The sequence below is a fragment of the Thalassolituus marinus genome, assembly GCF_020320395.1.
Lineage (GTDB): Bacteria > Pseudomonadota > Gammaproteobacteria > Pseudomonadales > Oceanobacteraceae > Venatoribacter > Venatoribacter marinus.
Genome location: NZ_JAEDAH010000042.1, coordinates 7,559 through 122,901, shown reverse-complemented (window position 1 = coordinate 122,901; position 115,343 = coordinate 7,559). Strand labels below are relative to the sequence as shown.

Genomic DNA, 115,343 nt, shown 5'->3' with positions numbered 1-115,343 from the left:
AACAAGGGCAGTACTCTGACAGCGCTGATGAAACATCTGGGTGTTGCTGATGACGAGGTGCTGGTCGCGGGCGATACCCTGAATGATTTATCCATGTATGAACAGAATTTTGTTGGCGTATGCGTTGGTCAGTCGGAACCGGCATTACTGGCACAGACAGAAAATCGTGCCACGGTGCTGCATGCTCAGGCAGCGGGCTGTGGCGGTATTCTCGAAGCCATCAGTCATTTCGGCTTTCTCGGCGAAGCCGGCATAGACAATGAAACCGCACTGCAGCACGAGCTGGGAAAATCCGATCTGGTGATGGTGTACCACCGTCTGCCGTACGAGGAATACTACGATCAGGGCAAAATAAAACGTCGCAATCCAACATCCCCCAACGGCATTCTGCCAACGCTGATGAGTTTTTTTGCTGACGGAAAAAAAGGCTCCTGGGTGGCCTGGTCGGTACATGATCCGAAGTACGGCGAGTTTGAAACCCACACCAGCATCGACCGCGAAAAATACCCGAATCTGGTGGCGGCGCGGGTCGCGTTATCGAAAAAAGATGTGGATATCTTCTACAAGAAATTTTCCAAGGAAGCCTTCTGGCCAACCCTGCATACCTTCTGGGAACGTGCGAGTTTCCGCGAAGATCACTGGCAGGTTTTCCTGAAAGTGAATCGATTATTTGCTGAGCGCACCGCAGAAGAAGCGGCCGAGGGCGCGACGGTGTGGATTCACGATTACAACCTGTGGATGGTGCCGGCTTACCTGCGAGAGATGCGCCCGGATGTGAAAATAGCGTTTTTTCACCACACCTATTTCCCATCGGCGGATGTGTTCAATGTGCTGCCATGGCGCCGCGATATTGTCGGTAGCCTGCTGCAGTGTGACTACATTGGTTTTCACATTCCGCGTCAGTCAGAAAACTTTGTTGACGTTGCCCGCGGTGTGGCACCGGTAACGGTTAAAGAAAAACAAAGCTGTGCGCCGCGCTTTCTGACCTACGGCTGCGCTGTCGGGCTGGATGAAATGACCAGTGAAATTGAAGTGCATGGCCGCACTATCCGCTTAGGCGCTCACCCGGTCGGGCTGGATATGGGGCGCATTGAAAATGCACTGGAAAGCGATGAAATTCGCCAGCTGATGACAGAGCTGCGCCAGGATCTGCAGGGTGTAAAACTGATTATGTCGGTCGAGCGGCTGGATTACACCAAAGGTATTCTGCAGAAGCTGGAAGCATACGAACGCCTGCTGCAGGAATATCCGGAGCTGGTCGGCAAGGTGACACTGGTGACGGTATGTGTACCAGCCGCGCGTGAGATGACAGTGTACAACCGTCTGCAGAATCAGATTGAACAGGCGGTGGGGCGTATTAACGGACGCTTTGCCACGCTGGGCTGGACCCCGGTGCAGTTCTTCTTTCGTGCCGTGCCGTTTGAGCGACTGGTTGCCTATTACGCCATGGCCGATGTTATGTGGATTACGCCGTTGCGTGATGGCCTTAATCTGGTGGCGAAAGAGTATGTGGCCACTCAGGGCTTAACGTCAGGCAGTGGCGTATTGGTGTTGTCGGAGTTTACCGGAGCGGCGGCTGAATTACGTGGCGCTGTGCTGGCTAACCCGCATGATCCGCACGAATTAATGGTCAGCTGTCATCAGGCACTGACTATGCATAAAAGCGAAGCCCGCGCGCGTCTGCGCGAAGGCTACGATATCGTACGCCACTACGATATCGCTCACTGGGGCAGTTCGTTTCTGCAGGAAGTGCAGGCTGCAGAACGTTGCGGGCCGGCGTTGCAGGTCGCCTGATTCAGCCACGGCGTGGGAGCACTCAGAAGGTGCTCTCGACGCCGAGCCAGATTTTACGTCCCACTTCGATACCATCACTGCTATCGCCAACTGTGTAGGTACGGCGATCAAACAGGTTGGTAATTTCGGCTACCACAACCAGCTGGTCTGACTTCAATGGTTTCCAGCGCAGCGTGGTATCCAGCATAAAACTGGCGCTGATCGTTGTGTCGGCGTAACCGTCGAGGTATTCCCTGCGGGTTACGCCATTCTCAGTGACGGTTGTGGAATAGCCTGAACTACTGCTTTCAGCGACGGTTGTGTAAGCCGATTTAAACCGACCTTTGCTGCTGACGGATAATGCAGAGGTGACGTCAAAGGCACCGTACAGAGTTGCAATCACGGGGCGCGCATAATCTTCGCGCAGCTGAATAATATCGCTCAGTGTACGGCGCTGACCTTTGTACCAGACGTAATCGGCGCTGACGGCGGCATCGGCATCATCGTCGTAGGAGGCATTGCTGCTTTCGGTACGCGAGCGGGTGATATTAAAACCGAAGCGGTAGTCGTCATATTGCGTATCCCAGCTCAGCGCAATGCTGCGATAGTGACTGAAACCATCGTTATTTAAACGGTAGTAGTTGTAACCATCGGGTTGTACGCCGGTTTCTTCTCGCGAGAACTCATCGTGGCCATCACGGGCCAGCCACTCAATACGCATAACACCGGAAAAAACCAGACCATTAATGCTCAGCGTTTTCTCGTCGCTGTACGGTGTTTCAAGGTCGTTGGCGATATAGCGGTAGCTGCCGGTTTCGCTGTCGTATTCCCAGTCGTTAACAATATTCTGGGTGGTGCTGCGGTATTCCTGATAATAGGGTTCTGACGCCATACGCAGGCGATAGGTCAGTAATGGCCCGCCGTAATAGCGGTTAAAACCGGTATGCACAACCCAGTGTTTATCGGCGCTAATGTCGATGCTGGCGCGGCTACGGAAAGCGATATTCAGGTTATCGAGGAAGTCATCGTGGTCGGCACGAGCACCCAGTGTCAGGCGGGCGCGGTTAAAATCAAAATCCACTTCACTGAACAGTGCAAGCTGATTCAGGCCAACGCTGACTTTATCCGCCGGATAAATCTGGCGCGCAGTGAAATACTGTTCGCGCTGCACACAGTCCAGTGTCTGATTTACACACTGTACCTGAGTGTTATACAGCGGTGATTTATAGATATACGTGTCGTCTGGGCGGTTAAAACCGGTCTGGTTATATTGCCAGTCGGCACCAGTACGCCAGGCTGAAATCAGTGGCAGTGCGCTGGCAAACTCACTTTTCCACATCAGGGCATAGCCGGACTGGTATTTATCCAGCGAGCCAAAGCCACCTTCTTTACTGCTGCCTAAGCCTGCTTCCAGCCCCCAGCTGCGTGAGTTGGAGTTCAGCCAGTTAAAGTAATGATCGGGTGCGCTGCGGCTGTTTTCAGAATAGTTTGCCGATAATTTAAGTGTATGTGTGGCGTTTTCCTGTTGCAGCGTCCAGGTGCTGCCCAGCAGTGTGCCGCCACTGTTCAGCTGGTAGTTGCTGTTCAGCGTGTTGGCAACAGACGTTTGCGTACGGTAAGGCGATGTCTGAATAAATGACACAACGTTTAACTGATCGTACTGATAGCCATGGGTCAGTGTCAGGCTGGCACTTTCGGTGGTGCTGTATTCCGTTTGTGCCAGTGATACAAACGGCGATCTGACCCGGCTGTAATTCATATTAATGCGTGCCGAATGACGGTCATTTAAACCACGCTCGTGGGAGGCGGTAAAACGCATGCGCGAATACTGCGGATCTTCCGGTGCGCTGTAATTGGGATCGTCTTCATCGTTACCATTGGTAATGATGTGAAAATTCACCCAGGCCGGACGAGTGGTGTAATAGCTGATATTGCTCTGGCTGGTTTGTGCTGGCAGACGCAGGGTGGCATCGACTACGCCGCCGGTAAAGCGTCCGTATTCCGCCGGAACATTGCTGTGATACACAGCCACCGATTCGAGCTGACTGGTATCAACAAAAATAGCCATTTCATGGCCGCTGATATCATTAATACCCGACTCTGCATTGCCTGCACCTGCAGGGTCGATCAGGCTGTTAATGGATAAACCATTTAACGAGAAATTATTCTCGTAAAAACGCCCGCCGGAAATCGAAATAGATTGCGGCTTTAACGAGGTCAGAGCCTCTTCGCTGTCGGCATCGTCACTGAACTGCACGTTTGGCAGAGTGTCGAGCATATCCGTTAACAGGCCAGTACTGTCCGACCAGTCTTTAACTGCACGATTATCCAGCGTGATTTTACCGCTGCTGTCCTGCATGTCGGTACGGGTTGATGGCGTAGCCGAGGTGGATACCTGCGTAACCGGTAATACGGCCAGGGTATCGTCAGCCCGGGTTGTAGTGGCAATGGCCGAAGTCGCAACGACAAACAGCAGAGCCGAGGCTCTGCTGTTGCGGGCGACCATAAACAGATGGTCAGACATAATTTAATTAAAGTGCACAGCTTTCGCAGTAAAACGGAGTGTTATCCATGTCGTCATTAATGCCGTCACCATCACTGTCACTGTCGAGGGTGAGTGCCGATGCCGCGATATCATCGGCGCTGGCTTCTTCACTGAAGAAATCCACGCGGCCATCGTTATCCAGATCCTGCGAGGCAAAGGCATCGTTCAGGAATACATCGCTGTTGAGAATATCGGTAGCTATTGATAGGCGGTAATCATTAATATCGCTGGCCGACTCGGTATCGCTCAGCAGTGGCAGAAGCTGTGAAGCGGAGTCCTGAATCTCAGACAGTGTCAGAGCTGCATTGGGAGTTGTCGTGCCAAATAACCCGCTGTAATAACCGTCACGGGTATCCTGGGTGGCGGTTTTATTGGCGATGGTTTCACCCGCCAGTGCCAGTGCCAGAGAACGCTCTTTGAGCAGGCTCACGTAGCTTGGCAGAGCCGGATCAATACCGTTCTGTACGGAATCTTCACGCAGGGCTTGCATGATGTAGCCGTAGTAGGCAATCAGGGAGCTGGTCATATCCAGTGCTGTGTTGTAGCCATCTTCATCGGCTGCGTCAGCGGCGGTGGTATCACGCAGGGCTTGCAGATCATTCATTGGTGCCAGGAAAGCGGTGAATGGAATACCGGCAGCAATTCCGCCAGCACTGGCAACTTCATAAACACTGCGGGCTACGGTGTTAAACGCGTCTTCACTGCCGCTGTCCAGCAGTACAGCACCCTGAGCCAGAACATCGGTATAAGCGTTTTGTGCCAGGCTGTTATCGCCCATGTGCATGGCAATACTTGCCAGGTAGGCGTTAGCAATCGCTTTTGCTTCAGTTGTCACACTGCTGTTGGCGGTGTAATCACTCACCAGCGTGGTGCAGGTGCTGAGACGCGCGCTGCCTTGTGTCTGGTCGATATAGTCGTAGGTCAGTTGTGCGATTTTACCGCAGCCATAGCGGACGTAGGTGCTACCATCGTTGGTTAAAGCAGTCAGATAATCGTCAGAAATAGCCAGCGTCCAGGCCGCATCCAATACCTCGGCAGCTTCGTCGATATAGCCATCCAGTAACAAGCGTACGCCCAGCTTCGGGTTATCGCCCTGCAGTGAAATGCCGGAGCCAGTCAGATACTCGACACGCTCAACCACATCGGTGGTGGAAATCTTTGCCAGTGCTGCGGTTACGTCACCGCTTTTTGCCAACGCGACGGCTTCATAAATTTCGGCAGCGGCAGTCGCCTGCGAAACCTGAGTCGCAGTGGCGTCGGTCATGGTGGTATTTACCAATGTCATATAACCGGCAATATCATCCAGGTAGGCGAATTCTTCGACCAGACCCTTAACGTAAGTAACGGTACGAGTCGCAGTACAGGCGTGTGTCGCGCGCAGTTCAACGAATTTATTAATGGTCGCTTCAACGCTGCTGGCCTGTTCCAGACGGCGGTAATAATCGGCCAGAGTCGTCAGGTACATGGTGCGCAGCATGTAGTGGTCGCCACACTTGGTTGAACTTGTCTGCAGACCAATGCCATCAATCATGCTGTCCAGCAGCTGGGTGCTGGTTAACGCATCGGTCAGCAGATCGCTGCGCAGATTATTCTCTTCTGCCAGCTCTACTTTTGCTTTAACTGTTTTGCCGATGGCAACAATAATCCGACCGTATGCGGTGCTGTAACTGCCTGCGTTAGCGTTAATAAAGGTAAGGACCGGCTCCAGCACAGCATTGGCTTCGTCAACCATTCCTGCATCTGTGTAAGCCTTGGCAATAACCTGGAATAAACTGGCATCATCGGCGTCCATGTTTTCCGCGCCTTTGTCCTGCAGATACGTGCTGGCTTTTTCTGCCGCTCTGGCCCAGTAAATAACCGCTGTTTCACGCTCGCCGCGTTTTTCGTAGGCATTACCCACGCGCAGGTCGCCGTAGGCTTTATTAAACGGGGTAAAAATCTGGCTGTTCAGAATGCTGTCGGCTTTTTCTGCCTGACCGCGCAGTGCGTAATCGGCCGCAATTTTTGTGAAAACCGGATCAACAATGGTGTCGTCGAGAATGCCATCAAACAGACGTTCGGCTTTATACGCAGGTGCCAGATCGGATGCGTAAAAATAGGCGCGTTTATCCGCTTCAGTCAGCAGTAAATCATCGTCGGTCAGAGGGATAGTGTGATCAATCACAGTCAGGGTCGACAGGCTGGCGATGTTGCTGTCGCTGCTCAGTTCGGCCGGAACCGTCCAGCTGCTGTCGTCCAGATTACTGCTGTCGATGGCGTACTGGTTAAACGCAAAGCGAATAATGTTAGCGAACTGCGCACCATCCGATGGAATACCCAGCTGGCCATTGGCTGTCCACAGCGCATCGGCCAGGGCGACGACGTTTGCTTGAGCAGAAGCATCGGCCGCAGTGTATGACAGGCTGTTGGCCAGGAAGCGCTGCACACCATAGGTAAATGACAGGCGGTTTGCCTGCAGCACCACATCAGCTGCGCTGAGGCTGCTGTCGAGGGCGGCAATATCATTCAGTTCAGGCGCCAGTTCCGCCACGCGGGTTTTAATGCTGTCGCCAATATCCAGTGCAGCTACTGCATCGGCAATGGCCTGCCAGTCGTTACCGTAGGTGCTGATCAGCTCATCGACGCGGCTGAAACCATTCGCCGCACGCAGCGCATAGGCCAGACGGCTCAGCTGCAGGTTGGCTTTCTGTACGCTGGCAGAAGAGGCCGGGTCGGCATCGACATCCGCAGCGTTCAGACCCAGCGCAGCAGCAACCAGTTCGCGGGCTGCGCTGTAATCCACGCCAGCACGCTGCTGGGTGGCAACTACCAGCGTGGTCAGTGGTGATACCACACTGTCACTGTCCTGCTGATAACGGGCCTGCAGCGTCAGACCACGGAAGCTCTGGCCGGTGCTGCTGTCGCTACCACCGCTGGCACTGATCAGTGCGCCATCGAGGCTGGCGGAATCCACATCAGCAAACGAGAACTCGCCGAGGCTATTGGTCAGGGTGATTTGTGCCAGTGCGTTGCCGTCGGCATCGTCCAGGCGCACTGCCGCTCCACTGATGGCCGGGTCGGTGACCAGTCCGCTGACGGTAACAGGCGCTTGCGGTGAAGGCTGTTCACCATCGCTGCCTGTGGATGAAGAGCTGGATGAATCGCTACAGCCTGACAGGGCTGCAGACAGCAGGGTGGCCAGGCCAACACTCAAAAGTGGGCGCCGCAAGGTATGCATTCTGTTTTCCTCTGAAAATGGTCCGGTTCACGGTGCTGGCTATCCGATGCCGACAGGTAAATATCTGTCAGTCCCTGTTCTTATTTCAGGTGTAATTTTATACAATGGTAAACATACTAAGAATCGTTATCAATAAGATTTGCGAATGAGCTTTTTATTATCTATGTCGCTGAAACGTGCAAACCGGATGTTTCAGGGGCTGGCGCTGGCGGCTTTGCTGGCTGGCTGTAACGGCTCCGAGCCGATTCAGGGGCAGGTTTCTGTTACCGGTACAGAGGCTGACTGGCACGGCTATGAAGCCCGACTGCTGAATGCCAGCGGTCAGGAATTGCAGCGCACCCGGGTAGAGGACGACGGACAGTTCCGTTTTGCCCGTGGCGAACAGCAGGCAACTCAGGTTGAGGTGCTGGCAGGCGCGGTGCGCCTGCGCAGCGCAGTAAGCGAGGAGATAAACGACGCTCCGCTGCGGGTATCGGCGCAGACCACCGCCGCACTGGCGCTGGCGGATGTTGCCGCCGGGCAAAGCACTGACGAGCTGCTGGATGAGGTAGCCAATGCGTTGCATGCGGTGGTGCTGCAGCAGCGTCAGCCGCTGGATAATGAAGCTCAGGCACTACGCGATTACGCCGACAGCTGGACCATGGCGCGTATGCTGGCCGCCAGTGAGAAACATCGCATTGGCTATCAGTTGGCGCACCAGGCGTTGCTGATTCGCAGCCAGGCTTTACGCCAGCCAGCACTGGCAGAGGAATATGCTACGGCGGATCTGACGGAGTTATCCGGCATGATTCGTCTGCAGGCCGATGGCCGACCGCTGCGCTGGCAGCACCTGCCGGCAGATAAATCCGACTGGCGCTGCGCTGATTACGTTGATCGCCCTGTGCAGCAACGCTGGCCGCGTGGTCAGCGTATCTGGGCGCGGGTGGCGGCAGATGCGGGCCTGGTTTCAGCATCAGCGGCGGTGACTCAGGCGGCCAGTCTGAACAGCGGCGCCTTATGTGGTCACAGCGACTGGCGCTTGCCCATGTTGTACGAACTGCAATCGCTGGCCGAGCAGGGGCAGTGGCGTTATCCCGCCAGCCTGCCGTTAGCCGATGGCGATTACTGGGCGCTGGCTTCAACCAACAGCGATCAGCAGGAACAGCTGGTAGTGGTGCGCATGCCGACAGCCGAGCTGGTGACGGCTAATCAGGCGCTGCTGTTGCCGCTGTCCTTCCGTGCCGATGCCGCCGCTCCGACTAAGCCGCGCGTCACTACCGAGGTGGACCTGACCGCGCTGCGCGCGCAATACACTCAGCCTTCTGCACTGTGGCCTGCACCAACCGTGGATGCCGGTATTCAATGGCAGGAGTTAGGGAATTTACCGCCGGTGCCGTTTCCCGCCGATAATCCTTACAGCGAAGCCAAAGTGGCACTTGGTCAGGCGCTGTTTTTCGATAGCAACTTATCCGCCGGGCGCGATGTCGCCTGTGCGTCCTGCCACGTGCCGCAACAGATGTGGAGTGATCAGCGCCGGGTGTCGGAGGGCACAGCCGGGCAGAAAGGCCGGCGTCAGGCTATGCCGGTTACTAACACCGCATACTTTCCAGCGTTTTTCTGGGATGGCCGGGTAACCACGCTGGAGCAACAGTCCACTCACCCGGTACGCGACCCGCTGGAAATGGCACTGACACTGGAACAGCTACTGCAACGTATGCAGGAAGATCCGCGCTATGGCCCGTTGTTTAAGGCCGCCTATGGCGATGAACAACCAAGCCTCGACGGTTTTGCCAAAGCGGTTGCTACCTTTCAGCGCACGCTGATCAGTCGCCCTGCGGCCTTCGACCGTTTTGTGCAGGGTGACAGCACGGCGCTGAATGATCAGCAGCTGCATGGACTGCATCTGTACCGCACCAAAGCGCGCTGTATGAACTGCCACAGTGGGCCGCTGCTGAGCGACCATAGCTTCCGTAATACCGGCTTAACCTACTATGGCCGCACACTGCAGGATCGCGGACGCTTTGAGCAAAGCCGCAGCCATCAGCAGCTGGGGGCTTTCCGTGTACCGCCGCTGCGCGATATCGCCTACAGCGCGCCTTATATGCACAACGGTGTATTCCCAATACTGGCGCGGGAAACAAAAAGCGGCGGCGTGGTAGGTGTTATTCCGATGTATAACGCCGGCATGACGCAGGGACGCAACGGCAACTACCCACAGTATGAAAGCCGCTACGACCCCTTCTTCCCGGTGATTGATGCAGCTATTCAGCCGCTGGGGCTGAGTAGCGAAGAAATGCTGGCGCTGAATGCCTTCCTGCAGGCGGTGTCGGCCGAACCGACCAGTGAACCGGCTACTTTGCCTGTGTTGCAGGATCCGGCGGGGCAGTAAGCCCCGCTACTTTTGGGCAGATTGCATCAGTTCACAAGCGTGGCGGATAAATGCAAAGGCGCCTCGTGTGGTCATCTCAAACGGATTGAAATCGTCAGAATCGGAGTACTTAAGCACCAGCTCTTTCGTGATATGGCTGTCCGGAATATAACACATACTCCAGCGCTCCATTTCCCGCTCATCCACCTGCTCAACGGATATCAGCTCGATGTTCTGATGGCGATCATCATGGGCAATCTTCTGAAATAACGCCGACACCTTCGAGCGTTCACCCTCAATGCACTGCAGGAAATTCTTGCGGTTAAAGATAAGCACACCGGTAATCGCATGCTTACGGTTGTACTCGGAGGCCTGAGCCGTCAGCTTTTGTAGCTCCTGATCGTTCCAGTGTTCCGTTTTGCGGCTGGCGTATATCAGACGAACAAGTTTCATAGTCTGGCTCCATGAATTGACTAAATAACGATAGTTCAGACATAGGCCTGATCAAGTTCTGGCTGGCTGACTTTCGGTACAGGCCTTGGGGTGTGGCGGTGATGGCGGGAGTCGGACGTTGGATGTCGGACGTTGGATGTCGGACGTTGGATGTCGGACGTTGGATGTCGGACGCTTAAACCCGTAGGAACGGGCCATGCCCGCGACGGGCGGGGGGGGGGAGTATTAACGTGGGTGTCCGGATAGTGATGCCTCCGGATAGTGTCCCGTAGGAACGCACCATGCCCGCGAACCATTTGATGGAGTATTAACGTGGGTGTCCGGATAGTGTCCTGCCCAGCCATTCAGCCGCTGGGGCTGAGTAGCGAAGAAATGCTGGCACTGAATGCCTTCCTGCAGGCAGTGTCGGCACAACCGACCAGCGAGCCGGCCCCCTTGTCAGTGCTGCAGAATCCGGCGGGGCAGTAAGTTTCGCTGTTTCGCAGGTTTAATGTGACTTATGTCATTTGCCGGAAAATGATCAGCTGCTAGGTTTATAACCAATCTGGAATATTGTTGGGGGTCTGATGATGGAAAAAACCGCAAAGCACGTTTTCTTGCTGGGCATGGCGGCGCTGCTGCCGTTAAAAAGTATCGCAGCGGAGCCAGTTCAACCCATTGAACCGGTCAAGAATATCAATCTGGCTCAGGCCGAACTGGGCAAGAAACTGTACTTTGACCCACGTTTATCCAAGTCTGGTTTTATTTCCTGTAACTCATGCCATAACCTGAGCATGGGCGGCACCGACAACCTGAAAACCTCCATTGGCCATAACTGGCAGCAGGGGCCGATTAACTCGCCTACTGTGCTTAACTCCAGCATGAATGTAGCGCAGTTCTGGGATGGTCGAGCAGCCGACCTGAAGGAACAGGCAGGTGGCCCGATTGCTAACCCGGGCGAGATGGCGTTCACCCATACGCTGGCAGTCAGTGTCTTACAATCCATACCCGGTTATGTGAATGAATTCCGCCTGGTATTCGGCGACGATGCCATCAACATCGACCGTGTAACCGATGCTATTGCTGAATTCGAAAAAACGCTGGTGACGCCAGGCTCACGCTTTGATCAGTGGCTGTTGGGCTATGAGAATGCCATTACCGCCAACGAAAAAGCCGGCTACGAACTGTTTAAAAACTCCGGCTGTGTTGCCTGTCATAACGGCCCGGCGGTGGGTGGCAGCTCCTTCCAGAAAATGGGCCTGGTGCAACCGTATCAAACCACTAACCCGGCTGAAGGCCTGGCCGGTGTGACCGGTAAAGACGCCGACCGCTTTAAATTCAAAGTGCCAACCCTGCGTAATGTCGAGCTGACCTACCCATACTTCCATGATGGCGAGGCTGAAACACTCACCGAAGCGGTGGATATTATGGGGCGCTTACAACTGGGTAAAACCTTCACCGCCGATGAAAATGCCAAAGTGGTGGCTTTCCTGAAAACCCTGACCGGTGAGCAACCAACCTTCGCCTTGCCGATACTGCCACCATCGGTAGACGCAACACCGAAACCACAGCCTTTTGGGCAATAGCAAAACCGCCCGGCAGCATCTGCTGCCGGGTGATCTTCCTTAAGCTCATCACGTCTTTCTGCCCGCTCACATCTGGCTTCTTTGCTGCCTGCGGAAACGAGCGTTTTGCACAATAAGCTATAAATTCATATGGCTCACACGCTCCGGTGGTAACCCTTGTTGTCACCGTTGCGTTGCCTTGCAGCTTGTGGATATGAGAACAAGCACGCCCCTCGCTAATATCGATAAAACCAGTACTTAATACTTGGTTAATAATGTTGATTTTTCTGTTATCAAAAGAGTATTGACGTGGATGTCTGGATAGTCTGAAACTATTAATGTGGGTGTTCGGATACTGCCTTAACGTGGGTGTCCGGATACTGGTGCTCGTCGGGTAGTAGTCCTATATGGGTTGTAGGAGCGGATTTTATCCGCGACAATCACACAGCGACATGGAGGATTTGTCTGGAAATGGACCCACTTTACTTAGAAGTTGATGAGCTTGATTTCAGATTAGGCCTGACGGAACTGTTAACCGTAAGCGGGCGCCTTACTAAGGAAACTAACCAGCTAATAGCTAAGACCATTACAGACACCAAGGTCTTGGCAATGAAGGAAGTTCTGGCACAGTATATAAAAAACGGACAGGGTATGTCTCATACGGAACTTATGTCAGAACAGCACGACTCAACGCGGCTGGGTGATTTTCTTGGTGCTGTTGGTTATGAACGACCAGTCTGTGGCAATTTTGAAGCTCACGCGATAGTCAGTGGTGGTCATATCAGAGCAGAGGCAGCCAGAGAAATTCTCGCACAATACAATGTACGCATTGATGATCCATGTAACGGTGTTTGGCTGCCTAATTACAAGCGAAACTTGCCAAATTATCCCGACTTCGCATTTGCACATCGAACTGTACACCGTAAGACCTACTACCTGAATATTACTTCGTGCTTAGAGCAGGCGATGAGCCCGATGCATGCACGCGCTATTCTTCGGAGAATTGCCAGGGGAGTCGTTTCTGGCAATTTCTCACTGGACCGTAGATTGAAAAGATCAGAGATCATGGAGATTAGTAATGGCTCATTCTGATGCTGTCTATTCGCTCGAAGTAGATTTCGACAACTGTAAGAGCTTTGTACTTGTTAAGGGCGGCACGATACGCTGCAAGGGGGCTCGTCTTGATGTGCAACAACCCCTGTATGTTGAGCCGGATGATGAAGATACAGGTTTACCTTTATGTGACGTCTCGCTGCTGAACGTCGGTTCGTTCGTGGTAAGCAATGATCTTTGTGAATATCTGAAGCCTCTTGTCGGAGACTCAGTTCAGTTCATTGAGTTGAAATGGAATAGTGTTCGTATGTGGCTGTGTAACGTTGTATCAGTGATAGACGCTCTTGATAAAGAGAAGTCAGAAATGAATCCCTTCGGTGGTGTTTCCAAGGCAGTTTTTGATCTGGATAAGGTGCCAGATAGTGGTTTTTTTAAGATCAAAGAAGATAACTTTACTGGCATCTACCTCGGTAAGGCACTGCATGAAGCATTGATTCAGTACGAGCTGATTGGGGTAGAGTTTGAAGCGTTATAGGCGTATTGCTGTGGGTGTCCGGCTAGTGTCCTGGTTAACGTGGGTGTCCGGATACTGGTTAACGTGGGTGTCCGGATACTGGTTAAGAAGGTGTTCATCCAGAATGGATCAGCAGTTCTGACATTATGAGACAAAAGATCGAATACATTCATCAGAACCCGGTCAAGCGAGGTTACGTTGATCAGGCCGAGCACTGGCGTTACTCCAGTGCCAGAGATTACGCGGGTACTGAAGGACTGCTTGCGGTGGATAAGCTCTGGTAGTGAATAAGCCGTGTCAGCTAACTGGCTCCCACGCTCATCTGGCTCCCACGCTCATCTGGCTCCCACGCTCATCTGGCTCCCACGCTCTGCGTGGTAGCCCTTGCTGGCACCGTTGCGTTCCCACGCGGAGCGTAGGAACGAGAAATGGCCGCCGGTGGCTACCCCAGGACCGTGGTGCAGGTTGAACGCCGAAGCGAATATATGGTCGCACTGGAAGCCGCCAGCGTGCGGCGGGATATAGTGCCGTTTACCCGGCTTTTGGGTGGGATTATCGGTGGGTGAACGGGTAATAGCTTGAATGTCGGGGAATGCCAGTTTGCTTTGTTTTGGTCTGATATCAGACTGGTAATAAACGGCGCTTAGAGTGGGTGTCCGGTTAGATTGCTCGGATAGTCTCATGGAGTCTTAACCAGGGGCGGATAGCCGCTGACAAAAGAGCTAGTACTTTCAACTGAGTTGTAGTCTTTGAGTTTTCTGTTATTAAATAAGTACTAATGTGGGTGTCCGGGCAGTGATGCCTGTTAGCGTGGGTGTCCGACTAGTTCTTTACGAGTTGCTTCCACGCAGAGCGTGGAACGAGGGGAAGTCTCATAAATTTTTCATCACGAATGAGTAGGGTACTTTATGTATAGCTATAAAATATGGTTTATCTTTCTAGCAGTATTTATTTCGGCTTGTGTATCGATGCCGAAGCCTTCAAATGAAAGACAGTTCAAGACGAATGTTCGCCTAAGTGAATACAATCAGTATTCTCAGCGTTATATGCCGAAAGCAACTGCCGGAAAAGTTCAGTTTATTTCGGGTGTCGATGTTTACCATTTGATGGCCGATAGATATGGCAATGGCTATCTAGGTATCAGTGTTGAATATCCTAAAGTCGATGATTTTATTGAGTCCGTGGAAAAATATTTGCGTTGGTCTGCAGTAGCGAAAGAAAATAATGATGTCCTGTCAAAAATTATTACCTATATACGTCCTTTGAATGGTGGGGTTTGGCAGATCAAGTTTGATTCTTACGGTGATAGTAATCAATATATAGTTTTTTCTGCATGTGGATCCGAGAAGTCAGAAAATTGTTTGTTTTTTGCTGCGCTCGATGATTTGAATGCACAGGTGCTAATTAATGAGCTTAGAATGTTTAAGGATGGCTCTTTGTTGTCTGTCGGACTTGAAGATCGTTATAAATAATATTTTAAAAGCGCTCACTATGTTCTTACCTTATTGGCTTAGTTGCCTAGTCCAGAATTTTTACCCCTGGCTCCCACGCTCTGCGTGGTAGCCCTTGGTGGCACCGTTGCGTTCCCACGCGGAGCGTGGGAACGAGAAAGACTATCAAGTAAAACCAAGTTGGAAATAGATTTTTATGGATGATCGAATCTTAAGGTACAAATATCTTCCTTTTAGCGAAGGGTCTCTTTGTGTAATTTCAGAAGGAACAATAAAGTTCACAGCTCCTGCAGACTTTAATGATCCTTTTGATTGTATGCCCGTTTATGACTTTGAGAATATGGAAGAGCATTTAACGGAGCGCAAGGATTTATTCAAGAAGGCTGGTGCGATCAATGGTTTATCTCCAGCTAAGAGGATTCAGAATAAAAGCAAGATGCTGGCAAGTATAAAGAAAGCCGTTGAAAGTGGTGAGTATGCAGAAGGGCTTGTACAAAACCTTGGAGTCTGTTCTCTTTCTAGATCATTTAAAAGTTTATTATTGTGGGCGCATTATGCTCAAGATCACAAAGGATTCGTTGTTGAGTTTTCAATACCTACGGTGATTTATGGAACCGAAGAGGAAGCAGATCTATCAGTGGTTAATTTCTTGTACCCATTTCCAGTAGATTATCAAGACGAGCGTCCAATTATTAACTTTAACGATAGCAGGGACGTGAATTCAAAGAAAAATTTTCTTGTGAAAGGTAAAGATTGGACATATGAACAAGAGGAGCGATGTCTGGATCTGAACCGGAAGCCAGGTATTCATCCATACGATAGAAAAGAGATATTAAATTCCGTTATTGCCGGTTGCAAAATGTGCAATGACGATTTTGTCCGACTGAAGGATGCTGTGGATCGTGCTAGCTCAGAACTGGGTAGAGTTATACCTATTTATAAGGCTGAGATCTCTAAGGATAAATATGAAGTCATTGTCTCTGGCCGATAGTGTTTTGAAAAATGCTAACTGGCTCCCACGCTCTGCGTGGTAGCCTCTGCTGTACAGTTGCGTTCCCACGCGGAGCGTGGGAACGAGAAATTTTGTAGTTGTGAATAAAAAGCCCGCTTTCGCGGGCTTTTTATTTAACTCAAACTACGAAAACAATCAGTCCTCGTAATTCTCAATCGCCGGGCACGAACAAATCAGGTTGCGGTCGCCGTACACGTCATCAATACGGCCAACGGTTGGCCAGAATTTGTGTGCGCCCAGGTTTTTAACCGGGTAGGCGGCCAGTTCACGGCTGTATGGACGTTCCCAGTCGCCGGTAACCACTTCGGCGGTGTGTGGGGCGTTTTTCAGCGGGTTGTTTTCCGCATCCAGTTCACCACGCATCACGGCGTCGATTTCACCTTTAATGGCGATCATGGCGTCGGCAAAGCGATCCACTTCGGCTTTGGATTCGGATTCGGTCGGCTCGATCATGAAGGTACCCGCTACCGGGAACGACATGGTCGGGGCGTGGAAGCCGTAGTCCATTAAGCGCTTGGCGATATCCACTTCGGTGATGCCGCTTTCTGCTTTGATCGGACGCAGGTCAACAATACATTCGTGCGCCACGCGGCCGTTCTGACCTGAGTACAGAATCGGGTAGTGGGCAGAAAGACGCTTGGCCAGGTAGTTGGCTTTCAGCAGGGCGTTCTGGGTTGCACGACGCAGACCGTTGCCGCCCATCAGGGTGATGTACATCCAGCTGATTGGCAGAATGGACGACGAGCCATAAGGCGCTGCCGATACGGCACCGTTGCCTTTCGATTCGTTGTCGATCGGGCGGACTGCGTGGTTGGCAACATGCGGCGCCAGGTGCGCTGCTACGCCAATCGGTCCCATGCCCGGGCCACCGCCACCGTGTGGAATGGCGAAGGTTTTGTGCAGGTTCATGTGTGATACGTCAGCGCCGATAAAGGCTGGCTGGGTAATGCCTACCTGGGCGTTGAGGTTGGCACCGTCCATGTACACCTGGCCACCCAGTGAGTGGATCAGGTCGCAGATTTCGCGTACGCCCTGCTCGTAAATACCGTGGGTCGATGGGTAGGTCAGCATCAGGCACGACAGTTGATCGCCCACTTCTTCGGCTTTCTTTTTCAGGTCGTCGAAATCCACGTTGCCTTCGTCGTCGCAGTTGGTGACGACAACGCGCATGGACATCATCTGAGCAGAGGCCGGGTTGGTACCGTGGGCCGAACGCGGAATCAGACACACATTACGGTGACCTTCGCCACGGCTCTCGTGGTATTTCTTGATCGCCAGCAGGCCGGCGTATTCGCCCTGCGCACCGGAGTTAGGCTGCATACAGATGGCGTCGAAGCCAGTGACGGCTTTCAGGTAACCATCCAGCTCACCGATCATTTCCTCGTAGCCCACGGTCTGTGACGTTGGGGCAAACGGGTGAATGTTGGCGAATTCCGGCCAGGTAACCGGAATCATTTCAGTGGTGGCGTTCAGTTTCATGGTGCAGGAACCCAGCGTGATCATGCTGTGGTTCATGGCCAGATCCTTCGCTTCCAGGCGCTTCAGGTAGCGCAGCATTTCATGCTCGGTGTGGTAGCTGTTGAAGGTCGGGTGGGTCAGGAATGCGGTGTTACGCGCCATGTCGGCGTCGATGCTGTTGGAGCCGTTGGCAACGATCTCGGCATCCAGTGCGTACACGTCCAAACCGTGGCCTTCGCCCAGAATCACGTCGAACAGCTGCTGTACGTCAGCGGCGGAGGTTTTCTCGCTCAGGGTCACGCCCAGAGCGTCGCCGCTCATGCCCAGCTGGGCATCGTTGCGCAGGTTCACTTCGGCGGCTTCGGCGCGCGCCAGTACGGCGGCTTTATCGGCCACAGTCAGGGTCAGGGTGTCGAACCAGCTGTTGTTGGTCAGTGCCACGCCTTTGTTTTTCAGGCCTGCTGCCAGAATGTCGGTCAGGCGGTGAATGCGTGCGGCAATGGTCTTCAGACCCTGTGGGCCGTGGTACACAGCGTAGAACGAGCTGAGGTTGGCCAGCAGTACCTGGGCGGTACAGATGTTGGAGTTAGCTTTCTCACGACGGATATGCTGCTCACGGGTCTGCAGTGCCATACGCAGTGCAGGTTTGCCCTGTGCGTCGATGGATACACCGATAATACGGCCCGGAATCGAACGCTTGAAGCTGTCACGGGTAGCGAAGAAGGCCGCGTGCGGACCACCAAAGCCCATTGGTACGCCGAAGTGCTGGGCGTTACCCAGAACGATGTCGGCACCCATTTCACCCGGTGCTTTCAGCATCACCAGTGCCATCAGGTCGGAGGCAACAGCGGCCAGCGCGTCTTTGGCGTGCAGGGCGGTAATCACGTCGGTGAAATCGGTCACTTCACCGTTTTTACCCGGGTACTGGAACAGGGCACCGAATACATCGGCGTCGGCTGCTGCGGCGGCTGGGCCGACCAGTACATCCCAGCCAAAGGCTTCGGCACGGGTTTTTACCACGTCGATGGTCTGTGGCAGACAGTTCTCATCAACGTAGAAGGTGTTGGATTTGTTTTTACGCACAGAACGCTTGGCCATGGCCATGGCTTCTGCCGCGGCGGTGCCTTCGTCGAGCAGGGAGGCGTTGGCCAGTTCCATGCCGGTGAAGTCGATCACCATTTGCTGGAAGTTAAGCAGTGCTTCCAGGCGGCCCTGAGCAATCTCTGGCTGGTATGGCGTGTAGGCGGTGTACCAGCCCGGGTTTTCCATGACGTTACGCAGGATCACCGGTGGAATGATGGTGTCGTGGTAACCCATACCGATGTAGCTTTTGAATACCTTGTTTTTCGCTGCCAGCGATTTCAGGTAGTTCAGTGCTGCGAACTCAGTCTGGCCTTCGGCAATATCGAGGAAAGGCGCACGCAGGATATCGGCCGGGACAATTTCCGCGGTCAGTGCTTCCAGAGAATCGGCACCGATTTCTGCCAGCATGGCGGCTTCTTCATTGCTGTCCGGGGTAGCACCGTTGGAAGCAATGTGACGGCCGATAAAATTATCGCGTTGTTCGAGTTCTTTGAGAGATCGTGTGGTCATGGCTTAACTCAGAAGGTTAAAACGTATGCGCGTGGTGCGGGCCCGGAGAGCGGGCAATGAATCCGGCCTGTTGTGTTACCGCCAATGCAGGAGTGCGGGATAACAACAGGCCGCAGGTGGTGTCGGGCTTATTCGCAGGCTGCTGCGTAAGCGTCGGCATCCATCAGGTTTTCCAGGTCAGCAGCGTCAGCTACTTCCATTTTGAAGAACCATGCGTCGCCGTATGGGTCTTCGTTCACTTTTTCCGGTGCATCAACCAGTTCTTCGTTAACGGCGATGATTTTACCGGACAGTGGTGCGTAGATATCAGAAGCTGCTTTTACAGATTCAACAACGGCAATGTCCTGCTCGGCTTCAACGTCGCTGCCAACTTCCGGCAGTTCAACGAATACCACGTCACCCAGTGCAGCCTGGGCGAAATCAGTAATACCGATGGTCACGGTGCCATCTGCTTCAACACGGATCCACTCGTGGGAGGCGACGTATTTCAGTTCAGCTGGAATGTTGCTCATGTTGTTCTCCAATTCAGAAATTCAGAGTTTGAAAAATTCGGTTTTAAAACTGTTTTTGGCCATTACGTACGAACGGCAGTTTAACAACGCGCACAGGCACCAGTTTACCGCGTACATCAACCATACACTCGTCGCCGGTTGCGGCCGGAACGCGTGCAATTGCAATAGAGTATTCGAGCGATGGTGAAAAAGTACCGGAGGTGACTTCACCTTCACCAATACCTTCTACCACAACTTTCTGGTGTGAGCGCATCACACCACGGCTTTCCATCACCAGACCAACCTGCTTCATGGCAACGCCAGCGGCTTTTTCTGCTTCCAGGGCGCTGCGGCCGATAAAGTCACGATCTGCTGGTTCCCAGGCAATGGTCCAGCCCATGCCGGCCTGCAGTGGCGAGGTGTTCTCGTCCATATCGTTACCGTACAGGTTCATGCCGGCTTCCAGGCGCAGGGTATCACGGGCGCCCAGGCCACATGGGGCGACGCCAGCGTCCAGCAGCTGCTGCCAGAATTCTGCCACTTCGGTTTCCGGCACCATGATTTCCAGACCGTCTTCGCCGGTGTAACCGGTGCGCGCGTAGAACCAGTTGCTCTTAGGCAGACCCTGAAAAATTTTCAGGCTGTCGATCAGCTCAGCGGCTTCGCTCTTAACCTGTTTAACCAGTTCAATGGCTTTCGGGCCCTGAACAGCAACCATGGCCAGTTCCGGGCGTTCGGTCAGGCTGACATCAAAGGATTTCTTCTGAGCGGACATCCACTCCAGATCTTTTTCACGGGTGGCGCAGTTCACAACGGTACGGTACCAGCCGTCCATTTTGTAAACGATGAGGTCGTCGATCACGCCGCCGTTGGTGTTCAGCATGCCGGTGTACAGGGCTTTACCGGTTTCTTTCAGCTTGGCAACGTCGTTGGCCAGCAGTTTCTGCAGGTAAGCGGTGGCATCCGGGCCTGCTACATCCACAATGGTCATGTGCGATACGTCGAACATACCGGCGTTCTGACGAACGGCCTGGTGTTCCTGAATCTGCGAGCCGTAGTTAACCGGCATATCCCAGCCACCGAAGTCGACAATCTTACCGTTGGCTTCCTGGTGTTTAGCATACAGTGCAGTTTGCTTTGCCATGTTTTTTCCCGATGTGGTGAACAGTGCGGGCGCTGTTTTGTTGTACAGCACAGCGACCCCGAAAAAGGGCGGCAGTATAGCGCTTTAGCGGCCGTTAGGCATCCTTAGAATTTACAAAACAGAACCATGGTGCCATTTTGGCATGAAAGGACGCATGATCTGCTCTGCTCAGGCGAAAGTCAGAGCTGGTGCGGGTTTGTCCTGACCAAGTGGTCAGATTTTTATGGCGTCCGGGGTGGCGGAAATGGCTCTGACGGTGGCGCGGATCTGGCTGCCGAGCATGGTGTCGAAATCGGCGGGTAGTTCGCGGCGGGCGAACAGGCCGTCGATCCATAACGACGAGAATCCGTGGATGCCGGACCAGCATACATTGGCCAGCAACATGGCATCGGCCTGAATGAATTCGCCAGCCTGGATGCCATCGTCAATGAGGGTGAGCATCACAGCAAAACAGCGTTGTCCGGTTTCCACCAGATGCGGGTAATTCTCCGGGTGCTCGATGCTGTTGCCGAACACCAGTTTGTATTTTTCCGGATTGGCGGCGGCGTAGCGCAGGAAGGCATCGCCGGCACTGAGCATACGCTGGTGACAATTGTCGGCCGGATTGATGGCGCTTTCGGTTACCCGGGTGATTTCGTTAAAGGTCTGCTGTGCCAGTTCGACCAGCAAATCGTTTTTGTCTGCGAAATGACGGTAAGGCGCGGTCTGTGATACCCCTACACTGCGGGCCAGTGCACGCAGGCTGAGGTTTTCCGGACCACTCTCGCGGATGGCGCTGACCGCAGCATCAAGCAAGGCCTGGCGCAGGTTGCCGTGATGGTAGGTGTTCAGGGATGGGGCGTCTGCTACGCGATCGTTCATGCTGGTTCCGGCGCTCATTGATGGCGGCTCCTCGGTCGGCCTGCTGGCTGGTCAGCAGGTGTGTCCATGCTCTGGCGTGGTGTATGAGGGCCCTGGCCGGATTATTCAACCGGGATTGGCTGACAGCGTCAACCAGTCCCGGTGTGCAACGCTTACAGGCTGGCGGGAGCCGCGAGGCGTGCCGGGCCCGTGCTGTGGCGAATGGCCGGTACGCCATGACGTACCTGGCTTGGTGAATAACCACACCACTTTTTAAACGCTTTGGAGAAGTTAGCCACACTGGAGTAGCCCAGCAGAACCGCAACATCGGTTACCTTGTGCTGATGCTGCTGCAGCCAGTAGCTGGCCTGAATCAGGCGCAGTTCACCCAGCAGTTTCTGGTAGTGAGTGCCGCATTCCTGCAGACGACGTTTGCAGGTACGTTCACTCAGCCCAAGTTTGTGAGCCAGTTCTTCCAGCGGCGGCGCATCGTTGAGGCTGGCGCGGAACATATTGGCAGCTTTGTGGGTAATCAGCTGGCTTTGCGGCGTGCCGGTGGCATCGATTTCCGGCATGCGACGGCCATCATTCTGTGCGTCCAGCCAGGTGCGCGGGAATGTCAGGCTGGTGACTTCACCCTGTTCAAAGTGGTTCGGGAACCAGGCATCGAGTGATTCAACCGCCTGCTCACTGCTGAGCACGGCCTGAATATCCTGATGACGTCCGGCAATTACCGGTAACCAGCGCTGATGTAACCAGGCAATGGCAATGTTGGTGGCAATGTTGCGCAGACTGCCGGGGATACCACTTACCGGGTCCCAGTGCAGTTGCAGTGTGCTGTGACGGTCGTCAGAGGCACGTAATACGGTATCGAAAGGCATCAGCGCTGCAGGTTTTTCGACTCCTTCGTTGCACCATGCTGCCAGTCTGAACTCGGTGTCCTGCTCTGCCAGAGCGAGACTCAGGCCAAAATCCAGAGAAAGCTCTGGTTGACCAAGGGTTTGTTCCGCCCAGCGAACCAGTTCCAGAACGGAGGAAACCGGGATGCGAGCGCGACTGTTGAACAGGGCATCGGCGGGCAAATCAAAACGCGGCAACTGCCTTGTTTTGAGTCCCCGGGTCGAGAGCAACCGCATAAGGTTATGCAGCACATCGGCCGAGCAGTGTAAGGCGTTCATTTTTATTTTCGTTATTGTCAGGTGAGAATGCTGCGCAATTTAACTCAGTAGGCCAGAGAAACAATGGTCTATCTGGCAAAATTTACTGCTTTAGTGGCATTAAATGACCTCTCTGGCCTGTTTGTCGAAAGTTGACGCATATCACATAGCCCGGATAGGATGTGTTCACTGCTTACATTGCCTGAAAAATAACAAAGAGACACCGTCATGCGTACACAGCGATTAATCCGGTTTTTAATCCCCGGTTTGTTATCCGGCCTGATGATTTTTACTGATGCCAATGCCGCGGCACCGTTACCGGTAGAAACGGTGACCACACAGTGGCAGGAGTATGCCCGCCCGGTGAATATCAGCGGCGTGCTGGAAAATAAATCGGAACAGAATCTCGCTTTTAAAATTGGCGGACTGGTCAGAAAAATCGCCGTTGATGAAGGTCAGTGGGTGAAATCGGGGCAATTGCTGGCGGCTCTGGACCTTGAAGAAATTGATGCGCAGGTGGCCAAGGCGGAATCGGTTCTGGCCAACGCTCAGCGCAATCTTGAACGCTTTCAATCGCTGCAGGGATTGGATGCATTATCGGTAGAGCAGCTGCAACGGGCAGAAACCCAGGTTGAAGTGGCGAGCTCGGACCTGCGCGTTGCACGTTTTAACCAGCGTCATGCGGTAATTCGTGCACCGGCTGATGGTCGGGTACTTAAGCGCTTTGTTGAGGCCAATGAAATGGTCGCCAACGGTAAGCCTGCGTTTCTGTTCGCCGCACGTAAAAGCGGCTGGGTTTTACGCGCCGGCGTTACCGACCGCGATATTGTTCGTTTAAGTTTAAATGATTCGGCGGCGGTCTCTTTCGATGCCTGGCCAGACTATACCTTTGCTGCCGAAGTGTCGGAGCTGGCGGGGCGTGCTGATCGCTCGCAAACCTTTGAGGTGGAGCTGCGTCTGGCGGAAGAAGGTAATCGCCAGTTGCTGGCCGGATTTGTCGGTCATGCAGTGATTACGCCGGTTACCGGGCAACAGGCGATGTTAATTCCGGCGGCGGCTATGGTGCGTTCAGCCAATGGTTACGCTGACGTTTACGTGGTCGACGACAACGCTGTTGCGCATATGCGTCAGGTAAAAATTCTCACGCTGGATAAAGGCCAGCTGGTGATTACTGACGGCCTGGAAGAAGGCGAGCGGGTGGTTACCGAAGGTGCTGCTTATCTTGCCGAAGGCCGTGCGGTGGCTTTGCCAGCCGCCGTAGCCAGTGATGAAAGCGCTGCAGTGCGGGGTGAATAATGAAACTGCCCGAACTTGCGGTACGTAACCACCAGTTTACCTGGGTGGTCTGTTCGTTGTTGCTGATGCTTGGTGTGGTGTCGTTTTTCACCATGCCACGCTCAGAAGATCCTCAGTTCGATTTTTCTGCTGCGGTTATTAAAGTTGTTAATCCCGGAACCACGCCGCTGGATATGGAAAAGCTGGTGGTTGATCCACTGGAAAGTGCGATTAATGAACTGGATGATCTGCGCGAAATTAAAACCGAAGTAGAAGATGGTCTGGCGGTTATTCGTGTTGAATTTCTCTACGGTACCGACCCTGAAGATAAATACGATGACGTGGTTGCTGCCGTTACCCGCGTACGTGATCGCCTGCCAGATAATATTGTCACCCTGGATATTGATAAAATTTCACCAGCCGATGTCAGCATTCTGCAATTGGCACTGGTGTCGTCTGCTCGTGACTATCAGGAATTAAAAAAGCACGCTGAAACACTGGAACAAAAGCTTGAACGGGTGGCCGGTGTTAAACGTGTGGATATCGCTGCGCTGCCAACACTGGAAGTTCAGATTCAGGTTGATCAGCGTAAAGTAAACGGTCTGGGTATCAGTCTGGACGAAATTTACGCGGCGGTGCGCAGTGCCGCAGAGAACCTGCCGGGTGGTCATGCTAATGCCGGCGAACGGCGTTTCACGGTACGAACCAGTGGCGACTATGAATCCCTTGATGCGGTCGGTGCAACCGTAGTGCGAGCTGTCGATTCACGACTGATTTATCTCAGCGATATCGCCCGCATTTCACTGACGGAAAGCCTGCCCAGTTATCGTGCGCATCTTAACGGCGAGAAAGCAGTGTTTCTGTCGGTAGTGCAGCGTAAGGGCAGTCAGATTTTCCGTGTGCGTGAAGGTATTGAACAGGTACTGAGCGATTATCGAGACGCGCGCTTACCGGACGATGTGCAGATGCAAACCGTAATGGATCAGTCGGTCAGTGTCGAACGACAGATTGATGGTTTCTTCGATAACCTTAATCAGGGTCTGGTGCTGGTTGCGGTGTTGTCGCTGGTAGTTCTGGGTTTTCGTCCGGCACTGGTGGTGGTGGCAGCGATTCCGTTGTCGATTTTTATCGCCATTGGCTGGCTCGACATGACCGGCTTTGGCCTGCAGCAGATGTCGATTGTTGGGCTGGTGATTGCGCTTGGCCTGCTGGTGGATAACGCCATTGTGGTAGTGGAAAACGTGGCTCGCCATCTGCGTGACGGAGATTGTCCGCAGCAGGCAGCAATTACCGGCAGCTCACAGGTCGCCTGGGCGGTCGCGTCCGGTACCATCACAACCGTGTTGTCATTTTTACCGATGCTGCTGATGCAGAACGGCTCGGGTACCTTTATGCGGGCGATGCCGGTCACTGTGGTACTGACGTTATTTGCTTCTCTTCTGGTGGCGCTGACTCTGACTCCGCTGCTGGCCAGTAAGCTGGGAAATTCGGCAAAGCAGACAACCCGTAGTCAGAAAAAACTGGAAGCCATTGCCAGTGGTTTTTATCTCGACTGGCTGAATAAAGCACTGAATAAACCGCGCCGCGTACTGGGTATTTCGCTGACGCTGTTGCTGGCATCTATGATGCTGTTTCCGGTGATTGGTGTCAGTCTGTTTCCGAAAGCAGAAAAACCCATGCTGCTGGTGAATGTCGATATGCCGGAAGGCACCACCTTTGATAAAACCAATGCAATGGCTGCACGGGTGGAAGCTCTGGTGCGTGAAGAACCACTGGTGATTGATATTGCCCGCAATGTCGGTCGCGGTAATCCTCGTATTTATTACAACATTATGCCTTCGCGCCAGACGGTAAATTTTGCCCAGTTGTTTGTCACCTTAAGTGCCAGTGAACTGGATCAGGTAGAGCCGCTGGTGGCGCGTTTACGTGAACATCTGGCCGGTTTTGCTGGTGCACAGATTACCGTAAAAGAATTTATGCAGGGCCCGCCGGTAGAAGCGCCGGTAGAGATTCGCGTGATCGGTGAAGATCTTAATGATATTCAGCGGGTATCCCGCGATGTTGAAAACATCATGGCGCAGGTGCCCGGTGTGGTGGGGGTGGAAAACCCGGTAGGTAAATATAAGGTCGATCTGCACGTACAGATTAACCGCGACAAGGCCGCTATGCTTGGCGTGCCGTTAACCACCATCGACCGTACCATTCGTACCGCACTGGTTGGTTTGCCGATGGGTGTATATCGTGACAATGAAGGCGAAGAGTACGATCTGGTGCTGCGTTTGTCGGAATATCCACGTCCTGAATTAGCGACCTTTGATGATATTCAGGTGATGTCTGCTCAGGGTGATCTGGTGCCGTTGCTGCAGCTGGCTTCTGTTGAAATGGAAACCAGCATTGCCCGCTTCCAGCATTTTGATACCGAGCGCATGGCGCGTATTACCTCGGATGTTCTGCCGGGTTTCACCACCGAAGCGGTAACGAATGCGGTGGTGGAAGAGCTGCAGATGTACCAGTGGCCGGATGGTGTGCACTTTAAAGTCGGTGGTGAGCAGGCAAACCGTAAGAAAGCTTTTGGCGGCATGGCGAAAGCATTAATTCTGGCGGTATTCGGTATTTTTGCTGTGCTGGTTCTGCAGTTCCGCTCGTTTATTCAGCCATTAATTGTATTTGCCGCTATTCCGTTTGCATTAATCGGTGCGCTGCTGGCGTTGTTTATTACCGGTTATACCTTCAGTTTTACCGCCTTTATTGGTCTGACATCGCTGATCGGTATTGTCGTCAATAACTCGATTATTCTGGTGGATTATGCCAACCAGATGCGTCGTGAAGGAATGGAGCAGTTGCAGGCGATTGCCGCAGCAGCACAGACGCGCTTCGTACCGATTGTACTGACCACCCTGACCACCATTGGCGGCTTATTGCCGCTGACGCTGTCGGGTTCCAGTATGTGGTCGCCTATGGGTTGGGCAATTATTGGTGGTTTGCTGGTATCGACCTTGCTGACACTGATTGTGGTGCCGGTGCTGTACCGCTTTCTTGGCCGCATGCCGGATTAATAAGGTTCAGCGACCAATGGCAATGGTTGGCCTGAAGGTAAATGGCTGACTCAGTTCGGTCGGTACGGGCGGGTAGGGGTTGGCACCGATTGCGGCCTTAACCGCCCAGTCATCCACGAGCGGGTTGCCGCTGCTGCGCAGCACCTGCACATCGGTGGCGATCTGGCCGTAGCGAATGGTCATGCTCAGGCGCACACTGCCGGAATATTCTTGCGGAGCGGCAAGATGGTTACGCAGATGCGCCAGAATCTGTTGCTGGTAACTGCGCTCGGTCGGGTCGCTGGATAGTTCGTCGACCTGATCGGATAAACCTTTTTCGAGGTTCATGGCCTGTTGCTGTACAGCCTGATTTTGCATCGGCGCTGGTTGTGGTGCCGCTGGGCTATCAATTTCGTTTTCTTCCCTGACGGTTTTTTCTGGCGCAGGCTGCTGGCTGCTCAGTGCTGGCGGTTTTTTGTGCGGTGCTTTTTTTTCTGCGGCGTTGGCTGGCTCCGTACTGGCTGCAGCCGGCTGTGCGGTGCTGGCAGGTTGCTCCGGAGCGGCTGTCAGTGGTCGTGCTTTCAGTGTGCTGAGTGTTAATTCGGCATTTAACACTCGCTCAGTGGTGGCCGGTGGAGACTGATCCGGCAGGAACAAAATCAGATGCACTGCCGCAGACAAACCAATGGCGGTTGCCAGCGGTCGTTTACGGATAATGGAAGTCAGTGCGTTCAATTTATTTTCCCGATTTTGTTTTCACAACAGCCAGGCGGCTGAAACAGTGCTGCCTTAATCTCTGCGTAACTGTATGATAGCCGCCAGTCTGTAAAGATTAACGAAAACCATAGATTTCTCACAGGGAGTAATACCGATGAGCGTACTGGTAGGCAAAAAAGCACCTGATTTCACAGTTCCGGCTGTACTGGGTAACGGAACCATTGTGGATTCTTACAACTTCGGTGAAGAAACCAAAGGCAAGTATGCTCTGGTTTTCTTCTACCCACTGGACTTCACCTTCGTGTGTCCATCTGAGCTGATCGCTCTGGATCACCGTATGGCCAAATTCCAGGAACTGGGTGTGGAAGTGATCTCTGTATCCATCGACTCACACTTTACTCACAACGCATGGCGTAATACCCCGGTAGAAAAAGGCGGTATCGGTGCGGTTAAGTACACCATGGCAGCCGACGTTGATCATGGTATCTGTAAAGCTTACGACGTAGAAACCGCCGGTGGCGTAGCTCTGCGTGGCGCCTTCCTGATCGACCGTGAAGGTATGGTTCGTGCCGCTAACATCAACGACCTGCCACTGGGCCGTAATATCGACGAACTGATCCGTCTGGTTGAAGCGCTGCAGTTCCACGAAGAGCACGGTGAAGTGTGCCCGGCTGGCTGGAACAAAGGCGATAAAGGTATGAATGCTTCACCGGAAGGTGTTGCTCAGTACCTGGCAGAAGAAAGCGGCAAGCTCTGATCGCTGAGAACACGATAAAGTGTTCTGTCTTTTGAAGCCAAAGCCCGCACTTCGCGGGCTTTTTTGCATAATGAATTATGCTGAATAGCAAGTCATAAGAGATGTAGTTTATGCGGCTGTTCCTGCTGTTTCTGATGCTACTGAGTGAGACTTCAGTGGCTCAGTCGGACGAACGTCCGGTCGTGCGCTGGGCATTGGCGCCCTATGCGCCATTCCATATTGAAGATGGGCCGGAGGCTGGTCAGGGCGTGGTTGATCTGGCCCTTAAAGGCATGATGGAAGCCCTGCCTGAATACCTCCATGTGCCGTTGGTGATGAATGCATCACGGGCCTGGCAGGATATTCGTGACGGCGAACCTGTGTGTCATCCGGCGGCGTTGAAAACCCCTGAGCGTGAACGTCATGCGGTCTTTTCTGATGCCGGTGCGATTGTACCTTCGATGGTCGTGATTCTGCGTGCTGAGGACGCTGCTCGGGTGGCGCCCGGTAAATCCACGGTGTCGTTAATGCATCTGCTGAAAGATGAGAAACTGCGCCCCGGAATTCTGAGTGAGCGGGCTTATGGCGACGTTCAGGAAGTGCTGGAAGAACCTCACGGCACGACGCGACCGGTGTGGGTTTCCAACAACTATGGACCTTTCAGTCTGATCCGTATGCTGTACTCGGGACGCATTGATCTGATGGTGGAGTACCCGTGGATTCTGCATTTTGTGAAGGAGCATGTGCCGGAAGCCGGTGTGCCGCTGGTAGCGCTGGGTATTGAAGAGTCTCCGCCGTTTTACACCAGCCATGTTGCCTGTGCGAATACCCCGCCGGGACGTGAAATTGTTGCGCGCCTGAATGGCTGGATTGCGACCCGGATTCCGTTAGAAGAAAACCTGCGAATTCTGGGAGACTGGCTCGACCCGATTACGCTGGAGCGATATCGGGCTGCCTATGAGGAGATGCTGTCGCCGCTGAAAGCCGCTCAGGCAGACTGAGCGGGTTTCAGAACCTTGGCCTGATAGCCGGCTTCGGTCAGGATGTAAGCCGCGGCTTCGGCACGACCTTCACCACACACCACATAAATAAAGGTTTTTGACAGCTGCCCCAGGCGGCTGCGCAGTTGCGCCAGAGGAATGCTCTGCGCCCGCGGGATCGGACTGACAGAGGCCTCCTGAGCAGTGCGCACATCCAGCAGCACGGTGCCGGTGTCGCCTTCTTCAATCAGGCTTTCCAGATCACTGCTGTTAACGTATTCCAGTACCGGTCCTTTCAGCAGAGTATCGAAATCGTCTTTGGTAAGAGTCATCAGCACTCCATCACTGCTCATGGTGACGGTGGCATTACGAGGCAGATTGCTGATCAGGGCATCTTCGCCAAACAGGGCGCCGTTGGTCAGCGCTGCCAGAGTTTCATTCTGGTTGTGCGCGCGACGGGTGACGATGGCTTTGCCGGTTTTAATTACGTAGCACTCGTTGCCTTCTTCACCTTCGTGCACGATCTCTTCGCCCAGCGTGACAACCCGCTCATTGAAGCGCGACAGCAGTTTCTGAATGTTGGCCGGTGGAACGCGGTTAAACAGTTCAGATGTCAGCAGGGTTTCCAGCCAGTCGGACTCGCTTTCATCCAGTTCGTACGACTGACGCAATTCAGACCAGGTGGTAATCAGTTCCAGATACTGGCGGCGAATTGCAAACAGTTTGCAGGGCGACTGAGTAACGGCAGCGTGACGGTGAATTGAGTGGCTGGCATCCAGCGCAAGGAAGTTTTCGTCATCGTCGCCATGCACTTTACTGATACGGAACTGCTCGTCGGCGAGGTCGATTTCACCTTCCAGCAGAAAATGGCATTCGTCATCTTCCGAGCCACGCTTGAACAGCATTTTCATAGCGGGGGCGGAATAGGGGCGGAAATGCGGCATCAGCTCAGCAATGGTCTCCAGCGACAGCTCGTCAAAGGGGATAAAACGCTGAACCTGTTCCGGGGTCAGCTCTGAGCCAGTTTTTTCTTCCATAAATCAGCCTGATACCTTCGGTAAAAAACGGTTTGAACTCACTATAACAAAGGCTGAGGCTGTAAGTCAGTCTGTGCTATGCCTCTGGTAAGGACAGTTTAGCCGCGATTTCGCTCAGGTGTTCCGGACAGGCCGGATTCAGGCCGTTAATGGCAGGAATGGCGCCCAGACAAGGGACTCCTGCCTGACCGAAATGCTGCTGCAGAAACGCATAATTTTCTTCGTACGCCTGCATGGTGGCCGCTGGACTGTTGGCTACCCAGCCAGCAAGACGCAGGCCGCTGTTGCGAATCGCTTGTTCGCTCAGCAGTGCATGGTTAATGCAACCGAGCTTCATGCCAACCACCAGAATGACGTCATAGCCCAGTTCGCTGGCGAAGTCAGCCAGGGTTTCCCTGTTGTTCAGTGGCACCAGCCAGCCGCCGGCTCCTTCGACCAGCAACAGGTCATGGGGCTGAGCGAGAGCTGGCTGGCAGCGGGCCATTAAATCGCTTACCGACAGCCGTTTGTTTTCATAAGCGGCGGCGATATGAGGTGCCAGCGCTGCGGCCAGCACGACCGGGTTGTGCTCTTCGTAGACAGTGGGCGGCGTGCTGTATTGCTGGTGCAGTAGCGCATCGCTGTTGCGCCACTGGCCCTGCTGCTGTTCACACCCCGCGGCAACCGGTTTCAGGCCGAAGGCGCTCAGGCCTTGCTGGCTGGCTTTCAGCAGTAAGGCGGCGGTGACCAGGGTTTTGCCAGCATCGGTGTCGGTGCCGGTAACAAAAAAGCGTTGTGACATCGCAGACCTCAGTAGCGGCGGAATATCAGCCACTGCACTTCGTAGCTGAGTGGATAACAGGTTGCCCCCTGTTCATTGACCGTGACCGGATAGGCGCTGGCCAGATTCTGCAGTGCCTGACGTCCACCCAGGCCAGGGTGGCGCCCGGCATTGACGTTGGTGGCGCCAATCGCTTTCAGGCCACGCAATAAATCGTTGATAGAAGCGTACTGGTCGGTAATGCGGTCGCGTTCCGCCAGTTGCAGCTGCAGGCCGCTTAAGCTGGCGGACTTCAGTAAATCTGCCAGCGGCGTAAAACGATTAACGTGCGGGCGCTGGTCTATACGTTGCCAGGCTTGTTGTAGCTCGCGCTGAGTTCCTGGCAGCAGCGTGGCCAGCGCCAGTGTGCCGCCGGGGCGCAGTACCCGAGCCCATTCACGCAGTGTCTGCAGCGGGTATTCGCTCCACTGCAGCATCAGACTGGAGAAGATGCCGTGCACGCAGTGGTCGGCCAGTGGCAGATGATCGGCATCGGCCTGAATCAGTCGGGCATCCGGGCAGTGCTGACGCGCGGCGTGCAGCATGCCGGCGGAAATATCCAACCCTGAAATCTGCTGCGCACCAGCCTCCTGCAGCGCCTTCAGACTGGCTGCCGGGCCGCAGCCGATATCCAGCCAGTGGCCATCAATGCCATCCTGACGACACAGCTGCAGCAGATGCTCGCGCGTCTGTTGTTGTACCGTGGCTGCGCTCAGGTAGGTTTGCGCGGCGCGACTGAACTGGCGCGCAACCTGTTGTTTATCGCGTGTCAGCGCCGGTGTCAGTACGTCGCTTGCACCAATGGCCTGCAGTTGCGCGTTCATGGGTACACCTGCGCGGCCAGTGCGCGCAGCTCCTGAATCAGTGGCGCCTGTCCGCTGTTTTCAACGAAAAAGGCATGGCTGTTGGCCGGACTGTAACGTGCCGGTTGCAGACCTCTGGCGTTCAGCGCATCGGCCGGGCCGTACCAGTGTTGCTGGACCGGCAGGCGCGATAACGACTGCAGGTGATACTCCTGCAGCCAGCGAAGGCTGTGTTCCAGGGTTGTGGAGGAAGGCAACTGACTGGCTTGCAGCGTGCGGATCAGGGTTCGCGCATCGTCGGCGCCCTGAGCGCACAGGGCGAGGAAGCGACGCAGGGTTTTATCCGCAGCCTGCTGGTAGCCCTGAATAAACTGCTGCAGCAGGTCGGCATCCAGACCGTAATCGGCGTCGGCATCCGCTGAGCAAAAGGCCGGACTGGTGGCGAGGGTGACCAGCGCTCTGGCCGAACACTGCGGCGCCGCCAGATGCGCCAGTGCGCCGCCCAGTGACCAGCCCACCCAGATAGCATTGGGCGGTGCTTCAGCGCTCAGTTGTTGCAGCGTAGTACTGAGGTCGGTGGGTGTTTGCCGGTAATCCAGCCCCAGATGATTGCCGGGTAAGGCTTGCGCCAGCGACAGGAAAATATCAGCACTGAAACTCCAGCCGGGTAGCCACAGCCAGTCCGGCCCCGGACTGCTGCTCTGATTCAGGGCAGTGAAGAGACTCATACGGCTTCCTTTGCTGGCCAGTGTCGGGCCAGAGTATCTACCAGCCGGCGGATATCGCCTTCGCTGTGGGCGGCGCTTAGGGTAATGCGTAAGCGCGCACTGCCTTTGGCGACCGTTGGTGGACGGATTGCACCTACCCACAGTCCGGCTTCGGCCAGAGCCTGTGAGCAGGTTAGTGTGGCCTGGTTGTCACCGATGATCAGTGGCTGAATCGGGGTGACTGAATCAGTCAGTGGTAGTTGCGCAGTACTCGCCAGCTGGCGGAAATACTGAATGTTGTTGGTCAGCTGCCGCTGTAATTGCCCGTTACTCAGCAGCTGCAGGTTGTCGAGCATGGCTTCAGCCACCGCCGCTGGCAGTGCTGTGGTGTATATGTAGGGACGGGCGAACTGCACCAGATAGTCGATCAGCTCGGCGCTGCCGGCGACAAAGGCACCGAAACCACCAAGGGCTTTGCCCAGTGTACCGATATACACCGGCAACTGGTGTGATGTCAGACCGGCGGCTGCACGGATGCCCTGACCACTGTTGTTGTGCGGCTCACCGATTACGCCAAAGCCATGGGCATCATCAACCATCAGTAACGCTTGGTACTCAGTTGCAAGAGCGCTCAGTTGCGTTATGTCGGCTGTATCGCCATCCATGCTGAATACACCGTCGCTGACAATCAGCCGGTGCCCGTGGGCCGGATTCTGCAGCAGGCTGGCCAGGTGTTCTGTGTTGTTGTGCTGGTAGCGTGTCATACGCGCCCGACTGAGGATGCCACCATCCAGCAGGGAGGCGTGGTTGAGCTTATCCTGAAATATTTCATCACCGCGGTTCACCAGTGCGGCGATGGTACCGATGTTGGCCATATAGCCGGTGGAAAACAGCAGGGCCTTCTCATAGCCGGTATGCTGTGCCAGCGCTTCTTCCAGCTGCTGATGTGCCACGCTGTGGCCGCAGACCAGATGCGAGGCGCCGCTGCCCAGACCCCAGTTGGCGGCGGCTGACTGCAGCGCCTGATGGCGTCCCGCCAGACCGAGATAATCGTTGGCGCAGAAATTCAGCATCGGCTGGCCGTCACGCTGAACATGAACGCCCTGAGGGCCGTCAATACAGGCGTGGCCGCGCCACAGATGTTGCTGTTTGCGTTGCTGCAGTGCGGTGGAGATGCGTTGGTTCCAGTTCATAGGCGTCATGGACAATCGTCGATGGGCTGATCATAATTCGCGCTGTTAACCATTTCTAAAATTTTTGGTTTACAGGTTTACTGCCAGATTCTCTTTAACCCCTGATGGTGCTGCTGTGATGTCTGATTCTCCGTTGTTTCCGCCGTTGACTGGCCAGATCTCGGCCGCCGACCTTCGCTTTGATCGTGAGCATCTGTGGCACCCATACAGTTCCATGACTGAACCGGCGCAGGTGTGGCCGGTTGCCAGTGCCAGTGGAACCACTCTCACGCTGACCGATGGTCGTCGTCTGATTGATGGCATGTCGTCCTGGTGGTGTGCCGTGCATGGCTATAACCATCCGCGCCTGAATGCTGCACTGGCGCAGCAATGTGCGGCCATGAGCCACGTCATGTTTGGCGGGCTGACCCATGAACCGGCGATTGCTTTGGCACAGCGGCTGGTGGCCCTGACGGCGATGGATAAGGTTTTTCTGGCCGACTCTGGCTCGGTAGCGGTGGAAGTGGCAATTAAGATGGCGCTGCAGTATCAGCAGGCGCGGGGCAAGCCCGGAAAGCAGCGCATACTGGCTCTGGAGCGTGGCTATCACGGCGATACGCTGGGGGCGATGTCGGTCTGTGATCCGACCCGCGGCATGCATCAGTTGTTTGCTGGTGTTCTGCCGCAGCAGCTGTTTGTGCCGGCGCCGCAGGTGCGTTTTGGTGAGCAATGGGATGCCAGTGATATCGAGCCTTTGCAGCAGATGCTGGCCGCTAATCATGACGAGATTGCCGCCTTGATTGTTGAACCCGTGGTACAGGGGGCCGGTGGTATGCGCTTTTATCATCCACAGTATCTGCGTGAGGCCAGAGCCTTATGTGATCAGTACGATGTGTTGTTAATTGCCGATGAAATTGCTACCGGCTTCGGCCGTACCGGCAAGCTGTTTGCCTGTGAATGGGCCGGCATTGGTGCCGATATTCTCTGTCTGGGGAAGGCGCTGACCGGCGGCTATATGACGCTGGCGGCGACGCTGACAACCAGCGCGGTGGCGGAAACCATCAGTCGCGGCGCAGCAGGCTGTTTTATGCATGGCCCCACCTTTATGGCCAACCCTCTGGCATGCCGGGTTGCCTGCGAAAGTATCGACCTGCTGCTGGAGAGTGATTGGGCAGCCCAGGTCAGTCGTTTACAGCGGGGCCTGAGTCAGGGGCTGGCGGTGGCGCGTACGCTGGACGGCGTGGCGGATGTGCGGGTGCTGGGGGCGATTGGCGTGGTGGAAATGGAGCGGCCAGTGAATATGAAACTGCTGCAGCCAGCCTGTGTGGATCGCGGTATCTGGGTGCGCCCGTTTGGGACCCTGCTGTATGTCATGCCGCCGTTTGTGATGACGGATGACGATCTGGCCGACCTGACGGCTGCCATGGTTGATGCACTGGCCTGCGGCGCCTTCTGAGTAGCACTCACTGCTGAATCGGGAACTCTGACCGCCGTATGCCATCGGACTATCAGGTATACAGGAGGTCACTATGTCTTTGTTTATTGCTGGTCGGGCGCCGGCCAACAGCTGGATGGGTCATTATCGTACCGGTCTGGCGATGTTGTTTTCAGGGTTGTTTCACGGTCTGGCGGTGTTGATGGTGGGTTTATCGCTGACCACCTTTCTGGGGGGACTGGCGGAGCCCGGCAGTGAGCTGATCTCGCTGGTGGTGAAGGCCATCAATACGCTGGTGATTGCGCTGGCTATGTATGAGCTGGGGCTGGGCGTCGGCAAGGAATACGCCTCGGAAGAAGCTGGTGGCGATATCTTTCAGAACATGCGCCGTACCATCACCCGCTTTGTCGGCACCGTGTGTATTGCGCTGGTGCTGGAAGCGCTGATTATGATTATTAAATACAGCCAGCTGGATCTGGCCGGTAACCTCTATTACCCGGTGGCCATTCTGCTCGGCTGTGCGTTTCTGTTACTGGCGCTGGGGGGCTTTCTGGCCCTGACCCGCACCAGTGAAAGTCATTCGGCTTAGTGTTCGCGGTTACGTGGTCGTGCCTGGGTCTGGGATACACCGGCGGTCAGAGCGAAGCGCATGGCATCTTCAAATGACCAGTCGACCAGTGTCAGACGGCTGCGTTCAACGAACAGGGTGTAGCCACCAACCATGTAACTCATCGGCAGATAGACCGCGACCAGTTCAGGGTTGCTGGTCGCCTGCTGCACCTGAGTCGGGATGCGGCTGGCGGTAATAAAGCCCAGCACCTGACCTTGCCCTGGCATATCCACAAGAACGACTTGCTGACCCTGATTTTTTTCCTGATCGAACATGGCGGCAAAGTCTTTGACTGCACCGTACAGGGTTTTCACCAGCGGAAAGCGCAGCAGAGCATCTTCCACATACTGGTACAGCCAGCTGACCGGATTGAACTGAAACAGCAGGCCTACCAGCAGCAGAGCCAGCAGCATCAGACTCAGCCCCATGCCGGGAAACAGGCTGTCGATGCTGAGGTGGCTCAGTAAGTTCAGGCCAAGTCCGTTCAGCCACAGCAGAGCAGACCACAGCAACCACACAGTAACCAGTAATGGCAGAACCACCATGGAGCCTTTCACCAGCGGTTGCAGCAGATAGCGTTTCATAGTCAGTTCCGGTTGTTCTGCTGCGCCTGCAGCATCTGTTTCAGTTCGCGGATTTCCGCGGCCAGCTGATCAAGGGAGACTTTGCCGTCGGCAGCTTCCTGTTCGGCCCGCTCTTTGGCGTGCTCATCTTCCAGCACATTCACCACAATACCAATCACCATATTCAGAAATGCGAAGGTGGTCAGAAAAATAAACGTCAGGTAGTAGATCCACGACAGCGGGTGGTGCGCCATGGTCTCGTACATCACGTCGGTCCAGTCTTCAAAGGTCATGACCCGGAACAGAGTGAGCATGGATATCGAGATATCGCCCCACAGGGTCGGGTTGATGTTCTCGAACAGTGTGGTGCCGATCGCCGCATAGATGTAGTAGATGATAAACATCAGCAGCAGAACGTACCCCAGTTGTGGCAGGGCGCGCAGCAGAGAGTTGAGCAAAGTGCGCAGTTCGGGAATGACTGAGACCATCCGCAGCACACGGAAGATACGGATCAGACGACCAATGACCGCTGTTTCGCTGTTCTCAATCGGCATCAGACTGACCACCACCACAATGGTGTCGAACAGGTTCCAGCCGTTATGGAAGAAGCGCTTCTTATCGGCGGTGGCGACAAAGCGGATCAGGATTTCGACCAGGAAGATCACGGTGATGCTGACGTCCAGTACATTCAGCAGCATCATCCATGGTTCGGGAATGCTGTAAGTCTTGGCGCCAATCAGCAGCGCGGAAACGATAATAATACTGACAACGAAGAGTTCGAAGGTGCGGTTGTCGCGCACGGACTGCGACAGAGTCTGAAGCTTCTGGATATCCATCTGGGCCGGTCTGGTGTGAATTTTCGCGCAGTCTGTCACAGCTGCTGCAGGCTGTCATGATGGCCTGACGAATCTGTACAAAGCCTGATGCTGCGGGCTCTGGTAGACTCTCGCTGCTGTTTGGTTGTTGTAGTAAGTTAGTGGTTACTTATTATAGCTAAAAAATATATGAGACTTTGTGAGTGGGTACTAACTTCACAAGTTACTTTAACTTTGGTGCGCATATTCCAGTCGCTGTACGACATTTATACTCCACTTTTTCCCACCTTGCCGATCCTGTCTGCTAAGTCCTTGTGAAATAAAGCAAAAATCCTCAATGCCCGCTGTTATGTGCGCTTGCAAAAGGCCAGTGTGGTTTCTATAGTGTCTTAAAGTGGAAAATAGTGGGTAAATGTGGGTTTTTGGGGTGTTGGTGAACACTCACATTTCTCACCAGTGACAGGAAGGACACATGTTCCGGGGGCTGCAATCGATCAATCTGGATGCCAAGGGGCGTCTGGCGATCCCGACGAAATATCGGGAACCGCTGGCGGAGCTCTGTGGTGCCCGTTTGGTTGCAACTATTGATACCGAAGAACGCTGCCTCCTGATCTACCCAGTCAATGAGTGGGAAGAGATCCAGAAGAAAATCGAAGCCCTGCCAAGTTTTAATCCTGCGGCCCGCCGTATTCAGCGCCTGCTGATTGGTCATGCGACCGATCTGGAGCTGGATGGTAGTGGTCGTGTGCTGCTGCCACAGCCGTTGCGTGAGTACGCCGGTCTGGAAAAGGAAGTGGTGTTGATGGGGCAGGGTAAGAAGCTCGAACTCTGGAGTAAGACGATGTGGGAAAGTCGTCGAGATGAATATCTGGAAGTGGTCAGTCAGCCAGATCAGTTGCCGGATGAACTACAGAGTCTGTCGTTATGAATATGAATGAATTTGCGCACACCACAGTATTGCTGGAAGAGACGGTTGCAGGCTGTCTGACCAATCCGGCGGGTGTGTATGTTGACGGAACCTTTGGTCGTGGTGGCCATAGCCGTCTGTTGCTCAGCCGTCTGGCACCGGAAGGTCGTTTGATTGGTTTCGATAAAGACCCGCTGGCGATTCAGAGCGGTAAAGAGCTGGCAGCTGAAGATGGTCGTTTTCAGATTGTGCAGTCCAGTTTTGCCGATATGAAAGCCGAGCTGAGCGCGCTGGGTATCGACAAGGTTGACGGCATTCTGCTCGATCTTGGTGTGTCATCGCCGCAGCTGGATGACGCCGAGCGTGGCTTCAGCTTTATGAAGGATGGCCCGCTGGATATGCGTATGAATCCGGACGAGGGTATCAGTGCTTCTGAGTGGTGTATGACAACACCTGAGGCAGAGATTGCCCGGGTGCTGAAGGAATATGGGGAAGAGCGTTTCTCTAAGCGTATGGCGCGAGCCATCGTCAGAGTGCGCGCCGAAGAAGAGATCACCCGCACCCGTCAGCTGGCGGAGCTTATTAAAGAAGCGAATCCAGCCTGGGAAAAACACAAGCATCCTGCAACCCGTGCCTTTCAGGCGATTCGTATTGCAGTGAATAACGAGCTGGGTGATCTGGAAAATGTGCTGGCTGACAGCGTTGATCTGTTACTGCCGGGTGGGCACCTGGCAGTGATCAGCTTCCATTCTCTGGAAGACCGTATGGTGAAACGCTTTATCCGTGCACAGGAAAAGGGACGTGATCTGCCACCGGGCGTACCGGTGACGGACGACATGCTGGGACGCACCATGAAGAAAATTGGCAAAGCCATTATGCCTGGTGACGAAGAAGTGAGACGCAATGCTCGCGCGCGCAGCGCCGTATTGCGCATTGCAGAACGGCTGGCGTGATGGCGCAGGGGGTTGTCTCTCTGCTGCTGTGGGTGGCAGTGGTCGCCTCCGCATTGGCGCAGGTTGGTGTGGTGCAGTGGCATCGTGACCTGTTGCAGGTGTGGCATCTGGAAGATGCCCGCCGTGCCGGTTTGCAACAGGACTACACCCGGCTGTTGCTGGAAAAAGGTGCACTGACTGCGCATGGGCGCATCGATCAGCTGGCCAGAAAAGAATTAAAAATGACAGAACCCGAACAGGTACAGGTGCTTCCGGAATGAATGCCAGTCCTAATCAGCAGACAACAGAAGAAGTAGCAGGCATTGCCCGCTGGCGTTTTGCGCTGGTGATGGCGGTGTTCGGCTGCCTGCTGGCTGCGGTTCTGGTGCGTCTGGTTATGCTGCATACCATTGATCAGCCATTTCTGTTTGAGCAGGGTGAAAAACGCACCGTGCGTCAGGAAGTTCAGCCGGCCATGCGCGGCATGATTACCGACCGTTTTGGTAAACCATTGGCAGTGAGTGCGCCGGTGGTGAATCTGTGGATTAATCCGCAGCAGGTTAATATTCAGCAATTACCGCTGGCCGCCAAAGATCTAGGCTTGCCAGCGGCGCAGCTGGTGAAAAAAATGGAAAGAGCGGCCAGTGAAGGTCGCTCTTTTGTATATCTGAAGCGCCAGGCTGAACCGGAACTGGCGCGTCGTGTTCTGGATCATCGTATTGCCGGTATCTATGGCGAAGATGATTTTCGTCGTTTTTATCCGGCGGCTGAAGTTACGGCACACACTGTCGGTATCGTGAATATCGATGGAAAAGGCCAGGAAGGTCTTGAGCTGGCATTTGATGAATACCTGCAGGGCCAGGAAGGTTCGCGTCAGGTTGTTAAGGACCTGTACGGTAATGTTATTAAGCAGCTGCAGGTAAATGCTGTTGCTACGCCGGGTCAGACCCTGGCGCTGACGCTTGACCTGCGTCTGCAGTATCTGGCGTATCGCGAACTGAAAGCTGCCGTGGCTCAGCACCATGCACAATCCGGTAGTGCTGTGTTGCTGGATGCACGTACTGGTGATGTGCTGGCGCTGGTAGGGCAGCCGTCCTACAACCCGAACAATCGCGCTGGTCTGCGTGCGGAACATATGCGCAATCGCGCGGTGGCTGATGTCATTGAACCGGGCTCTACGATGAAGCCGTTTACTGTCGCAGCGGCACTGCAGTCCGGACGTTTTTCCCCATCGACTGAAATTAATACCTCGCCTGGTTATGTGCGGGTAAAAAATAAAACCATTCGTGATCATCGCGACTATGGCGTGCTGGATATTACCGGCGTAATTACCAAATCCAGCAACGTTGGTGTTACTTATTTATCGCGTGAGCTGGGCGCGGATAACATGTGGGATTTCCTCAGTAAGGCCGGAATTGGCCAGGCCAGTGTGCTGGGTTTCCCCGGCGAGGCCGTCGGCAGTCTGCCCTATCCTGAACAACTCGATGCTCTGCGCCTGGCGACCGTATCTTATGGATACGGTCTTTCTGTATCTCCACTGCAGTTAGCGCATGCTTATACCGCCTTCACCCAGAAAGGCTGCATTCGCCCGGTTCGTCTTATTAAAGCCAACAGCAGTGACGAAAACTGTCAGCGCGTTATGTCGGAAAAAGTGGCGCGTCAGGTGCTGAATATGCTGGAAACCGTTACCGGCAAAGGTGGTACCGGTACTCGTGCAAGGGTAGATGGTTATCGCGTGGGCGGCAAAACCGGTACGGCGCATAAAGTTGGCCGTCAGGGTTATGAAGATTCTGAATACACCGCCGTGTTTGCTGGTGTTGCACCCATTTCTGATCCGGAATTAGTGCTGGTAGTGGTGGTTGATGCACCACAGGGTAAAGAATATTACGGTGGTGAAGTAGCGGCGCCGGTATTTTCCCGCATTATGGAACAGGCGTTGCGTCTGCGTCAGGTTGCACCGGACGATGGCAAAGTGCCAACGCTGCAAATGGCAGGAGGTCCGGCATGAAATTAAGCCAGATCGTTATGCCAGAAATGTTTATGCCACCTGAGTGGGATAAGGATTTTAATCACCTGGTTGTCGACAGCCGTGATGTGCAGCCGGGTGATGTTTTTATTGCCCGTCAGGGTTCTGCTGCTCATGGCAATGATCACATTGCTGATGCGGTAAAACGTGGTGCGGTCGCGGTTCTGGCAGAAGGTGATGCCATGAACTTCCGCTGTGAATGGAATGAAAAAGGCACCACGATTCCGGTATTTACTGCACCGGAAGTATCGGATTGTCTGACCGTCTGGCTGCATCGTCGTTATGATATTACCGACATGAAACTGATTGCCGTTACCGGCACGAATGGCAAGAGTTCCGTCACTCAGTATATTGCGCAGCTGGCTACCGCAGTCGGTCAGCGTTGTGGCGTGATTGGTACGCTGGGTAATGGTTGTTGGCCGGAATTGCAATCGACCAGAAATACTACGCCGGATTTATCGGTTGTTTTACGTCAGCTGCATGAAATGCGTGAGCAGGGTGTGAACCTTGCAGCACTGGAAGTGTCTTCTCATGGCTTGTCGCAACAGCGTGTCGCAGGAATGGCATTTGATGTTGCTATTCTGACCAACCTGACTCAGGACCATCTTGATTATCACGGCACGATGGAAGATTACTTCGCTGCCAAACGTGCACTCTTTACTGATTTCGGTATCTCAGCGGCATTCATCTGTGATGGTGATGAGTATGGTCAGCGCCTGCTTAACGATAAAGCGATTACGGCAGACATTTATAGCTATGGCAAACGTGCGGATAGCCGTATTCGCTACGACATTCGTAGTTATTCTCGTCAGGGAATCATTGCTGACCTGGCTACACCATGGGGTGTGGCAACACTGGCATTGCCATTAATCGGTGAATTTAATCTGGCGAATGTAACGGCGGCGGTATCCGCGCTGACAGTGCTGGGTTTTGATTTTTCTGCGCTGACCGAAGCTGCTGCGCAGTTGTCTCCGGTAAATGGCCGCATGGAATTATACGTTCAGGCCGGACAGCCGATGGCGGTGATTGATTTCGCTCATACGCCGGACGCTCTGCGTAATGTACTGCAGGCTTTGCAACCATGGCAGCAACAGCTGGTGTGCGTTTTTGGTTGCGGTGGTGATCGTGATCGCAGTAAGCGGCCGTTAATGGCACAAACAGCTCAGCAACTGGCAGATATGGTTTGGCTGACGGATGACAATCCGCGTACGGAAGACCCGCAGCAGATTTTTTCTGATGCACTGGCAGGAGCGCCCGACATTAACACTGAGCACGATCGTGAAGCCGCTATTCGCAGTGCGATCAGTGCTGCTGAAAGCGATGCCATTGTTCTGATTGCAGGCAAGGGGCACGAGAATTATCAGGACGTTATGGGTATTAAAACGGAATACAGCGATGCTTCTGTATTGAGCAAACTGGGCTATCGCAAAGCGTCAGCGGGAGGTGCACATGCTTAAGCAGTGGAGCATCGCTGAGGTTTGTGCGTTGGTGAATGGCCAGTGTCACGCGCCAGACCCTGAATTACGTATAGCCGCTATTGCCACCGATTCGCGCAAAGTCGGCGCCGGTGATCTGTACGTTGCACTGAGTGGCGAGCGCTTTAATGGCCACGACTTTATTGCCGCTGCTGCTGAGCAGGGTGCTGTTGCAGCACTGGTTGATCAGGATGTTGCGGTCGACGGTATTGCTCTGATTCGTGTCGCTGATTGCCTGACAGCACTGGGTGAACTGGCTGGTGCTAATCGCGCTGTCTTTACCGGACCGGTTATTTCTGTCACCGGCAGTGCTGGTAAAACCAGTGTTAAACAGCTGATGAGCAGTGTGCTGTCGGTGAAATACAACACCTGGATGACACAGGGCAATCTGAATAATCACATTGGTGCGCCACTGTCATTGCTGGCCATTAATAAACAGCATGAAGCAGCAGTGATTGAACTTGGCGCCAGTGGTCTGGGTGAAATTGGGTATACCGCTAAATGGGTAAAACCTCAGGTTGGCATTATTACCAACGCGGCTGAGGCCCACATCGAAGGCTTTGGCAGTCTCGAAGGTATTGTGCAGACCAAGGGCGAGTTACTGGATTTTATTCAGCCCGGCGGTACTGCGGTGCTGAATGCCGATGATGTCTTTTACTCGCAGTGGGCACAGCGTGCACAGGCTCTGAAACAAATCAGCTTTGGTCTGAGTGAAAGTGCGGATGTACGCGCTACTGATATCAGCGCTGACCTGACTGGTTGTCGCTTTATGCTGCATCTTGCTGGTGAATCTGTGCAGGTAACCTTGCCGTTGCTGGGCTTGCACAACGTACGTAATGCATTAGCCGTTGCCGCAGCCGCCAGTGCCATTGGTATGACGCCCACTGAAATAGCTCAGGGGCTGGCAGCCGCTGAAGCGGTTGGCGGTCGTCTGCAATGGGTTAAGGGGCAGGCCGGGCAGCGCATTCTTAATGATGCTTACAACGCTAATCCGGCATCGATGAAAGCTGCCGTGGATGTGCTGAAAAATGCGACCAGCAGCTGGCTGGTTATCGGAGATATGGCAGAGCTGGGTTCTGATGAACTGGCGCTGCATGCGGATGTTGGTCGTTATGCGCGTGAGCAGGAAATTAAACACCTCATCGCCACGGGACCACGTTGTCAGCAGGCTACGGAAGCTTTTGGTGCAGGGGCGCACTGGTTCGCTACCAAAGAGGAAGTGGTGCGTTTTTTACAACAAAAGACCTCAGATCAGGATGTCATTCTGGTGAAAGGGTCACGTAGTGCAGGCATGGATCAGGTAGTACATGCCTTGCGCGGAAATACAGAGGAATACTGAACATGCTGCTTTGGCTGGGAGATTGGTTATCACAGTTTCATTCGGGCTTTGGTGTCGTTAATTACCTGACACTGCGAGCCATCTTGTCTGTGATCACCGCGCTGCTTGTGGCTCTGATGCTCGGGCCTTTTGTGATCCGTAAACTGCGTGAATATCAGATTGGTCAGGCAATCCGGGAAGTCGGCCCTAAGTCACATTTAAGCAAAGCAGGCACGCCGACGATGGGTGGTGTGCTGATTCTGGTGTCTATCGCGTTAAGCACTTTGCTGTGGGGTAACCTGGAAAATCGTTTTGTCTGGGTGGTACTGCTGGTTACGCTGTTTTTTGGCGCTATTGGCTGGGTGGATGACTACCGTAAGGTGGTGGAGAAAAACTCCCGTGGTTTACCGGGGCGATGGAAATATTTCTGGCAGTCGGTATTCGCCCTGATTGTTGGTGCTTATCTGTTCTATAGCGCTCAGAGTCCGGCAGAAACGCAGCTGGTTGTTCCTTTCTTCAAAGAATTCATGCCGCAGCTTGGGCTGATGTTTGTGCTGCTGACATATTTCGTCATCGTTGGCTCCAGTAATGCCGTTAACCTGACTGATGGTCTGGACGGCTTGGCGATTATGCCGACTGTGATGGTGGGTGCTGCACTGGGTGTGTGTGCATACCTGGCGGGCAACGTGAATTTCGCCAATTACCTGCACATCCCTTATGTACCGGGCGCCGGTGAACTGGTGGTGTTCTGTGCTGCTATCGTCGGTGCTGGTATCGGTTTCCTTTGGTTTAACACCTATCCGGCTCAGGTATTTATGGGCGATGTCGGCTCCCTGGCGCTGGGCGCAGCGCTGGGTGTGGTCGCTGTCATCGTACGCCAGGAAATCGTGCTGTTCATTATGGGCGGTATTTTTGTTGCCGAAACCGTATCGGTCATTCTGCAGGTAGCGTCATTTAAATTAACCGGAAAGCGTATTTTCCGTATGGCGCCACTGCATCATCACTTCGAACTGAAGGGCTGGCCGGAGCCTCGGGTGATTGTACGTTTCTGGATTATTACCATTGTGCTGGTGCTGGTCGGTCTGGCCACGCTGAAAATTCGCTGATAACGGAAAACACTGATGAGCGCCAAGGGTTCAAACAACAAATGCATGGTAGTCGGTCTGGGCATGACCGGGCTGTCGACTGCGCGCTATCTGGCGCGTAGCGGCCGTGCATTTGATCTGTGTGATACCCGTGAAACACTGCCTGCGCTGGCTGAATTGCAGCGGGAGTTTCCGGAAGCGCAAATCATTACCGGTGCCCTGAACGGTGAACTGCTGAGCCAGTACGATGAACTGATAGTCAGTCCGGGTATTGCCCTGGCAGAGCCAGCGATCCAGCAGGCGATTGCTGCAGGTGTTGCCGTAGCAGGTGATATTCAGCTGTTCGCTCGCCAGTGCCAGAAACCCATTATTGCCATTACTGGCTCCAATGGTAAAAGCACGGTGACCACACTGGTCGGCGAGTTGCTGCAGGCGGCAGGTATGGCAGTGGGTGTTGGTGGCAATATTGGTGTCCCGGCACTGGATCTTGGTGAGGCCGATATTTATGTGCTGGAGCTGTCGAGTTTTCAGCTTGAGACAACCACCGACCTGAGTGCCGAAGTTGCGGTTATTCTGAATCTGAGCGAAGACCATATGGATCGTTATACAGGTATGGATGATTACCTGCAGGCGAAACAGCGCATTTTTCAGGGTGCGCGCCACGCGGTACTGAATCGTGATGATGCCGCAACGCAGCCAGTAGGTTGTGAGGCCGAAATTTCGTTTGGCGTTGCCGTTCCGGCTGCCAATGAGTTCGGTTTAATCCGCAAAGACGGCGAAAGCTGGATTTCGTTCGGTGAGCAGGCAGTCATTGCGGCATCCGATCTGAAAATTAAAGGTCAGCACAATCTGGCCAACGTCATGGCTTCGTTGGCACTGGTTCAGCTGGTTGGTGTTGATATTGAGAAAGTCCTGCCGGCATTAAAAGATTTTGCTGGTCTCGATCACCGCTGTCAGTGGCTGGGTGAACATGAGCAGGTCTCTTTCTATAACGATTCAAAAGGCACCAATGTTGGCTCAACGCTGGCGGCTATTAACGGTCTGGGGCCGGAAGTTAACGGTAAAATCTGGCTGCTCGCGGGTGGCGAAGGTAAAGGTCAGGATTTTTCACCGTTAGCAGAGCCTTGCGGAGAATACTGCGCGGAAGTTCTGACTTATGGTGCTGATGCCATGATTATCGCCAATGCGGTATCCGGGGATGTTGCTGTTTCACAGCAGGACACCATGAAAGAAGCTTTTGATCGTGCTCTGTCACTGGCCGAAGAAGGCGATGTGATTCTGTTATCGCCAGCCTGTGCAAGCTTTGATCAGTTTAAAAATTACGTTGAGCGCGGAGAGTATTTCCGCTCTTTAGTGGAGGAGGTGCTGTGAGCAACTTTATCCACAGAATCGACTGGCAGAATCAGCAAACGCTTTTCTGGCCATGGCTGGTGCTGATGATACTTGGCTGGCTGATGGTGACTTCGGCTTCTACCGGCATCGCAGAATACTACACCGGCAATGCAGCGTATTTTTCTATACGTCACGGCGTTTATCTGGTGCTGGGTGTCGCGGTTATGTACCTGTTTAGTCAGATTCCACTGGAAGCCTGGGCAAAAGTGGATGTGGTGTTCCTGCTGGCATCTGTGGTGGGGCTGGTTCTGGTGTTTGTGCCGGGTATTGGCCATGAAGTGAACGGCAGTCAGCGCTGGCTGAATTTCGGCATTATTAAAGTTCAGGCGTCTGAATTGGCCAAGCTGGCAGCGGTATTTTATGTATCCGGCTATTTAGTTCGTCGCCGGGAAGAAGTACAGAGTCAGTGGTCGGGCTTTATTAAGCCGCTGGCCATTCTCGCCGGTATTGTTTTGTTGCTGCTGCTGGAACCTGACTTTGGTGCCGTGGTTGTACTGATGGGGGCGGTACTTATTCAGCTGTTCCTGGGTGGGGTAAAAGCCGGTCAGTTTTTCCTGCTGCTGATCGCAACCCTCGCTTTGAGCGTGGTGGTGCTGACTTCAGAAAGCTATCGCGTAGAACGACTGATGGCGTATCTCGATCCGTGGGCACCTGAGCATGTTTACGGCACAGGGTATCAGTTAACACAGTCGCTGATTGCTTTCGGCCGCGGCGACTGGTTCGGTGTTGGTCTGGGTGAGAGTGTACAGAAACTGTTTTACCTGCCAGAAGCGCACACCGATTTTGTATTCGCTATCTGGGCGGAAGAAACCGGTCTGATTGGTGGTGCTTTCGCTGTTATGGCTCTGGTGACTGTGATTGGCCTTATCTGGCAGGTCGGCTGGAAAGCTCAGCAGGTTGGCAATATGTATGGCGCTTATATCGCTATTGGTATTGCTTCTCTGCTCGGTTTGCAGGCGGTCATTAATATTGGTGTGAACACTGGCTTACTGCCAACCAAAGGATTGACCCTGCCATTTTATTCTTACGGTGGCAGTAGTTTGCTGATTTGCTGCGTGATGATTGGTGTGGTGATGCGCATTGCTTATGAATCTGCACAGATGACTGTGGGAGGTGACGATGAGCAAAGTGAATAAAACCGTACTGATGATGGCTGGCGGTACCGGTGGACATGTATTTCCGGCGCTGGCTGTAGCGCGTGAATTACAACAGGAAGGCTATGCCATTGAATGGCTGGGCACGGCTGCCGGAATAGAAAAAGATCTGGTGCCGGCTAACGGAATTACCCTGAACACCATCAGTATTCAGGGGTTGCGTGGTAAAGGAAAACTGGGTCTGTTGAAAGCACCAGTGCGGGTACTGCGTGCGGTGTTTCAGGCTCGTGCTGTGATGAAAAAAGTACAGCCGGTTGCCGTGCTGGGTTTTGGTGGTTATGCCACAGGTCCTGGTGGTGTAGCGGCAAAACTGTGCGGAATTCCTCTGCTGGTGCATGAGCAGAATGCCCGCGCCGGTATGACCAATCGCTTGCTGACACGCTTTGCGGATTGCGTGATGCAGGCATTCCCGGATGCTCTGGCCGGCGCCTTAACTCTGGGTAATCCGGTGCGCCGCGAAGTGGTCGAAACTGCAGAGCCACAGCAGCGTTATCAGCAACGCATCGATGATAATCAGCCATTACATGTACTGGTTATCGGCGGTTCGCAGGGTGCGGTAGCAATTAACAATGTGATGATCGCTGCAATGAATGCGCTGAAAACTGACGAGCGTCCAGTGCTGCGTCACCAGGCCGGTAAACGCAATATCGAAGAGGTTTCTGCAGCTTATCGTCAGGCTGATATTCAGGCAGAAGCCAGTGCATTTATTGACGATATGGCAGCAGCGTATGAGTGGGCAGATTTGCTGATTTGCCGCGCGGGTGCCCTGACCGTTTCTGAAGTCGCAGCGGCAGGCACTGCAGCCGTATTTATTCCGCTGCCATCGGCGGTGGATGATCATCAGACGGCGAATGCACGCTACCTGACTGATCAGGAAGCCGGCATTTTATGTCCGCAAAATGAATTTAATGCCGATTGGCTGGCGTCATTAATCCGTCAGCTGAACGGCGATCGCAACAGATTAAAAGGTATGGCCATGCGCGCGCGCAAACTGGCCATGACCGGCGCGGCTGAAAAAGTCGCAGAACAGGTAAAGAGGTTGGCCCGTGGCTGAACAGAAATTACGTCATCTGATTCCGGAAATGCGCCGCATCCGCTGCATCCACTTTGTGGGTATAGGCGGTGCCGGTATGTGTGGCATTGCCGAAGTGCTACTGAATCAGGGCTATCAGATTTCAGGTTCCGACCTGAAACAATCCAATGTGACTGAGCGTCTGGTAGCGCTGGGTGCGAAGGTTTATATCGGTCATCAGGAAAGCAATATTGCGGAAGCGGATGTGCTGGTGGTTTCCACCGCGATTGACGAATCCAATCCGGAAATTAAATCGGCGCTGGAAAATCGTATTCCTGTCGTGCGCCGGGCAGAAATGCTGGCTGAGCTGATGCGCTTCCGCCATGGTATTGCGGTAGCGGGTACTCACGGTAAAACCACGACCACCAGTATGGTGACATCGGTACTGGCAGAGGGTGAACTGGATCCAACATTTGTCATCGGTGGCAAGCTCAACAGTGCTGGTACTAATGCACGTCTGGGTGACAGCCGTTACCTGGTTGCTGAAGCCGATGAAAGTGATGCCTCCTTCCTGCATTTACAGCCAATGGTATCGATCGTAACCAATATCGATGCTGACCATATGAGTACTTATGGTGGCGACTTTGAAGTTCTGAAAAATACCTTTGTCGACTTCCTGCACAACTTGCCGTTTTACGGTCTGGCCGTGGTTTGTATCGATGATGATACCGTGCGCGAATTGCTGCCGCGTATCAGTCGCCAGACGATTACTTATGGTTTTTCTGACGATGCTGATTACCGAGCGACGAACCTGAGTCAGCAGGGTTTGTTTAGTCATTTCACCGTTCATCGCCCGGGTGGCCGTTGTGATCTGGATATTACGCTGCGCATGCCAGGCAAACACAATGTGCTGAATGCGCTGGCTACCATTGCCGTTGCCGATGACGAAGGTGTCAGTGACGCCGCGATTGTGACCGCGCTGGAAAAATTCGCCGGAGTTGGTCGCCGTTTTACCGTGTGTGGTGAATTCGAATGTGGCAATGGTGATGTCATGCTGGTCGATGATTACGGTCATCACCCGCGTGAACTGGAAGTTACCCTGGATGCTATTCGCAAAGGTTTCCCGGAACGTCGTCTGGTGATGGTATTCCAGCCGCATCGTTACACCCGAACCCGTGACTTGTATGAAGATTTTGTACGCGTGTTGTCCGGTGCCGATGTACTGATCCTGATGGATGTTTATCCCGCTGGTGAAAAACCGATTGCTGGTGCGGATGGTCGCGCATTATGTGGCAGCATTCGTCAGCGCGGTGCGGTAGACCCGATCTTTATTGAACGAGATGAGTCGCTTGAGCAACCGTTAAAAGGTGTGCTGCAGGCAGGTGATCTGCTGTTGACTCAGGGGGCTGGTGACATTGGTTCACTGGCAGTCGAACTGACCCGCGACTTGCCACAATGGCTGAAGGAGCTTAACGCATGAGTGCCGCAGATCTGGGCCGCGTAGCTGTATTGATGGGCGGAAATTCTGCCGAACGTGAAGTGTCTTTGCGCAGTGGTGCTGCGGTAACGGCAGCATTGCAATCGGTGGGTGCTGATGTGGTGGCCATCGATATTCAGGGGCATGCCATTCATCAGTTAACCAACGAAAATTTTGATCTGGCTTTTATTGCCATGCACGGTCGTGGCGGTGAAGACGGAACAATTCAGGGTGTGCTTGAGTGGCTGAACAAACCTTACACCGGTAGCGGTGTTATGGCATCGGCACTGGCCATGGATAAATGGCGCACCAAGCTGATCTGGCAGGCAGCGGGATTACCAACGCCGAAAGCTTTTTTGCTGGATAGCAGCAGCGACTGGAAACAGGTTATTGCTGAACTGAACTGCGATGCCATTGTTAAGCCGGCACGCGAAGGTTCAAGTATCGGTATGCGTAAAGTTCATGATGCAGCAGAACTGCAGGCTAGTTATGAATTTGCGTCAGGCTACGACGCGCTGGTGCTGGCGGAGCAGTGGATTCAGGGTGGTGAATTTACCGTTGCGATTGTTGACGGTGAAGCATTGCCGCCTATTCAGCTGAAAACCACGCATGCGTTTTACGATTACGAAGCGAAATATCAGGCCAACGATACCCAGTATCTGCTGCCCTGCGGCCTGGATGTAGAAAAAGAAGCGGAACTTAAAGCACTGGCAAAACGTGCTTTCGATGTTCTTGGTTGTCAGGGCTGGGCGCGTATCGACGTGATGCAGCACAGCGATGGTAGTTTCTGGTTGCTCGAAGCGAATACTGCACCAGGTATGACTGATCATTCTCTGGTACCAATGGCGGCGCGTGCAGCAGGCATTGAATTTCCGCAGCTGGTTGTAAAGTTGCTGGCTGAAGCGAAAGGGCGCGTCAGTGAGTAATAAGCGGGAAACACCACGTGGAGCAACGCTTCGTGTGGAAAAGGAACCAAGGCAGTGGAATATCACACTGCCATCCATTGCCTGGCAATGGTTGCTGATTCCTGTTGTTGCGGTCGCTGTTTTCTGGAGTGGGCGAGAAGCTTACCAGAGCTGGCCAATTGAACAGATTGAAGTGTCGGGACGACTGTCGGCGTGGCAGGCAGATGACCTGGCAGAAAATATCAGTTGGGTTAAAGGCGAGAGTTTTTTCTCGCTTGATATGAAAAAGGTATACAGCAGTCTGGCGGGTTTACCGCTGGTACATCAGGTAACGGTACGCAAGCGCTGGCCTGATACGGTGGAAGTTAAGATCACTGAAGACGTGCCAATGGCACTGTGGAATGACAACCAGTTGCTCAGCGTCAGTGGTCGTATCAGTGAGATACCGACAGGGCTGAATACTGATGGACTGACGCGCATCGAAGGGCAGCAGATTAATGCCGATAGCGCGATGCGTTACTTTCGCCGGATTCAGCAGAATCTGACGGAGCGGGAACTGAAAATTGAGCGGCTGTCGGTGGATGCTGTCGGCGCGGTCGAGGTTCGGTTAAGCAATGGCTGGCTGGTTAAGTTTGGCCGCCAGTATTTTGAAGAGCGTCTGCACCGGCTTGAACGGTTGCTGGCGAAGCTGCCGCAGGAAAAAGTGCGCAGTCTGGATTTACGTTATGGCAAAGGGGCTGCTATTGCATGGCGGTCCGAACAGGAGATGGGGTGATGAGTCAGGTGCAACAAAAGAACATGCTGGTTGGCCTGGATATTGGTACGTCCAAAATTGTCTCGATCGTTGGCGAAGTCGACGAAGACGGCAATATTGAAGTTGTTGGTCTGGGATCTCATCCAAGCCGCGGTCTGAAAAAAGGTGTGGTCGTAAATATTGAATCCACCGTTCAGTCCATTAAGCGAGCTGTGGAGGAAGCCGAACTGATGGCGGGTTGTACCATCCACTCAGTGTATGCAGGGATTGCAGGCAGTCATATTCACTCGATGAATTCGCACGGCATTGTTGCCGTGCGTGATCGCGAAGTGACCGCTACCGATATTGAACGTGTAATTGATGCGGCCCAGGCTGTGGCAATTCCACAGGACCAACGCATTCTGCATGTGCTGCCACAGGAATACGTTGTAGATAACCAGGAAGGCATTAAAGAACCGGTAGGAATGTCCGGGGTTCGACTGGAAGCTAAAGTGCATCTGGTTACCGGAGCGGTTAATGCAGCTCAGAATATTGAGCGTTGTGTACAGCGCTGCGGATTGCAGACTGACGCCATTATTCTGGAACAGCTGGCCTCCAGTTATGCGGTATTAACCGATGACGAACGGGAACTGGGTGTATGTATGGTCGATATTGGTGGTGGCACCACGGATATCGCTATTTTTACCGAAGGAGCTATTCGTCATACAGCGGTAATTCCGATTGCTGGCGATCAGGTGACCAATGATATTGCGATGGCGTTACGTACGCCGACGCAGCATGCTGAAAAAATTAAGATCAAGTATGCCTGTGCTCTGACGCAGCTTGCCCGTGCCGATGAAACGATCAAGGTTCCGAGTGTCGGCGAACGCCCGCCGCGGGATCTTTCCCGTCAGGCATTGGCGGAAGTGGTTGAGCCTCGTTATGACGAACTCTTTACTCTGATTCAGGCAGAACTTCGTCGCAGCGGTTTTGAGGATATGGTCGCTGCCGGCATCGTTCTTACCGGTGGTACGGCAAAAATGGAAGGGGTCGTTGAACTGGCCGAAGAGATATTCCATATGCCGGTCAGGTTGGCCAAACCTTATGGGGTTTCCGGTCTGACTGACGTCATAAATAACCCGATTTATTCCACCGCTGTCGGTCTTTTGTTGTATGCGGTACGACAGCAGCAGAATAAAGCGAAAAATAGTCCGGTTGATGAGCTCGAAAACAACGTTTTCGGTCGCATAAAAGATTGGATTAAAGGCAACTTTTAATATTAAATAACAGCAGCGCGCGGCTAAGGAGATAATGTTATGTCTCAGAGAGATGGAGATATGTTCGAACTGGCAGATGATTTACAACAATCCGCAATAATTAAAGTTGTGGGTGTCGGTGGTGGTGGCGGTAATGCCGTCCAGCATATGGTGGAAAATCACATCGAAGGTGTTGATTTCATCTGTGCTAATACCGATTCACAGGCGCTGCGTAATGTCAGCTCCCGATCAATTATTCAACTGGGTTCAGGCCTGACTAAGGGGCTGGGTGCTGGTGCCAATCCGGAAGTCGGCCGTCAGGCTGCTCTGGAAGATCGTGAGCGCATCGCAGAATCGCTGAAAGGTGCCGATATGGTATTCATCACTGCCGGTATGGGTGGTGGTACGGGTACCGGTGGCGCGCCAGTCGTTGCAGAAGTGGCCAAGGAAATGGGCATTCTGACTGTTGCTGTGGTTACTAAACCATTCCCGTTCGAAGGCAAGAAGCGTATGACTGCCGCCGACCAGGGTCTTAAGCAGCTGGCAGAGAATGTTGACTCTCTGATCACGATTCCAAACGAGAAGCTTCTGTCTGTACTGGGCAAGAACACCTCTCTGCTGGATGCATTTAAAGCAGCGAACAACGTATTACAGGGTGCCGTTCAGGGTATCGCTGATCTGATCACCCGTCCGGGTATGATCAACGTCGACTTTGCGGACGTCCGTACTGTGATGTCTGAAATGGGTCAGGCGATGATGGGTACTGGTGTTGCCAGTGGTGAAAACCGTGCTCGCGAAGCAGCGGAAGCAGCGATTGGCAGTCCTCTGCTGGAAGATGTCGATCTGCGTGGTGCTCGCGGTATTCTGGTTAACGTCACTGCCGGTTTTGATCTGTCACTGGGTGAATTCAGTGAAGTCGGTGCTGTTGTTGAAGAGTTTGCCTCTGAAAACGCCACTGTTGTGGTTGGCACGGTGATTGATCCGGAACTGTCTGATGAACTGCGTGTAACTGTTGTTGCAACGGGACTGGGTCGTCAGGACGTTGTTGAGGAACCAAAGCCAACGAAAGTTGTCGATAACACCGTTCGTAAGGCAGATGGCACGCCAGACTACAGTCAGCTGGATCGTCCAACGGTAAGTCGTCAGTCCGGTAGCGCCGCGAAGCAGATCGATGTCGCAGACCGTCCTGATATGGACTACCTGGATATCCCGGCTTTCCTGCGTCGTCAGGCAGACTAAGGAATGTGTACTAGCACATTCCTTTGATGCTGCTATAATGCCGGCTTGGTTAATTTTTGTATGAAATTTGCTCAACAATGGCAGGATTGTTCAGATGATTCCACAACGTACGCTTAAAAATACAATCCGGGCAACAGGGGTAGGCCTTCACTCTGGTGAAAAGGTATACCTGACCCTGAAGCCTGCTCCGGTGAATTCGGGCATTGTATTCCGCCGTACGGACCTCGAGCCAGTGGTCGATATCCCGGCGAATGCTGTCGCCGTGGGAGAAACGACCCTGTCTACGACGCTGGTTAAAGACCATGCGAAGGTGGATACCGTCGAACATTTGCTGTCTGCCATGGCAGGTCTGGGTATCGACAATGCGATTGTTGAACTCAGCGCTCAGGAAGTTCCTATTATGGATGGTAGCTCCGGCCCATTCGTATTCCTGCTGCAATCTGCTGGTATTGTTGAACAGGAAGCGCCTAAGCGTTTCATCCGTATCAAACGTAAGGTTGAAGTACGCGAAGGCGACAAGATCGCTTCGTTTGTACCTTATGAGGGCTTCAAGGTCAGCTTTGAAATTGATTTTGATCACCCTGTGTTTAAACAGAGCATCCAGAAAGCCAGTCTGGACTTTTCATCTACCTCCTATGTGAAGGAAGTGAGCCGTGCGCGCACATTCGGTTTCACAAAAGATCTGGAGTATATGCGCTCCAAGAATCTTGCACTGGGCGGTAGTGTCAAGAATGCCATCGTTGTTGATGATTACCGTGTTCTTAATGAAGACGGTCTGCGTTACGATGACGAGTTTGTTAAACACAAGATTCTGGATGCGGTAGGTGACCTGTATCTGCTCGGTCACAGCCTGATTGGTGAGTACATTGGTTACAAATCCGGTCACGGCCTGAACAACAAGTTGCTGCGAGAGCTGCTGGCTCAGGAAGATGCCTGGGAATTCGTTGAATTCGCTGAAGAAAGCGCACCGATTTCCTATATGCGTCCAGCCGCAGCCGGTTAACTTATTGATACAGTATTCCGTTTGAGTATCTTCAATCAAAGGCCATAATTGAGTTATGGCCTTTGTTTTGTCGGGCCTCCAGAGAGGAAACGGCCGGGTGGCAACCGGGCAGGAAGTAAATAGCTGACTATGAATATCATTATTGTAGGTCGACGACATGGTGAATCCCGCACGTACACGCTGAGTTCTTCGGCGCGTACGATGATGTTCGGATTCCTGTTCGCATTGCCTTTTGCGATGGGTGCGGCTGGCTATTGGCTGGCGGAACGTCTCGCAGATGAAGGTGTACTCGACCTCAATGCTGCCAAGGCGTGGGAACACGACCTTAATATGCAGAAGCAGGAGCTTCAGCAGATTCGCAAGCAGACTGATCAGGAGCTCGAAGCTCTGACGCTGCGTCTGGCCGAACTTCAGGCCAAGTTACTCCGTCTTGATGCCCTTGGTGAGCGTCTGGTGGATGTATCCGATCTTAATTCCGAAGAATTCGATTTCGCTATGCAGCCCGCCGTTGGTGGTCCGGGCACGCTGGGCGAAGCCTATCAGGTGCCGGAAATCAGCGAAGTGCTGGATGAACTGGCGGAACGTATCGACAGCCGTGAACAGCAGCTGGAAGTGCTTGATGACCTGATGTCAGCGAATAAGCTGAGTTCTGATACCTTTGTTGCTGGCCGTCCGATTACCCGTGGCTGGATGTCATCACGCTATGGTAAGCGTACAGATCCATTTACTGGCCGTCTGGCCTGGCACGCGGGCGTCGATTTCGCCGGCAAGATGGGTGCTGATATTGTCGCTGTGGCGTCCGGCGTGGTGACCTGGTCTGGGCCGCGCTATGGCTACGGTAATCTGGTTGAGATCAACCATGGTAATGGTTACAAAACACGCTATGCACACTGCGAAGAGCTGAAAGTTGCTCTTGGCGATGTGGTGCGAAAAGGCGATATCGTTGCCCTGATGGGTAGCAGCGGCCGTTCTACTGGCCCGCACGTTCACTTCGAAGTGTATAAAAACGGCCGGACAGTCGATCCAGCGGCCTATATTCACCGCAAACCGCGGTAATCTATCTATTCAATACGCTTGTCATCATTCTGGGTTATAAGTAGCCTTTAGCACTTTGGCCCTGCGCCCTATTTTTGTATTCGGATAACGATAAAACCATGATTGGTAACCTCTTTCGCAAGATCTTCGGCAGTAAGAACAGCCGTGAACTGAAGCGCATGGGCAAACTGGTAGCCCGCATCAACGCCCTCGAAGAATCCCTCAAGTCCCTCAGCGACGATGAACTGAAAGCCAAAACGCAGGAATTTCGTCAGCGTCTCTCGCAGGGAGAGAATCTGGATGCCTTATTACCTGAAGCCTTTGCAGTCTGTCGTGAGGCCAGCACCCGTGTCATGGGCATGCGCCACTTCGATGTACAGATGATCGGTGGTATTACGCTGCACGAAGGCCGTATCGCGGAGATGCGTACCGGTGAAGGTAAGACTCTGGTGGGTACGTTGCCTACTTATCTGAATGCATTGACCGGAAAGAGCGTTCACGTGGTTACCGTGAACGACTATCTGGCGCGTCGTGACGCTAACTGGATGCGTCCTTTATACGAATTCCTTGGCCTGTCGGTTGGTGTGGTTGTACCGGGTCAGCAGGGTGAAGAAAAACGCAGCCAGTATCAGTGCGATATCGTATACGGTACCAACAACGAATTTGGCTTCGATTACCTGCGCGACAACATGGCGTTCTCGATGGCCGACAAAGTTCAGCGCGAACTGTACTTTGCGATTGTCGATGAGGTGGACTCTATCCTGATCGACGAAGCGCGTACGCCGCTGATCATCTCCGGACCGGCAGAAGACCGTTCCGAGCTGTACCACGTGATCAATAAACTGGTACCACAGCTGGAGAAGGGCGAAGAAATTGACGGCGGACAGGGTGGTACCACCGGCCACTTTATCGTCGATGAAAAGAGCCGCAGTATCGAACTGACCGAAGAAGGTCATGAGTTTGTCGAAGAGCTGCTGACCAAAGAAGGTATTCTGCAGGAAGGCGAGAGCCTTTACTCAGCCACCAACCTGAGCCTGCTGCACCACGTACATTCTGCGCTGCGTGCTCACGCCGTGTATCAGAAGAACGTTGATTACATTGTGCAGAACGGTCAGATCGTGATTGTTGATGAGCACACTGGTCGTACCATGCCGGGTCGTCGCTGGAGCGAAGGTTTGCACCAGGCCGTAGAAGCCAAAGAAGGTGTGAAGATTCAGGCAGAGAGCCAGACACTGGCGTCGACCACCTTCCAGAACTATTTCCGTCTGTATGAAAAGCTGGGCGGTATGACAGGTACTGCAGATACCGAAGCCTTCGAGTTTATGCAGATCTATAACCTGGATGTTGTGGTTATCCCGACCAACAAACAGATTCGTCGTATCGACTTTAACGATGTGATCTATGCCACTCAGAAAGAGAAATACGACGCGGTCATCGAAGAAATCCGCGAAGTAACTGCGCAACAGCGTCCGGTTCTGGTGGGTACTGCTTCTATTGAAGCATCTGAGTATCTGTCGCAGCAGCTGACCAAAGCCAAAGTCGCGCACAATGTTCTGAACGCCAAGGAAAATGCCCGTGAAGCGCAGGTTATTGCTGAAGCCGGTCGTCCGGGCGCAGTAACCATCGCTACCAACATGGCTGGTCGTGGTACTGACATCATGCTGGGTGGCAACTGGGAATCTGAGGTTGCTGCTCTGGAGAACCCATCGGAGGCGCAGATCGCTGAGATCAAAGCTGCCTGGAAGAAGCGTCACGACGATATTCTTGAAGCCGGTGGTTTGCATATCATTGGTACTGAACGTCATGAATCACGCCGTATTGATAACCAGCTGCGTGGTCGTGCCGGTCGTCAGGGTGACCCGGGCTCAACCCGTTTCTTCCTGTCGCTGGAAGATAACCTGATGCGTATCTTCATGTCGGAGCGTATGCGCGGCATGATGCAGGCACTGGGCATGAAGGACGGCGAATCCATCGAACATCGTATGGTGACTAACGCGGTTGAGAAAGCCCAGCGTAAGGTTGAAGGTCGTAACTTCGATATCCGTAAGCAGCTGCTGGAATACGATGATGTGGCCAATGATCAGCGTCGAGTGGTGTACAACCAGCGTAATGATCTGATGGCGATGGACGACATTTCTGAAGTAATTACCACCATCCGCGCAGACGTCGTGAATGAAGCCATTGATGGTTACATTGCACCACAAAGTCTGGAAGAGCAGTGGGATATTCAGGGTCTTGAAACGCATCTGAAAGCTGAGTTCGATATCGAACTTCCGATTCAGCAGTGGCTCGACAGCGAAGATAAACTGTACGAAGAAACCCTGCGTGAGCGTATTCTGAATGCTGTTCAGCAAGCGTACGAAGATAAGGAACAGCAGGCAGGTCCGCAGGCAATCCGTATGTTTGAGAAGCAGGTTATGCTGCAGATTCTCGACAACCTGTGGAAAGAACACCTGGCGACCATGGATCACCTGCGTCAGGGTATTCACCTGCGTGGCTATGGTCAGAAAAACCCGAAACAGGAATACAAGCGCGAATCCTTTGGCCTGTTCCAGGAGCTGCTGAACAACATTAAGAAAGAAAGTATCCGCGTGCTGTCGCATGTGAAAGTGCGTCAGGAAGAGGACGTACGTGAAATGGAAGAGCAGCGTCGTGCAGCTGCTGAAGCTCAGGCTGAGCGCGCTCAGTACGAGCATGCTGCGGCTGAGTCTATGTCTGGTGAATCAGAAGCACCGGCAGCAGATGAAGAAGCTCAGCCATTTGTGCGTGACGAACGTAAAGTGGGCCGCAATGAGCTTTGTCCATGCGGTTCCGGTAAAAAATACAAGCATTGCCATGGCAAGCTTTCCTGAGGTTTAAAGAACTAAATGGCCGTTAACTTCACTGTTTTCGAAGATTTTAAGCCAGTTGATGGCGTCCGCGTGGGTATCGCTAAGGCACACGTTCGCTATCCGAACCGTGACGATATGGTGATCTTTGAGCTGGCAGCAGGTACAAACGTTGCCGGTGTTTTCACCACCAACGCTTTTTGTGCTGCTCCGGTGCAGATTTCCAAACAGCATCTGGCCGAAGCTAAGCCGGCTTATCTGCTGATTAATACCGGTAATGCCAATGCCGGTACCGGTAAAGCAGGCTATGCCAATGCCGTTGCTTCATGTGACATGCTGGCCAAAGCGACCGGTGTAGAAGCCGCGCAGATTCTGCCATTTTCCACTGGCGTTATCGGTGAGCCTCTGAATATGCCGGCGTTCGAGCGTGGTATCCCGGAAGCGCTTGCGAACCTGTCTGCGGACAACTGGGCTCGTGCCGCGCGTGGCATTATGACCACAGATACGCTGCCTAAGGGTTTTTCCACTCAGTTTGATGTGAACGGCAAAACTGTCACCATTACCGGTATCTCCAAGGGTGCTGGCATGATTATGCCGAATATGGCGACCATGCTGGGCTATATCGCTACCGATGCCGGTGTCGCCGATTCTGTACTGCAGGCCTGGTGTAAAGAACTGGCGGACTGTTCGTTCAACCGCATCACCATCGATGGTGATACGTCTACCAACGATTCCTGCATGCTGATGGCTACTGGCCGCAGCGGTGTGCAGATCGATGATGCCTCTTCTGCAGAAGCACAGCAGGTATTTGCCGAGCTGAAGAATGCTTTCCAGGTTCTGGCGCAGGCCATTATTCGCGACGGCGAGGGTGCAACCAAGTTCGTTACCATCGAAGTTGGTGGTGCGGCAGCGCAGAAAGAGGCGCTGGATGTGGCTTACACCGTGGCTCACTCGCCATTGGTGAAAACGGCAATGTACGCTTCCGATGCTAACTGGGGCCGTATTCTGGCTGCAGTTGGTCGCTCCGGCGTGCAAAACTTCGACCTCGATAAGGTTCAGATTTATCTGGATGATGTGCAGATCGTTGAAGATGGTGGTCGTTGTGCCAGCTATACAGAGGCGGCAGGTGCGGCTATTTTTGCACTGAGCGAATTCCGTGTACGCATTGAGCTCGGTCGCGGTGACGCACGTGAAGAGCTGTGGACCTGTGACCTGTCGCACGATTACGTCAGCATCAATGCGGACTACCGCTCCTGATGAAAAGTGTGCACGTTGCTGTGGCTGTCGTTGTCGTCAATGACAACGACATCCTCATTGCCCGCCGCCCGGATGACAAACATCAGGGCGGTTTGTGGGAGTTTCCCGGTGGCAAAGTCGAAGATGGTGAATCGGTTGCAGCAGCGCTGGTGCGTGAGTTGGACGAGGAAGTCGCGTTGACGGTGAGCGAAGCTCAGATGTCACCACTGATGGAAATCCCCTTCAGTTACCCTGATAAAACCGTACTGCTGGATGTGTACTGGGTTGAACCCGGTATGAATCAGGCCTTACTGGCCCATGGTGCCGAAGGTCAGGAAGTTCGCTGGATAAGCTGGACACGTCTGGACGAATTCAGCTTCCCTGAAGCCAACGCTCCCATCGTAGCAGCCATTCGTGAGCGGCTGAGCTGAGGCTCAGTCAATCATGGTTACAAACGGCCAGATCATAATCCCGATAATGGCACTGATGGCCAGCAATACGGCAATCATGTCGGCGGGCCTTTCCTGAAAGCGTTGCCATAGCGTAGGTACTTCGCCGTTACGCAGACGCTGCTGGTAGTCTTCATTCAACCGTTCGCTGCGCTGCTGCTGGTATTCATCCAACAGCGAGCGTGCCCGTTCATAGTCGTCGTCATTGCGCAGCCAGATAGCAGCAATGGAGATGCGCCAGCGACCAGCATCCGTTTCGTAGTAGTCGATTTCTGCTTCATCAAGCAGGGCGCGAACGTCGTCTGCTTCGTCATCTTCAACCTGATTCAGGCGGAACAGTAGCTTTGCCATATCAGTGTCCTACCCAGGTTGCCGTCAGGCGTCGGCGTTTAAGCAGCAGAGCCAGAACAATCGCCAGGCCGCTCAGTATGTACAGTGGCAGCAGACCCCAGCGCATATATGGCGTCTGGCCTTCACGCATCTGGGCGACACCGGTCAGCGTGCCACGCTGTTCGTAGGGAAGGCGTGCCAGCAGCTGCCCCTTGTGGTCGACCAGAGCGGTAATGCCGGTATTGGTGGCACGCAGCAACCAGCGTCCGGTTTCCAGTGCGCGCATCTGCGCCAGCGCCATATGCTGTTTGGGGCCTAGTGAATCACCAAACCAGGCGTCGTTACTGACGGTCACCAGCATATCGGCTTGTCTGGCCATCTCGCTGACCAGATCCGGGTAGGCAATTTCGTAACAGATGTAAGGGGCGATCAGATACAGCTGTTCCTGGCCATCGGAGTGATGGCCTACTTTCAGCAGTGGCTGATCGGGCTGGCCTTTGAGAAAACTCGACATATCGAGATTAAAGAAAGGCAGCAGCCCCCGAATCCAGTGTTCCAGTGGGACATATTCTCCGAACGGCACCAGACGCTGCTTGTGGTAAATGCCTTCACCATTACCAAACGCCACCACGCTGTTATGGAATTCACCGGCCAGCGGCACACCGCGTGGATAACGGTAGGGAATACCGGTGACGATGGTGGTATTGGTCTGCTGAGCTTCAATGCCGATATCGTCGATATATGGCTGGAACTGATCGAGCAGAATGGTCACCGCGGTTTCAGGCCATAGCACCAGGTCGGCATCCCAGTGCTGCGCGGTCTGCTGATAATAAGCAGTGATGGTCGGACTGATCGACTCACGCAGCCATTTTTCATCCTGAGGAATGTTGCCCTGTACTGCTGCGACTTTCAGTTCGCCTTTGGCGCTGGTCCATTCCAGCTGTTGCAGACCCAGGCCTGCAGGCCAGAGTAACAGCGGCAGCAGCCATACAGGCTGGCGAGCACGCACGGCCATAATCACACTGGTTACGGTCAGCACCAGAATAAAGGAAATGCCATAGCTGCCGATGACGGGTGCCCAGCCAGCAAGCCAACTGCTCAGGTGTGCATCGCCGGCAAACAGCCAGGGGAAGCCGGTCATAAACCAGCTGCGGAACCATTCCTGCAGGAACCAGAATACCGGAATCGTCAGCCAGCTCAGGGTCTGAGCGAGCAGCCGGTAGCGCAGAGCAAACCAGCCTGCCGGAAAGGTGGCAAGAAACGCTGCAAACACGCCGACCATCGGCACTGCCAGCCAGGCAGGCGTGCCACCGTGGTCGTGCATACTGACGTAAATCCAGGAAATGCCTGTGCTGAACTGCCCGAGCCCAAACCACCAGGCACGGCCAAAAGCGGAACGACCACTGCTGGCAGTCATCTGACCGAGACTGAATATAGCAAGACTAAGCAGACCCACAGGCCACCAGAAGAAGGGGGCCAGGGCCATAGGAAAGGCTGCGCCAGCCAGAAGTTGAAGCGCTCGGACAATCCAGGGGTTCATAACGGATCCTTGTGTTGGCTTCGAGCGCTCAGAGCGTCAGGCGGGGGTAACTTCCAGCAGGTTAATCTGACGGCTGGTGCCGTTCACAACTTTGAATATCCACTGTTCAATGCGGATGCTCTCGTTGCATTCGGGTACGCGGCCAAAATGGTGAATAACAATACCGCCAATGGTATCGAAGTCACTGTCGATAAAACGTGCGCCAAAGTGCTCGTTGAAGTCGCCAACCGGGGTTAAGGCTTTAACCATGGTTACGCCGTCTTCAACTTCCTTGATCATGCTGTCTTCTTCGTCGAAATCGTGTTCGTCTTCGATTTCGCCAACAATCTGTTCAAGAACGTCTTCGATGGTAACCAAACCGGCAACACCACCGAATTCATCGACAACAACAGCCATATGGTTGCGTGTCGCGCGGAATTCACGCAGCAGTACGTTCAGGCGCTTACTTTCCGGCACGAAGGTGGTCGGACGCAGGATCTCTTTCAGGCGGAAGTTATCGCGATCTTCGTTGATGATCAGCGGCAGAAGGTCTTTGGCGAGCATAATGCCCAGCACTTCGTCCTGCGCATCGCCCATTACCGGAAAGCGCGAGTGCGCAGATTCGATAATCTGTGGCAGATACTCTTTCAGAGGAGCGTCGACGTTGATGGATACCATCTGTGAGCGCGGAATCATGATGTCCCGCACCTGCATTTCGGAAACCTGCAGGGCACCCTCAAGGATGTTCAGTGTATCGGAATCAACGATGCTGCGTTCGGCAGCTTCACGGAGTATGACTTTGATGTCCTGACGGCTTTGCGGGTCGTCAGAGAACAGGTCGGTGAGTTTATCCAGCCAGCTTTTATGCTGGCCCGATCGGTCTTCGCTCATGGTGTCTCGTCTAAGTAAGGGTCCGGATAACCGAGAGTGGCCAGAATCTGGCGTTCCAGGTCTTCCATTATTTCTGCTTCGTCGTCCTTTATATGGTCGTACCCCAGTAAATGCAAGCAGCCGTGTACAACCATGTGGGCCCAGTGAGCTTCGGCAGTCTTGCCCTGCTCAATGGATTCGTCCTGCACGACCTGTGCGCAGATAATCAGGTCGCCAAGCAATTCGATCGGTACTTCCGGCGGAGCTTCGAACGGAAACGACAGTACGTTGGTTGGTTTGTCCTTGCCGCGGTACTCGTGGTTCAGCTCCTGGCTTTCTTCTTCTGCCACCAGGCGGATGGTCAGTTCCGGCTCACCAAATTCAGTACGCCCCTGCAGCGCAGTGGTTGCCCACAGGGTCAGCTGCTCTTCAGTGGGCAGAAAAGCGGAGAAATCGTCCAGCTCTTCAGCCAGTTGCATATCCAGCATCAGGTTCATGACGCAGCGTCCTCGTCGGCGGCATCGGCCTCTCTGGCTGCCAGAATTGCGGCATTACGCGCAGCGGCAGCCTGTTTCTCTTTGTCGTCAAAGCGGTCGTAGGCATCGACGATGCGTTGTACCAGCGGATGACGCACAACATCGGCATTGTTAAAGCGGGTGATACCAATGCCCGGTACGCCGTCCAGAACTTCCAGACCATGCTTCAGGCCGGAGTATACGCCGCGCGGCAGGTCGACCTGGGTTACGTCACCAGTGATCACGGCCTTGGAGCCGAAGCCGACACGGGTCAGGAACATTTTCATCTGTTCCTTGGTGGTGTTCTGTGATTCGTCGAGGATCACAAAGGAATGGCTCAGGGTACGGCCACGCATATAGGCCAGCGGAGCAATTTCGATCACATTGCGCTCAATCAGACGGCCAACCTGCTCGAAGCCAAGCATCTCGTACAGGGCATCGTACAGTGGACGCAGGTACGGATCGATTTTCTGCGCCAGATCGCCCGGCAGGAAACCCAGCTTTTCACCGGCTTCTACCGCCGGACGTACCAGCAGAATACGTTTCACTTCATCACGCTGCAGGGCTTCTACGGCGGCAGCAACGGCGAGGAAGGTTTTACCAGTACCGGCCGGGCCAACACCAAAGTTGATATCAAACTCACGCACACGCTGCAGATATTCCAGCTGATGCGGACCGCGCGGCTTAACCACGCCCCCCGGTGTTTTGATCGCACGGGCATCGTAGTTGTGCTTTTTACCGCCGGCAGCGTCTTCCGAGCCTTCTTCCTGCAGCAACAGATGGATCAGATCCGGAGTAATCAGTGTGCCGTTACCGGTTTCACGGTACAGGCGCTGAATCAGATTAGCTGCTCTCTGACCCAGCTTAAGGTTACCTTCCACCGTAAATTTGTTGCCGCGGTTGTAGATCGACAGGTCGTAGTGGTCTGCGATCTGCTCAATATGGCTGTCGAAGTGACCACACAGGTTGGCCAGTCGCTGGGCGTCATCCGGCTCCAGTATGAAACTGGAGCTGTGCTGGACGGGTTGTTTGGTGTCGGTAGACTGATTGTCGGTCAAAAACCTGTTCTCCATCAGAGGCTGAAGCCTCTGTCTTAATATGCTAATTCCGGGTTCAGCAGCAGGCCACGCAGGCTGTTCGGGTAGGCATCTTCAATGCGTACCTTAACGAACTTGCCGATCAGGCTGTGATCGTCTGCCTTAAAGTTAACCACCCGGTTGTTCTCGGTGCGGCCCTGCAGTTCGCCCGGGTCTTTACGCGATACACCGGTAACCAGAATGGTTTCTTCACGGCCCACCATGCGACGGCTGATCTGCTGCGCCTGCTGAACAATGCGGTCCTGCAGAATCTTAAGGCGCTGCTTCTTCAGTTCTTCCGGCGTATCGTCTTCCAGATTGGCGGCGGGCGTACCAGGACGGGCGCTGTAAACAAAGCTGAATGACACGTCGAAACCGATACGGTTAATCAGGTTCATGGTGTCTTCGAAGTCCTCGGCAGTTTCACCCGGGAAGCCAACGATAAAATCTGACGAGATCGAAATATCCGGACGCAGGGCGCGGATGCGGTCGATCTTATCAATGTACATATCAATCTCATGGCCACGCTTCATCGCTGCCAGAATGCGGTTGGAACCGCTCTGAACCGGCAGGTGCAGATGGCTGACCAGCTCCGGCACTTCGGCATACACGTTGATCAGGCTATCGCTGAATTCCAGTGGATGCGAGGTGGTAAAGCGGATACGGTCAATACCATCTATATCGGCCACAAGCGTAATCAGTTCAGCCAGATCAGCAATATCACCGTCCGCGGTGGCACCGCGATAAGCGTTTACGTTCTGACCGAGCAGGTTAACTTCACGTACGCCTTGTTTGGCCAGTACTTCAACTTCTTTCAGCACGTCCGCCAGTGGGCGACTGACTTCTTCGCCACGGGTATACGGTACTACGCAGAAGGTACAGTACTTGGAGCATCCTTCCATGATGGATACAAAGGCGCTGCAGCCATCGGATTTTGGCGCCGGCAGGTGGTCAAACTTCTCGATTTCCGGGAAGGTGACATCCACCACCTGAATGGCGTTGGCGGATTTGTCCACCATATCCGGCAGGCGGTGCAGTGTTTGCGGGCCGAACACCATATCAACGAACGGTGCGCGTTTGATGATGGCGTCGCCTTCCTGGGAGGCAACGCAGCCACCTACACCGATTTTGAGATCCGGATTTTTGCTTTTCAGGGTTTTCCAGCGTCCCAGCTCATGGAACACCTTCTCCTGAGCCTTCTCGCGAATCGAGCAGGTGTTCAGCAGGATAACATCGGCTTCTTCCGGGTTATCAGTCAGCTCCATCTTATGACTTTCACCCAGCATGTCAGCCATACGAGATGAATCGTATTCGTTCATCTGGCAACCGTGGGTTTTGATGTAGAGTTTTTTCACCTGGTCAGTCATGACGGAGCTACCGGCCTCTCAGCATATTCAAAAGGGGCGGCATTATACTTCGTCTGCTTACTTAATCGCCAGCCTGAGGCCAGACTGCGTGGTATAATCTGCGGGTTGTCGCCCGGCAACGCCGATCAACCTTTCCGGTAACACTTCTATGAGCAGTAAAGATAAACAGGAACCCATCTATCGTATCGTCTACCAGCAGCAGGGCGAAGTATGCGAAATCTATGCGCGATACCTGTATCAGAGCGACCTTTACGGCTTTATCGAGCTGGAACAGCTGATCTTCGGAGATAAGTCAGCACTGGTGGTCGATCCCGGAGAGGAAAAACTGAAAAGTACCTTTGCCGGTGTTAAGCGTACGTTTATTCCCCTGCATGCGGTTATTCGCATCGATGAAGTGGAAAACGTTGGTCCGGCTAAGGTGTCGGAGCTTGGCGAACCTGAGCTGCAGTCGAATATCACTCACTTCCCAAGGTCGTTTCTGCCACCGCGGGACGAGGAGTAATAAAAAAGCCGGCGGCTCCCTGACGGAGGCACCGGCTTTTTGTTTATACCGCGACTTACTGTTTACGCATCAGTGCTTCAATCGCTTTGGAATACTCCGCTGCCTGCTGATCCAGTGGCATATGGCGGATATCTTCGTGCTTCAGCGCCACGCTGATACGGTACAGCCAGCGTTCCATACCCAGTGAGATAGCCTCAGCACTGCCTTTGTCGGCATCCAGTATCTTGTTGGTCAGGTCGGTAATCACTTCCGCGTGCTGTGCAGCCTTGGTTGCCGCCACAGTCGCCTTGGCGATGGCACCCTTGGCGCGTGGCGTTTTGCTGATCAGATCCTGCGCCTGCAGCAGAGCTTTCTGCGCGGTATCCCAGCTCATTGGCGCAACGGATGCACCGCCTTTATTTTTGATGCGCTCCAGATGATCCTTCACGGCTTTCAGCTGGATGTATTCAATGGTGTTTACCTCAACCTGATGCATTTTTGCCAGCAGCTGCTTCTGCGCGACTTCCGCTTTTACCGTCTGGCGGTCTTCCATCAGATCAATGATAGCAACCAGGTCTTCTTCAGTTGCTGCATAATCCCCCGGGAAGTACTGGTCGGCCTTGATGTCCTTGAGCACCTGACGGTGATCGAGGGTTGGCTTCATCTGTTTGAGGATGGCTTTCTTGGTATCAAGGCCGGCCTCGAGTGTTTTCTGGGAGGTCATGGCGACGGTTTTCACTACGCCATCCGGCTCACCGCCAGTCAGCATCTCCTGAGCTTCCAGCAGTTGTTCCTGTGCCAGTTTCAGGTGCTTGGGTGCGAAGTAGGCCAGGTTTTCACTGCGACCCAGTTCGATCTTGGACTGAGCGTGCTGGATGGTACGTGCAGCGGATTCATCAGCCATGGCTGCAGAGCGTTTTGCATCCTGCTCGATGGCATCCATGTTAACGATTTTCTGTGAGCATCCGGCCATCAGCAGCAGGCTGCAGCCGGTCAGCAGGGTGTTCCTGAACAGCGGACTCATGGTATTCCCTCAATGTTTTTATGATGTTTGTTATTGCGTCCGATGGTACCACCAAAAAAAGTCATTATTGAATTTTTTAGGATGGAACCTTTGTCGCCTGTGCGCCATCTTAAAGGGTATGTGCGCTTGTAACCGTCATACAGCCCTGCTATATACCAAAGGACAGACCAGAAATGAGGAGGACCTCAGGCTCGTTTTGCTGGCTCCATTTATCTTGGTGAATAGGGAGTAATACCTATGAATGCAGAGATGCAACCTCTGTTCTGGCGCATATGTGATCAGGACAGCAGTGGATTTGAAGTCGTTAGTCTGTTTATGCCTGCGGGCGTAGCAGGCGAAGAACCCGCCGAGTTCCCAACCGAAGTGAGTTTCCGTTCCAACCGGAAAACAACCCATCCTGTTGACCTGCGTTGGTCTGAGGACGATTCCGATCTGTTTATGAGTCTGCTCGACCGTCTGGTGGAAGCCAGCGAAGACGAAAGTCTGGAGGTCGACATCGGTGACAGTGTAATCCAGGGCATTGTGCAGCTGGTTGCGCTGGCGCGCTTCAAAGTGCCGTGGCTTACGGACGAGCTGACCGGTGATGATTTCATTACCGAGCGTGAAGAGATTGAAGTGGGTGACCTGGTCGCGCTGAATACCCGTTATGGTTTCGCACTGGCGATCATCGTTGGTCTGGATTCAATTGATGCGACCTGTGTCATGCTGGACGCACTGATGGAAGATGATCAGTTGATGGTGCCTGATCACAGTCTGCTAGTGATTAACCGCCACTATGTGTTACCTGCGTCGTTTGCAGATACCGACACCGGTGAAGACGCGGTCTTCCACTGATGGGGTAAAGCGCACACTCACAATGAGCGGTGCGCTTCTCCATTCTTCACGCGCTTACGCTTGAGCGTAATTTCAGTCAGCACATCGAAGTAGGAGATGCGCTTGGCTGGCTTGTGTGCCGCGTGTGTTTCCTTGGCTGGTAGTGCACTTGCGGTACTGAGTGATGTTGCCATGGGTAACCTGCCTTTAGTTTGAGTGAATGTTCATTCAGTTGTAGTGACATAAAAACCGGGTCAGGCTTTTACGGCATCCCAGCACATGGTCAGTAAGTCTTGCTCTGACACAGGTTCCGGAAACATATCCGGCATCATGTGCTGTTTCTTTGAAATCATCATCAGGCTGCCGAACGTCATCGTTTTCAGAATCTCGTTGGGCATGTTTTTTATAAGTAACTGCGCTTTGCCATCATCCATCAGCTTGTTACCGGCGTGAATCACCTTGTCCATTGCCTGATCGCGTAGCTCCTGACTGATAGCAGGGCAGGCAGACAATTGCTCAATCAGCGTCTGATTGCGCGGTGTTTCGTGCATAAAACGGTAGAAATTTCCCCAGAAGGTGAAAAAGCGCTGTTTTATGCAGGATGATTCGTCATAACCCTGCAGGCAGGATTCGGCCATATCGTTACTGAGTTCAGTGAACAGAGCGAGTACCAGGTCTTCCTTGGTCTCGAAATAACGATAAATAGTCCCCGCACCACAGCCCGCATGCTTGGCAATCATCGACATGGGGCAGTTCTGCAGCCCCTGACCGGCAATCAGGTCGGAGGTTGCTTCAAGAATATTACGACGTTTATCCATCAAACTGTTCTGAATGTGACTGAACGTTCATTCTGCTCCTGATCAGTATTTCGATCAACCCTGCTTTGTTTCACTGGTGGATCAGTTTGTTGTGCTCAATCTGCGGGCATAAAAAAAGCGCCCGGTGGGCGCTTTCTCTGTGGTACTGGCTTACACGTTGAAGCGGAAGTGAATAACGTCACCATCCTTAACGATGTATTCCTTACCTTCCAGACGCCACTTACCGGCTTCTTTGGCTCCGGCTTCACCTTTGTACTGGGTGAAATCGGCATAGCTGATCACTTCTGCACGGATAAAGCCGCGTTCGAAGTCGGTGTGGATGGCTGCCGCTGCGCGTGGGGCTGTTGCTCCCACTTTGATGGTCCAGGCGCGAACTTCCTTCACACCTGCGGTGAAGTAGGTCTGCAGGCCCAGCAGTTCATAACCGGCGCGGATCACACGATCCAGACCAGGTTCTTCCATGCCCATCATCTCCAGGAATTCCATTTTCTCTTCGTCTTCAAGTTCGGAGATCTCAGCTTCGATCTTGTTGCACACAGCAACGACTACGGCACCTTCTGATTCGGCAATGCCTTTCACGATATCGAGGAACGGGTTGTCCTCAAAGCCATCTTCCGCCACGTTAGCGATGTACATGGTTGGCTTGGTGGTCAGCAGGTGGAAACGACGTGCGGTGACTTTTTCGTCATCGGACATGTCCAGCATGCGAGCAGTTTTGCCTTCCTCAAAGTGAGGAATCAGGCGCTCAAGCAGTGCTTTCTGAGCAATGGATTCTTTGTCGCCACCTTTCGCGGTACGGGTTACACGCTGCAGCTGCTTCTCGCATGACTCAAGGTCGGCCAGAATCAGTTCGGTGTTGATGATGTCGACGTCTTCCGCCGGGTTCACGCGGTTGGCAACGTGGATAACGTTGTCATCTTCAAAACAGCGCACAACGTGGGCGATAGCGTCGGTTTCACGGATGTTGGCGAGGAACTGGTTGCCCAGACCTTCACCTTTGGAGGCGCCGGCAACCAGACCTGCGATATCGACAAACTCCATGGTGGTCGGCACAACACGTTCCGGCTTAACAATTTCTGCCAGAGCATCCAGACGCGGGTCTGGCATGGCTACGGTTCCGGCGTTCGGTTCAATAGTACAGAACGGGAAGTTTTCTGCCGCGATACCGTTTTTGGTCAGTGCGTTAAACAGAGTGGATTTACCTACGTTGGGCAGGCCAACGATACCGCATTTAAAGCCCATAGCTTGTCCTGTAATTCTGGTCGTAAAATTCTGGCGGGTAGTTTACCCGAAATCTGCCGGCCTCTGAATGCCGCCAGTATGTTTCAGCCTTTGAACGAGTGCAGGCGATTCATTGCTTTGGCCATGTCGCCACTAACCGCATCCGCTAAAACACGTAATGCTTCATCAATGCTGCTGTCGATGGCTGTTTGCTCGTTACTGCTCGGTTTGCCGAGTACGTGGCCGGTAACCTTGCTTTTGTCGCCGGGATGGCCGATGCCCACGCGCAAGCGGTGGAAATTGTTGTTGTTGCCAAGCTTGCTGATGATATCGCGCAGACCATTCTGGCCGCCGTGGCCGCCACCGAATTTGAATCTGGCCTGGCCAGCCGGCAGGTCCAGCTCGTCGTGTACCACCAGAATCTGTTCAGGTTTGATCTTGTAGAAGTTCGCCAGCGCCTGAACGGCCTGACCACTGAGATTCATAAAGGTTGTCGGAATCAGCAGCCAGCATTCATTGCCGCTGATGCGAGCACGCCCCGCGTAACCATGAAACTTCTTCTCTGGCGAAAGACGAACACCTTCGCTGCGCGCCAGGCGTTCTACCAGCCAGGCGCCGGCATTGTGGCGGGTGTTTTCGTATTCGGCTCCGGGGTTGCCCAGGCCAACAATTAACTGAATCGCGTCACTCATAAGCCCGACTCTCATGCGTGAATAAAAACCAATAAAAAAGCGGGGACCAGCCCCGCTTTTTCATACAATCAGCAGAAATTACTCTGCTGATTCTTCTGCTTCTTCAGCTGCACCGCCCTTAGGAGCGTTTACAGTTACAACAGCAGTGTCGTGCTCAGGACCGTGAGACAGTGCCAGAGACTCAACGCCTTTAGGCAGTTTCAGGTCTGACAGGTGGATCACAGTGCCAACTTCAACAGCGGCCAGATCGATTTCGATGAATTCTGGCAGGTCGCCTGCAGAGCAGATGATGTCCAGGCTGGTCAGCTGGTGAGTAATTTTACCACCGCCCAGTTTCACGCCTACACATGCTTCTTCGTTCAGGAAGTGCAGTGGAACGTGTGCTTTGATCTTGGTGGACTTGCTTACGCGCAGGAAGTCAGCGTGCCAGATCATTGGCTTGGCTGGGTGACGCTGCAGATCTTTCAGGACTACTTGCTCTTCTTTACCAGCAACGTTCAGAGTGATGATGCTGCTGTAGAAAGCTTCGTTTTCCAGAGCTTTTTTCAGCTCGTTAGATTTCAGCGTGATTGCAGTAGGTTTACGGTCGTTACCGCCAGCTTTACCGCCATAAACGATAGCTGGAACGCCGTTTTCGCGACGCAGGCGGCGGCTCGCACCTTTCCCTGCATCTTCGCGAAGTTCTGCAGACAGAGTGAATTCTGACATGGTATTTCCTCTTGGGTTTTTACATAAAAACCGCCTGAACTTGCGACCAGTTCAGGCGGCCAAAAAAATCGTGAATCTTTTAACAGCGGGTTCGTGCTTAGCGGAACATCGCGCTGATGGATTCTTCGTTGTTTACACGACGTACGGCTTCAGCCAGCAGACCAGCAATGGTCAGTTGGCGGATACGACCGATAGACTTCGCGGCTTCAGACAGTGGGATAGTGTCAGTCACTACCAGCTCGTCCAGCTCTGCGTTGGCCAGTCGCTCAACAGCGGGCCCGGATAGTACAGGATGTGTACAGTAGGCGACAACCTTTTTCGCACCGAACTCTTTCAGCGCTTTGGCTGCGTGGCACAGTGTGCCAGCGGTATCGACCATGTCATCCACCAGTACACAGGTACGGTCTTTAACATCACCGATGATATTCATCACTTCAGACACGTTGGCTTTCGGACGACGCTTGTCGATGATGGCCAGGTCTACGTTCAGCTGCTTGGCGATTGCACGGGCACGCACCACACCGCCGATATCCGGAGATACAACGATCAGGTCGTCATACGCCTGACGCTCAAGATCGTCCAGCAGGATAGGGGAGCCGTAAACGTTATCAACAGGAACATCGAAGAAGCCCTGGATCTGGTCAGCGTGCAGGTCAACGGTCAGAACGCGGTCAATGCCTGCGCCGGACATCATGTCTGCCACTGCGCGAGCGCTGATCGGCACACGAGCGGAACGTGGACGACGGTCCTGACGGGCATAGCCAAAGTAAGGGACAACTGCGGTAATACGGCTTGCAGAAGCGCGACGCAGGCCATCAGCCAGCAGCAGGACTTCCATCAGGTTGTCGTTGGTCGGCTGACAGGTTGGCTGAATGATAAATACATCTTTACCACGAACGTTTTCATTAATCTCGATCGTGATTTCTCCATCACTGAACTTGCCGACTACGGCATCGCCCAGAGGAATATCCAGTCGTTCAACAACGAGTTTAGCCAGCTCAGGGTTAGCATTGCCGGTAAATACCATCAGCTTAGACACGGCGATTGTCCTCTCGGTACTTTGTATATATCAATGATGAAGAATAGAAGAATTGGCTGAGGTGGCAGGACTCGAACCTGCGAATGACGGGATCAAAACCCGTTGCCTTACCACTTGGCGACACCCCAGCAACTTTTAAGACGGTCTGAATAATACCTTATGTGTCGGTGAGAGGTTAACTCCCCTGGCCACAAAAGCCTGATATTCAGCCGATAACTGCTCAGAAACACTGATGGCTTCTGTCTCAGAATTGAAGCTTGAAAATATACATGCTCCAGTTCCGGTCATCTTAGCAGAGGAAAATTTATTTAGCAAATTCAATGCGTTACCAATTTCTGGGTAAAGCATTGTGACAACTTGCTGGCAGTCATTTCTGCCCCCTTGCCTCAACGCGGTGCGAATATTAATGGGGTCCGTATCACGCGTCAACCCCTCATGTGAAAAAATTTTTCCTGTATTAACATGGACTTGCGGGCACACCACAACAAACCACGGTTCTGCCAGTTCCGACACAGGGGTCAGGATCTCGCCGACCCCTTCGGCAAAGGCTGCTTCGCCGCGCACAAACACCGGAACATCAGCCCCCAATGCCAGTCCCATGCTCGCCAGTTCATCCAGCGATAAGCCCAGATCCCATAGTTTGTTCAGTGCCAGCAGAGTCGTGGCGGCATCTGAACTGCCACCGCCAAGACCACCGCCCATAGGCAGAACTTTATCCAGGCGGATATCGGCGCCGCAGGGGTTATCACTGCGCTGCTGCAGCATGCGTGCGGCACGAATAATCAGGTTGTCTTCGAATTCCACGCCGTCCACCGCCGGTGACAGCGTCAGCTGGTTATCGTTACGACGACGGAAATGCAGTTCATCGCCGTAATCCAGAAACTGAAACAGGGTTTGCAGGTTGTGGTAGCCATCGGCCCGACGGCCGGTAATGTGTAGCATGAGGTTCAGCTTGGCAGGCGCAGGTGCGCTCAGCCAGTCCTGTGCAGACGGCAGGTCAGCCATTCAGGGTCCACTCTTTAATCGAGAATACAAATCGGAAGTCGTAGCCGCTTATTTTAATCAGCCCCGGTAGCCAGTAGCCATTATGTTGCTGATAACGGGAGTAGCGGATATCCCAGCCGTGCTGTTGCAGGCGTGACAATAAGCCATGTTCATCAAACTCAGCGGCTGGTTTTCCTGCCGGGCTCGGCTGGCCTTTAACCCAGTAACGGATGTCACTGACCGGAAAGTTCCAGCCCATATACTGCAGCATCAGTGCTTCTGGTGAGCGTGCTGTACGAGCTTTGTCCCAGCCGGGCAGAGTCAGCTCCGCTTGTTTATGGTTACCGCTCAGGCGAGAGGCACCGGCACCAAAAGGGCCGGAGATAAACAGGTCGTAGTGGCGTTTTTCCTGTTCCCAGGTCAGATAGCCAGTCATGCTGTCATCCGGCGTGACCACCGACAGTTTGCCGCGTACCTGCCAGTTATCAAGGTCGCTCAACTGGTTCTGCAGGCTGTGCTGACCACCAGAGGGTGTGAGGCTGGCGCAGCCACCCAACAGCAGCAGGGCTGCCAGTAGCAGCCCCTGTATGAGGTTCGTCTTCATTCTGCCGCCTGAAGGGCAGGCAGATCTGCCGTGTCGATGTTCAGACGTTGCAGGGTTTCATCAATAATGTGGCTGTCTGGGCGTTGCTCCAGCCCTTCCGACCATACCTGCAGGGCTTGCTCTCGTTCGCCGGTTATCCACAGTAACTCGCCGAGATGAGCCGCGATTTCATGGTCTTTCATCATGCCAAAGGCCTTTTCCAGCAGAGGGCGAGCGCGTTTGACATCACCCATGCGGAAATAGATCCAGCCCAGGCTGTCGATAACGGCCGGGTTCTCCGGGCTGAGTTCCAGTGCGCGTTCGATCAGTGGCAGTGCTTCCGACCAGCGGTCGGTGCGGTCGGCCAGTGTGTATCCGAGGGCGTTCAGCGCCTCGGCATGGTTTGGACGCAGGCGGATAACTTCACGCAGGTCAGTTTCCAGCATGGCGAGATTATCCATACGCTCGGCCAGCATGGCGCGGGTGTACAGCAGATCAATGTCCTGCGGATTGTCCAGCAGGCTCATGTTAATCAGCGTCATGGCCTCCTGATTCATATCGGAGCTGGTCAGTAACTCAACCTCTACCCGGGTCAGAGTGCTGGCGTACTGCGGATAATGTTCACGCAACTCGGCCAGATACTCGCGCGCAGCTTCCAGGCTACGGTGTTCGTGGATAAGTGCTGCTGCCTTCATCTGTGACGGCAACAGCTCGCGGCCGCTGTCGACCAGGCTGTAGTGCTGAATGGCTTCATCGTACTCGCCATCCTCCTCACACAGGCGGCCCAGATAAAAATGGGCCTCATTGACGTGTGATTCGGTGGCCAGTAACTGATAGAAGTGCTCGCGTGCATCTTCGCGCTGGCCGAGCTCTTCTTCCAGCAGTGCCAGTGATAACAGAATGGCACCGTCGTCGCTGAAATCCTTGTGCAGCTGGCGGAAGGCTTCAAGGGCACCTTCCATATCACGTTTTTCCAGCAACACGCGGGCGCGAAGCACCAGACTGCCTTTGTGATCCGGATGGTCGTCAATCAGATCGTCGAGCCAGTCGATGGCGTCGTCGTAGCGTTTCATCACCGACAGCAGTCGGCCTTTCTGCAGGCCGGCACTGAGATAGTCGGGATTAAGGCGCAGCGACTGATTAATAAAGTGCAGTGACTCTTCGTAGTCGCCAAGGTGCTGAGCCATGATGGCGCGTGCATACCAGATAGAAAATGAGTCTGGCTGCTGATCGCTGATGGTGGCCAGCAGACCTGCCAGTTCTTCCTGTTGCGGGCGCGGCAGGTGACCGGCGTTGGCGGCGAGGTAGTCGTACTGGCTGATGCCTGCCAGTTCCTGCAGTGCTTCAAGGTGGGTCAGGGCCTCTGAGAATTTCCCCTGTTCCATATAGATCTGGGCAGCAGCCTGATGAGCCGCAGGATTCAGCGGATCTTCCTGCAGCCAGATATCAGCCGCTTCCTGTGCATGCAGGTGGCTGCCAACATACTGTGCGATACGGGTAGCGCGCTCGGCAATGGATGGATCGCGGGTGCTGCGCGCCTGATCCATATAGTTGTAAAGCGAAATATCGAAGCGCTGGCGCTGGCCGGCCATTTCGGCAACCAGCAGGGAATACAGGGTGTTGGCCGGAATTGGCCTGTAAGCCGGCGTATCCGGCGTGGTTTTCACCGTTTCGCTGTCGCTGCCAGTGATCGCCGTGTCTGCTACCGCAGCCTCGGGTTGCTGGCTGGCGGACAGTGCCGAGCAGCCGGAAAGCGTGGTAATTGCCAGAGGTAACAGCAATAACGGAGTGCGGACTACCTGTCCCAGTCTGTGCAGTGAAAAAGCCATAACACCGATTAAACCTTAAAAACTGACTGTTATTTAGAGTTAGATGCGGATTTAAGTCAAAGATTTCAGCGGCAAAGACGCGGTCAGATGTTTATAATCCCGCCTTTTGCTGGCCAGCTCGTGGCTTGCCGGCGTCTTTTCGAGCGGAGTTGCAGTTAACGGCATGGGTATCTGGACCATAGGAATCAACCACAAAACAGCCCCGGTGGCTGTTCGTGAACGGGTTTCATTCGATCCTGCCACAATGCCGTCTGTGTTAGGCCAGCTGCAGTCACTCGATCCGGTGGCAGAGGTCGTTATCCTTTCCACCTGCAACCGCACCGAAATATACGGCTCATCCGATCAGATCAGCGAAGAGGTGGTGGTCGAATGGCTGGCTAATCATCACGGCATTGAACGTCGAGAACTTGATCCGACTCTGTATTGCCTGAGTGATGACAAAGCTGTGCAGCACACCATGCGTGTGGCCAGCGGTCTTGATTCACTGGTATTGGGCGAGCCGCAGATTCTGGGGCAGATGAAATCAGCCTACGCTGTGGCCCAGGAAGCGGGTACCGTCGGCTCTGAGCTGGGACGTCTGTTCCGCCAGACATTCTCCATCGCCAAGCGCGTGCGCACCGATACTGCCATTGGCGAAAACCCGGTGTCCGTGGCCTTCGCCGCGGTACGTATGGCGCAACATATCTTTGCCGACATGGCTAACAGCTCGGCGCTGCTGATTGGTGCTGGCGAAACCATCGAACTGGTGGCGCGCCATCTGTATCAGGCTGGTGTGCGGCAGATCACTGTGGCGAACCGTACTCTGGCCCGTGCTCAGCACCTGGCAGAAGAATTCCACGCCGAAGCGGTATTGCTGGAAGATATTCCAACGGTGCTGCCACGCGCCGATATCGTTATTTCCTCCACCGCCAGCCCGCTGCCGATTCTGGGTAAGGGCATGGTCGAGAAGGCGCTGAAAAAACGTCGTCATCAGCCGATGTTTATGGTGGATATCGCCGTTCCGCGCGATATCGAAGAAGAGGTCGGCAAACTGTCTGACGTCTATCTGTACACCGTCGATGACCTGCGCAGCATCATCGAGGAAAACGTGCGCTCACGCGAAGATGCCGCACGTCAGGCAGAAGAACTGATTCTGTCCGGTGTCGATCACTTCATGCGTGAACTGAAAGCACTGGATGCCGTAAATACCGTTACCGATTTACGTGCCAAAGTGGATGCGTTGCGCGAAGAGCAACTTGAGAAAGCCCTGAAACAGTTACAGAACGGTGCCGATGCCGAGAAAGTACTGCGTCAGTTTGCCCATACCTTTGGCAACAAGGTGCTGCATGCGCCGATGGCAGCCCTGCGTAGGGCAGGCTCTGAGGGACGTTTGGAAACCCTCGACTGGACCCGTGAACTGTTTGATTTAAATACACCTTCTGCATCTTCCAGCGCAGACGACTCTGAATAACACATGAAAAGCTCAATTCTCAGCAAACTTGAACACCTTACCGACCGTTATGAAGAAGTCGGTCATCTGCTGTCCGAACCGGAAGCCGCCAGCAATCAGGATCGTTTCCGTTCGCTGTCAAAAGAATACGCCGAGCTGGAAACCATCGCGCAGACCTTCAGTGCCTACAAGCAGGCGGAGTCTGATCTGGAAGAGGCCAACCTGCTGGCGCAGGACAGCGACCCGGATATGCGTGCCATGGGTGAGGAAGAACAGGAGTCGGCGCGTGAGCGTCTGCAGCAACTGACGCGCGATATCGAAATCCTGCTGTTGCCGAAAGACCCGGATGACAGCCGCAACGTTATGCTGGAAATCCGTGCCGGTACCGGTGGTGACGAAGCCGCAATTTTCGCCGGCGACCTCTATCGTATGTACACCCGCTATGCCGAAAGCCGCGGCTGGCGCACCGAACTGCTGAGTGCCAGCGAAGGTGAGCATGGTGGCTTTAAAGAAGTCATTACCCGCATTTCCGGTACCGACGTGTATTCGCAGCTGAAATTTGAGTCCGGCGCACACCGTGTGCAGCGTGTACCGGAAACCGAATCTCAGGGCCGTATTCACACTTCTGCCTGTACTGTGGCGGTGATGCCGGAAGTGGGCGAAGAAGAAGAGATCGACATCAACAAGAACGATCTGCGTATTGATACCTTCCGCGCCTCCGGTGCCGGTGGTCAGCACATCAACAAAACCGACTCTGCCATTCGTGTAACGCACCTGCCAACTGGTCTGGTGGTGGAGTGTCAGGACGAACGTTCGCAGCATAAGAACCGTGCCAAGGCACTGGCGGTGCTGGCAACGCGTCTGCGTGATGCGCAGCTGCAGGCCGCGCAGGCGGAACAGGCGGCTACCCGTAAGAGCCTGGTGGGCTCCGGTGATCGCTCTGAGCGTATTCGTACCTACAACTATCCACAGGGCCGGGTTACCGATCACCGTATCAACCTGACCCTGTATAAACTGGAAGAAATCGTACAGGGCGACCTGAACCCGGTGGTGGAACCGCTGATTCAGGAGCATCAGGCTAACCTGCTGGCCGAGATGGCCGGCGGCTGATGCGCATTGATGCGTGGCTGGCGCAGGCGCGTCAGCAACTGCAACCCCTGTCGGAGTCGGCACGACTGGATGCTGAACTGCTACTTTCCTCGGTTTTAGAAAAAGACCGTACCTGGCTCTACACCTGGAGCGACAAAGACCTCAGCGCCGAACAGCAACAGCAGGTTAATGAGCTGCTGGCGCGACGCATGCGTGGTGAGCCGGTGGCGTACCTGATTGGCGAGCGCGATTTCTGGTCGCTGAATCTGCAGGTGCATCCATCTACCCTGATTCCCCGCGCCGATACCGAAACTCTGATTGAATGGGCACTGGAGTTGCCACTGCCGGCCAACAGCCGGGTGGTGGATCTTGGCACCGGCACGGGGGCTATTGCGCTGGCGCTGGCCTCAGAGCAGCCGGGCTGGCAGGTCAGCGGTGTCGATTTTCAGCCCGAAGCCGTAACGCTGGCGCAGACCAACGCGCTGCGTAACCAGCTGCCGCGCGTTACCTTTTGTCAGTCGGACTGGTTCTCGGCGTTGAGCGGCACCTTCGATCTGATTGCCAGTAACCCGCCTTATATTGATGAAGCCGACGAACACTTATCCCAGGGTGATGTGCGCTTTGAACCGCGCACGGCGCTGGTGGCAGACGATCACGGCTTACGTGATCTGGCGCTGATTATTGATCAGGCGCCCCAGTATCTGAATGGCGATGGCTGGTTGTTGCTGGAGCACGGCTACGATCAGGCCGATGCCGTCTGTCGTATGCTGATTCAGCGTGGCTTCGTCGATGTGGAAAACCGCCGCGATCTGGGCAATAACCCACGTATCAGTGGTGGCCGCTGGCCGGCACAGCAACTGAGCTGAGGACGACGCCTGTGAACGATCAGCAACTGGAACGCTACGCTCGCCATATCCTGCTGCCGCAGATGGATGTCGAAGGTCAGCAGGCATTACTCGACGCCCATGTGCTGGTTCTCGGCCTGGGTGGTCTGGGTTGTCCGGTAGCGCAGTATCTGGCAGCTGCGGGCGTGGGGCGTCTGACGCTGGTGGATGACGACCAGGTTGAGTTATCAAACCTGCAACGTCAGGTCGCCCATGGCACAGCAGACATCGGCCAGCTGAAAGTCGATTCGGCGGCCGATGAAGTTCGCCGTCTGAACCCGGATGTGCAGGTTATAACGCATGCTGTTCGTGCCGATGAAGCCTTGCTGACGCAATGGCTTGGTGATGTCACTCTGGTGGTCGACTGCACGGATAACGCCAGTGTGCGCTACGCCCTGAATCGCGTGGCACTGAGCCTGGGTAAACCCTGGCTGTCTGGTGCTGCGGTGGCGCTGTCCGGGCAGGTGACGCTGTTTAACCCGCAGCAGGCCGATAGCCCATGCTACCGCTGTTTGTACCCACAGCTGACAGAACAGCAACTAAGCTGCGCCGGCAGTGGTGTGTTATCGCCGCTGGTGGGTGTGGTCGGCGCGACTCAGGCGCTGGAAGCCGTTAAATGGCTGGCTGGCATCGGTCGCTCTCCGGTGGGTAAGTTAATGACCTACGATGCCCTCAACAGCGAGTGGCGGCACTGGCAGTTGCCAAAAGTACCGACCTGTCCTGATTGTGGCTCGCCTGTCAAAGTTGACTGACAGCTCTGTCAGTCGCCTGACAAATGGAGTGTCAGCTGTTTGCGGCTGGCCTTAATCGCCCAATTTCCCTGTCCTGATACCTTTCTGAAAAAGCGCCTGATTTCAGGCAGTTGCCGCTTCGGTTACGACTTTATGCCTATTCAGGAATGTCTGGCATTGCGCTTGCTGTAGTCACAGCTACACATAACAAACGATGCACAACAGATAAGGGGCAGTTATGGCCAGAGTAATCGTTCTCGGCGCCGGTACCGGAGGTATGGCAGGTGCTTATGAAATTCGCGAAATTCTCAGCAACAACCATCAGGTGACGGTTATCAATGAACGGGAAGACTTCCAGTTTGTTCCGTCGAATCCCTGGATTGCCGTGGGCTGGCGTGAGCGTCCGGAAATCAGCTTCCCGATTCGTCCTTATCTGGAGAAAAAGGGCATTGAGTTTATCGCCTCTGCGGTGGTGACCATTGACGCCGAAGGCAACAAGCTGACGCTGTCTAATGGCGATGTGGTGGACTACGACTACCTGGTTATCTGTACCGGCCCTAAGCTGAACTTTGCTGCGATTGAGGGCGCGGGTCCGCATGGCGGCTATACCCAGTCTGTGTGCTCTCTGGACCATGCCGAAACCTGCTATGACGACGTAAAAGCCCTGATTGATGAGCCGGGTCCGGCCATTGTTGGTGCTATGCCTGGTGCTTCCTGTTTTGGTCCGGCCTACGAGTACGCGTTCATTCTGGATCGCGAGCTGTGTAAACAGAAGGTACGCGACCGTGTGCCAATGACCTATGTTTCCAGCGAGCCTTACATCGGCCATCTGGGCCTGGGTGGCGTGGGTGATTCCAAGTCGATGCTGGAAAGCGAGCTGCGTAACCGCCATATCAAGTGGATTACCAATGCCAAGGTCACCAAAGTAGAAGAGGGCATGATGTTCGTCGACGAAATGAACGACGACGGCACCCTGAAAAAGCAGCATGAACTGCCGTTCAAGCACTCCATGATGCTGCCATCCTTTGCTGGTGTAGACCCGGTGGCGGCGGTCGAGGGGCTGGTGAATCCGAAGGGTTTCGTCATTATTGATGAATACCAGCGCAACCCGACCTTCAAAAACATTTATTCAGCGGGCGTATGTGTCGCTATTCCGCCGGTTGAAGACACCCCGGTACCGACCGGTACACCAAAAACCGGCTATATGATTGAGTCGATGATGACGGCGATTGCCCATAACCTGGCGGCGGATCTGGATGGCAAAGGCGAAGCGAATCATCGTGGTAGCTGGAGCGCGATCTGTCTGGCCGACATGGGCAACACCGGCGCGGCTTTTGTAGCGATTCCGCAGATTCCACCGCGCAACGTTACCTGGTTCAAAAAAGGTAAGTGGGTGCATCTGGCCAAGATTGCCTTTGAGAAATACTTTATCCGTAAGATGAAAACCGGTTCCAGCGAACCGATTTACGAGAAGTACACGCTGAAAGCACTGGGTATCAATCGTCTGAAAGACGATCACTGATACCTTGCTTCAGGCATAAAAAAACCGGCGAAAGCCGGTTTTTTTATGGGTGCGCTTAAACTGCGCGGCGTTGCGACTTACTCTTCGCCAAACAGCGAGCAGTCGATCAGGTCGCACAGGCAGTGAATTGCCAGCAGGTGGATTTCCTGAATGCGTGCCGTCACTGTGGATGGCACACGGATTTCCACGTCCTCAGCGGTCAGCAGTGACGCCATATGGCCACCGTTCTTCCCCGACAGTGCCACGACGGTCATATCGCGTTCGTGCGCCGCCTGAATGGCCTGCACCACGTTGCCTGAATTACCGCTGGTGGAAATGGCCAGCAGCACATCACCCGGATTACCCAGGGCGCGAATCTGCTTGGAGAACACTTCGTTATAGCTGTAGTCGTTAGCGATTGAGGTCACGGTTGAGGAGTCGGTGGTCAGCGCGATGGCTGGCAGACTCGGACGTTCGCGTTCAAAGCGGTTCAGCAGTTCGGAAGAGAAGTGCTGAGCATCGCCTGCGGAGCCGCCGTTACCACAGCTGAGGATTTTTCCGCCGCTCAACAGGGCGTTCACCATAATCTGAGCGGCACGCTCGATGTATGGCGGTAACTGCTCTGCTGCCAGAGCTTTGGTCTCAATGCTGGCGCCAAAATGGCCGATGATGCGGTCTTGCACAACAACACTCCACTAAATCAAGGCAGCCATCATAAAGGAGCCTGAACGGGTTGCCAAATAACAGTGATTCTCAGGCCTGAAATTCGCTGTTTCAACAGACCGTTAATTGCCGAAAGCGTTCCGTATCCAGTGAAACTGTACTGGTTCACCGCTGGCGGAAATAACATCGAAACGGCAATCCGGTTCATGGCTGGCGTAGTGTTTCTGCAGGTAGTGTGCAGCTGTTTTCAGCAGTTTCTGCTGTTTGCTGTGGGTAATGCTTTCGGCACCGCTGCCATGCAGACTGGAAGCCCGATAACGTACCTCAACAAACACCAGTACCTCGCCTTCGCGCATGATTAAATCAATCTCGCCGGCTTTGATGGTGTAGTTGCGGGCGATGGGCTTCAGCCCCTGCTGGCGCAGAAACGCTTCGGCCTGCGCTTCAATCTGCTGGCCACGGGCGCGGCTGCTGCCGCTATCGGGCTGGCGTTTACGAGTAAACCACATGGCGTCCCTGCCTGTTGGTTATCAATGACGTGGTGTGTTCTGTCAGTCAGCGGCCAGACGACGAGGCTTACCACTGCGGAATACCGTGCACTCGGTGCGACGGTGAATACGACGTTCGCTGTCGAGCATCAGTGCGCCGGTACTGCCGAACATCTGGCTGCTGGGGAATACTTCCAGCTGGCGGATACGGCCCAGCAGGCGGAAAGCATCGACGCCCATGGCGTACAGGCGGGCGTATTTGCCCTGGCCGCCGGGCACTGCGTTTTCTACGCTGGTATGCAGTTCGCTGGGTTCCAGTAACCATGGCACATCGCAGAAACGCACGCCGTTCAGGTCGCGGTCTTTACGGCTGTCGGCTTCACCGGAATACACGTGCGAGGTGGCATACACCGGCAGGTCGCCGGCGAAGTTAAACGCCAGCGTCGGTTTAATCTGACGTGCCTGCTGTGGCAATGCCACCATAAACACCCAGTCGACGTCCTCGCGGCGGCGTGGCTCGAACTCGGTCGGTTGCTGCAGTAAACGGCGCATCAGCTTGTAACGCGACTGGCTGTCGTCGACGTTCAGAAGCGCTTTGATTTCCGGGTTGTAGTCCTGACGGTTGGGATAGAAGCGGTGCTCACCGATTTCACCACCCAGTTGCAGCCAGCGTTCTTCGAAGGCGGCATAGATACGCTCGCCCCAGTTGCCTTCCGGTGCCAGAACCAGAGCCCGGCGCAGGCCGTCTGCCCAGGCTTTTTCCGCGATCTGTACCGCTTCGTCTTCGGCTGCCAGACCAAACTGATAGAGGTTGGCTGGCGTGGTGCCGGTTTCACTGCGGTCGCCGTAGTTCAGGGCCAGCGTTGGCAGTGGTAGTGAGTCTTTGTCTTGCAGCGCCTGAACGTGTGGCTTGCTGATCGGACCAACCAGCCACTGAGTGCCGTCCATCATTGCCTGCACGTAGGCGAGGCTGGTGTCGCGATACAGCTGGCTGTCGTACAGCGTTACCTGCGGGGTGTCGTAACCTTTATTCAACGACTCGTAATAGGCGGCCATAAAGCCATCGCGGATGGCCTTGCCGGTTTTTTCCAGTGGGCCGGACAGCGGCAGCAGCAGGCCAACGCTGCTCGGGCGGTTGGCCGCCAGATCAGACAACAATGCCAGGCCGCCGGGCAGGGTAATGGCGGCCGGATGCAGCGGATGCTGTTTCTGCCATTCGGTCACGGCCTGCAGGTGCTCGTCCAGCGTCAGGCCCGGGTTGCGGGAAATGGCCGCCAGTTGCAGCCATTCACCGAATTGGGTGTCGGGGGATTTCTCTGCCCATTCCAGCAGTTCCAGCTCGCCGATGTTCATCAGATCTTGCCAGATCTGCTCATGGTTTTGCGCTTTGACATCACCTTCCAGAGCGGCTGACAGAAAATCCCGTTCACGGGCGGCGGCCAGATACTGAGCCATGGCCTCGTACCAGCTGGCACGCAGCAGGCTGATGTCGCTTTCCTGCTGTACGGAGGCATACGGCATCAGCTCGCTCAGGGCGTCCAGACGCTCGGCGGCAGCATCAGTTTCGTTAACGGCCAGATGCAGGCGGGTGGCCAGCAGATTCATGCTGATCTGTTGTTGCGGGGTGAGCTGGCGTTCCTGCAGCAGTTGCAATTGCAGCGCAGCATTGCGAAACTCGCCGCCATCAAGCGACTGGCGAATCTGTGCCAGCAACGCCGGAGTTCCCTGAGAAACCGTGCTTTCGTCGATACCCAGAGAAGGTTGCTGAGGTGACGATGAACAACCGCTGAGGCCAATACAGGCTGTGGCGAGCACTAACGACACACCACGGAACATTCCGTTTAACCAGGCTTCAGGTACATTTCCCCGCATGACTTCCGATTCCAGACTTCAGGCCGGCACGCTGTATATCGTGGCGACACCGATTGGTAATTTGGCTGACCTCACCGAACGCGCTAAGCAGGTGCTGGCCAGCGTGGATGTAATAGCGTGCGAGGATACCAGACATACCCAGAAATTACTGCAACACCTGGGCCTGAGAAAGCCGCTGTTATCCGTGCACGAACACAACGAACGTGAGCGGGTAGAGCAGGTGGCAGAGCATCTGAACAAGGGCCTGACCATGGCGCTGGTATCCGATGCCGGTACGCCGCTGATTTCTGACCCGGGCTACCCGCTGGTGCAGGCATTACGCAGCCTTGGCCACACCATTACCCCGGTGCCTGGCGTCAGTGCCATTATTACCGCCCTGAGTGCCGCCGGTCTGCCTACAGACCGTTTTACCTTCGAAGGGTTCCTGCCACACAAAAGCGGCGGCAAGCGCGACAAGCTCGACGCCCTCAGTCAGGAAGTACGCACCATGGTGTTTTACGAATCCAAGCACCGTATTCTCGACACCCTGGCGGTGATGGCTGAAGCCTTCGGCGAACAGCGCCCGGCTTGTGTGGCGCGTGAACTGACCAAAACCTTTGAGACCTTTTATCACGGTACATTGCCGGACATTCTGGCGCAGATCTCTGCCGACGATGACCAGCAGAAAGGTGAGTTTGTGGTGATGATTGCCGGCAACCCACAACCGGCTCCGGCCAGCGACGTGGATACTGACAAACTGTTCCGCTTACTGCTGGCAGAACTGCCCCCGAAAAAAGCCGCCGCTGTAATTGCCGACCTGACCGGTGAGAACAAAAAAGCGCTTTATCAGAAAGCGCTGGAAATACAGGGAAAGGCGTGAGCGACCGGCAACAATGCGTGATTTGAATTCGTTGTTGCCAGTTCTGTTATATGGCGTGATCTACAGGTCATCCGGGGGCAACAGATAGTTGCTTAACAGGCGTATAAAGTCAGTGGAATCGGCTGCAAGATAGTAGGGCAGATCATTAATCAGTGTATTGATAGACAGAGCTGCCAGCAGGGTCAGCCCAATAAAAACGATTAAGCTGGTAATCGGTGATGCGCCTTCAAGGTGATCAATGGCTGTGTCTGTTTTTTCAATGAAGTCCGCATAGAGATCAGACAGAGTCAGCAGGTAAATCGGGCGTAGTAATGTTAAGTTGATGGCGATTGCTATAACTAGCGGCAATGTCAGAATCAGCATTATAAAGTAGTAGCTGAAGGGTACTTTGGTTGGAAACAGCTCGTCGGCGTAAAAATACAGAACAGAATAAAATCCTGTATAGCAGAGTATGCATAAATATCGATTTGCTCTTGAATACCCTGAACTTAGCAGGGCTATTTGATGGAAATCATCCTGAACAAACTCTAAAGACCTTATAGCGCTATCTTTCAGTGATCGGCCTGTCACGATACAAGGTATTATGGCTGCTACTCCGGTTTTCCAGGCCAGACTTTCCATCTTTTCTTTTTTAATGACCGATTCTTCCGTTTTAAAATCCAGAACGGAAATACTGTTTAATATTTTAAAAGCAGTCGCTATTCCATCTCTCCAGTGGAATGACCATAGCGTGAATGCTCGTGGTATTACCACTTTCAGACAAGAGGCTACTGTTGATGGTTGGTTTTGCCGGGTGAAAATGTGAGACGCGGTCATGCATCCGCTGAGTATCCCTATTGGCATTGCAATGATAACAATGAAAACTGCACACCAGAGAATTTCAACGTATAGCAGGATGTCGCTGTCTTTCGTCAGTGCAGAAATGATGAACCAGGTGTCAGGAATCCAGTGGTATAAGTTAATCCATAGCTGGTAGCCGACCAGGATGAGAATCCATTGAAAAATTACAAAAAGAAATATCTCTTTTTCTTTGAAAGCAAGGGATAGGGCATATCCTGCTTTGGATAAGAAATGTGCCAAACTCCCATCCGGGGTAAATTCTTCCTTTTCGCGTTTGGTTAAAATATCAATGATAGAACTGATATCAACACTCATTATCGCATCACATCCTTATGTGCGTATTTTTTAACTGAGACACCTTTTAATTGAGACACCCACGCTAACACATTCTTCCGATTGAGCAATCCTTGCATACTGACTACGCTGAAAATTCAGTCATAGGTTGGGGCTTACTCATGCCAAAGCCGAGAGAACAGCAGATATCCATCGAAGAAACGCCGTACTACTATTTTAACTGAGACACCCACGCTAACACATTCTTCCGATTGAGCAATCCTTGCATACTGACTACGCTGAAAATTCAGTCATAGGTTGGGGCTTACTCATGCCAAAGCCGAGAGAACAGCAGATATCCATCGAAGAAACACCGTATTACCACTGCGTTTCACGCTGTGTACGTCGGGCATTTCTGTGCGGTACGGACTCATCAACAGGTGAGTGCTACGAACATCGTCGTGGCTGGCTTGAGAATAAACTCTTAGAGCTACCGAATATCTTTGCTATTCAGATTGCTGCTTACGCCATAATGAGTAATCACTACCATGTGGTGCTGTTTGTGGATGCAGCTGAAAGCAACCTATGGACGGATGAGCAGGTTGTTGAACGTTGGCATTCGTTATTTAAAGGTAACTTGTTGTCGCAGCGCTTTATGCGTGGCGATGAAATGAACAAGGCTGATCTTGCCCGGCTGCAGATATACATCACTGAATGGCGTTCTCGATTGACTGATATCAGCTGGTTTATGCGGGTTCTGAACGAGTCAATTGCTCGGGAAGCCAATCAGGAAGATGAATGCACAGGACGCTTCTGGGAGGGTAGATTCAAATCACAGGCTTTGCTGGACGAAGCCGCGCTGGCAGCGTGTATGGCCTACGTTGATCTGAATCCGGTTCGGGCGGGTATGGCAAAAACGCCCGAAGAATCAGCACATACTTCGATAAAAGTCAGAGCTGAAAAAGCTAAATCTGCACAAGCGCCTAATCACCTGTTCCAACAACCCAAAGAGTTGTTGCCCTTCGCGGGAAATCCTCGTCAGGACATGCCGATAGGCATCACTATGAAGCTGACTGATTATCTGGAGCTGGTGGATGCCACCGGGCGTATTATCCGCGATGATAAGCGCGGCTACATACCAGGGAACTCAGTCAGGATACTCGACAGGCTCGGATTGGACGAAGATCGTTGGTTGAATATGACGCAGAACTTCGAACAAAGCTTCGGTACGTTTGCCGGTAATGAAGTTAAACTGCGCTCAATCTGTGATCGGCTCTCATACCAGCGACCGCCCGGGTTGAATCGTTGTCGAACTGCCTTCGGCTAGATCGCTAAGCTCACTCCATACCACGATAACCAGATTCTCTGGTGCTTTCGCTTGTCTGCAGTTCGCCTGCCGGATGTTCTTTTTTAGTCTTTCTTATTAGTTGCTTAGAAACTCGATGAACACAATACCTGTAGTGGCTTTGACTGCAGTGTTTTCAGTTGTTGATGTTCATTTTTCTAACATGGGTGTCCATGTAGTGACAAATTCCTGGATTGACGCTCTTCTGGATTCAGAAACGAATGCTGGAATTCTAAAACCCATCCGTTTTTAGTTTTAACATCAGCTATATGCTTTTCACCGCTATTGTCAAAATGCACAACTTCTTGCCATTCTTTTGGAAAGTAATCTTTCCATGATCGATGCCATTCTGTTTCATTTTCCCACCACGGGTCACAGTTACGGCTTCCTTTATGAGACCAATGATTTACTTTTAGCTCACCACACTTAGCAATTAATTCAGAGGCGCAGCTAGGGCAGGAGCCCTTTCCTCCTTTCGTTGCCTCAATTTTCTCATTATTGACGATGGCATATTTCATGTAATGGCCTGATGGTTCTTTTCCACATAACAGCTTATTAGTGTGCGTGCGCACTTATCCTGGGCGACTCTTTCGAGAAGCCCAGCATGTATTGATCTGTCTGAGAAATCATCCATAACTCAAAAATCCCTTCCAGAAAAACGTGCGCGCCTGTTAATTCGGTTTTCCTGCGCCCATAAACTTGCAACCCCTTTGTAGACGAGGGGACGTTATTGATTCATTTGACGGTTACGTTACTACCCACCGGTAGAACGGGCAAGCACGAATGTAATGTGTGCGGATTTCGCGGAACAGGAAAACCCTGAATCTGGCAAAGGGAGGTTCGTAATGCGCTCCAATGGATGACCCCTGGTGATCTTGATAAACAACAGCGATTAAGCGACTTGTGAATAAAAGGTTTACATGCAAACTAAATGTTGTTTAGATGTGAACTACTTAGTCGGACACGACCTGTGTGTCACCACCAAGCGGGCCCCAGTATGGATAAACGTCTCTTCTTTTTGCTGAATATGGCGCAGAAAAAGCTGTTCCGTCACGTTGATGGCGTGGTCGAGCGCGAGCTGGATGCGTCGGTCACCCAGCTGGCGGCGCTGATGATGATCTGCCAGCAGCCGGGCTGCCTGCAGAAAGATCTGGCGCAGGCGCTGGAGCTGAATAAGTCGGCGGTAACGGGTCTGGTTACCCGTATGGAAAAGAACGGCCTGCTGCAGCGTGGCAGTACCGGCGATGCGCGGGCGGTGAGTCTGTTTCCGACCGAGTCAGGTGTGGCTAAAACCCATCAGTTAAAGCCGCTGATTCAGCAGCTCAACGACCGCTTTGCTGAGGAGTTTTCTGACGCTGAGATTGAGGTCGTGCTGCGTTTTCTTAATTTTATTCTGCATACCTTCTGAGGACTGATCATGCACGCACAACAGCAGAGCCCGGTGGCGGGCGAGAGTATCCGCATTAAAACAAAAGCGGGATTTGAGCTGGCGGCACGGGTGTTCGAGCCGCAGTCTGAAGTGAAGGGTGTCTGCATTATTGCCCCGGCCATGGGTGTGGCTCATTACCTGTACGACGATTTCGCCGCCTGGCTGGCGCAGCAGGGTTATGCCGCTGTGAGCTTTGATTACGAGGGCATGGGCGATTCGGTGAACGGCCATATTCGTCACAGTAAGAGCGATAAGCTGACCTGGGCCCATAATGATTGCCCGGCGGTGCTTGGCTATGTGAAAGAACGCTTTCCCGGCCGTGAGCGCATCTGGATTGGTCACAGTGTGGGTGGCCACCTGATTGGCTATATGGGGCATAACCCGGATATCGACCGCATTATTACCGTGGCGTCGGGCATTGGTACCTGGTGGTATAACTCGGCACCAACCAAACGGGTGGCCTGGTTCCTGTGGTATTTCCTGGTGCCAGCAGTGGTGCCTGTGGTGGGTTATTTTCCGGGTAAGAAGCTGGGCATTATGACGGATATGCCAAAGGGCGTGATGCTGCAGTGGCGGCGCTGGTGTCTGCGCAAGGAATACGCGGTGGGGGCTGAAGGCGACTGGATGCGCCAGCGTTTTGCCTCAGTGAAAACACCGATTACGGCGGTGGAGTTCAGCGACGATGAGATGATGTCGCAGCGTAGCGTGAAGATGTTGCATGACTTTTTTACCGGTGCGCCGCAGCGTCGTATTCGTGTTACGCCGCAGGATATCGGCCAGAAACGCATAGGCCACATCGGCTGGCATAAACAGCGCTATCAGGCGTTGTGGGATCAGGTGTTCAGCGAGGTACTGCAGGCACCGGATTCTGCTGCCTAATCTGTTGAGACAAGGACTGCCTGATAGGGTATTATCCGCGCCGAGTCGACCAGACAGTCGCTGCCTGCGCAAGCAGGGGGAGGAAAGTCCGGGCTTCACAGGGCAGGGTGCCAGGTAACGCCTGGGGGGCGCGAGCCTACGACCAGTGCAGCAGAGAGCAGACCGCCGATGGCCGCCTCCGGGCGGATCAGGTAAGGGTGAAAGGGTGCGGTAAGAGCGCACCGCGCAGCTGGTAACAGTTTGTGGCACGGTAAACTCCACCCGAAGCAAGACCAAATAGGTTCCCTATAGGCGCGGCCCGCGCTGGGAACGGGTAGGTTGCTGGAGCCTGTGAGTGATTGCAGGCCTAGACGAATGACTGTCCACGACAGAACCCGGCTTACCGGTCGACTCGCTTAATACTTAAAAACCCGCTTATCTGAGAGATAAGCGGGTTTTTTTATGGTCAGCTTAAGCCGGTTTTGGACAGTCACTGTCCACGACGACTCATAACCAGATTCAGGGCTTACCGGTCGACTCGCTTAATACTTAAAAACCCGCTTATCTGAGAGATAAGCGGGTTTTTTATGGTCAGCTTAAGCCGGTTTTGGACAGTCACTGTCCACGACGACTCATAACCAGATTCAGGGCTTACCGGTCGACTCGCTTAATACTTAAAAACCCGCTTATCTGAAAGATAGGCGGGTTTTTTTATGGTCAGCTTAAGCCGGCTCTGTGGACAGTCACTGTCCACGACGTCCGACGTCCACCCTTTAACGACGGGTAGCAATGACCTGAACCACGGCGCCGCAGCCGGTATGGCCGGTGCCTTCCACAATGTCGCGCTTCACTTCGGCCAGATGGTCGAAGCGTAAGCCCGGCAGCTCGGCTTCCAGGGTGGCGGCATCCATCATCATGGCGGCATCCTGTGGTCCGCCAGTGCCGAGTTGTAACTGCCGTGGCGTGTAGGCTTCAAGCAGCAGGACGCCACCCGGTTTCAGAGCATGCACAATGCGCTGATGCAGGCTTTTGCGCAGCGCCGGTGGCAGGTGGCAGAAAATCGAAACGATGCCGTCCCACTGCTCAATACCTAAATCGAAGCAAGCCAGATCGCGCACTTCGTAGTGAATACTGACCTTGTGTTGCTGCGCCAGTTTCAGTGCCTTGGTCTGGCCTACGGAGGAGGCATCGACAGCGCTGACCTGATAGCCCTGACGCGCAAGCCAGACGGCATTGCGTCCTTCCCCCTCGGCCAGACAGAGAATTTTTTTGCCGCCCAGGCGACTGACATTTTGCTGCAGAAACTGGTTAGGCTCTGTGCCGTAAATGTAGTGATCACTGCTGTATCGTTCGTCCCACATGACGCTGAACCCTGCTGATGTATAACTGCCGACGACTATAGCAGACCTGCCGGGCTTCTCAGGGCTCGCGGAACTGGATGGACTGTTTCATTTTTCTGCACTGGCTGGCCGCTGGACGGGCGGCACCTTACAATCGTTGTTTTCTTGTCAGCTGTGGATGCCATGACCGACGCCCGGACCGATACTCTGCTCAGCCATCTTGCGCACCAGTTGCCTGCCACCGGCACCCTGTGGGTGGGGTTCAGTGGTGGACTGGATTCGACCGTGCTGCTGCATCTGCTGACCCGGCTGCAAACTACGCGTGGTCGGCTGCGGGCAATTCACGTGAATCATGGTTTATCCGCCCATGCCGCAGACTGGCAACAGCATTGTGCTGCGTTGTGCGAGCATTGGCAGGTACCGCTGATCAGCGCGTCGGTACTGGTGAAGAATCAGGGCGATGGCATTGAACAGGCCGCCCGTGCAGCACGCTATGAGGTATACCGGGAACACGTGACGGCGGGCGATACCCTGTTGCTGGCGCATCATGGCGACGATCAGATCGAAACCTTCTTTCAGCGTTTACTGCGCGGTTCGGGGTTGGCCGGGTTGGCGGCAATGCCGGCGCAGCGAGCCTTGGCGAAGGGCAGTGTGCTGTTGCGGCCCTTGCTCGGTTGCGAGCGCCAGCAGCTGGAAGCTGTGGCGAGAGAAGCCGGCCTGCGCTGGGTGGAAGACGAATCCAATCAGGACGAGCGCTTCGAGCGTAACTGGTGGCGCAACCAGCTGCTGCCACAAGTGTTTCAGCGCTTTCCCGGCCGCAAGGCTTCGTTGTTACGCTCGGTTGAGCAGTGGCAGCAGGACCAGCAGTTGCTGGATGAGCTGTTACAGCCGCATACAAATCAATGCCTGCGTGATGTGAGCTGGCCGTCTACAGCACCGCTCGCGCTGGATCTCAGTGCACTGGCTGCTCTGCCTGCGCACTGGCAGCCCTATGTGATTCGTCAGTGGTTACTTACCTTGCAGCAGGCAGCTCCGACGCAGCAATGGCTGCAGACACTGATGGATGACGTGGTACGTGCCGCTGATGATGCTCAGCCCTTGTTGACGCTGGGCACTGCCTGCATCAGGCGTTTTCGTGGCTGCCTGTATCTGCAGCTGCCGCTGGCGGATGATTGTCTGCGCCCGCGCACCGTTCAGCTGCCACAGCAAACTCTGCTCTGGGGCAGTGGCCAGTTGCAGGCGGTTGCCGCATCAGCCACTTATGGGCTGGCTGCGGGTGAGTACCTGCTTACCTGTGCCGCCGAGGCTCGTGGGCACAGTCTGCGTCCGTTGGGGCGTCCGGCAAAAAACCTGAAGGCGTTGTTTCAGGAGGCTGGCGTTCCGCCGTGGTTACGTGATCAGTGGCCGGCGTTGTGCCAGCAGGATCAGCTGGTGGCCTTGCCTGGCATCGCCTGTGATCAGAGTGTGCTGTGTGAAGGTGGTACGGAATACTGCTGGCAATAACGGCGTCACTGAGGGAATTTCTGACGGCGTTCACGGTCTCAGGGGGTGGTGGGTTAGCAGATATTTTTATCAGTGATATGCTGACCCTGAGTTTATTGTGTTGTGGAGTAAACCTGCGATCATGCGTTTTCGCGTTATTGTCCTCCTGTTGTGCACGTGGGTCGTAACGGCCTGTGATAAGGATGGCACTCCGATTCTGCGTGGCACGCGTTTGCCGGATGCGGGGCAGCCCGCGGCGGTGGCTGCCACTGCTGCACAGGCTCCGACGGCTGCTGACCGAGACACGGCAACGCCGGTCATTCTTAACCTGACTCTGCCTGATTATGAATGGGACGATCTGCAGCCCATGGAACAGGCGACGTTAATTCCCGATGTGTTTACCCATCAGTCATCACAGACTCGCCTGAACTGGTCGGGACGTCTGCATATGGATGAATCGGATGCGGCTGCCACGCGCCCGATTCAGGACACAATTCTCGGCGCCGAAGTGGAAGTTCAGGTGCGCTTGCCGTAAAGGCGGGGCATGGTTGTGCTTTTCATGAAGGCCTGTCAGAGTGGCCTTAAATGATCAGGGAGGACGTTCCGTGCGACCGGTTTTGTATCAGTTTCCGATTTCCCACTACTGCGAAAAAATCCGCTGGGCACTGGACTACAAAGGCATTCAGTACAGTCGCGTCAGTCTGATTCCTGGCCTGCATATGAAGTCGATCCGGCGAATTGCACCGTCAACGTCGGTACCGGTATTGCGTGATAAAGGCCAGGTGATTCAGGGCTCGTCGGCGATTATCGATTATCTCGACAAGCACTACCCGGAACATTCTCTGACACCTGAAGACCCGGCCCTGCGTCAACAGGCGCAGGAGTGGGAGCGGCGTCTGGATCGCCTCGGTGAAGATATTCGCCTGTGGTGTTATCACTATCTGCTGGTGGAGCCTGAGCTGGCGATTCCGTTGCTGACGTCGGGGCAGCCTTTTTACCGCCGCTGGCAGGTGCGTCTTGCCTATCCGAAAGTGGAAAAAGGCATGCGCTACTGGATGAAAATCAACAGTGAAACGGCGGCTGCGGCCCAGCAGCGCATGGAAGCGATGCTCGCGGAATTACGTACTGCGTATCTGCAATCGCATTTGCTCGTGGGGGACCATTTTTCGCGCGCTGATCTTACCGCTTGTGCCTTGTTTGCCATGGTATTTCAGCCTGCTGAAATGCCAGTACCCTGGCCTGCGCGTGAGCGTTTACCGAAGGCGATGAAAGCGTGGATAGACCAGCACGAAGACGAGCTGCAGCCGTTGCAGGTGCATTACGCTCAGTATCGCTAGGGCCCGATTCATTTAGTGTTAACAGGCCCAGGCAGTGAACTGTCTTCGCTGAATCGGCCGGATAATTGTCGGCTGTAAGCGTGCAGACAATTATCCGGATTGAAGCAGCTGGAGCAGGGTGGATCAGATAATAATCTGGCCCAGACCCAGTACGCTGGCATAGCCCACGCTGTAGGCGATGATCAGCGCCACAAAGTATTTCATGTAGCTGCCAAAGGTCAGTTCGTTGACCTTGCTCATAGCGACGATGCCTGCAGCTGAACCAATAATCAGCAGCGAACCACCCACACCGACGGCGTAGGTCAGCGCCATCCATTCCTGCAGCGTCATGCTGACATCCGCTTTCAGCAGGGCGGCCGTCAGCGGCACGTTATCAATCACTGACGACAATAAACCCATCAGATAATTAGCTGCCCAGGCTGGCAGGTGGCTGTAAAGCGAGACAAAGCTGTCGAGGGCGTGAATTTCTTTCAGCGAGCCAACAAGCAGCAAAATGCCAAGGAAGAACAGCAGGGTGTCGAACTCAATCTGGCGGATATAGTTGAGAATCGGATGGTTTTCAGTGTCTTCACCGTACGCACGGGCAAGCAGGAACATGACGGACAAACCGGTGAGGAAGCTCAGCACCGGTGGAATATCGAACAGCACGTTACCGGCGATGGTGGCCAGAATAGTCAGTACAAACACACCGGCAATGGCCAGGTCAACCTGCGCCAGTTCACTCTCTTTGTGTTCAATAACCGCCTGCTCACGCAGCGGCCATGACAGCATGCTCACCAGCAGTACTACGGCAACCAGTGCCGGGAATGATAACCACAGCAGATTGGTGATGCTGACCTTACCGGCCAGGAAAATCATCAGCGTGGTCACGTCACCGGTAATCATGGCGACTCCGCCGGAGTTAACGGCAAATACTACGACGGTAGCAAAACGCAGGGTTTTGGACGCCGGCAGGTTCAGCGACAGTATCAGGGCGATGGAAATCAGCGTGGCTGTGATGTTGTCGGCCAGTGATGAAAACGCAAAACTGAACAGGCCGGTCAGCAGCAACAGCTTACGCTCGGAAATACTCGACGGCAGAAAGCGGTAAATTAAGCTTTCAATAAGGCCCTTTTTATTGAGGTAAGCAACGAAGGTCATCGCGGCCAGCAGAAACAGCCAGAGGCTGGCAATTTCGCCGATATTTTCCTGCAGTCCTTCCTGAACTTTTTCATGAACGTGCCCATCTGCAGAAAAGGCAAACAGCAGAACCCATGACAGTGCACCGAGAAACAGTACAACCTGGGCTTTGTTAACGTGGATAACTTCTTCGAGTACAACGGCAAGTAAGCCGGCGATGGCGAGCGCCACCAGGATATAGGGCAGTATGTCAGGCATGAGGACCTCAGGGACGACGGAGGCGGAAGAACCGAACGCAGACGTTCAGCGACAGCCGCATTGTAGGAGCCTGAAAATTCGCTGCAATGGCTTTTTAACGGCAGCCGTTAAGACCATAGCCGTAAACCGCCACTGCAGTGGGGCGTTGCGGTCATGAGACAGATTGTTCGCACAGGGACTATGCTGGAAGCTAAAAGGAGAATCGTATGAGAAAGCCGGGTGTTATTTATTTGTCACTGTTACTGGCAGCCTGTGGTGGCGGTGATGGTGGTTCCGATGACGATAGTGGCAGTGGACATGTTATGACGCTGCCACTGGCACCAGCGGCCGTTACGGATGGTGATTGGTACAGGCCCGCTGTTGGCGTCAGCTGGCAGTGGCAGTTGAGTGGCACGGTCAATGATGGCTACGACGTGGCACTGTACGATATTGATCTGTTCGATAGCAGTGAGGATTTCATTGCTGATCTGCAGCAGCAGGGGCGTAAGGTCATCTGCTACTTCTCTGCCGGTTCCTATGAAGACTGGCGTGATGACGAGTCCCAATTCAGCAGCGATGATCTGGGTGACACTCTGGACGGTTGGCCCGGTGAGCGCTGGCTGGATATTCGTTCGCAAAATGTGCAGCGCATTATGCTGGCACGACTGGATACGGCCGCCAGTAAAGGCTGTGATGGCGTCGAGCCGGATAACATGGACGGTTACCAGAATGATAATGGTGTCGGCCTGAGTGCTGATGACCAGTTGGCGTACAACCGCTTTATTGCCAATGCGGCGCACCAGCGCGGTCTGGCTGTGGCGCTGAAGAACGACCTCGATCAGATTGAGGCTCTGGTCAGTTATTTTGATTTTGCTGTTAACGAGCAGTGCGCAGAATACGATGAGTGTGATCTGCTCACGCCCTTTATTGACGATGGCAAGGCGGTGTTGCAGGCGGAATACGCAGAGCGCCTGGTGAATGACAGTGATGAGCGGGATGCGTTATGTACCGCTATGGCTGACTTGCAGTTCAGCACGCTGATCTTACCGCTCAATCTGGATGACAGCTTCCGCTACGACTGTAACGGAAGCTGAGTCGATCAGTACTCTTTCCAGCTGCCGCTGTTGAGTGAGTCGTTCCATTCACACAGCAGCTCAGCAAGAACATGAGACTGGTGATGCAGGAAGCGCAGTTCTTCCAGGGTATTTTTTTCACCGGTGTACAACGGCAAAGTACGTAATTTGGCCACCAGTGGATGATCCGGAATCTGCATTTTATTGCGTTCCAGTGTCCAGCGGATGTTGTTGGTCAGCATACGGAAAAAACTGATCTTTGTGGCCTGACTGAATAACGTGAAGTCTTCCAGATTATTGAAGTGCTCGTAATCAATACCAGCCAGCAGTGCGGTGCGGCCACTGACCTTAATGGAGGCGGAGCGTTTGAAGTTCAGCACCATGGCCATAACACCGAACATTTCGCCCGGATTAATCTCGTTAATCACATCACCACTGTCGTCATTGGCAATCACAGCCAGCTGACCTTTCAGCAGAAAATAGAGGATGTTCGCATCATCGCCACGGTTGATGATAATTTCATCATGGTCTGCTGTGACAAACTGGGTGACGCTCATCAGCAGCTCAAACTGTGATGGGTCCGTATGTATCAGATCTTTGAAGAAGGTGACGCCATTAACGATGCGGTGCAGCGATTCAATGGGGTACTCTTCACGGGTGATACGACGCATGTTGTTTCCATACCTGTAAAATCATTGAGGCAATATAGCACGACAAATCACGGAAGAAAGGCTGAGTTGGGGGTGGTTTTTGATCTGTGTGACAGATATCGCAGGTTTTGAAAATCCCCTCACGATGAAGAATAGCAGCCCGGGAAGAACCCGGGCGGAATATCAGTGGCCGGCTGAGGCTAATTGTCCTGCTTTGCTCATCATCAGTTGCTGATACTGCATGGTGATTTCATCCATTTTTTTCAGAATGGATTCGGTAGTCACAGAGATAACCGTTGGTACATAACGTCCGGTGCTTTCCAGGTTGAAACCTGACTGCGAGAAGTTCCACTGATTACGTACTTTACGCAGGGAATCCTTAAGCTCCGGCGTGTTGTCGGTATAGCCTTCCAGTTCGGTCAGTGATTGCTCAAACAGATCAATCGCTGCGGCAAATTCGGTTTTCAGTTCCGGTGAATCCACGCGCCAGTAAAGTGCGGTATATACCTTGGCTATTTTCTGCGACAGCATGCGCTGGCGACCGGAAATATTCACCAGGCGGGCGCTTTCTACCTGAGCGTATTTTTCGATCTCTTTTACCACGTCGTCACAGGCTTTCAGTAACGCGAGATTGGTTTGCAGCAGCGGCTGCAGATCCTGGCGGGATGGCTGGCCAATGATTTGTGAGCGGTGAGGAATCCACAGGCTTTCTACACTGTCGAGACGGCTGCTGATGGCATTGGTCGGGCTGTAATCGCGCAGTTTGAGAAACTGTTCTTCAAACAGTGCTACTGCATCGTCCAGTTGGCCGGACGCTTTATCGGCCTTTACGTCGGCACCGATCAGCAGATAGTTCTTCATCATACGCTGGGTCAGCATACGTTGCCGGCCGGATATATTAATGGCTTCTGCGTCTGTAATGCCCCAGCTGTAGGAAGGGACAGATAATGGAATCAGAGCCATAACCAGACTGAAGATGATTTTTTTCATGGCGGTAACCCATAGCAAGTTAGATTGATATACCTACCCGGGGATAGCAAAGAATGCGCCAATAGAGTGCTTTGTATTTTCTGGCCAGCCTTTATGCGGGGCGCAGATTACAGATTGACTGTTCAGTCAGGATTTAAAGCAGAAAATCGCACCTGAAGTGTGCGAATAAAAAGAAAAATGCGCCCGGCTTTGGTGCGGTGCCGGGCGCTTGCGGCTTATTCGATACCCTGAGATTTCAGGTATTCGTCATAAGTACCGTGGAAGTCGACAATTTCGTTGTCACGGATTTCCAGAATACGGGTCGCCAGCGAGGATACGAACTCACGGTCGTGGGATACGAAGATCAGGGTGCCTTCGTACATTTCCAGCGCCATGTTGAGCGACTCAATGGATTCCATATCCATGTGGTTGGTCGGTTCGTCCATCAGCAGTACGTTGTGATCCTGCATCATCAGCTTGCCGAACAGCAGACGGCCTTTTTCACCACCGGAACATACCTTCACGGATTTCTTGATGTCGTCCTGGTTGAACAGCAGACGACCCAGTGTGCTGCGCACAGCCTGATCATCGTGTTTTTCTGTTTTCCAGCGTTCCATCCAGTCGTACAGGTTTTCACCGCTGTTGAATTCGTACTCGTGGTCCTGAGCGTAGTAGCCCAGGTCGGCGTTTTCGGCCCACTTGATGGTGCCGCCGGTTGGCGTGACATCGTTGACCAGGCACTTCAGGAAGGTGGTTTTACCCACACCGTTGGCACCGATAACCGCGATTTTTTCACCGGCTTCGATCAGCAGGTTGGTGTTCTTGAACAGAGGCTCATCACCGTCGTAAGCGTGTGCCAGACCTTCGATCTCCAGTGCCAGGCGATGCAGTTTTTTCTCCTGGTTGAAGCGGATATAAGGGTTCTGACGGCTGGATGGCTTGATATCGTCCAGTTTGATTTTGTCGATCTGCTTGGCACGGCTGGTCGCCTGCTTGGATTTAGAGGCGTTGGCCGAGAAGCGCGATACGAACTGCTGCAGTTCAGCAATCTGAGCTTTCTTCTTGGCGTTTTCCGCCTGCAGGCGTTCACGTGCCTGAGTGGACGCGATCATGAAGTCATCATAGGTGCCCGGATAGATCTTGATATCGCCGTAGTCGATGTCCGCCATGTGCGTACACACGGAGTTCAGGAAGTGACGGTCGTGCGAGATGATGATCATGGTGCACTTCATGTTGTTGAGGATGCCCTCAAGCCAACGAATGGTGTTGATATCCAGGTTGTTGGTCGGTTCGTCGAGCAGCAGGATGTCCGGGTTAGAGAACAGCGCCTGAGCCAGAAGCACCCGCAGTTTCCAGCCCGGAGCTACTTCGCTCATAGGACCGTTGTGCAGTTCTTTCTCGATACCAGCACCCAGCAGCAGCTCACCGGCGCGGGATTCGGCAGTGTAACCGCCCATCTCAGCGAACTCGCCTTCGAGTTCTGCAGCGCGCATGTAGTCTTCTTCAGTGGCTTCAAGGTTGGCGTAGATGGCATCACGCTCTTCCTTAACCGCCCACATCTCTTTGTTGCCCATCATCACGGTGTCGAGCACGGTGAAGGCTTCAAACGCGAACTGATCCTGGTGCAGTTTGCCCAGACGTTCGTTCGGAGTGACGGAGACGTTACCGGCCGATGGTTCCAGTGAGCCATCAAGAATTTTCATAAAGGTCGACTTACCGCAGCCGTTAGCGCCGATCAGACCGTAGCGGTTGCCGTCGCCGAACTTGACGGAAATGTTCTCGAACAGTGGCTTGGCGCCGAACTGCATAGTGATATTGGCAGTGGAGATCACGCAGGAATCCTGAAATCTGGAATTTAAGAAGGGCGCGATTATACGTGTTTCTGAGTGAAAAACGAACGAAGGTAACGGCTGTTCAGGGGTTAACGTACGGATATTTTGCTGTCATACCACCTTTGCAGGGTGTCGAAGGCCATGGGTTTGCCGATCAGGAAGCCCTGAGCGATGTCGCACTTCTTCATTTTCAGCAGTTCCATCTGGGTGTAGGTCTCAATGCCTTCGGCGATCACTTCCAGTTTCAGGGCGTGGGCGAGGTCGATGATGGCCGAGATTATGTGGCTGTCGGTATCGTCGGAACGAGAGCGGACGAAGAACTCTTTGTCGATTTTCAGGGTATCGACCGGCAAGGTGCGCAGATAGGCCAGTGATGAGTAGCCGGTGCCGAAGTCATCGATAGCAATCTTCACCCCCAGGGTTTTCAGCGCATTCAGGATCAGGTGAGTCGACTGATGATCGGCAATCAGGTCGTTCTCGGTGATCTCCAGCATCAGGGTCGAGGGCGCCAGTCCAACCGCATGCAGCAGGCGGCGCAGTTTGGCAACGAGGGTATCGTCGTTGAATTGCTTGGGCGACAGGTTCACGCTCATCATCAGTGGTGTGCCAAAGCGTTTTTGCCATTGAGCCGATATCGAAATCGCCTCCTGCAGTACCCAGTCGCCAATCGCGGTGATCAGGCCACAGTCTTCAGCGACTTCAATAAAGCTGTCTGGCGTAAGCAGTCCCCGTTTCGGATGATTCCAGCGGATCAGTGCCTCGACGCCGGCAATATTGCCGGACAGTACGTCAATCTGTGGCTGGTAGAACAGCTGAAATTCTTCCTGATCGATGGCGTTGCGCAACTCGGTTTCCATTACCAGGCGCTCGGTCATGCGCGCATTCATTTCTTCGGTAAAGAAGCGGAAGTTTCCTTTACCTTCATTCTTGGCCTGGTACATCGCCTGATCGGCGTGAATCACCAGTGCTTCAGGGGTACTGCCATCCTCGGGGTATTGTGCGATACCGATACTGGCGCCAATAAATACGTCGGTGGCTTCTATGTGAAACGGTTTCTGGAATTCGGCGATGATTTTTTCGGCCACGGTAATGGCCGAACGCTGGTGGGTTTGCTGTTCGAGTAATAGTACAAACTCGTCGCCGGCCCAGCGCGCCAGGGTGTCGCAATCGCGGCAGCGGGTACTGAGACGTTCCCCCACCATTTTTAACAGGGCATCGCCGGCGCTGTGTCCCAGTTTATCGTTAACCGATTTAAAACGGTCAAGATCAATGAAAAATATCGACAGGGTCTGGCCGCTACGCTTGTGAATGTTGATGGCGTATTCCAGCTTTTCAGTAAATGAAATGCGGTTATCGAGCCCGGTAACGCTGTCGAAGCGAGCCATGCGGTAGAGTTTTTCCTCGGCCTTTTTCTGCCGGGTTATGTCGCGAAAGAAAATGTAAAAGCGAGACCTTTTTTCTTCGTGCGGAATAATATTGAACGACGCCTTGATCGGAACCATATTGCCTTCGTGGTTCGTCAGAGTCATTTCTTCTTCAAATTCGTTGTGGTCTGCCAGGCGGCCGATGATGGCTTCGACGTCCAGAGAATTGAAGGTGTCACTGCTGATATGGTCAATGTACTGGTAAATATAGTGATCGGTTATTTCATCGTGTGGCACACCGGTGAGGCGGATCGCCGCCGGGTTGGCATTGAGTATCTGGCCATTAATATCAAAAATAATGATGCCATTCTGAGTGCTGTTGAAAATGGTGTTCAGTTCATGGTCTTTCTCTTCCAGATCCCGCACCAGATCGGTCAGCATGGCTGATTGAGTACGCAGTGCACGTTCGCGTAAATCCGACGTACTGATATCAAAAATAGAGATAACACAGAACTGCTTGTCGTCCTGTTGCAGTGGTTTGATCTGAATGGACTGGACGATACGCTGGTGGTTGTGACGGCTGACAATGGATTCGTTGTACAGCGGAAAGGATGCTTTCATCAGCTTGGCGGATAACACCGATGGTGAGTTCTGATGCAGAGCTTTGTCGATGGCGCGTTCAATCCGTGTTCCCTGCAGTTCGGTGAATGTGTCGAGAACCCGTTTGCCCAGCATGTCTTCGCGACGGATCCCCGAGCGTTTCTCCATCCAGCGGTTCCAGCTGACCACGGCGGTATCTTCATCCAGTACGATGACTCCGGCGCTGACGCTGTCGATGATGTTTTTATAGAGTTCTCTGGTCATCAGATGGTCCGCCGCCTACAGCCCCATACGGGCTTTTATGTGGTCGTACAGTTTGACCAGCGTGTGTTTAGGTTGGAAGAACATCAGTTGGGCTGTGGAGTTTTTCTTAACCACGGTGAAAGATATGGTCAGAAACAGAATCATATCGTCGGAGTTGCTGAGAAAATCGGTATCCTGAGTAATGTCGTCGAAGTAACCGTATTCGCAGTGCGGCAGTTCGGTGTTCAGCCGGATCTGCAGCAGATTGGACAGCGCATAAATAACGCCGGATACCGCCACATTGGTCAGGTCGAGGAGCATTTCCTCTTCCGTTGCAGCAAATTCGACCCGCTGCTCTTCGTATTCGGGAATCAGACCATTCAGCAGGTTGAGACTTTCGGCCTCGCTGAAGAACAGCACCGCTTCGCCTTCAATATCGCCACTGAATTCCTGCTGCACAAATATGGCTTTACCGGCATCACGCATTACATGGGTAAAGGCCAGTGCATCCTGCTTGGGAATCATGTTCACTTCCGGTACATGCAGCTCGATGCGGCTACCGGAAATTTCGGCCAGTTCATCGATAACATGGCCTAGTCCGAGGTTAAGGGACTCCGCCAGAATATCCAGCGACAGAGCTTCAGCCTGAGCATCCAGAATCATAGTCGTTGCTCCCGCGGGTTAGGGTGAAGTAAAGAACTGTCGCAGACGTTCTATAAACTGATCGACGTCGTTGGGACTGATGGTTTTCAGGATATAAGTCAGCCCGGCGGCTTCGGCATCGTCCTGCAGATCTTTACTGCGGTTGCCGGTTACCAGAGCGATTTTATGCGCGGCAACACCAGCGGCTATTAATGCTTTGGCAGTGTCGACCCCGTTAGGGCCGCCCATATTGATGTCGAGCAGATACCAGTCGAGTTGATAGGCATCGGCTTCGGCCATGGCAAGCGCATCGGCACCGGATGCGGCTTCCATAAATTCGGCATCGGAAAAGATATTGCTTACGGCTTCCTTCGCCAGCATGCGGGCAAACAGACTATCGTCTGCCACCATAATTCTGGTCGTCATAAATCATCCTGATTTGCTGATAAAGCATCCCTTTCAGGCTAGTTGAGTTGCCTGTCACTGCAAGGCAGGTCTGAGCTGAATAGTGCTTATGTACTAATTCAGTTTATTCAGGTCCTTTCCGGGAAAAATGCGTACATCGTTGTTTTTTCGGGAAATAAAATAACCTGCAAAAAATAAGGTTTTTATGCTTTTTATCTGTAAATAAACTGCATACGAATTAATAATTTAATAAATTCAAAGACTTATGTTTTACCCCTGTGTGAAAGTCTGACTTGGCACAAAAGTTCGCATTCATGCTTCAGTGGTAGTCATGAGAGCGGCTGTCAAGCCGGGGCAAGAGGTGGCTCATATCCAGTAAGCGGTAAGCAATGACATGGGTAATACCGGAAGATTCATCTTTCTCGATGCGGCCATAAGCCTGCAGAATCCGCGCTTGTGTCAGTTCTCTGAGCTGGCGTTCGGCGGTGGCCAGCCACACCACCATATTAACGCTGCCGGTCTCGTCTTCGAGGGTGACAAAGGTGACACCGGCCGAGGTTCCCGGGCGCTGACGGCAGGTGACTAAACCGCAGACAAAGGCTTCGCTGTTATGCGGCTGTTGGAGCAGATCACAGGCGCGTAATGAATGACCGAGCTTCCCTTGTTCGCGCAGGATTTCCAGCGGGTGGCGGCCGAGAGTAACACCGGTTGCCTGATAATCTTCCAGTAATTCGCTCACTTCTGCCGGCGCTTTTAACGAAGAAGATTCTGTACTGCTGGCGCTCAGACTTTCACTGAGCAGGTCGTACTGCAGTGGCTCCGCCACTTGCCAGCGTGCCTGATAACGGTGCTCGCTGAGACCACTGAAGGCATTGGCGGAAGCCAGTAAACTGCTGTCGCGCACACTTAAACCGGCGCGCAGACGACAATCGTTGACCGAGCTGAACGGCCGTTGCTGGCGTGCGTTAACAATGCGTTCTGCCGCGTCTTCGCGCAGACCACGCACCAGGCGTAGCCCCAATCTGAGCGTTGGCCGGGAGCTGCCGCTGTCAGCCTGATGCAGCCAGTCGCTGTGACTGACAGTAACCGGCAACACCTTAACGCCGTGACGGCTGGCATCCTGAATCAGCTGCGCCGGGCTGTAAAAACCCATAGGCTGGCTGTTCAGCAGAGCGGCACAGAACAGCGCCGGGTGATGGCATTTCAGCCAGGCACTGACATACACCAGCAGGGCAAAACTGGCGGCGTGGGATTCCGGAAAACCGTACTCACCAAAGCCTTCCAGCTGACGTTGCAGACGGCGAATGTAGTCGATGCTGAAGCCTTTGTTCAGCATATTGTCTTCAAGCCGTTGCTGCAGTCGCTGCATATGGCCTTTCTTGCGCCAGCTGGCCATCGAGCGACGCAGTAAATCGGCTTCGGCGGCGGTGAAGTCGGCGGCGACCATGGCAAACGCAATCACCTGTTCCTGAAACAGTGGAATGCCCAGCGTGCGTTCGAGAATGGGCCTGAGGCTGTCCAGAGGGTAGTCGGGCTGTTCTTCGCCATTACGCCGTTTCAAATAGGGATGCACCATGTCGCCATGAATCGGGCCGGGACGCACAATGGAAACCTGCACCACCAGATCGTAATAATGGCGTGGCTTTAAACGCGGCAGCATATTCATCTGCGCCCGGCTTTCGACCTGAAACACACCAATGCTGTCGGCTTGCTGCAGCATGGCGTAGGTAGCGGGGTCATCCCGGGGAATCGCGCTGATGGGCATATGTAATTGCTGCAGGCAGCGGCGAATAGCCGACAGCATACCCAGACTTAGAATATCCACTTTCATCAGACCCAGGCTTTCCAGATCTTCCTTGTCCCACTGAATCACGGTGCGCCCGGCCATGCTGGCATTTTCTACCGGTACCAGCTCGCTGATGCTGTGGCGGGCAATGACAAAACCACCAACGTGCTGGGATAAATGCCGGGGAAAACGCAGGATTTCACCAATCAGTTGTTTTAATAACTGCAATTGCTGACTGTCGGCGACACGGCGGCTGGTTAATTCATCCAGCCAGTTGTGCTTTTTATAGCGATAACCAAAGTTGGCCAGTACCGGCTCCAGCGCCAGTAAATCGAGCCCCAGTGCCATGGCCACATCACGCAAAGCGCTTTTGGCACGGTAGGTGATCACGGTGGCCGCCAGTGCGGCACGATCACGGCCATAGCGCTGGTAAATATACTGAATCACTTCTTCCCGGCGCTGGCTTTCAAAATCGACATCAATATCCGGCGGTTCATGACGCTCGGCGGAAATAAAACGCTCAAATAACAGGCTGACTTCCTGCGGATTAACTTCGGTAATAAACAGGCAATAACACACCACTGAGTTGGCGGCAGAACCACGTCCCTGACAGAGAATATTCTGCGCACGGGCGAAATGTACGATGTCGTGAATGGTTAAAAAATAGTGCTCATATTGTTTGAGCTTTATCAGTTTCAGTTCTTTTTCAATGGCTTTTTTAACGGAAACAGGCAAGGGGGTGCCAAAACGTTTACGCGCACCTTCGTAGGTCAGGCGACGCAGATAACGACTGACATCCCGTCCAGCAGGTAAGGTGTCGGTGGGGTACTGATAACGTATTTCACTGAGAGAAAAGTGGCAGCGACGGGCAATGTCAAAGGTGCTGTCGAGTAAGGCTTTGCTGTACAGATGGCGCAGTTTTTTTTCTGAACGTAAATGCCGCTCATTATTAGCAAACAGCTGTGCGCGAACACTGCGAATAGGGCGATTAAGGCGAATGGCGGTTAAGCAGTCCTGCAACGGCTGACGCTGGCGAATGTGCATATGCACCTGGCTGGCGCAGGTAATGGGCAGTTGCCATCGTTCAGCCAGAGTCAGGATGCGCTCATAACGCCAGTGATCATCGCCATCCAGCATACGCTCTGCCAGTAGCCATAAGCGCTGCGGGAAATGCGCGCTGAGTTGTGCGGCAAACGTATTCAGAGCGTTTGTTGTCAGGCGGTCGCTGCGTGGCTGCCACAGCAACAGGCAATGCTGAATAGTCAGTAATTGTTCCGGTGTAAACAGGTATTCACCTTTGTCGGCGGCGCGGCGGCAACCGGTAATCAGCTGACATAATTCGGAATAGGCTGCTTTATCGGTTACCAGTAATACAAACAGATGCTCGTGGCATTGCAGTTCGCAGCCAACGATTAAACGAAAGCTGGTTAATGCCATATTGTCCGGTTGTTGCTGACGTAAATCTTCCAGTGCCTGCCAGGCGCGTACGACCCCGGCCAGTGAACATTCGTCGGTAATCGCCAGCCCCTTATAGTTCAGTTCCACGGCGCGCTGAATGAGTTCTTCCGGGTGGGAGGCGCCGCGCAAAAAGGTAAAATTACTGACGCAGTGCAGTTCGCAATACGCCCAGTTATCTTCCTGCGTTTGCACCAGGGTTTCTGTTTCAGCTGTTGATGGTTTTTGCGGGTTTCTGATCAGGCGCAGCATCAGGAAAATACTCCGTGAATAAACCAGCCATCCGGTGCATAAAATACCCATAGCCGCTGACCTTGCTGCTCTACCAGATAATAATTACGGCGCACGTCACTGTTGTCCCACCAACCGCTGCTGATGCGTTCGGGCCCGGCCAGTACGGTTTCAGGGGGCGAGCAGGGGATGGGGTGTACTAACAACCACAGCGGGCGCTCGCCCTGGTCCGGGCGCAATGCGTGTGTCGTCGATGAGGTGTCACTTAATGCGGTGGCCAGTTGCAATGCAGCTTCCGGGCGTGGGTCCGGCTGATAGTTGAGGCGCAATAATTGCTGAGGCTGCAGGCGAATACCCAGACGATTCAACAATTGCTGGCTGTCTGTACTGCGCTGAGCGTTGTCCATTAACAGTGAGTGCTGGGTGGTTTGCCGCGGCTGAAACTGATCGACACGCAGAATTAATTGCTGCACCGGCGATGGCAGTAATTGTTTTTCGAGAAAATGCCGTACCAGAAACAGCAGTTCCGGCTGGCGGTATTCGCTGTGAGCAAAACGGATATGCCATTCACTGTTATTCAGTTCGCGGTGCTGCAATATCAGTAGCAGTTCGCGGCAACTGCTTTGCTGACGTTGCAGATACAGCGCCAGACGTTGCAGCAGTCGTTGCAGGGGAAATAACAGACCGTTGGCGTGGCTGACTTCGTGAATAAACTGCACGCCCTGTTCAAATACCGCCGGTACTTCAAACGCAGGCAGGGGGTGAGCTTCATGGCCGAGCAGACGTTGCAGTGATTGTGTCAGGCCTTTGCCGAAACGGGTCGCCAGTCCACTGAATGGCAGGCGCAGAATATCCGCCAGGGTATCAAGGCCCAGACGCTGCAGCGCCATGCACTCGTCCTGCGCCAGGATCTGGCCTTGTTGCAGCTGTGCCAGCGTCAGCGCCTGCAGATCATCCATGCCGCTGCGTGCCGGTAATTGCAAATGTGCCCGCAATCTCGCGGCCAGCGGCGTATCACCACTGCCGCTGTAGCAGATCCATTGCTGCTGTTGAATCGACTGTTGCAGTTGTTGCAGATAACGGTCAGCGCCACCGAACAGGCGCAGCATAGTGGCGGCTTCCAGCCACAACCCGTGTCTGCCATCGTGGCCGCTGTCGCAGGCGACCTGAGCGCTGAACTGTGTGGCCCACAGCGCCCGGCTGTCGAGTAACTGCTGCTCCAGCCCCGGATCAGAGCGCACCACCTGCAAGCCCGGGCTCAGACAGAGGGCGGTGGCCAGCGGCATGTCCTTCCGCACTCCATGCTGACGGGCGCTGTCGTTGCATTGCTGGATATGTGTCTGACCACTGGCCGCAACTATTGCCAGTGGTTGCTCAGCGCTTTGCGGATGCTGCTGTATCAGGTTATGCAGATACAGGTCGGGAAAGAGCAGGTAGAGCCAGCGCATATCATTGCTTCGCGCTGTTTGTCGGAATCACAAACGGCTGCGATGGCCAGCTGCCACGGCGTTTATGGAAAACCGCCTGTAGCTGTTGCGCATCCAGACGCTGCACACTCAGGCGTATGGCAGCGGGGGAACCGCTGCTGTCGAAGGCACATTGCGGCCATAGCCAGCAGTAACTCTGATGCTGACTGGCCGCCAGTTGCAGACGGCGTATATGGGGCTTGTTAAGACGTGCAGGCCAGCCCAGTACGGCGGAACAGTGGCCGCTTTTCAGACCTTCTTCCATACACCACAGCGCCTGCTCCTCATCCTTCGGATGCACCAGCAGAATACGGCGGATATCAATGCCGGCGGCGAGCAGCGCGGCCGGTTGTGGCAACAGTAACTGCTGCTGAAACTGTGGCCCGGCGACCCACAGAATCCAGCGCGGTTGTTCGCTCAGAGTCGCCAGCGCAGGCAATATCAGCGACAGCTCGCCCTGACCGGGCTGAGCGTATATTTCGCATACCTGACCTTCGGCCCAGCCGCCCCCGGGCAGATGTTCATTCACAACGGCAAAACCACTGTCGAGTACGGTGAGCGACGGCCGCTCATTCTGCTGCGTCCGCGCCTGCCATACCTGACCCTGGTCGATTACCTGAGACAGTGGAGTAGGCATGATTGGTTTCTGCTTTAGTTTGTATGTATATACAGTACTGTATGTATAATCAGTATTCAACTGGCTGTTATATGCAGCGGGTTGTAAAAGGACTGGCTATCGAGGGGCTGGGATTGAAAGGTACAGGCATCGAAAGGCGCTGGCATCGAAAGGCGCAGACGGAGACAATGGTCGGCAATAACTCTGTATCGCAGTGGTCTGGAACAGGAGAAGTATGTTGGATTTAAGTTTTTTGCCGTATCTGACGGCATTGCTGGCACTGACCAGTGCGGCGTCTGTGGTTTATGTGCAGCGTTTACGCACGGCTCAGCAGGCGCAACAACAACTGCACGAGCAAGCGCAGGATGAGTGGCAGCAACAGCAACAACAGCAGACTGCGCAGCTGGCGAGTCTGGAGCAGCAACTGGCCGAAGTTACCAGCAACCTTCAGGAGCAGCGCCTGCAGCAGACTCGGCTGGAAGAGCGTGATGAATACAGCCGTGAGCAGCGCCAGCAATTGCAACAGCAACTGACCGACACCCTGCAGCAACAGCAGCGCATTCAGCAACAGTTGGCTCAGGCGCAACAGCAACTCGCCACCGAGCAGGAAGCTCGTCAGCAGGAGCAACGCAACAGTGAAGAAAAACTGGCGCTGCTGGCCGAAAGCAAAGAGCAGATGCTGAAAGAATTTGAAAACCTGTCTAATCGTATTTACGAGCAGAAGCAGAAGCAGTTCTCTGAGCAAAGCCAGAAAGGTCTGGATACCTTACTGAATCCGTTTAAAGAGCAGCTCGAAGGGCTGCGTAAGCGGGTCGATGATGTACATGTGGCCGACGCCAAAGACCGCACCGAGCTGAAAACCCAGATTGAAAACCTGCACAAACTGAATCAGCAGATCACTGCCGAAGCACACGCCCTGACCACCGCGCTGCGCGGTGAAAAGAAAATGCAGGGCAACTGGGGCGAGATGGTGCTGGAAACCGTGCTCGACCGTTCCGGCCTGCGTAAAGGTGAAGAATACGTGCGCGAGCAGGTACATCAGGACGACAGCGGCAAAACTTATCGTCCGGATGTAATTATCAATCTGCCGGAAGGCAAACACATTGTGGTCGATGCCAAGGTGTCGCTGAATGCTTACACCGATTATGTGAATGCCACAGACGACAGCGAACGTGAGGCGGCGGCGCGTCGTCACACCGATGCGATTCGTAATCATATCCGCGGACTGAGCGAAAAAGCCTATCAGCAGTTGCAGGGCATTAACTCGCCGGATTTTGTCTTCCTGTTTATGCCGGTCGAGCCGGCCTTTATGCTGGCTTTCCAGCAGGATGAAGGGTTATTTAACGAAGCCTTTGAGCGCCGTATTGTGGTGGTCACGCCAACCACTCTGCTGGCTACCTTGCGCACGGTGGCCAGTATCTGGGCTATTGAGCGCCGTAATCGCAGCACCGAGAAACTGGCCGAACAGGCAGGCAAGGTGTACGACAAACTGGCCATCGTGGTGGAAAAATTCGAGCGTGTTGGCAGCCAGCTGTCCACCGTGCAGAAGAGTTACGACGACGCCTGGAACTCAATGAAAAGCGGACGTGGCAACCTGCTCAGCCAGGCGGATAACTTCCGTAAACTGGGCGTGCGGGCGAAGAAAGATCTGGATAAAAAGCTGGTGGAGGAAGCCACGGCCGAAGCCGATCTGTTTGATGCACTGGAGCACAGACGCGACGAGCCGTTGCTTGAGGAATAGTGGCTCAGGCACATCGGCACTCAGGCTACAGAGGAAAGTTCCTCTGACCCCGGCCTTCCGTTAGAATGCGCGCCAGTTCAGAAACTGGTCACCGACATGTCAGAATTCGACCCTAAACCCGACAATATTTATCAGCAGCCACAGGACTCTGTGGCTGACTTTGCCTTCGATCAGGCGGTTGCGCGTGTCTTTCCTGACATGATCAAACGCTCGGTGCCGGGCTACGCCGAAACCGTGGCCATGTCCGGCATTATTGCCGGTCGTTATGCTCGTCCGGGCAGTAACCTGTATGACCTGGGCTGTTCGCTGGGTGCGGTGACCCTGGCCATGCGCCACGGTGTGCAGGCGGCAGGTGCGCGTGCTGAGGGCTGTCGTATTATCGGTGTGGATAATTCTGACTCCATGATCGAACGTGCCGAGCACTATATTGCGCTGGATGAAGCCAGCGTGCCGGTGACCATGACCTGTGCCGATATTCTCGATTACCCGCTGGAAAATGCGTCGGTGACGGCACTCAATTTTGTGCTGCAGTTTATTGAGCCGGACAAGCGTTTTGATCTGCTCAGTCGTATCGCGCAAGCCACGCTGCCGGGTGGTGCCCTGATTCTGTCGGAGAAGATTCGCTTCGATCCGTGGGAACAGGTGATGCAGGATGAACTGCATCTCGACTTTAAACGTGCCAATGGTTATTCCGAACTGGAAATTGCCCAGAAGCGCAGTGCCATTGAAAACGTACTGATTCCCGAAGCCCATGACGAGCATGTCGAACGTCTGCGTGACGCCGGTTTTTTCCGCGTTATTCGCTGGTATCAGTGTTTTAATTTTGTTTCATATCTTGCGGTTAAATAATGTCTGAACAAAGTACCATTCTTCCCTGGTTTGATGATGTGTTGTCCTTTATGCAGGACGGCCCACTGGCACGCTGGGCAGAGGTGCTGCCGCAGCAGCTGAATGAAATTCTGCATGAAAAAGAACACGGTGATCAGCAGCGCTGGCTCGACTCTGTGCTGGCATTACCGGAAATTACAGCGGTTGAGGCCGATTTAAACAGCCACGATATTGCCTTAAAAAGCAGTGAACTGAGCGAACAGCAAAGCGCTGCGGTGGATGCCTGCCTGCGTGGCTTAATTCCATGGCGCAAAGGTCCGTTCCGCTTTTTCGATACCCACATTGATACCGAATGGCGTTCCGACTGGAAGTGGGATCGCGTTGCACCGCACATTGCCCCCTTGCATGGTCGGGTAGTGCTGGATGTTGGCTGCGGCTCGGGTTATCACATGTGGCGTATGCTCGGCGCCGGTGCTAAACGCGTTATCGGTGTTGATCCATCACGTTTGTTTCTGATGCAATTTCAGGCCTATAAAAAATACCTGCAAAGCGCTCAGGGCCAGGCAAATGCCGATTTGCTGCCATTAAAAATGGAAGATGTGCCGCCGCGTCTGAAAGCCTTCGATACGGTGTTCTCTATGGGCGTGCTGTATCACCGCAAGTCACCGATTGATCATCTGCAGGAGCTGAAAGATGCCCTGCGTCCGGGGGGAGAGCTGGTGCTGGAAACCCTGGTGATCGACGGCCCGCTGGGTGAGGTGCTGATGCCGGAAGACCGCTACGCCATGATGCGTAATGTGTGGTTTATTCCAACACCGGAAACCCTGTTGCTGTGGTGCCGTCGCGTGGGGCTGAAGAACGCGCGGGTTGTCGACTTAAACCAAACGTCGCTGGATGAACAGCGCGCCACCGAATGGATGCGTTTCAACTCGCTGAAGGATTTTCTCGATCCGACCGACGCAAATAAAACCGCTGAAGGCTATCCGGCACCGCTGCGTGCGGTGATTATTGCAGAAGCCTGATGCAGCTGGAAAACAGGCAGGAACGACATAAAAGTCTGCTTTCTGCCCTGCGCTTTGCAGGGATTATTATGTTTTCTCAGGGGTTGAAATCGCTTTGCTAACCGGCGTAGTATGAAAACCATGATTATGAAAACACGCACTCAAACCATGATTCCGAACGAAGCCACTGCCAACGCAGCGGCTTCTTCCTGCGTGTTTAACTGGTGGTTCTATGGCTATTACTTTAGCCAGGAGTCAGGCCGCCTGTAAGCAAACGCTTATTTCCCCAGGGCAGTCTGAATCAGATGACTGCCAACGGTATCAAACCCCGACTGGCAGTCAGCCACTCGGGGTTTTTTATTGGCTTTAAAAAACTGCAACGTCAGGACATTACTATGAACACTCAGTCTGCAGCCGCATCACAACGTCTGAAAACGCACGCACGGGCTAATCGATTTAGCCGTGGCGAAGCCTCGTATTGGTATTGATTCACGCTTCGCCAGCCGTACAGAAATACAGACACGTTTGCAGATGAGTAAGAGGATCGAACAATGAAAACCAACGCAGAAAAAAACACAAAGACAACCACCAGTAACGACCCGGCAGTACGCCCACTGAGCACACCACGCCAGCTGAAAGCCGAGATGGCGGTCAGCGAAGAGCTGGCCGTACAGATTGAACAGCAGCGTCAGCAGATTCGTGATCTGCTGGAAGGCAACGACCAGCGCCTGCTGATCGTTACTGGCCCGTGCTCCATTCACGATGAAGAAGCGGTGCTGGATTACGGTCGCCGCCTGGCCGGACTGAACGAACAACTGAAAGACAAGCTGCTGATTGTGATGCGTGCCTACGTGGAAAAACCGCGTACCAGTGTTGGCTGGAAAGGTCTGGCCTACGACCCGGCGCGTAACGGTAAAGGCGATATGGCTGAAGGTATCCGTCGTTCACGTGCGGTGATGCTGAAGCTGGCCAATATGGGCCTGCCTCTGGCCACGGAAGCACTGAATCCACTGGTGATGCGTTACCTGGATGATCTGATCAGCTGGACTGCCATTGGTGCGCGCACGTCTGAGTCACAGACTCACCGTGAAATGGTCAGCCATCTGCCGATGCCGGTGGGGATTAAAAACAGCACCGACGGTTCAGCCAGCAATGCCATTAACGCCATGATTTCTGCGCGTCACAGCCACCATACCCTGGGTGTGGATGTCGATGGTCAGATGGCCATGCTCGACACACCGGGAAATGCCGATACGCATCTGGTGCTGCGCGGTGGCCATGGTCTGACCAACTACGATGCTGAATCCATTGCCGCAGCACTGGCGGAATTAGAGCAGGGCGGTTGTCACGCCAGAGTGATGGTGGACTGCAGTCACGCCAATGCCTGTAAGGACCACGCCCGTCAGATTCCGATTGCTCATGAGGTGGTGGCACAGCGTGTGGCAGGCAATCAGGGCATTCTTGGTTTGATGCTGGAAAGCTTCATTACCGCCGGACGTCAGAACGACAGTGGTGAGTTGCAGTACGGTCAGTCGATTACCGATGCCTGTATCGGCTGGGATGAAAGCGAACGCTTGCTGCGCGATATTCACGCGCAGCTGTAAAGTTTGCACTATTAAATGGCCAGTATTCTGCTCATTGCTGTCCCACAAATTTGTATTTGAACTTTTGTGAGATATTCCAGGCCCCTTGTCCTCATAGAGGGGCCTTCCGAAACGTCGGACCGCCCCTCTCGCCGGACGGGCGTGACTCCTGACCGCCATGGATGGCGGAAATGCAGGTTTTGCAGGAGCAAAAACCGGCCCGCTTCGCGCTGTCCTGGCTCGTTTACCCTTGAAACCTTGATATTTCCTGACCTTGCGCCCCATCGGCCATCGATGGCCAGGGCCGCCTGCCCGAGTCCCTTCGGGCAGGTCGGAAATATCTACGCTTTCTGCGGTGAGCCCAGAGGTGCTGTGTTAGTTAACCTTGCAGCCTTATTTCAAACGTCATGCAGAATCTGAACTTCATGCCTCTGACTGAAATTCAGAGTAGGCGTTGTACTAAAAAGCAGCTTGT

General features: G+C 53.8%; 103 protein-coding genes, 1 tRNA gene and 1 other RNA gene (1 of these 105 cut by a window edge). 56 read left to right on the top strand and 49 right to left on the bottom strand.

Going from position 1 to position 115,343, the window contains the following annotated elements; genetic code table 11:
* On the top strand, positions 1-1,794 hold the 3' portion of the coding sequence (gene ggpS / locus I9W95_RS08600) for a glucosylglycerol-phosphate synthase (protein ID WP_225673869.1). The gene continues 462 nt to the left of window position 1, outside the view; the window shows 1,794 of its 2,256 coding nt (coding positions 463-2,256); the start codon falls outside the window, past its left edge; it ends in the stop codon at positions 1,792-1,794.
* Between the two features lie 22 nt (positions 1,795-1,816).
* Here the strand turns inward: ggpS and I9W95_RS08595 are convergent, their stop codons facing one another.
* Entirely contained in the window at positions 1,817-4,297 is a 2,481-nt protein-coding gene (locus I9W95_RS08595) for a TonB-dependent receptor (protein ID WP_225673867.1), read from the bottom strand.
* Positions 4,298-4,304: 7 nt separating this feature from the next.
* Positions 4,305-7,535 carry a carboxypeptidase-like regulatory domain-containing protein gene (locus tag I9W95_RS08590; protein ID WP_225673865.1) on the bottom strand — a complete coding sequence of 1,077 codons (3,231 nt, stop codon included), beginning with the start codon at positions 7,533-7,535 and terminating at the stop codon, positions 4,305-4,307.
* Positions 7,536-7,680: 145 nt separating this feature from the next.
* Here I9W95_RS08590 and I9W95_RS08585 point away from each other — a divergent pair, with 145 nt between their 5' ends.
* Complete coding sequence (locus I9W95_RS08585) at positions 7,681-9,903, top strand: cytochrome c peroxidase (protein ID WP_225673864.1); 2,223 nt, start codon at positions 7,681-7,683, stop codon at positions 9,901-9,903.
* 6 nt (positions 9,904-9,909) lie between these two features.
* On the opposite strand, the gene I9W95_RS08580 is transcribed toward I9W95_RS08585, so the two are convergent.
* Positions 9,910-10,335 carry a BLUF domain-containing protein gene (locus I9W95_RS08580; RefSeq protein WP_225673862.1) on the bottom strand — a complete coding sequence of 142 codons (426 nt, stop codon included), beginning with the start codon at positions 10,333-10,335 and terminating at the stop codon, positions 9,910-9,912.
* 312 nt (positions 10,336-10,647) lie between these two features.
* Between I9W95_RS08580 and I9W95_RS08575 the strand changes: the two genes are divergently transcribed.
* The 7 genes from I9W95_RS08575 to I9W95_RS08545 all read left to right on the top strand — a co-directional run bounded on the left by I9W95_RS08575 (position 10,648) and on the right by I9W95_RS08545 (position 15,888).
* A complete protein-coding gene (locus tag I9W95_RS08575) occupies positions 10,648-10,803 on the top strand; it encodes a hypothetical protein (RefSeq protein WP_225673860.1) in 156 nt (51 codons plus the stop codon).
* Between the two features lie 98 nt (positions 10,804-10,901).
* Positions 10,902-11,900: a cytochrome-c peroxidase gene (locus tag I9W95_RS08570; RefSeq protein ID WP_318653602.1), complete on the top strand. Its 999-nt coding sequence runs from the start codon at positions 10,902-10,904 to the stop codon at positions 11,898-11,900.
* 450 nt (positions 11,901-12,350) lie between these two features.
* Positions 12,351-12,971 carry an AHH domain-containing protein gene (locus tag I9W95_RS08565; protein WP_225673858.1) on the top strand — a complete coding sequence of 207 codons (621 nt, stop codon included), beginning with the start codon at positions 12,351-12,353 and terminating at the stop codon, positions 12,969-12,971.
* The gene (locus I9W95_RS08560; protein ID WP_225673856.1) at positions 12,958-13,467 is read left to right on the top strand and encodes an imm11 family protein; all 510 of its coding nucleotides are present in this window, start codon (positions 12,958-12,960) and stop codon (positions 13,465-13,467) included. Before I9W95_RS08565 ends, I9W95_RS08560 begins: the two co-directional genes overlap by 14 nt.
* A gap of 125 nt (positions 13,468-13,592) precedes the next feature.
* The gene (locus I9W95_RS08555; protein ID WP_225673854.1) at positions 13,593-13,730 is read left to right on the top strand and encodes a hypothetical protein; all 138 of its coding nucleotides are present in this window, start codon (positions 13,593-13,595) and stop codon (positions 13,728-13,730) included.
* Positions 13,731-14,354: 624 nt separating this feature from the next.
* Positions 14,355-14,918 carry a hypothetical protein gene (locus tag I9W95_RS08550; protein ID WP_225673852.1) on the top strand — a complete coding sequence of 188 codons (564 nt, stop codon included), beginning with the start codon at positions 14,355-14,357 and terminating at the stop codon, positions 14,916-14,918.
* A gap of 175 nt (positions 14,919-15,093) precedes the next feature.
* Positions 15,094-15,888, top strand: coding sequence for a DUF2971 domain-containing protein (locus I9W95_RS08545; protein WP_225673850.1), 795 nt, complete (start codon positions 15,094-15,096; stop codon positions 15,886-15,888).
* A gap of 156 nt (positions 15,889-16,044) precedes the next feature.
* On the opposite strand, the gene gcvP is transcribed toward I9W95_RS08545, so the two are convergent.
* The 5 genes from gcvP to I9W95_RS08520 all read right to left on the bottom strand — a co-directional run bounded on the left by gcvP (position 16,045) and on the right by I9W95_RS08520 (position 22,613).
* Entirely contained in the window at positions 16,045-18,960 is a 2,916-nt protein-coding gene (gene gcvP, locus I9W95_RS08540) for an aminomethyl-transferring glycine dehydrogenase (RefSeq protein WP_225673848.1), read from the bottom strand.
* A 128-nt stretch (positions 18,961-19,088) separates the two neighbouring features.
* Entirely contained in the window at positions 19,089-19,472 is a 384-nt protein-coding gene (gene gcvH / locus I9W95_RS08535; RefSeq protein WP_225673846.1) for a glycine cleavage system protein GcvH, read from the bottom strand.
* 43 nt (positions 19,473-19,515) lie between these two features.
* The gene (gcvT, locus tag I9W95_RS08530) at positions 19,516-20,595 is read right to left on the bottom strand and encodes a glycine cleavage system aminomethyltransferase GcvT (RefSeq protein WP_225673844.1); all 1,080 of its coding nucleotides are present in this window, start codon (positions 20,593-20,595) and stop codon (positions 19,516-19,518) included.
* A gap of 213 nt (positions 20,596-20,808) precedes the next feature.
* On the bottom strand, positions 20,809-21,456 hold the full coding sequence (locus I9W95_RS08525) for a TetR/AcrR family transcriptional regulator (protein WP_225673842.1): 648 nt from the start codon (positions 21,454-21,456) through the stop codon (positions 20,809-20,811).
* Positions 21,457-21,608: 152 nt separating this feature from the next.
* The gene (locus tag I9W95_RS08520; protein WP_225673840.1) at positions 21,609-22,613 is read right to left on the bottom strand and encodes a helix-turn-helix transcriptional regulator; all 1,005 of its coding nucleotides are present in this window, start codon (positions 22,611-22,613) and stop codon (positions 21,609-21,611) included.
* A 207-nt stretch (positions 22,614-22,820) separates the two neighbouring features.
* On the opposite strand from I9W95_RS08520, the gene I9W95_RS08515 reads away from it, so the two are divergent.
* Both I9W95_RS08515 and I9W95_RS08510 read left to right on the top strand, forming a co-directional pair.
* A complete protein-coding gene (locus tag I9W95_RS08515; protein ID WP_225673838.1) occupies positions 22,821-23,888 on the top strand; it encodes an efflux RND transporter periplasmic adaptor subunit in 1,068 nt (355 codons plus the stop codon).
* Positions 23,888-26,923, top strand: coding sequence for an efflux RND transporter permease subunit (locus I9W95_RS08510; protein ID WP_225673836.1), 3,036 nt, complete (start codon positions 23,888-23,890; stop codon positions 26,921-26,923). The genes I9W95_RS08515 and I9W95_RS08510 overlap by 1 nt, the downstream gene beginning before the upstream one ends.
* A 6-nt stretch (positions 26,924-26,929) precedes the next feature.
* Here the strand turns inward: I9W95_RS08510 and I9W95_RS08505 are convergent, their stop codons facing one another.
* Positions 26,930-27,637 carry a TonB family protein gene (locus I9W95_RS08505; RefSeq protein WP_225673834.1) on the bottom strand — a complete coding sequence of 236 codons (708 nt, stop codon included), beginning with the start codon at positions 27,635-27,637 and terminating at the stop codon, positions 26,930-26,932.
* Between the two features lie 136 nt (positions 27,638-27,773).
* Between I9W95_RS08505 and I9W95_RS08500 the strand changes: the two genes are divergently transcribed.
* The gene (locus tag I9W95_RS08500; RefSeq protein WP_225673832.1) at positions 27,774-28,376 is read left to right on the top strand and encodes a peroxiredoxin; all 603 of its coding nucleotides are present in this window, start codon (positions 27,774-27,776) and stop codon (positions 28,374-28,376) included.
* 110 nt (positions 28,377-28,486) lie between these two features.
* Positions 28,487-29,356: a hypothetical protein gene (locus tag I9W95_RS08495; RefSeq protein ID WP_225673831.1), complete on the top strand. Its 870-nt coding sequence runs from the start codon at positions 28,487-28,489 to the stop codon at positions 29,354-29,356.
* Here I9W95_RS08495 and I9W95_RS08490 read toward each other — a convergent pair.
* The 5 genes from I9W95_RS08490 to bioF all read right to left on the bottom strand — a co-directional run bounded on the left by I9W95_RS08490 (position 29,344) and on the right by bioF (position 33,874).
* Complete coding sequence (locus tag I9W95_RS08490) at positions 29,344-30,372, bottom strand: cyclic nucleotide-binding domain-containing protein (protein WP_225673829.1); 1,029 nt, start codon at positions 30,370-30,372, stop codon at positions 29,344-29,346. The two genes, I9W95_RS08495 and I9W95_RS08490, sit on opposite strands and share 13 nt — an antisense overlap.
* Before the next feature lie 76 nt (positions 30,373-30,448).
* A complete protein-coding gene (bioD, locus tag I9W95_RS08485) occupies positions 30,449-31,153 on the bottom strand; it encodes a dethiobiotin synthase (protein WP_225673827.1) in 705 nt (234 codons plus the stop codon).
* A gap of 8 nt (positions 31,154-31,161) precedes the next feature.
* Positions 31,162-31,995 carry a methyltransferase domain-containing protein gene (locus I9W95_RS08480; RefSeq protein ID WP_225673825.1) on the bottom strand — a complete coding sequence of 278 codons (834 nt, stop codon included), beginning with the start codon at positions 31,993-31,995 and terminating at the stop codon, positions 31,162-31,164.
* Positions 31,992-32,702, bottom strand: a complete 711-nt coding sequence (locus I9W95_RS08475; protein ID WP_225673823.1) for an alpha/beta hydrolase family protein — start codon at positions 32,700-32,702, stop codon at positions 31,992-31,994. The genes I9W95_RS08480 and I9W95_RS08475 overlap by 4 nt, the downstream gene beginning before the upstream one ends.
* Positions 32,699-33,874, bottom strand: coding sequence for an 8-amino-7-oxononanoate synthase (bioF, locus tag I9W95_RS08470; RefSeq protein ID WP_225673821.1), 1,176 nt, complete (start codon positions 33,872-33,874; stop codon positions 32,699-32,701). The genes I9W95_RS08475 and bioF overlap by 4 nt, the downstream gene beginning before the upstream one ends.
* 118 nt (positions 33,875-33,992) lie before the next feature.
* Between bioF and bioA the strand changes: the two genes are divergently transcribed.
* Together bioA and I9W95_RS08460 are read left to right on the top strand one after the other, a co-directional pair.
* Positions 33,993-35,309 (top strand): adenosylmethionine--8-amino-7-oxononanoate transaminase, encoded by a 1,317-nt coding sequence (bioA, locus tag I9W95_RS08465; RefSeq protein WP_225673819.1) that lies wholly within the window; start codon positions 33,993-33,995, stop codon positions 35,307-35,309.
* A gap of 73 nt (positions 35,310-35,382) precedes the next feature.
* Positions 35,383-35,877: a hypothetical protein gene (locus I9W95_RS08460; protein WP_225673817.1), complete on the top strand. Its 495-nt coding sequence runs from the start codon at positions 35,383-35,385 to the stop codon at positions 35,875-35,877.
* On the opposite strand, the gene I9W95_RS08455 is transcribed toward I9W95_RS08460, so the two are convergent.
* Both I9W95_RS08455 and I9W95_RS08450 read right to left on the bottom strand, forming a co-directional pair.
* Positions 35,874-36,482 (bottom strand): DUF502 domain-containing protein, encoded by a 609-nt coding sequence (locus tag I9W95_RS08455; RefSeq protein WP_225673815.1) that lies wholly within the window; start codon positions 36,480-36,482, stop codon positions 35,874-35,876. The two genes, I9W95_RS08460 and I9W95_RS08455, sit on opposite strands and share 4 nt — an antisense overlap.
* Positions 36,483-36,484: 2 nt before the next feature.
* Positions 36,485-37,297 (bottom strand): ion transporter, encoded by an 813-nt coding sequence (locus I9W95_RS08450; protein WP_225673814.1) that lies wholly within the window; start codon positions 37,295-37,297, stop codon positions 36,485-36,487.
* 451 nt (positions 37,298-37,748) lie between these two features.
* On the opposite strand from I9W95_RS08450, the gene mraZ reads away from it, so the two are divergent.
* From mraZ to mutT, 20 genes are all read left to right on the top strand, one after another.
* Entirely contained in the window at positions 37,749-38,204 is a 456-nt protein-coding gene (gene mraZ / locus I9W95_RS08445) for a division/cell wall cluster transcriptional repressor MraZ (protein WP_225673812.1), read from the top strand.
* Positions 38,201-39,136 carry a 16S rRNA (cytosine(1402)-N(4))-methyltransferase RsmH gene (gene rsmH / locus I9W95_RS08440; RefSeq protein ID WP_225673810.1) on the top strand — a complete coding sequence of 312 codons (936 nt, stop codon included), beginning with the start codon at positions 38,201-38,203 and terminating at the stop codon, positions 39,134-39,136. The genes mraZ and rsmH overlap by 4 nt, the downstream gene beginning before the upstream one ends.
* On the top strand, positions 39,136-39,396 hold the full coding sequence (gene ftsL, locus I9W95_RS08435; protein ID WP_225673909.1) for a cell division protein FtsL: 261 nt from the start codon (positions 39,136-39,138) through the stop codon (positions 39,394-39,396). The genes rsmH and ftsL overlap by 1 nt, the downstream gene beginning before the upstream one ends.
* Complete coding sequence (locus I9W95_RS08430; RefSeq protein ID WP_225673808.1) at positions 39,393-41,123, top strand: peptidoglycan D,D-transpeptidase FtsI family protein; 1,731 nt, start codon at positions 39,393-39,395, stop codon at positions 41,121-41,123. Before ftsL ends, I9W95_RS08430 begins: the two co-directional genes overlap by 4 nt.
* A complete protein-coding gene (locus I9W95_RS08425) occupies positions 41,120-42,598 on the top strand; it encodes a UDP-N-acetylmuramoyl-L-alanyl-D-glutamate--2,6-diaminopimelate ligase (RefSeq protein ID WP_225673807.1) in 1,479 nt (492 codons plus the stop codon). The genes I9W95_RS08430 and I9W95_RS08425 overlap by 4 nt, the downstream gene beginning before the upstream one ends.
* Complete coding sequence (locus tag I9W95_RS08420) at positions 42,591-43,955, top strand: UDP-N-acetylmuramoyl-tripeptide--D-alanyl-D-alanine ligase (protein ID WP_225673805.1); 1,365 nt, start codon at positions 42,591-42,593, stop codon at positions 43,953-43,955. Before I9W95_RS08425 ends, I9W95_RS08420 begins: the two co-directional genes overlap by 8 nt.
* A gap of 2 nt (positions 43,956-43,957) precedes the next feature.
* Positions 43,958-45,040 carry a phospho-N-acetylmuramoyl-pentapeptide-transferase gene (mraY, locus tag I9W95_RS08415; RefSeq protein WP_225673803.1) on the top strand — a complete coding sequence of 361 codons (1,083 nt, stop codon included), beginning with the start codon at positions 43,958-43,960 and terminating at the stop codon, positions 45,038-45,040.
* 15 nt (positions 45,041-45,055) lie between these two features.
* Complete coding sequence (gene murD / locus I9W95_RS08410; protein WP_225673801.1) at positions 45,056-46,390, top strand: UDP-N-acetylmuramoyl-L-alanine--D-glutamate ligase; 1,335 nt, start codon at positions 45,056-45,058, stop codon at positions 46,388-46,390.
* Positions 46,387-47,547 carry a putative lipid II flippase FtsW gene (gene ftsW, locus I9W95_RS08405; RefSeq protein WP_225673799.1) on the top strand — a complete coding sequence of 387 codons (1,161 nt, stop codon included), beginning with the start codon at positions 46,387-46,389 and terminating at the stop codon, positions 47,545-47,547. The genes murD and ftsW overlap by 4 nt, the downstream gene beginning before the upstream one ends.
* Positions 47,531-48,619 (top strand): undecaprenyldiphospho-muramoylpentapeptide beta-N-acetylglucosaminyltransferase, encoded by a 1,089-nt coding sequence (gene murG / locus I9W95_RS08400; protein ID WP_225673797.1) that lies wholly within the window; start codon positions 47,531-47,533, stop codon positions 48,617-48,619. Before ftsW ends, murG begins: the two co-directional genes overlap by 17 nt.
* Before the next feature lie 28 nt (positions 48,620-48,647).
* Positions 48,648-50,057: a UDP-N-acetylmuramate--L-alanine ligase gene (murC, locus tag I9W95_RS08395; protein ID WP_225673907.1), complete on the top strand. Its 1,410-nt coding sequence runs from the start codon at positions 48,648-48,650 to the stop codon at positions 50,055-50,057.
* Positions 50,054-50,980 (top strand): D-alanine--D-alanine ligase, encoded by a 927-nt coding sequence (locus I9W95_RS08390; RefSeq protein ID WP_225673795.1) that lies wholly within the window; start codon positions 50,054-50,056, stop codon positions 50,978-50,980. The genes murC and I9W95_RS08390 overlap by 4 nt, the downstream gene beginning before the upstream one ends.
* Positions 50,973-51,734 carry a cell division protein FtsQ/DivIB gene (locus tag I9W95_RS08385; protein WP_225673793.1) on the top strand — a complete coding sequence of 254 codons (762 nt, stop codon included), beginning with the start codon at positions 50,973-50,975 and terminating at the stop codon, positions 51,732-51,734. The genes I9W95_RS08390 and I9W95_RS08385 overlap by 8 nt, the downstream gene beginning before the upstream one ends.
* Positions 51,734-52,969, top strand: coding sequence for a cell division protein FtsA (gene ftsA / locus I9W95_RS08380; RefSeq protein WP_225673791.1), 1,236 nt, complete (start codon positions 51,734-51,736; stop codon positions 52,967-52,969). The genes I9W95_RS08385 and ftsA overlap by 1 nt, the downstream gene beginning before the upstream one ends.
* Positions 52,970-53,029: 60 nt before the next feature.
* Complete coding sequence (gene ftsZ / locus I9W95_RS08375) at positions 53,030-54,187, top strand: cell division protein FtsZ (RefSeq protein ID WP_225673905.1); 1,158 nt, start codon at positions 53,030-53,032, stop codon at positions 54,185-54,187.
* A 94-nt stretch (positions 54,188-54,281) separates the two neighbouring features.
* Positions 54,282-55,190 carry a UDP-3-O-acyl-N-acetylglucosamine deacetylase gene (gene lpxC, locus I9W95_RS08370; RefSeq protein WP_225673789.1) on the top strand — a complete coding sequence of 303 codons (909 nt, stop codon included), beginning with the start codon at positions 54,282-54,284 and terminating at the stop codon, positions 55,188-55,190.
* A 129-nt stretch (positions 55,191-55,319) separates the two neighbouring features.
* Positions 55,320-56,246 (top strand): M23 family metallopeptidase, encoded by a 927-nt coding sequence (locus I9W95_RS08365; protein WP_225673787.1) that lies wholly within the window; start codon positions 55,320-55,322, stop codon positions 56,244-56,246.
* 98 nt (positions 56,247-56,344) lie between these two features.
* A complete protein-coding gene (secA, locus tag I9W95_RS08360; RefSeq protein WP_225673785.1) occupies positions 56,345-59,077 on the top strand; it encodes a preprotein translocase subunit SecA in 2,733 nt (910 codons plus the stop codon).
* Positions 59,078-59,092: 15 nt separating this feature from the next.
* Positions 59,093-60,310, top strand: coding sequence for a bifunctional glutamate N-acetyltransferase/amino-acid acetyltransferase ArgJ (gene argJ / locus I9W95_RS08355; protein WP_225673783.1), 1,218 nt, complete (start codon positions 59,093-59,095; stop codon positions 60,308-60,310).
* Positions 60,310-60,720: an 8-oxo-dGTP diphosphatase MutT gene (gene mutT / locus I9W95_RS08350; RefSeq protein ID WP_225673781.1), complete on the top strand. Its 411-nt coding sequence runs from the start codon at positions 60,310-60,312 to the stop codon at positions 60,718-60,720. The genes argJ and mutT overlap by 1 nt, the downstream gene beginning before the upstream one ends.
* Positions 60,721-60,723: 3 nt before the next feature.
* Here the strand turns inward: mutT and I9W95_RS08345 are convergent, their stop codons facing one another.
* Genes I9W95_RS08345 through miaB form a run of 6 tightly spaced genes read right to left on the bottom strand, consistent with a single transcriptional unit; the run spans position 60,724 to position 66,415 of the window.
* Complete coding sequence (locus I9W95_RS08345) at positions 60,724-61,089, bottom strand: DUF6164 family protein (RefSeq protein ID WP_225673780.1); 366 nt, start codon at positions 61,087-61,089, stop codon at positions 60,724-60,726.
* A gap of 1 nt (position 61,090) precedes the next feature.
* Positions 61,091-62,608: an apolipoprotein N-acyltransferase gene (gene lnt, locus I9W95_RS08340; RefSeq protein ID WP_225673778.1), complete on the bottom strand. Its 1,518-nt coding sequence runs from the start codon at positions 62,606-62,608 to the stop codon at positions 61,091-61,093.
* Positions 62,609-62,644: 36 nt separating this feature from the next.
* Positions 62,645-63,478 carry an HlyC/CorC family transporter gene (locus I9W95_RS08335; RefSeq protein ID WP_225673776.1) on the bottom strand — a complete coding sequence of 278 codons (834 nt, stop codon included), beginning with the start codon at positions 63,476-63,478 and terminating at the stop codon, positions 62,645-62,647.
* Positions 63,475-63,954 carry an rRNA maturation RNase YbeY gene (ybeY, locus tag I9W95_RS08330; RefSeq protein ID WP_225673774.1) on the bottom strand — a complete coding sequence of 160 codons (480 nt, stop codon included), beginning with the start codon at positions 63,952-63,954 and terminating at the stop codon, positions 63,475-63,477. The genes I9W95_RS08335 and ybeY overlap by 4 nt, the downstream gene beginning before the upstream one ends.
* The gene (locus tag I9W95_RS08325; protein WP_225673772.1) at positions 63,951-65,030 is read right to left on the bottom strand and encodes a PhoH family protein; all 1,080 of its coding nucleotides are present in this window, start codon (positions 65,028-65,030) and stop codon (positions 63,951-63,953) included. The genes ybeY and I9W95_RS08325 overlap by 4 nt, the downstream gene beginning before the upstream one ends.
* A gap of 35 nt (positions 65,031-65,065) precedes the next feature.
* Positions 65,066-66,415: a tRNA (N6-isopentenyl adenosine(37)-C2)-methylthiotransferase MiaB gene (miaB, locus tag I9W95_RS08320; protein ID WP_225673771.1), complete on the bottom strand. Its 1,350-nt coding sequence runs from the start codon at positions 66,413-66,415 to the stop codon at positions 65,066-65,068.
* A gap of 148 nt (positions 66,416-66,563) precedes the next feature.
* Between miaB and I9W95_RS08315 the strand changes: the two genes are divergently transcribed.
* Positions 66,564-66,917 carry a DUF1820 family protein gene (locus tag I9W95_RS08315; protein ID WP_225673769.1) on the top strand — a complete coding sequence of 118 codons (354 nt, stop codon included), beginning with the start codon at positions 66,564-66,566 and terminating at the stop codon, positions 66,915-66,917.
* A gap of 55 nt (positions 66,918-66,972) precedes the next feature.
* Here the strand turns inward: I9W95_RS08315 and I9W95_RS08310 are convergent, their stop codons facing one another.
* On the bottom strand, positions 66,973-67,920 hold the full coding sequence (locus I9W95_RS08310; protein WP_225673767.1) for a hypothetical protein: 948 nt from the start codon (positions 67,918-67,920) through the stop codon (positions 66,973-66,975).
* A 237-nt stretch (positions 67,921-68,157) separates the two neighbouring features.
* Between I9W95_RS08310 and I9W95_RS08305 the strand changes: the two genes are divergently transcribed.
* Positions 68,158-68,754: a hypothetical protein gene (locus I9W95_RS08305; protein ID WP_225673765.1), complete on the top strand. Its 597-nt coding sequence runs from the start codon at positions 68,158-68,160 to the stop codon at positions 68,752-68,754.
* Positions 68,755-68,771: 17 nt separating this feature from the next.
* Here the strand turns inward: I9W95_RS08305 and I9W95_RS08300 are convergent, their stop codons facing one another.
* The 10 genes from I9W95_RS08300 to I9W95_RS08255 all read right to left on the bottom strand — a co-directional run bounded on the left by I9W95_RS08300 (position 68,772) and on the right by I9W95_RS08255 (position 76,607).
* On the bottom strand, positions 68,772-68,927 hold the full coding sequence (locus I9W95_RS08300) for a hypothetical protein (protein ID WP_225673763.1): 156 nt from the start codon (positions 68,925-68,927) through the stop codon (positions 68,772-68,774).
* Between the two features lie 60 nt (positions 68,928-68,987).
* Positions 68,988-69,551 carry a TetR/AcrR family transcriptional regulator gene (locus I9W95_RS08295; protein WP_225673761.1) on the bottom strand — a complete coding sequence of 188 codons (564 nt, stop codon included), beginning with the start codon at positions 69,549-69,551 and terminating at the stop codon, positions 68,988-68,990.
* 150 nt (positions 69,552-69,701) lie between these two features.
* Entirely contained in the window at positions 69,702-70,793 is a 1,092-nt protein-coding gene (ychF, locus tag I9W95_RS08290) for a redox-regulated ATPase YchF (RefSeq protein WP_225673759.1), read from the bottom strand.
* An 83-nt stretch (positions 70,794-70,876) separates the two neighbouring features.
* The gene (pth, locus tag I9W95_RS08285) at positions 70,877-71,464 is read right to left on the bottom strand and encodes an aminoacyl-tRNA hydrolase (RefSeq protein ID WP_225673757.1); all 588 of its coding nucleotides are present in this window, start codon (positions 71,462-71,464) and stop codon (positions 70,877-70,879) included.
* A 78-nt stretch (positions 71,465-71,542) separates the two neighbouring features.
* Positions 71,543-72,172 (bottom strand): 50S ribosomal protein L25/general stress protein Ctc, encoded by a 630-nt coding sequence (locus I9W95_RS08280; RefSeq protein WP_225673755.1) that lies wholly within the window; start codon positions 72,170-72,172, stop codon positions 71,543-71,545.
* A 97-nt stretch (positions 72,173-72,269) separates the two neighbouring features.
* Positions 72,270-73,211, bottom strand: coding sequence for a ribose-phosphate pyrophosphokinase (locus tag I9W95_RS08275; protein ID WP_225673753.1), 942 nt, complete (start codon positions 73,209-73,211; stop codon positions 72,270-72,272).
* 53 nt (positions 73,212-73,264) lie between these two features.
* Positions 73,265-73,339 (bottom strand) — tRNA-Gln (locus tag I9W95_RS08270).
* 7 nt (positions 73,340-73,346) lie between these two features.
* Positions 73,347-74,216 carry a 4-(cytidine 5'-diphospho)-2-C-methyl-D-erythritol kinase gene (gene ispE, locus I9W95_RS08265; RefSeq protein ID WP_225673751.1) on the bottom strand — a complete coding sequence of 290 codons (870 nt, stop codon included), beginning with the start codon at positions 74,214-74,216 and terminating at the stop codon, positions 73,347-73,349.
* Positions 74,209-74,799 (bottom strand): lipoprotein insertase outer membrane protein LolB, encoded by a 591-nt coding sequence (gene lolB / locus I9W95_RS08260; RefSeq protein ID WP_225673749.1) that lies wholly within the window; start codon positions 74,797-74,799, stop codon positions 74,209-74,211. The genes ispE and lolB overlap by 8 nt, the downstream gene beginning before the upstream one ends.
* The gene (locus I9W95_RS08255) at positions 74,796-76,607 is read right to left on the bottom strand and encodes a tetratricopeptide repeat protein (RefSeq protein WP_225673747.1); all 1,812 of its coding nucleotides are present in this window, start codon (positions 76,605-76,607) and stop codon (positions 74,796-74,798) included. Before I9W95_RS08255 ends, lolB begins: the two co-directional genes overlap by 4 nt.
* Before the next feature lie 163 nt (positions 76,608-76,770).
* Here I9W95_RS08255 and hemA point away from each other — a divergent pair, with 163 nt between their 5' ends.
* The 5 genes from hemA (at position 76,771) to I9W95_RS08230 (ending at position 82,262) form a co-directional block, all read left to right on the top strand.
* Positions 76,771-78,057 (top strand): glutamyl-tRNA reductase, encoded by a 1,287-nt coding sequence (hemA, locus tag I9W95_RS08250; protein ID WP_225673744.1) that lies wholly within the window; start codon positions 76,771-76,773, stop codon positions 78,055-78,057.
* A 3-nt stretch (positions 78,058-78,060) separates the two neighbouring features.
* The gene (gene prfA, locus I9W95_RS08245; RefSeq protein WP_225673742.1) at positions 78,061-79,146 is read left to right on the top strand and encodes a peptide chain release factor 1; all 1,086 of its coding nucleotides are present in this window, start codon (positions 78,061-78,063) and stop codon (positions 79,144-79,146) included.
* A complete protein-coding gene (prmC, locus tag I9W95_RS08240) occupies positions 79,146-79,991 on the top strand; it encodes a peptide chain release factor N(5)-glutamine methyltransferase (protein ID WP_225673740.1) in 846 nt (281 codons plus the stop codon). The genes prfA and prmC overlap by 1 nt, the downstream gene beginning before the upstream one ends.
* 11 nt (positions 79,992-80,002) lie before the next feature.
* The gene (locus tag I9W95_RS08235; protein ID WP_225673739.1) at positions 80,003-80,761 is read left to right on the top strand and encodes a HesA/MoeB/ThiF family protein; all 759 of its coding nucleotides are present in this window, start codon (positions 80,003-80,005) and stop codon (positions 80,759-80,761) included.
* A gap of 217 nt (positions 80,762-80,978) precedes the next feature.
* Entirely contained in the window at positions 80,979-82,262 is a 1,284-nt protein-coding gene (locus I9W95_RS08230; protein WP_225673737.1) for an NAD(P)/FAD-dependent oxidoreductase, read from the top strand.
* A gap of 77 nt (positions 82,263-82,339) precedes the next feature.
* Here the strand turns inward: I9W95_RS08230 and I9W95_RS08225 are convergent, their stop codons facing one another.
* The 3 genes from I9W95_RS08225 to I9W95_RS08215 all read right to left on the bottom strand — a co-directional run bounded on the left by I9W95_RS08225 (position 82,340) and on the right by I9W95_RS08215 (position 85,264).
* Positions 82,340-82,924, bottom strand: coding sequence for a phosphoheptose isomerase (locus I9W95_RS08225; RefSeq protein ID WP_225673735.1), 585 nt, complete (start codon positions 82,922-82,924; stop codon positions 82,340-82,342).
* Between the two features lie 102 nt (positions 82,925-83,026).
* On the bottom strand, positions 83,027-83,413 hold the full coding sequence (locus tag I9W95_RS08220) for a YraN family protein (protein WP_225673733.1): 387 nt from the start codon (positions 83,411-83,413) through the stop codon (positions 83,027-83,029).
* Between the two features lie 42 nt (positions 83,414-83,455).
* A complete protein-coding gene (locus I9W95_RS08215) occupies positions 83,456-85,264 on the bottom strand; it encodes a penicillin-binding protein activator (protein ID WP_225673731.1) in 1,809 nt (602 codons plus the stop codon).
* On the opposite strand from I9W95_RS08215, the gene rsmI reads away from it, so the two are divergent.
* Positions 85,263-86,123, top strand: a complete 861-nt coding sequence (gene rsmI, locus I9W95_RS08210; RefSeq protein ID WP_225673729.1) for a 16S rRNA (cytidine(1402)-2'-O)-methyltransferase — start codon at positions 85,263-85,265, stop codon at positions 86,121-86,123. The two genes, I9W95_RS08215 and rsmI, sit on opposite strands and share 2 nt — an antisense overlap.
* Positions 86,124-86,183: 60 nt before the next feature.
* Here the strand turns inward: rsmI and I9W95_RS08205 are convergent, their stop codons facing one another.
* Positions 86,184-87,278, bottom strand: a complete 1,095-nt coding sequence (locus I9W95_RS08205) for a hypothetical protein (protein ID WP_225673727.1) — start codon at positions 87,276-87,278, stop codon at positions 86,184-86,186.
* Between the two features lie 289 nt (positions 87,279-87,567).
* Between I9W95_RS08205 and I9W95_RS08200 the strand changes: the two genes are divergently transcribed.
* On the top strand, positions 87,568-88,563 hold the full coding sequence (locus tag I9W95_RS08200; protein WP_225673725.1) for a transposase: 996 nt from the start codon (positions 87,568-87,570) through the stop codon (positions 88,561-88,563).
* Between the two features lie 176 nt (positions 88,564-88,739).
* Here the strand turns inward: I9W95_RS08200 and I9W95_RS08195 are convergent, their stop codons facing one another.
* A complete protein-coding gene (locus I9W95_RS08195; protein ID WP_225673723.1) occupies positions 88,740-89,099 on the bottom strand; it encodes a competence protein CoiA in 360 nt (119 codons plus the stop codon).
* A gap of 479 nt (positions 89,100-89,578) precedes the next feature.
* On the opposite strand from I9W95_RS08195, the gene I9W95_RS08190 reads away from it, so the two are divergent.
* The 3 genes from I9W95_RS08190 to rnpB all read left to right on the top strand — a co-directional run bounded on the left by I9W95_RS08190 (position 89,579) and on the right by rnpB (position 91,287).
* Positions 89,579-89,989, top strand: coding sequence for a MarR family winged helix-turn-helix transcriptional regulator (locus I9W95_RS08190; RefSeq protein ID WP_225673722.1), 411 nt, complete (start codon positions 89,579-89,581; stop codon positions 89,987-89,989).
* Between the two features lie 9 nt (positions 89,990-89,998).
* Positions 89,999-90,889 carry an alpha/beta hydrolase family protein gene (locus tag I9W95_RS08185; RefSeq protein ID WP_225673720.1) on the top strand — a complete coding sequence of 297 codons (891 nt, stop codon included), beginning with the start codon at positions 89,999-90,001 and terminating at the stop codon, positions 90,887-90,889.
* A gap of 41 nt (positions 90,890-90,930) precedes the next feature.
* Positions 90,931-91,287: RNase P RNA component class A (gene rnpB / locus I9W95_RS08180), an RNA gene on the top strand.
* A 354-nt stretch (positions 91,288-91,641) separates the two neighbouring features.
* On the opposite strand, the gene I9W95_RS08175 is transcribed toward rnpB, so the two are convergent.
* Positions 91,642-92,229, bottom strand: coding sequence for a class I SAM-dependent methyltransferase (locus tag I9W95_RS08175; protein WP_225673718.1), 588 nt, complete (start codon positions 92,227-92,229; stop codon positions 91,642-91,644).
* A 162-nt stretch (positions 92,230-92,391) separates the two neighbouring features.
* Here I9W95_RS08175 and tilS point away from each other — a divergent pair, with 162 nt between their 5' ends.
* From tilS to I9W95_RS08160, 3 genes are all read left to right on the top strand, one after another.
* Complete coding sequence (tilS, locus tag I9W95_RS08170; RefSeq protein ID WP_225673716.1) at positions 92,392-93,711, top strand: tRNA lysidine(34) synthetase TilS; 1,320 nt, start codon at positions 92,392-92,394, stop codon at positions 93,709-93,711.
* Positions 93,712-93,832: 121 nt separating this feature from the next.
* Positions 93,833-94,225 (top strand): neutral zinc metallopeptidase, encoded by a 393-nt coding sequence (locus I9W95_RS08165; protein ID WP_225673714.1) that lies wholly within the window; start codon positions 93,833-93,835, stop codon positions 94,223-94,225.
* Between the two features lie 70 nt (positions 94,226-94,295).
* On the top strand, positions 94,296-95,027 hold the full coding sequence (locus I9W95_RS08160) for a glutathione S-transferase family protein (RefSeq protein WP_225673712.1): 732 nt from the start codon (positions 94,296-94,298) through the stop codon (positions 95,025-95,027).
* Between the two features lie 123 nt (positions 95,028-95,150).
* On the opposite strand, the gene nhaD is transcribed toward I9W95_RS08160, so the two are convergent.
* On the bottom strand, positions 95,151-96,404 hold the full coding sequence (nhaD, locus tag I9W95_RS08155; protein WP_225673710.1) for a sodium:proton antiporter NhaD: 1,254 nt from the start codon (positions 96,402-96,404) through the stop codon (positions 95,151-95,153).
* Between the two features lie 206 nt (positions 96,405-96,610).
* Here nhaD and I9W95_RS08150 point away from each other — a divergent pair, with 206 nt between their 5' ends.
* Entirely contained in the window at positions 96,611-97,477 is an 867-nt protein-coding gene (locus I9W95_RS08150) for an endo alpha-1,4 polygalactosaminidase (protein WP_225673708.1), read from the top strand.
* Positions 97,478-97,482: 5 nt separating this feature from the next.
* Here I9W95_RS08150 and I9W95_RS08145 read toward each other — a convergent pair whose 3' ends face one another.
* The 9 genes from I9W95_RS08145 to imuA form a co-directional block, all read right to left on the bottom strand.
* Entirely contained in the window at positions 97,483-98,127 is a 645-nt protein-coding gene (locus I9W95_RS08145; protein WP_225673706.1) for a cyclic nucleotide-binding domain-containing protein, read from the bottom strand.
* A gap of 162 nt (positions 98,128-98,289) precedes the next feature.
* Positions 98,290-99,096, bottom strand: a complete 807-nt coding sequence (locus tag I9W95_RS08140; RefSeq protein ID WP_225673704.1) for a type IV pili methyl-accepting chemotaxis transducer N-terminal domain-containing protein — start codon at positions 99,094-99,096, stop codon at positions 98,290-98,292.
* 215 nt (positions 99,097-99,311) lie between these two features.
* Positions 99,312-100,907: an ABC-F family ATPase gene (locus I9W95_RS08135; RefSeq protein ID WP_225673702.1), complete on the bottom strand. Its 1,596-nt coding sequence runs from the start codon at positions 100,905-100,907 to the stop codon at positions 99,312-99,314.
* 89 nt (positions 100,908-100,996) lie between these two features.
* Entirely contained in the window at positions 100,997-103,135 is a 2,139-nt protein-coding gene (locus I9W95_RS08130) for a sensor domain-containing protein (protein ID WP_225673700.1), read from the bottom strand.
* A gap of 15 nt (positions 103,136-103,150) precedes the next feature.
* A complete protein-coding gene (locus tag I9W95_RS08125; protein WP_225673699.1) occupies positions 103,151-103,777 on the bottom strand; it encodes a hypothetical protein in 627 nt (208 codons plus the stop codon).
* An 18-nt stretch (positions 103,778-103,795) separates the two neighbouring features.
* Positions 103,796-104,182: a response regulator gene (locus tag I9W95_RS08120; protein ID WP_225673697.1), complete on the bottom strand. Its 387-nt coding sequence runs from the start codon at positions 104,180-104,182 to the stop codon at positions 103,796-103,798.
* Between the two features lie 298 nt (positions 104,183-104,480).
* Positions 104,481-107,654 carry an error-prone DNA polymerase gene (locus I9W95_RS08115; protein ID WP_225673696.1) on the bottom strand — a complete coding sequence of 1,058 codons (3,174 nt, stop codon included), beginning with the start codon at positions 107,652-107,654 and terminating at the stop codon, positions 104,481-104,483.
* On the bottom strand, positions 107,654-109,081 hold the full coding sequence (locus I9W95_RS08110) for a Y-family DNA polymerase (RefSeq protein WP_225673694.1): 1,428 nt from the start codon (positions 109,079-109,081) through the stop codon (positions 107,654-107,656). Before I9W95_RS08110 ends, I9W95_RS08115 begins: the two co-directional genes overlap by 1 nt.
* A gap of 1 nt (position 109,082) precedes the next feature.
* Positions 109,083-109,736, bottom strand: coding sequence for a translesion DNA synthesis-associated protein ImuA (imuA, locus tag I9W95_RS08105; RefSeq protein ID WP_225673692.1), 654 nt, complete (start codon positions 109,734-109,736; stop codon positions 109,083-109,085).
* 214 nt (positions 109,737-109,950) lie between these two features.
* Here imuA and I9W95_RS08100 point away from each other — a divergent pair, with 214 nt between their 5' ends.
* The 5 genes from I9W95_RS08100 to I9W95_RS08085 all read left to right on the top strand — a co-directional run bounded on the left by I9W95_RS08100 (position 109,951) and on the right by I9W95_RS08085 (position 114,889).
* Positions 109,951-111,456: a DNA recombination protein RmuC gene (locus I9W95_RS08100; protein WP_225673690.1), complete on the top strand. Its 1,506-nt coding sequence runs from the start codon at positions 109,951-109,953 to the stop codon at positions 111,454-111,456.
* A gap of 96 nt (positions 111,457-111,552) precedes the next feature.
* Positions 111,553-112,305, top strand: a complete 753-nt coding sequence (gene cmoA, locus I9W95_RS08095; RefSeq protein WP_225673688.1) for a carboxy-S-adenosyl-L-methionine synthase CmoA — start codon at positions 111,553-111,555, stop codon at positions 112,303-112,305.
* Entirely contained in the window at positions 112,305-113,306 is a 1,002-nt protein-coding gene (gene cmoB, locus I9W95_RS08090) for a tRNA 5-methoxyuridine(34)/uridine 5-oxyacetic acid(34) synthase CmoB (RefSeq protein ID WP_225673686.1), read from the top strand. Before cmoA ends, cmoB begins: the two co-directional genes overlap by 1 nt.
* A gap of 126 nt (positions 113,307-113,432) precedes the next feature.
* On the top strand, positions 113,433-113,555 hold the full coding sequence (locus I9W95_RS18360) for a hypothetical protein (protein ID WP_263866141.1): 123 nt from the start codon (positions 113,433-113,435) through the stop codon (positions 113,553-113,555).
* Positions 113,556-113,836: 281 nt separating this feature from the next.
* Positions 113,837-114,889 carry a 3-deoxy-7-phosphoheptulonate synthase gene (locus I9W95_RS08085; RefSeq protein WP_225673684.1) on the top strand — a complete coding sequence of 351 codons (1,053 nt, stop codon included), beginning with the start codon at positions 113,837-113,839 and terminating at the stop codon, positions 114,887-114,889.
* Positions 114,890-115,343: the final 454 nt, after the last annotated feature.

What these genes read in the sequence shown, in the direction of transcription:
- I9W95_RS08595 (WP_225673867.1), bottom strand. Translation starts at nt 4,297, where the DNA reads ATGTCTGACCATCTGTTTATGGTCGCCCGCAACAGCAGAGCCTCGGCT.
- I9W95_RS08590 (WP_225673865.1), bottom strand. Translation starts at nt 7,535, where the DNA reads ATGCATACCTTGCGGCGCCCACTTTTGAGTGTTGGCCTGGCCACCCTG.
- I9W95_RS08585 (WP_225673864.1), top strand. Translation starts at nt 7,681, where the DNA reads ATGAGCTTTTTATTATCTATGTCGCTGAAACGTGCAAACCGGATGTTT.
- I9W95_RS08580 (WP_225673862.1), bottom strand. Translation starts at nt 10,335, where the DNA reads ATGAAACTTGTTCGTCTGATATACGCCAGCCGCAAAACGGAACACTGG.
- I9W95_RS08570 (WP_318653602.1), top strand. Translation starts at nt 10,902, where the DNA reads ATGATGGAAAAAACCGCAAAGCACGTTTTCTTGCTGGGCATGGCGGCG.
- I9W95_RS08565 (WP_225673858.1), top strand. Translation starts at nt 12,351, where the DNA reads ATGGACCCACTTTACTTAGAAGTTGATGAGCTTGATTTCAGATTAGGC.
- I9W95_RS08560 (WP_225673856.1), top strand. Translation starts at nt 12,958, where the DNA reads ATGGCTCATTCTGATGCTGTCTATTCGCTCGAAGTAGATTTCGACAAC.
- I9W95_RS08555 (WP_225673854.1), top strand. Translation starts at nt 13,593, where the DNA reads ATGAGACAAAAGATCGAATACATTCATCAGAACCCGGTCAAGCGAGGT.
- I9W95_RS08550 (WP_225673852.1), top strand. Translation starts at nt 14,355, where the DNA reads ATGTATAGCTATAAAATATGGTTTATCTTTCTAGCAGTATTTATTTCG.
- I9W95_RS08545 (WP_225673850.1), top strand. Translation starts at nt 15,094, where the DNA reads ATGGATGATCGAATCTTAAGGTACAAATATCTTCCTTTTAGCGAAGGG.
- gcvP (WP_225673848.1), bottom strand. Translation starts at nt 18,960, where the DNA reads ATGACCACACGATCTCTCAAAGAACTCGAACAACGCGATAATTTTATC.
- gcvH (WP_225673846.1), bottom strand. Translation starts at nt 19,472, where the DNA reads ATGAGCAACATTCCAGCTGAACTGAAATACGTCGCCTCCCACGAGTGG.
- gcvT (WP_225673844.1), bottom strand. Translation starts at nt 20,595, where the DNA reads ATGGCAAAGCAAACTGCACTGTATGCTAAACACCAGGAAGCCAACGGT.
- I9W95_RS08525 (WP_225673842.1), bottom strand. Translation starts at nt 21,456, where the DNA reads ATGAACGATCGCGTAGCAGACGCCCCATCCCTGAACACCTACCATCAC.
- I9W95_RS08520 (WP_225673840.1), bottom strand. Translation starts at nt 22,613, where the DNA reads ATGAACGCCTTACACTGCTCGGCCGATGTGCTGCATAACCTTATGCGG.
- I9W95_RS08515 (WP_225673838.1), top strand. Translation starts at nt 22,821, where the DNA reads ATGCGTACACAGCGATTAATCCGGTTTTTAATCCCCGGTTTGTTATCC.
- I9W95_RS08510 (WP_225673836.1), top strand. Translation starts at nt 23,888, where the DNA reads ATGAAACTGCCCGAACTTGCGGTACGTAACCACCAGTTTACCTGGGTG.
- I9W95_RS08500 (WP_225673832.1), top strand. Translation starts at nt 27,774, where the DNA reads ATGAGCGTACTGGTAGGCAAAAAAGCACCTGATTTCACAGTTCCGGCT.
- I9W95_RS08495 (WP_225673831.1), top strand. Translation starts at nt 28,487, where the DNA reads ATGCGGCTGTTCCTGCTGTTTCTGATGCTACTGAGTGAGACTTCAGTG.
- I9W95_RS08490 (WP_225673829.1), bottom strand. Translation starts at nt 30,372, where the DNA reads ATGGAAGAAAAAACTGGCTCAGAGCTGACCCCGGAACAGGTTCAGCGT.
- bioD (WP_225673827.1), bottom strand. Translation starts at nt 31,153, where the DNA reads ATGTCACAACGCTTTTTTGTTACCGGCACCGACACCGATGCTGGCAAA.
- I9W95_RS08480 (WP_225673825.1), bottom strand. Translation starts at nt 31,995, where the DNA reads ATGAACGCGCAACTGCAGGCCATTGGTGCAAGCGACGTACTGACACCG.
- I9W95_RS08475 (WP_225673823.1), bottom strand. Translation starts at nt 32,702, where the DNA reads ATGAGTCTCTTCACTGCCCTGAATCAGAGCAGCAGTCCGGGGCCGGAC.
- bioF (WP_225673821.1), bottom strand. Translation starts at nt 33,874, where the DNA reads ATGAACTGGAACCAACGCATCTCCACCGCACTGCAGCAACGCAAACAG.
- bioA (WP_225673819.1), top strand. Translation starts at nt 33,993, where the DNA reads ATGTCTGATTCTCCGTTGTTTCCGCCGTTGACTGGCCAGATCTCGGCC.
- I9W95_RS08460 (WP_225673817.1), top strand. Translation starts at nt 35,383, where the DNA reads ATGTCTTTGTTTATTGCTGGTCGGGCGCCGGCCAACAGCTGGATGGGT.
- I9W95_RS08455 (WP_225673815.1), bottom strand. Translation starts at nt 36,482, where the DNA reads ATGAAACGCTATCTGCTGCAACCGCTGGTGAAAGGCTCCATGGTGGTT.
- I9W95_RS08450 (WP_225673814.1), bottom strand. Translation starts at nt 37,297, where the DNA reads ATGGATATCCAGAAGCTTCAGACTCTGTCGCAGTCCGTGCGCGACAAC.
- mraZ (WP_225673812.1), top strand. Translation starts at nt 37,749, where the DNA reads ATGTTCCGGGGGCTGCAATCGATCAATCTGGATGCCAAGGGGCGTCTG.
- rsmH (WP_225673810.1), top strand. Translation starts at nt 38,201, where the DNA reads ATGAATATGAATGAATTTGCGCACACCACAGTATTGCTGGAAGAGACG.
- ftsL (WP_225673909.1), top strand. Translation starts at nt 39,136, where the DNA reads ATGGCGCAGGGGGTTGTCTCTCTGCTGCTGTGGGTGGCAGTGGTCGCC.
- I9W95_RS08430 (WP_225673808.1), top strand. Translation starts at nt 39,393, where the DNA reads ATGAATGCCAGTCCTAATCAGCAGACAACAGAAGAAGTAGCAGGCATT.
- I9W95_RS08425 (WP_225673807.1), top strand. Translation starts at nt 41,120, where the DNA reads ATGAAATTAAGCCAGATCGTTATGCCAGAAATGTTTATGCCACCTGAG.
- I9W95_RS08420 (WP_225673805.1), top strand. Translation starts at nt 42,591, where the DNA reads ATGCTTAAGCAGTGGAGCATCGCTGAGGTTTGTGCGTTGGTGAATGGC.
- mraY (WP_225673803.1), top strand. Translation starts at nt 43,958, where the DNA reads ATGCTGCTTTGGCTGGGAGATTGGTTATCACAGTTTCATTCGGGCTTT.
- murD (WP_225673801.1), top strand. Translation starts at nt 45,056, where the DNA reads ATGAGCGCCAAGGGTTCAAACAACAAATGCATGGTAGTCGGTCTGGGC.
- murG (WP_225673797.1), top strand. Translation starts at nt 47,531, where the DNA reads ATGAGCAAAGTGAATAAAACCGTACTGATGATGGCTGGCGGTACCGGT.
- murC (WP_225673907.1), top strand. Translation starts at nt 48,648, where the DNA reads ATGCGCCGCATCCGCTGCATCCACTTTGTGGGTATAGGCGGTGCCGGT.
- I9W95_RS08390 (WP_225673795.1), top strand. Translation starts at nt 50,054, where the DNA reads ATGAGTGCCGCAGATCTGGGCCGCGTAGCTGTATTGATGGGCGGAAAT.
- ftsA (WP_225673791.1), top strand. Translation starts at nt 51,734, where the DNA reads ATGAGTCAGGTGCAACAAAAGAACATGCTGGTTGGCCTGGATATTGGT.
- ftsZ (WP_225673905.1), top strand. Translation starts at nt 53,030, where the DNA reads ATGTTCGAACTGGCAGATGATTTACAACAATCCGCAATAATTAAAGTT.
- lpxC (WP_225673789.1), top strand. Translation starts at nt 54,282, where the DNA reads ATGATTCCACAACGTACGCTTAAAAATACAATCCGGGCAACAGGGGTA.
- I9W95_RS08365 (WP_225673787.1), top strand. Translation starts at nt 55,320, where the DNA reads ATGAATATCATTATTGTAGGTCGACGACATGGTGAATCCCGCACGTAC.
- secA (WP_225673785.1), top strand. Translation starts at nt 56,345, where the DNA reads ATGATTGGTAACCTCTTTCGCAAGATCTTCGGCAGTAAGAACAGCCGT.
- argJ (WP_225673783.1), top strand. Translation starts at nt 59,093, where the DNA reads ATGGCCGTTAACTTCACTGTTTTCGAAGATTTTAAGCCAGTTGATGGC.
- mutT (WP_225673781.1), top strand. Translation starts at nt 60,310, where the DNA reads ATGAAAAGTGTGCACGTTGCTGTGGCTGTCGTTGTCGTCAATGACAAC.
- I9W95_RS08345 (WP_225673780.1), bottom strand. Translation starts at nt 61,089, where the DNA reads ATGGCAAAGCTACTGTTCCGCCTGAATCAGGTTGAAGATGACGAAGCA.
- lnt (WP_225673778.1), bottom strand. Translation starts at nt 62,608, where the DNA reads ATGAACCCCTGGATTGTCCGAGCGCTTCAACTTCTGGCTGGCGCAGCC.
- I9W95_RS08335 (WP_225673776.1), bottom strand. Translation starts at nt 63,478, where the DNA reads ATGAGCGAAGACCGATCGGGCCAGCATAAAAGCTGGCTGGATAAACTC.
- ybeY (WP_225673774.1), bottom strand. Translation starts at nt 63,954, where the DNA reads ATGAACCTGATGCTGGATATGCAACTGGCTGAAGAGCTGGACGATTTC.
- miaB (WP_225673771.1), bottom strand. Translation starts at nt 66,415, where the DNA reads ATGACTGACCAGGTGAAAAAACTCTACATCAAAACCCACGGTTGCCAG.
- I9W95_RS08315 (WP_225673769.1), top strand. Translation starts at nt 66,564, where the DNA reads ATGAGCAGTAAAGATAAACAGGAACCCATCTATCGTATCGTCTACCAG.
- I9W95_RS08310 (WP_225673767.1), bottom strand. Translation starts at nt 67,920, where the DNA reads ATGAGTCCGCTGTTCAGGAACACCCTGCTGACCGGCTGCAGCCTGCTG.
- I9W95_RS08305 (WP_225673765.1), top strand. Translation starts at nt 68,158, where the DNA reads ATGAATGCAGAGATGCAACCTCTGTTCTGGCGCATATGTGATCAGGAC.
- I9W95_RS08300 (WP_225673763.1), bottom strand. Translation starts at nt 68,927, where the DNA reads ATGGCAACATCACTCAGTACCGCAAGTGCACTACCAGCCAAGGAAACA.
- I9W95_RS08295 (WP_225673761.1), bottom strand. Translation starts at nt 69,551, where the DNA reads ATGGATAAACGTCGTAATATTCTTGAAGCAACCTCCGACCTGATTGCC.
- ychF (WP_225673759.1), bottom strand. Translation starts at nt 70,793, where the DNA reads ATGGGCTTTAAATGCGGTATCGTTGGCCTGCCCAACGTAGGTAAATCC.
- pth (WP_225673757.1), bottom strand. Translation starts at nt 71,464, where the DNA reads ATGAGTGACGCGATTCAGTTAATTGTTGGCCTGGGCAACCCCGGAGCC.
- I9W95_RS08280 (WP_225673755.1), bottom strand. Translation starts at nt 72,172, where the DNA reads ATGTCAGAATTCACTCTGTCTGCAGAACTTCGCGAAGATGCAGGGAAA.
- ispE (WP_225673751.1), bottom strand. Translation starts at nt 74,216, where the DNA reads ATGGCTGACCTGCCGTCTGCACAGGACTGGCTGAGCGCACCTGCGCCT.
- lolB (WP_225673749.1), bottom strand. Translation starts at nt 74,799, where the DNA reads ATGAAGACGAACCTCATACAGGGGCTGCTACTGGCAGCCCTGCTGCTG.
- I9W95_RS08255 (WP_225673747.1), bottom strand. Translation starts at nt 76,607, where the DNA reads ATGGCTTTTTCACTGCACAGACTGGGACAGGTAGTCCGCACTCCGTTA.
- hemA (WP_225673744.1), top strand. Translation starts at nt 76,771, where the DNA reads ATGGGTATCTGGACCATAGGAATCAACCACAAAACAGCCCCGGTGGCT.
- prfA (WP_225673742.1), top strand. Translation starts at nt 78,061, where the DNA reads ATGAAAAGCTCAATTCTCAGCAAACTTGAACACCTTACCGACCGTTAT.
- prmC (WP_225673740.1), top strand. Translation starts at nt 79,146, where the DNA reads ATGCGCATTGATGCGTGGCTGGCGCAGGCGCGTCAGCAACTGCAACCC.
- I9W95_RS08230 (WP_225673737.1), top strand. Translation starts at nt 80,979, where the DNA reads ATGGCCAGAGTAATCGTTCTCGGCGCCGGTACCGGAGGTATGGCAGGT.
- I9W95_RS08220 (WP_225673733.1), bottom strand. Translation starts at nt 83,413, where the DNA reads ATGTGGTTTACTCGTAAACGCCAGCCCGATAGCGGCAGCAGCCGCGCC.
- rsmI (WP_225673729.1), top strand. Translation starts at nt 85,263, where the DNA reads ATGACTTCCGATTCCAGACTTCAGGCCGGCACGCTGTATATCGTGGCG.
- I9W95_RS08215 (WP_225673731.1), bottom strand. Translation starts at nt 85,264, where the DNA reads ATGCGGGGAAATGTACCTGAAGCCTGGTTAAACGGAATGTTCCGTGGT.
- I9W95_RS08205 (WP_225673727.1), bottom strand. Translation starts at nt 87,278, where the DNA reads ATGAGTGTTGATATCAGTTCTATCATTGATATTTTAACCAAACGCGAA.
- I9W95_RS08200 (WP_225673725.1), top strand. Translation starts at nt 87,568, where the DNA reads ATGCCAAAGCCGAGAGAACAGCAGATATCCATCGAAGAAACACCGTAT.
- I9W95_RS08195 (WP_225673723.1), bottom strand. Translation starts at nt 89,099, where the DNA reads ATGAAATATGCCATCGTCAATAATGAGAAAATTGAGGCAACGAAAGGA.
- I9W95_RS08190 (WP_225673722.1), top strand. Translation starts at nt 89,579, where the DNA reads ATGGATAAACGTCTCTTCTTTTTGCTGAATATGGCGCAGAAAAAGCTG.
- I9W95_RS08185 (WP_225673720.1), top strand. Translation starts at nt 89,999, where the DNA reads ATGCACGCACAACAGCAGAGCCCGGTGGCGGGCGAGAGTATCCGCATT.
- I9W95_RS08175 (WP_225673718.1), bottom strand. Translation starts at nt 92,229, where the DNA reads ATGTGGGACGAACGATACAGCAGTGATCACTACATTTACGGCACAGAG.
- tilS (WP_225673716.1), top strand. Translation starts at nt 92,392, where the DNA reads ATGACCGACGCCCGGACCGATACTCTGCTCAGCCATCTTGCGCACCAG.
- I9W95_RS08165 (WP_225673714.1), top strand. Translation starts at nt 93,833, where the DNA reads ATGCGTTTTCGCGTTATTGTCCTCCTGTTGTGCACGTGGGTCGTAACG.
- nhaD (WP_225673710.1), bottom strand. Translation starts at nt 96,404, where the DNA reads ATGCCTGACATACTGCCCTATATCCTGGTGGCGCTCGCCATCGCCGGC.
- I9W95_RS08150 (WP_225673708.1), top strand. Translation starts at nt 96,611, where the DNA reads ATGAGAAAGCCGGGTGTTATTTATTTGTCACTGTTACTGGCAGCCTGT.
- I9W95_RS08145 (WP_225673706.1), bottom strand. Translation starts at nt 98,127, where the DNA reads ATGCGTCGTATCACCCGTGAAGAGTACCCCATTGAATCGCTGCACCGC.
- I9W95_RS08140 (WP_225673704.1), bottom strand. Translation starts at nt 99,096, where the DNA reads ATGAAAAAAATCATCTTCAGTCTGGTTATGGCTCTGATTCCATTATCT.
- I9W95_RS08130 (WP_225673700.1), bottom strand. Translation starts at nt 103,135, where the DNA reads ATGACCAGAGAACTCTATAAAAACATCATCGACAGCGTCAGCGCCGGA.
- I9W95_RS08125 (WP_225673699.1), bottom strand. Translation starts at nt 103,777, where the DNA reads ATGATTCTGGATGCTCAGGCTGAAGCTCTGTCGCTGGATATTCTGGCG.
- I9W95_RS08120 (WP_225673697.1), bottom strand. Translation starts at nt 104,182, where the DNA reads ATGACGACCAGAATTATGGTGGCAGACGATAGTCTGTTTGCCCGCATG.
- I9W95_RS08115 (WP_225673696.1), bottom strand. Translation starts at nt 107,654, where the DNA reads ATGCTGCGCCTGATCAGAAACCCGCAAAAACCATCAACAGCTGAAACA.
- I9W95_RS08110 (WP_225673694.1), bottom strand. Translation starts at nt 109,081, where the DNA reads ATGCGCTGGCTCTACCTGCTCTTTCCCGACCTGTATCTGCATAACCTG.
- imuA (WP_225673692.1), bottom strand. Translation starts at nt 109,736, where the DNA reads ATGCCTACTCCACTGTCTCAGGTAATCGACCAGGGTCAGGTATGGCAG.
- I9W95_RS08100 (WP_225673690.1), top strand. Translation starts at nt 109,951, where the DNA reads ATGTTGGATTTAAGTTTTTTGCCGTATCTGACGGCATTGCTGGCACTG.
- cmoA (WP_225673688.1), top strand. Translation starts at nt 111,553, where the DNA reads ATGTCAGAATTCGACCCTAAACCCGACAATATTTATCAGCAGCCACAG.
- cmoB (WP_225673686.1), top strand. Translation starts at nt 112,305, where the DNA reads ATGTCTGAACAAAGTACCATTCTTCCCTGGTTTGATGATGTGTTGTCC.
- I9W95_RS18360 (WP_263866141.1), top strand. Translation starts at nt 113,433, where the DNA reads ATGAAAACACGCACTCAAACCATGATTCCGAACGAAGCCACTGCCAAC.
- I9W95_RS08085 (WP_225673684.1), top strand. Translation starts at nt 113,837, where the DNA reads ATGAAAACCAACGCAGAAAAAAACACAAAGACAACCACCAGTAACGAC.